A 115343-nucleotide genomic window follows, 5' to 3' on the forward strand; every position below is an offset into this window, starting at 1 on the left:
ACAAACATAGCTTCTACGAAAAACGATCAAATACAAAGGTACTTGGTCGTTTTTATGTTTTGAATTATGGTTTATAAAATTGATATGTTAATGAAATTGTGCCAATTTTGTTTTTTCAAATGCTTCTTCACTTATAGATACTTTCCATTTATAGAATAAGATAGATAAAGAAGAGAACACAAGTATCATTCCAGTAAAGATGAGTACATCACCAGTAATACTTCCTCCTAATGCAAGGGTATGGCGTAAGGCATCTACACTATAGGTGAATGGCATAAATGGGTGAATCGTATGATAGAAACTACTAGATGTTTCTATTGGATACGTTCCTGCTGCACCACCTAATTGAAACACCATGAAAATCAATACTAGGAAAGCTCCAATTTTTCCACAGGTGATATTGAAGAATACAATCAATGACATAAACGCTGCGGATATCAAACATGAGACAAGAAATGTTTTACATGTTTGTAATGGAGATAATCCATTCATCAATACAAGTGCACTGACCATAAGGATTGCCATGATAGTAGATATCACATACATAACGGATGCTTTACTCAGCCACAACTTCCAACCTGATTTTGTTTGAACATTGTTTTTTAGTAAAGGATACATTAAAGTAAATGCCATACATGCAACATACAATCCTACAGACATCATATAAGGTGCCATTGCTTTTCCATTGGTTTCTACTTTAGAGATTTCTTCATGTTCTACTTCCACTGGTTGAGCGAGCATCTCTTTTGTTTGTTCACTGCTTGTGATATTACTTTTATCTGCGCCATCTTGTAAAGAACTGCTTAACTGATTACTTCCATCTTTAACTTGTGTCAAACCTTGTGATAAAGATTGAGAACCATTTGCTAATTGGAATGCACCAGAAGCGATTTTACTAGATCCATCATACAATTGATTCGTACCACTTGATAATGTTGGATTTGCTTTTATAAGAGATAGAGATCCTGTATATAAGGAGCTAGAACCATCCGCAAGTTGTTGTACACCTTGTACTAAGGTTGGCATTTGTTTATTCAGTTGTGCAGTTCCCTCTTCTAGTGATAACGCCCCACTTGATAAATTTGAAGAGTTAGCACTCAATGTATCTGCGCCTTGCGAAAGCTTTGTGACTCCTTGTGTATAATTTAAAACACTTTGTTTTAGTCCTGTGTTGGTATTCATACCTTGATCAAGTAAGGCTAAGCCTTGATCCAATTGTTTCATGCCTGATAACAAAGGAACAGAGATTGTCTGATGAACTTGTTGAAGTGCGTTAGATTGTAGTGTTAGGGTATCTTTATCTTTTGATAATAAAGCCGTATTCGCCTGTAATAGTGCAATCATTTGTTTTTCTGTATCACTGGCTGTGCCATCAACCACCTTTTGATTTAAACTGGCAAGCATTGTATCATTCTTTGTTTTAATACCTTCATGACTTGTAAGTAATTGAGCAAATAATACTTTGTTTTCATCACTTAGTTGATACGCCAATGTATCCGATAAACTTTGCATACCATTCAGTAATTGTTCGCTACCTACTTTGCTTTGTGAAATACCTTTAGATACTTCATTAACACCATTATTTAATGCAGTGCTATTAGAAGTTACTTGATGCAATCCTAGCGTTAATGCATCAACTCCTGTTGTATAAGTATCAACACCCTTACGCAAGGAACTACTTCCATCGTTTAACTTTGTAACACCTTGGCTTAATGGTACACTATTTCCTTTCAGTGTTTGTAGTCCTTCATCCAATTGTTTGCTTCCATCACTCAATTGTTCAACACCTTTCGTATAGGTCTCAACGCCATCCATCAATGTTTTAGAACCATCTTCAAATTGCAAGGTGCTACTTGCAAGAGTTCTTAGATTTTCTTTGATTGTATCATTCCCTGCAATTGTTTGTGTAACACCTTCTTCTAGTTTTACAGAACCATTGCTTGCTTCTTGCAATCCGTTACTTAGCGTTTTAACCTGAGAAAATAACGTATCTGCGTATGTTTTTGTAATTGTTTTACTAATGTTTTCCTGAATGGTACGTATCGCTGTTTCATCCATCTTAGAAGCGATATAATTAGTACCAGGGTTAGTCGCATACTCCAGAACCATCTTTTCAGGATTTTGATTTAATAGAGTTGTTGCGTTATAGGAGAACTTCTCTGGAATGGTGATGACCATATAATAAGTACCATCCTCTAATCCCTTTTTGGCAACGCCTTCTTTTACAAATTGGAAATCCATTGAACGATTATCTTTTAGATTCTCACATAATGCTTTTCCTACATGAAGCTTTGAGCCATTATATTCCACTTCCTTGTCTTTATCGACGACGGCAACTGGCATTTGATCTGCGTTTCCATACGGATCCCACATAGAACCTAAGAATACTCCTGCGTACACCATTGGTATGATCGTGATTGCTATGAGTACAACCTTAATCCATGTGCTTTGAAGTATACTTTTCCACTCTTTCTTCATTTTGATCCTTCCTTTTCTTTATTGTTCTGCAAATATACACTCACAGAATACACAAATTATATTCAGAAAGGGTAGGCTGTCAACCCGAGTTTTATACACATGGGATAGATTGTCAAAAAAAAACTAGATTTTTTCTAGTTTCTTTTTTAAATACATTATCTTTTCTCTTATATCTTTCATAACTATTTTGAATTCTTCATCGGACTTACCACTTGGATCTTCTAGTCCCCAATCTTCTCTATGGCTGCATGGAAGATTTGGACAATGTACATTGCATCCCATAGTAATGACGATATCAATAGTAGGTAAATCTTGAATTAACTTAGAATATTGTGTCTTTTCCATATCGATTTGGTAGATTTCTTTCATTAAACGTTGCGCATCTTGATTGATTTGTGGTTTCACTTCTGTTCCTGCTGAATAACTTTCAAACACATCAGAAGCGAGTTGTTTACCAAATGCTTCCGCAATTTGGCTTCGACAAGAATTATGCACACATACAAATGCCACTTTTAACTTCTCTTGCATTTAATATCCTGCCTTCTTCAATAATTCTTTCGCTTCTTCTTTGGTAAGTACTTTTCCATAACTAACCACTTTTTTATTTAACACAAGTGCTGGAGTTGTCATAACGCCATAACGAGCAATCTCTGCGAAGTCCGTAATATGTTGAATAGGTATTGATAATCCCATTTCCTGGATAGCTTCTTGTACAGATTTTTCTAAAGCATTACATTTGGCACATCCAGAACCTAACACGAAAACACCTTCCTGTGTGACACTTTTCCCTTCTTGTTCGAAGTCACAATTTCCATTGCAACAACATGCTTTACTTTCTACTTTTTTATTGAATAATTTCATTCTTATTTCCTCCTTTATTTACACTAAGAATGTATGAAATACATTAAACAGATACCCGATGATGATAATACCAATCGTACAGATACTTACAAATAAGATAAGCAACTTAGGTTTTAATGCCTTCTTTAACATAATTATAGATGGTAAAGAAAGGGTTGTAACTGCCATCATAAACGCAAGGATTGTCCCAAGTTGTGCACCTTTGGCAAGCAATGCTTCTGCCACTGGAATGGTACCAAAGATATCCGCATACATCGGAACACCTGCAAGTGTTGCAAGTATCACTCCAAATGGATTATTTCCACCTAAGATACTCTCTATCCAATGTTGTGGTATCCAGTTATGAATAACTGCCCCAATGGCCACACCTACCAATATATATGGAAACACTTTTTTAAATGTTTCTATTACTTGTTGTTTTGCGTACTCTATACGTTCTCGATAGGACAAAGATAAATAATCCATTTCAACATGTTCTGCATTTCGAATAAACTCTTCTACTTCGTTCTCTAGATGCAGTTTTTCAATGAGGGTACCACCTACCACTGCCAAAATCAATCCAATAAGCACATAAGCAAAGGCAACCTTACCACCAAAAATACTCATTAACAATACAAGACTTCCCAAGTCTACCATAGGTGACGATATCAAGAAAGAAAACGTAACACCAAGAGGCAGTCCTGCACTTGTAAACCCAATAAATAAGGGAATGGAAGAACATGAACAAAAGGGAGTAACAGTCCCAAGGAGTGCGGATATAATGTTTGCCCAAATCCCTTTGAATCGACCTAATATTTTCTTGCTTCTTTCAGGTGGAAAGTAGCTTTGAATATAGGATATCATAAATATTAGAAAGCATAAAAGCACGGTAATTTTTATTACGTCATATAAGAAGAAATGCAAACTTCCACCAAGGGGAGATGTCAAATCAAACCCTATTGCGGAAAGTATATTTCCAATTCCATCTTGTAACCACTTCATCCCAAGTATTTGTTCTTGAAAAAAGGTCACAACTTCTTGTACTACATTCACTACACTTCCTCCTTTATCATATCAACTTTTTTTGATGTGTTCTTGTTTTTAAAAGCCATCGAAAGGATGACTTATTTACAACATTGCTGTTTCATACTTGTATTTGGGGTCGTTCTCACAAGCAAACGCTCTTGCGCTAACTTGCGACCATCTTCACAAAGGCTATAGTGTGTCCACTTTCCTTCCTGACGAGGTTTTACGATACCAGATTCACAAAGTATTTTCATATGATAAGAAAGCGCGGATTGAGAAATATTCATATCTTCCATCAATACGCATGCACACTTCTCTCCACTTTTTAACAGCTCTAAAATTGCGAGTCTTTTTTCATCGCAAAAAGCTTTGAAGATTTTCACATCTTGTGCATAAGTTTCATCCATAAGAACACCTCACATCAAAATTATTTGATATGTGTAGTATACGTATGAATTTGTTTTTTGTCAACGCATATCCTCCATCCATTGTTTCATAAACATCCCAGTATAAGAATGTTCACACTTCATAAGGTCTTGTATACTTCCTTGCGCAACAATCTCCCCTCCATGTATGCCCCCTTCTTTTCCTAAATCAATAATCCAGTCAGCTTGTGTAATCATTTGTAAATTATGTTCTACCACAATGACACTATTTCCCTCTTTCACAAGACGTACTAATACTTTCATAAAATGCTCGATATCCTTAGGATGTAATCCGGTTGTTGGCTCATCGATTAAATATAGGGTATGCTTCTTCTTTTTATTCAACAACTCTTTCGCAAGTTGTAATCGTTGTACTTCTCCACCAGAAAGCGTAGTCAAAGATTGACCCAATGTTAAATACCCCAAACCAACATCCATCAACAAATCTAGGATATGTGCAATTTTTTTATGTGCATTGAAATGCTGTAAGGCATCTTCAACAGACATTGTAAGGATATCCATGATATTTTTCTGTTTCACTTGTACAGATAACACTTGTGATTGAAAACGTTGTCCATGACAACTTGGACATTGTACTTCAATATCTTCAAAAAATAACATATTACTAATGACATAACCTAATCCCTCACAAGTCTCACAACGTCCTCCCTTTACATTAAAGGAAAAATCTTTTGCCTGTAGGTTCTTCTTTCTTGCTTCTTCGCTAGTTCCATAAAGTTCACGAATATGTGTATATAATCCTGTATAAGTCGCAATATTACTACGCCTAGTTCGTAAGATTTCATTTTGATGAATCGATATCACTTCATCAATTGCCTCCTTCCCAATCAAAGCATCACACCCCGTTGGATATTGGAAAGAAGACGCTAGTACTTGAAGGATTAAGGAGGATTTTCCTGATCCGGAAACACCTGTTACACAAGTAAACACACCCAAAGGAATCTTTACATCGATGTTTTTTAAGTTATGTAAATATGCATTTTTTATTTCCAAATACCCTTTTGCTTTAAGAGGTTCCATCGTATAGGCAGGCTTTTGATTTATATACTGCGTTAGACTTGAATGTTTACAATGCATAATCTCATCCCATGTCCCGCTAATAACGATTTCTCCACCATGAAGCCCCGCACCAGGTCCTAATTCTACTATATGATCTGCTTCTTTTATAATATCAATATCGTGTTCGATCACTAACAAAGTATTTCCTCGATCACGCAGTTCCTTTAAAACTTGAAGAATTCCTTGTGTATCTTTTGTATGCAACCCTATTGTAGGCTCATCTAGGATATACAACATACCTGTCATTTCACTATCTAAACATGCCGCAAGCTTCAATCGTTGGGCCTCTCCCCCTGATAATGTCATCGCCATACGATCAAGACAAAGATACTGTAAACCAATGCGAATCAACCGTTTTATTTTTGTTTGTATATCTTGGATATATGCTTCTACAATAAGATACTTATCTTCTTCTAAGTGTTTCGTTAATTGTTGTATCCAATTCAATAGCTCTTCCAATGTTAGCTTTGTTAATTGTGGTAAGCGTGTATGCATAATAAGAACCGCACCACTTTCTTGTGCCAATCTTTCTCCATGACAAATAGGACATACATCATTAATAAAGTATGTCTTCATTTGTTCGCTCAACCCCTTGGTGGATACTCTTCGCATAAGTATAGGAACCACACCCTCAAATCTACCCTGTGCTACTTGTTTGGGTAGCTTACTTTGAGGAAACATTTCTACTACTTCCTTGCAATCTACACCATACATTAAAATTGTTTTCTGTTGAATTGTATATTCTTTTATAGGACAATGCGTTGGTTTAGGAAGCTTGAAATGATCCAATGCTTTATAGAATATTTCTATTTGATATTCCCCATAACGTTTTTCCCAATAGCTAATCGCACCTTCTTCCAAAGATTTATTTTCATCGATTACCACATCTTCACGAATTGATAAAGTAGTCCCCATTCCTTTACAACTTGGACATGCCCCTTCTCTTGTATTATATGAAAAGTGAGTACGTGTGAAAGCTGGTATTCGAGATTTACAATGAGGACAATATAGAAACACATCAAAATCAGTTCCATTCTTTACCACTTCTTCTTTACACTGGGAAGGATCAAAAAGTTCATCACAAATAGGACAGTTCCTCTCTCCAAGCTTTTCATAAATCATCCTTAGATCAGTATAAATATTCGTAATTGTCCCTAAAGAAGATCTAGGATTTTTATGATATGTATTCTGCGTAATGATAATGGAGGGAGATACACATTTCATTGTTTCTACCTTTGGTTTATGAATTCCCTGAAAGTTCATCGCTTCTAAATATTGACGTTGACATTCATTATAAATAACATCTCTTGCTAATGTTGATTTTCCTGATCCAGATACGCCTGTAAATACAATGAGTTTGTTTTTCGGAAGCTCTAGCGAAATATGTTTTAGATTTCCTTCATATGCATCAATTACCTTCATATTCGTCATACAAATCCCTCCTTATCTAAGATGAAAAAAGGACAATTATACGTCCTTAATCTTTGTTCCTATATGTTTATCCATTCTCCATTTTGGAGGAATTCCATCTTCTCCCCAATATTCATCAATGGATTGAATGAGTCCATTATTGCTCATAATAAAGAAAGAGGTCACATGAAAAGACATTGTATTATCTTTTGTATAAACATGAGTAACCGTAATCACTTGACGTTCCAAACACTGCATACGCTCAATTTTACCAGTCCATTTATTTGGATATTCACAATTAGCACAAATATATTCTTCCATTGTAAAATGCTCATTGGTATTATGCCAATTCACATAAGCATCATCTTCGAAATACAATCTCATAGATTCTCCATCTTGTGCAAGTGTATCTTTCCAGTAATTTTCAATCATTAGTTCATAATTCATATACGTATTCTCCCATTCTATATATGACTCTTCTCTAAGAAGCCTGTATAGATATCCTCTCTACAAGCTTACGCTTTTTGTAATTACATCGTCTAAATTTCTTTGTATTGTTTCATAAGCTCTGGGGTATATATCTTTTCTTGATCACTTTCTCTAACTTGTTTCCATACCTTAGCGGCAGTTTTTAACTTATTAGGAAGTGTTGCATTTTGGGGATCTTCACAAAATGCCTTAACAAACTTGTTCCATTGACAAGAAGAAGTATCATACCTGGCATAATTACTCTTTCCAGTGTAAACATCAATCAAATCTTGTACTGTAAACTCTACATTTTTTTCGGCACGCACCTTCTTTAACGCAGCTGCCATATCTGCCGTAAAACGAAAATTCTTAACCCCAAGAACTTCACCGAAGAATTCTCGATATTGAGTACGCATCGCAAACCCACTTTCCAACAATCTTGTTTCCAGTGTTAATTCTACATCCTGCTTCTTCACAGCTGTTTTCTTCATTGGCTTTATGATGGTTCCCTTATAGTATTCTTCTATGCGATGATTTAAATCTATTTTTCCTCCAGATGTATCAATACCCTTTGTCTTACAAATATCTTTTAATTCACTTAAATACCAATAATACTTAATGAATTCTTCATAGGATTTGATTTCATCAAAAACGGGTCTTTTTTCCATACACTCACCTTCATATCAACTATCCTAAGTATAGCACAATTTAGTCCAGAAAAAAATGCAGATATGTGTTCTGCATTCTTCTTATATTTTATTTTTTCCAAGGCTTTACTTTTTGTAAATGGAAGCGACTTCTTAAAATACCCACCAGAATTAAAGAAAAGCCAGCCCCCATTAGAAAGCATTCTAGCCGTTCATCAAGATAGCCCTTTGATAACAATACAAGCAAATTCACTAGAAAACCTGTCGCCATTATTTTATCAAATTTAGATGTTTTATTCATGGTTTTTCATCACCTTTCTTGTACGTCTTAAACACGCATACAAATAAGAAGTAATCACGATCAACACAAGTGTCGCAATACCCAATAATCGTGTTAGTATATCCCATTCAAAATATATAGAAACAAATAACACGATCGCAAGAATTCCTAATATACAGGAACAAATACAGGAGTATTTCTTCATCTCGTCACCTACATTTTCTTAGAATAATAAACTCTAAATAAGGCAGATACAATCAACAACAGCATCACAACAGCAACCAGTGTATAGAATACAATAATGTTGAAGTATCCAGCGATGATTGCCACAAATATAAGAAACATTGCTATCGATTGAATCAGAGGGTACCCACATTTCGCATTGATCATTTGCATACGTTCATCATGCTCTTTATTGTATAACAAACGTATTTTACGTTCATCCTTCAATGTTCTTGTTAAGGAGAAAATATCTACTATAGATTTTACAAACATCACCAAAATTAAACCACTTTGAAATCCTAAGATAAAACCTTCATTGAAATGAGCATTGGGATCTTTATCTATTTTTATAAACATCATTACTTCAACTACAACTAGTACGGTTGCGATACATAACATTAAACATGCTACCCATCTTCTTCTCTCTAGTTTTCTTTTATAATCTTCCATGTTTAGTCCTCCTGTTCAATATCAGAAAAATCAAATACTTCTTCAATCGATAATTCAAAAAAATGTGCAATTTTATACGCCAATACCAAAGAAGCTGTATATTTCCCTACTTCAATAGATGTTATAGTTTGGCGTGTAGTTCCTACTTCTAAAGCCAAATCCTCTTGTGAGAGTTTGTGTTGCTTTCTAAGTTCTTTTATTTTCGTATTCATTTCATCACCTACACATACTGCAAAGTATGCTTTGCAAATAAAGTATAGTATACTTTGCATTTTATGTCAAGTTAGCTTTGCAAAAAAAATGATAGAAAGTTCTTCTATCATTTATATGCCCATTGTGGACTTGCGACTACTTCTTTGTCTTTAAAATACATTTTATCATCTTGGGAAGTGATTGGACGAATCACTCTACATGGAGAACCATAAGCAACTACACCTTCTGGAATATCATGCGTAACTACACTACCTGCCCCTATGACACTTCCTTTTCCAATATGTACACCAGGTAAGATAATACTATTACTTCCTACCCAAACATCATCTTCGATATACACGGAAGAAGAAAACTGTATTCCTTTCTTACGTAAAGAAGGTGCGATTGGATGTCCTGTTGTAGTAATGCAAACATTAGGCGCAAACATAACATGATTTCCAATGTATACATCTACATCATCCACAATCACAAGATTGAAGTTGGAATAAAAATAATCCTTAATGTGAATACGATTTCCATACGCACATTTGAATGGAGGTTCTATCCAACAACCTTTCCCACTCTCTTTTAATAGTTTTCCCAACAGTTCTTTACGTTGAGTAACTTCACTAGGTCGGGTCGCATTATAATCATACAACAATTCTTGACATTGTAGCCGTTGATCTTCTAAATGTTGTTTGCCATCTCCATAATCTGTATACAAATATCCTTGTTCCATGATATCTTCTATTTTCATGATTGTTCCACCTTCCTCAAGTGAATGATTTTACTATAGAAATCTAATGGTACATACGCTATGCTACTTCCGGCATACATCAATTGGTCTCCATAATACTGCTTCTTTGTATGAACATCTTCATATACTGCATCTTCTTCAAGACCAATCCAACGAACGATATCATATGCTGCGTTGGGTTTTGATAACATTTTAACATATAGCAGAAGTGCTTCTTTCCCATCTTCACTCACAACGTTCATTGCCATATACTCTTTTTCAAAAGGATTCGATATACGATATAAGTTTCCAAACTGTATACAATTACGAATTTCTTTATATTCTTCTACTTGTTTCTTTATGTCTTCAATTTCTGATGAAGATAATTTTAGTAAATCAAGTTCATATCCTAGATTGCCAAACATCGCAACATTGCCTCTTGTCGCCAATGGCGTCATTCGACCAACTTGTTCATTCGGAGATGCTGAGACATGAGATCCCATCGTAATTAGGGGATACATAAAGGATGTCGTATATTGAATATGACTTCGACATATCGCATCCGTATTATCACTTGTCCACGTTTGAGGCATATAGTATAACATACCTGGATCAAAACGACCGCCACCACTTGAACAACTTTCAAATAGTATATTAGGATAGCGAGAAACCAAACGTTCCATCAAGTCATATAGACCTAAAATGTAACGATGTGCTAATTCTTTTTGTTGATTCACTGGCAATGCTTCGCTATACCAATCACAAATATGTCGGTTCATATCCCATTTCACATAAGCGATATTCGCACTATCAAACACTTTACATAATGCATCAAATACATAATCACGTACATCTTCACGGCTCATATCCAAAACCAATTGATCACGACCAAATGTATGATTGCGACTTGGAGCTTGTATACAATACTTTGGATGACTTCGATAGAGATCACTATCAACACTTACCATTTCTGGTTCTACCCAGATACCAAACAACAAGCCCATATCATTAATTTCTTTTGCAAGCGCACCTAATCCATGTGGTATTTTCTTTTCATCACAAATCCAATCTCCTAATGAGGTTGTATCACTATTCCTATTTTTGAACCATCCATCATCTAGCACAAACAATTCAATGCCACAGCTCGCTGCTTTCTTCGCAAGTGCCAACAAGCTCTTTTCATTAAAATCAAAATATGTCGCTTCCCAATTGTTTATTAAAATTGGACGTGGCTTATGTTTCAATGTACCACGGCACACATTATTACGATACACCCTATGCAATATCTTAGAAATTCCATTCATTCCTTGATCACTATAGGCAAGTATCACCTCAGGTGTTTGAAAAGAATCTCCTGCAGTTAACAACCATGTAAAATCAAATGGATGTAACCCCATATTGACCCTTGTTGTATGCAAAACATCTTGTTCGATATTAATCTGAAAACTTCCACTATATACAAAATGCAAAGCGTATATCTCACCATGATGTTCACTCGCGTGCTCTTGGGCTAAGGCTACAAATGGTGCATGATGAGGAGAACTTGCTCCTCTTGTACTTTCTATGACTGTTCGATCATGAGAGAGCTTTCTACGTTCATAATTTCTCTCATTATTATGTGAACCATATAAACTAACCACCTCAAGATCATCTCTTCGTAAATCCACATTCATACTCAGTGCTCGCAATAAAGAAATGGAATTGGTTCCTTTATTTATAAATTGTGTGCTTCTTGTAAATATATCTTTTTCTTCAAACACATGGTATTGTAACACTACTTCTAATTGAAGTACTGTATCATACATTATGATTTCTAATGTTTCTACTTCCCCTTTTGTATCTTCATATACATGAGGAAGTTGATGGAGAGGTTTTCTTCGTTGATAAATTTCATGACGCATATAGCGAAGATCGCTCATACGACAACCATTTTCATCTTCTATTTGATATGCGCAACTACGGAAATCACCATTTCCATATTGTGGATATTCTTGAGGTAGAGTGTCCAATGAAAATGCGCGTTTTCCAAACGTTGGATTGGGAGAGAACCCACGATCTCTATGGAGTATCTCTTGACTATTTTCTTTAAAATGAGTTCGTTTTCCCCAATATACATGCGCTAGGTAACCATCTTCTTTGAGTTGCATACGATATGCGCTATGCTTAGTTAATAAATGAAATATCTTTTGATCTTCTTGATAATATATAGCCATAAGGTTCCTCCTAAATGAGTTTTACGACAAATGAAAACTCATGATCCTCTTGTCCTGATATATGATATGGAGGTAACACAGGTGCTCCCCAACTATCATCTCCACCAACTCCCATTTGTGCTTTCATAATTTTCACATGTGTAGAAGTTACGGATGGTAATTCATTTGCGTGCATAGCATTTTCAATATCCATCGTTGTATATGGAAGTGCACTAAATTCAAAATCTGAATCGCTTTGAAATTGAACACCATGTCCTTCTTGATTTAAAACACGTAGCCATCTTACTTTGGTATGATTCCCACACTCTTGTGGCAACAAATAAGGTGTCATATGTTCTTGAACAGGACATGAATATACTCCTATTTTTGCGCCTTGGTTACGATCACGATAATTCTCTTGAGGCCCTGCACCATAATACTGTGTTTCCATCAATTCCTTTTTCAAACGGAATCCCATACCATAAAGAGGCATATCTGGTAAACCTTCTTTTCCTTCGTAGCGATAACTTACATGAATACTCGCATCTTTTCTTACTTGATACGTTACATATACATTGGTTTTAGGTTCTGTTGGTAACTCATGAATATAGGTAAAGATGGCATGCTCCACATCTGCAGAAATCATTTGGCATTTAGAGAACATGTGTGCGCCTGCCCACATCGAAGATGTGAATGGTAATCCATTTCCACGATCATTATCACTCATAGCTCGCCAAAATATAGGTTTAACAAAACGATCAATGTGTTCACGTTGATCTTTACATAAAGATACCATTCCAATAGTCATAGAAAACATTACATACAAATCTTTACAGTATACGCCAATATTTCCATCTCCAACAACAACACGTCGTTCACTCTCTTCTTTCTCGTATTGTTTTTCGATTGTATACGCTTGTTGAGCATAGGCAACTTCATATCCTTTTGTTTCCCAAAGGGTATCTTCACGCAATCGGATAGATACATTTCTTGTATAGTTTCCAGCTTCTTCAACGTTACTACAAGCATACTCTAAGGTCACACATTCTTGTGGTTTGGCTTGTACTTGAATATGTTGTTCCTGTAGGATTTCATCTTCTTTCTTCAAGGAAATGCATACTTCATAAGCATCTAAATTTTCAAACAAATTCTTATTTGTGATATGAATTTGATGATCCTCTATTTGAATATCGAAATTTTGATATAGATATTTTACTTCATATGCTTTTGGAGATATTTTACGATTCGCAAATATAATGCCATCTCCACAGAACTCATAATCACTTTGTCGATCATCAAAATCTCCACCATAAGCTAATGTATGATCTGGTTTGTACAGGGCTTGATCAATATAATCCCATATAAATCCACCTTGATACATCGGATATCGTTCCAATGCGGTGTATTCATCCATTCCACCTAAGGAATTCCCCATCGCATGCATATACTCACAACTGATGTATGGTTTTTTAGGATCTTTTAATAAGTATTCTTCGATTTCTTTTGCTTTAGCATACATTCTACTTTCCATATCACTAATGTGATCAAAGGCACGATTGTGGAAAACACCTTCATAATGTACGAGTCGTGTTGGATCTTTACGACGGAAGTAATTTCCCATTTCTTCTATTACGGTTCCAGCATAGGATTCATTTCCACAAGACCAAATAAGAATAGATGGATGATTCTTATCACGCTGCAACATACTTTGAGCACGATCCAAGCAAGCTTCTAACCATTCTTTATGATCTCCCGGTACATTCCAAGATGGTTCTACTTTTCCTAATTTTTGCCAAGATCCATGGCTTTCTAAATTCGTTTCATCCATTACATAAATTCCATACTCATCGCATAAAGAATACCATTCACTTTGATTTGGATAATGAGAAGTTCGTACTGCGTTTAAGTTAAACTGCTTCATAAATTTTATATCAAACAACATATCTTCATAAGATATGCATCTTCCTTTGTCCGCACTAAATTCGTGACGATTAACGCCTTTAAATATAATACGTTTCCCATTGATACACATGATTCCATTGATCAATTCGAAACGACGTATACCAACACGTTGCTTATTTACTTCAACCAATGTGCCATCCATTAAATAACACTCAATGATAAGATCATACAAATAAGGACACTCCGCACTCCATAGATGTGGCTTTGATACAGGAATGGAAACATGCATAATCGAATGCGCATCCATATTCTCACAATACAGTTCTCTCTTTTCCCCGTCTACTACAATGACACGAACATAGCCTTCTTGTTTGTTTACCATCTTCATTTCTATATTTATATCAGCGGCATCATAAGTATCATTTACATCTGTTTTGACAAAGATATCATCTACATGTAGCTTTGAAACCGCAATGAGTTCTACTTTACGAAAGATTCCTGAAAAACGCCAAAAATCTTGGTCCTCTAACCAACTTGCACTACTTCTTTTATAAACTTCCACAGCTAATTTATTCCCTTGTTCTTTCACAACGTTGGTGATATCAAATTCAGAAGGTGTAAAGCTATCTTCACTATATCCAACAAATTCACCGTTCACCCAAACAAAGAAGGCACATTCTACACCATGAAAACAAAGACGTAAATCTTTTTCTTTGAACGATTCATCAATATCAAAAAATCGTACATAACTCCCTACTGGATTATACTCTTTTGAAACATGTGGCGGTCGTAAATCCTCTTGTCCATCCCATGGATAAATTGTATTTGTGTAGTGTGGTCGATCATACCCTTGTAATTGTATGTGGCCAGGAACTTCTATTGTTTTGAAATTTGTACAATCAACCTCTTCTTTATAAAAATCTTTTATGCGTTCCTCTGGACACTGTGCATAAGAAAATAACCATGTGCCATTTAAAGTTTGATGAAAACTAGATTCTTCTGTACGCATATCTTCATGATTTTTATAGCTTATATGATCACTGTGCGCAGGTAAGCGATGAAGCTGAAAAATCTCTGGATTTTCTAATACATCATATAGTTCTATATTCATATGTTCTCTCCTAGCCTTTGTCTATTTCCACAAAGTTCACTTGTACTACTTTGCTTCTATTCTACCATTTAAAGAAGATAGAGCGCTTGTAATATTTTAGGTATGACTAAGACAATTTTAAGATACTTTAGAATGGAATTGGTAAATTTTTAAGATTCTAAAAAGATTTAACTAGCATCCAGAAATTGCATTGACAGCGCTTTCAAGCATTGGTATTATCGCATTGTAAACAGCGGGCAATGTCCAATAAGACATGCCTACATGGAAAGGAGGATAGAAGATGGCAGGCATCGTATTATCCAATGTATCAAAAGTATATGACGGAAATGTCAAAGTCATTGAAAATCTGAATCTAGAAATTAAAGATAAAGAATTTATGGTTCTGGTTGGTCCTAGTGGTTGTGGAAAGAGTACCACTCTTCGTATGATAGCAGGATTGGAAAGCATCAGTGGAGGTGAATTAACCATTGGTGATAAAGTAATGAACAATGTCGCACCAAAAGATCGTGATATCGCAATGGTATTTCAAACCTATGCATTATATCCTCATATGAATGTATATAAAAACATGGCATTCGGTCTTCAGCAAAGAAAGATTGATAAAGAGGTGATTGATCAAAAGGTAATGGAGGCCGCAAAGATTTTGGATTTGGAACCTTACCTAAAACGTAAACCAAAAGCTTTATCAGGAGGTCAACGTCAACGTGTTGCCTTAGGGCGTGCGATGGTTCGAGATCCGGAAGTATTCTTACTGGATGAACCACTTAGCAACCTTGACGCAAAACTTAGAACAGAGATGCGTTCACAAATATCAAAGCTTCATCAACGATTACAAACTACCTTCGTATATGTAACACATGATCAAACAGAAGCAATGACTATGGCAGATCGTATTGTGGTTATGAAGGATGGTGTTATTCAACAAATCGATACACCTCAAAACCTTTACGCAAAACCAAACAATATGTTTGTCGCAAGTTTCATTGGTTCCCCTCAAATGAATATGTTTGAGTGCACTATTGAAAGAGAAAAAGATGAGTACTTAGTAAATTTTGAAGGAAGTCGATTTATAATCCCTTCTGGATTGATTACCATGAACAACTTTGAACAATACGTTGGTAAGAAAGTCTACTTAGGTGTACGACCAGAAGACTTACATGTGGAAGAAACAATCAAAGAAACTTATCCAGATTCACAGTTTGAAATAGAAGTGGATTTAGTAGAAATGCTAGGTGCTGAAATGAACTTATATTTCAATAAATATAATCGAACCAATATCTTAAGAACCCCGGCAAGAGTAAAAATGAATACGGGTGATACCTTAAGTGTAGGAATTGATAAGAATAAGATTCATTTGTTTGATATGGACAGTGAAAAAGCTATTTTAAGATAAATAGTTTGCTATAATAGGAAGGTGATATATAACAATACAAGGAATGAAGTAAGGGAATGAAAAACTCATAACAATACAATAGAAAGGAGATTTGTATGAGATTAAAAAAACTATGTGCTGGACTTCTATGTGCTGGTATGGCATTGACCATGACCGCTTGTGGTGGAAGTGATGAGCCAAAAGAAGCAAAGACTGACAAGATTACGATTTGGGCATGGGATGATACCTTCAACATCAAGGCAGCCAAAGACGCTGCAGATCTTTATAAGAAAGACAATGCGGATTTAGAAGTAGAAATCGTTACCATGGCACAGGATGACATAATTCAAAAATTGAATACGAGCTTATCTTCAGGAAAAACTGATGGTTTACCAAATATCGTTTTAATTGAAGACTATCGTATCCAAAACTATTTAACTGCATATCCAGAAGAATTCTCCGAATTAACAGACATCGTGAAAAAAGAGGATTTCATGGATTACAAATTTGCGGTAAATAGTATTGATGATAAGATTTATGGATTACCATTTGATAGTGGTGTAGCTGGTTTATTCTATCGTTTAGACTATATCGAACAAGCAGGCTATACTGCAAAAGATATGGAAAATATCACTTGGGATGAATATATTGAAATAGGAAAAGCAGTGAAAGAAAAAACAGGTCATGCGATGTTAACTCTTGATCCAAGTGATTTAGGACAAATTCGTATGATGTTACAATCTGCAGGTTCATGGTATGTTAAAGAAGACGGTGAAACTGTTGATATCGAAAACAATGAAGCTTTAAAATCAGCAATTACAGTATACAAAAAATTAATCGATTCTGGTATCGTTGAACAAGTTGCGGATTGGGATTCTTTCGTAGGTGCTTTCCAAAAAGGAAATGTTGCGAGTGTTCCTACAGGATGCTGGATTGGTAGCTCAATTATGAAAACTGCAGATCAATCAGGTAAATGGGGTATTGCGCCTCTTCCAAGATTGGCTGATGTAAAATCCTCTGTTAACGCATCAAGCATCGGTGGTGGCGGATGGTATGTCTTAAAGAACGTTGCTGGTGCAGATACTGCAAAAGACTTCTTATCTAAGACATTCGCTACAAGCAAAGACTTGATGAACACATTAGCAAAAGACATCAACTTAGTAAGTACGTATATTCCTGCTGCTGAAACTGAAAACTATAAAGCAGAAAGTGAATTCTTCTCAAATCAGAAAATCTTTGAAAACTTCTCTGCATGGTCTGAAATGATTCCAAGTGTAAACTATGGACTTCACACATATGCAATTGAAGATATTCTAACAGAATCTGTACAAGCCGTAGTAAATGGTGCAGATATAGATTCTTCATTAAAAACTGCTCAGCAAAATGCTGAAGGCGCTATCGTTAAATAACAAAAGCTTTTAAGTAAATAGATGGTCGTTTTCCGCTAAAGTAGAAAGCGACCATTCATTTTGAAAGGAGAATGGGTTTATATGAAGCAAATGTTAATGAAAGTAGTGAGTAAATCCAATGCTCGTCTTAGTGGAAAAGAAAATCGAGTGGGATGGATGTTTGTGACATTATCTACCATTCTTATCTCAGTTCTTGTATTTCTACCAATGATACAAGCATTTATCACCTCACTACAATCAGGATTCTCCAACAATATGAAATTTGTTGGATTTGATAACTACCTAAGGCTTTTTAATGATACAACCTTTATAAAAGCCGCAACGAATACAGTATTATATTTGGTCATTCAGGTACCTATTATGATTTTATTTTCACTCGTCATTTCAGTTGCCTTAAATGATAAGAAATTAAAATGCAAGGGGTTCTTTCGTACCGCGGTATTCCTACCATGCATCACTTCCCTTGTAGCCTACTCCATTATTATGAAAGGAATGTTCTCCGTAGATGGAAGTATCAATCAAATCTTGATGAATCTCCATCTGATACAAGAGCCTATTATGTGGCTAACGGATCCATTCTGGGCAAAAGTGCTCATTATTATTGCGATTACATGGAGATGGACAGGATACAATATGATCTTTTATTTATCAGGTCTACAAAATATCGACCCTTCTATTTATGAAGCTGCCGATATCGATGGAGCTAGTGCAGTTACCAAGTTCTTTAAAATCACAGTTCCTATGTTAAAACCAATCATTCTATTTACTACCATTACATCTACTATTGGTACCCTCCAGCTCTTTGATGAAGTTGTGAACATCACAGGTGGAGGACCAGCAAATGCAACCTTAACACTATCTCAGTATATCTATAACCTAAGTTTCAAATACTCACCAAACTTCGGATATGCTGCAGCTGTATCCTTTGTAATTGTAATTGCCATTGTAATCTTATCTATGATTCAGATGAAAGTAGGAGGCGACAAACATGAAAAATAAACTCCCTATAGGACGTGTTGTAAAATATGTACTTCTAAGCTTGTTGTCTGCCATATCTTTATTCCCATTTTTATGGATGATTATTGGTATGACAAATTCTACATTAGACATCACAAGCGGTGTCATGAGTTTTGGTTCTGAATTTGTGAACAATATGAAAGCATTGTTCTCCTCTGATCTAGACTTTGGAAGAGCCTTCCTCAACTCTTCTATTATCGCCATTATCACCACACTTCTCGCCTTATTGATTTGTAGTGCGGCTGGTTATGGGTTTGAAATTTATCGGACCAAAGCAAGAGATCGTCTCTTCAACTTTCTTCTCTTATCTATGATGGTTCCCTTCGCAGCACTCATGATTCCACTATTTAGAATGTTCTCTTCTCTCTCCTCTACTCCGTTTCAATTTATGGGAATCGACACATTCTTCTCAATTATCATACCCACTGTTTCTACTGCATTTTTGATTTTCTTCTTCCGACAGAATGTAAAATCCTTTCCAAAAGATATGGTAGAAGCAGCAAGGATCGATGGTGTTAGTGAAGTTGGCATTTTCTTTAAAATCTTTATGCCAACCATCAAGAACACGTATGCAGCGGCCGCAATCATTACCTTTATGAATAGTCTGAATAACTACTTATGGCCTTTGATCACTATTCAGACTCCAGAGAACAGAACACTCCCACTTGTTCTATCTGCGATGGGTGCATCTTACACCCCTAACTATGGTATGATTATGTGCGGTATTGTACTAGCAACGATTCCAACGGCAATCATATTCTTCGTGATGCAGAAACAATTCGTAGAAGGAATGATTGGTTCTGTTAAATAAACATAGTATCCAAAAAAGCTGTCAGATTGACAGCTTTTTTCATGAAGTAATATTCATTCATATGTCCTGTATTTGTTCCATTACAGGTAATGTAATCGTAACGATAGTACCCTTTTGCCAAGCACTCGATATGTTGACACCGTAATCTTTTCCATACAACAATTTGATACGTGCGTCCACATTTTGAATTCCAATACCACTGAATCGGCGATCCTTATCTTTGACCTGTAGGAGTTCATCCACTTGGGTTACACCCATTCCACATCCATTATCAATGATCTCAATTACCAATTGATGGCGTAATATTTTCGCATATACATCAATAACACCACTTGTGCTATCATCAAATGCATGAATGAAGGAGTTCTCAATAAATGGTTGAATCAACATCTTAGGTACATAGTACTGTTTCGCATCCACATCAATAAACAAGCGGTGCTTGATATGATCACCATATCGTGTTTGTTGAATTTTTATATAGTTCTCCACATTGTGAATTTCTTCTTCTAATGTAATACTTTCTTTTTGATTTCCTATGGTCATCCTCAACAATTGTATGAAGGCATCAATGGTTGCGGTTGCTTTTTCTTTATCGCCCTTCCACACAAGAAACTTGATAGAAGTAAGCGTGTTATAGATAAAATGAGGATTGATTTGCATCTGTAATGCATGGATATCACTCAAACGTTTTTCCTCTTCTATTCGCATGAGTTCATCGACATAACTATTCAATCCATCCAGCATATAGTTATAGGTCTCTTCTAACTCACGAACTTGCCCGCTTCCTTTCACATCAATGTGATTGGAAAAGTCACCTTTTGTAATAAACTGCATCTTATCACTGATGAGATGAATCGGGTTCATTGCTTTCTTAATAAACAAGAACACCAGTATCACCATGATTGCGACAATGAATAAACACATATAAAATACAGTAGATATACGATTCACTTTGCCTACAAATTGTGATTCATTGATGACGCTTATGATACGCAATCCATTAAAATACATATCCTTTGCCAATAAGGTGTACTTCTCTTCGTTCTCTACATTACGAATCAAAGTTTCTTTATTTTCAATTAGTTTGTTTGCCTGGGCATGATAGTTCTTTAACTGTGTCCCGTTTTGTTTCGTTATATTGGATGAGAGCACCATATTTTGTTCATCTATGATATAAAGGTTATTATTTGCTTCATCAATCAACGAATCATAAATACTAGAGAAATCACTTTGCTTAATCATTACATCTGCCATTCCAAGCACATTACGGTTATCATCATAAATTATTTTTATCACATGGATAACACCCGTATCTTTTAAATTACTAGTAAAGCCATCTTTATCATATTGATAAATTACTTCTTTTCCATATGCAATTGCATTCTTTACAAGTTCACTATTTAATATCGTTTCGTATGGATCCACCATACCCGCATTGTTTTGAAAATATGTTTTTCCATTCTTTCCAACCAACAATAAATTACTAGAAAGGTCCGTACCTATCATACTTGTATTTTTTAAGCTCTTCGTAAGACGATATACTACTTCTGCCTCACTTTGTGGAGTCATTGGCTCATCACTCATATAATTTTTTACATCCGTTGACGTTCCACATGTGCCTAGTATTTCCATAACATCTTCATGTAGGAAATAATATTCATTACTAATTTGCGAAATGATTTTATTATTTGCGTGGCTATATGTTTCCACATAAACCTCATCCGATATGTATACCAATATCATACTGATGGCAATACTTACCGTTACCATAGCTAGTACAACTATGGAAATAATCTTAAAAAACAGCGAATTGTGGGAAATCCACTGTTTTAAACGATTCTTACAGCCTTTAGTGTTTTCGATATTCACTTGGTGTCATTCCTTTATATTTCTTAAAGACTTTACAGAAATAACTATGATCGGAATATCCCACTTTTATTCCAATATCAGAAATTGGCAAGTCTTGTTCTTTTAAGAATGCTGCCGCATGATCAATACGAATTTCATTAAGGTATTCAATGAACGTCTTCTCCGTGCGATTACTAAAATAGCTAGATAAATACTGATAACTAAAATTAAACTTCTGTGCTAAATCATTTAGCGTCAAAGCTTCATCGTAATGATCGTATACATACTTCATCATACGATTGATCATTGCTTGATTAGATTCCAGTTCATAATTTGTAATGATGATTTGAAAATCATCATAGATTTGCTTTAATTCCTTCTGAAAATCCTCCATATATGGTGCCGATTCTAGTTTACTTAAACAATCTAGTTTGAAATAACGAATACTCTTTTCATTGAAATCACGTTCTTCTAAAACAGATATGAAGTTGTATAATTTATTACATGCAAATGTCTTGATTTCAAATTCATCTCTACGAGCCTGTAAGTCGCTCATTACATATGTATAAAAAATATCCATGGCTTCACTCAAATGCAAAGAGGATAATAATCCAGCGAACGTTCGATTATCAAAACGCTCCAACTCCCCTTCTTTCGCAATTTGCATATTTAAAGATACCAAATTTTGATTCTTCAAGTAAAAACGATTCTTTAATGCTGGAACAATTTGCTTATGATAAAGTTCACGGATGTCTTCTATGCGATAGAAAGGTTCACTTAAAAAACAAAGCTCTTTTCCACTCAATTCTTTGCGTATGTTTTGATGAAGAGAAGCAACTTCCTCTTGCGCATAGGAATAAATACATAGTAAGACTTCTTCATTTACCAACATAGAACAAGCATGTGTATTTGGTACTTGTTCAAGTTGCACTTGGAAAAAATTTCGTATTTCTTTTTTATCGAGATGGAAGGCAATGTTGGTCGCCACAAGAATATAATTGTTATCGTGAAAAAAACTTTGGATATCTTCTTTAGGGAGTTCATCGACATATCCCAAAATATATTGGGTTAAGGGCCCATTAATTTGATCAAACTGTGCATTATGCAATACCATTCCGTTAATTTGTGAGGCAGCATTTTTCAATGCTTGCAGAATACTTTCAGGGCTTAAAGTAGGCTTTAAAATATAGTCCACTGCTCCATATTGGAATGTATTTCGTACATAATCAAACTCACTATAACTACTCAAAATAATCACGCGAATATCTGGATACTTTTCTCGTATAATTTTGGTTAACTCCATCCCATCCATCTTTGGCATCACGATATCACTTACCACGATATCTGGATGAAACTCTTCTATTTTTGTTAGAGCATCTTCTCCATTGGATGCTTCTGCGACAATTTTAAAGCCTTCATTTTCCCAATTCATCATATAAGAAATTCCTTGGCGAATAATAAATTCATCATCTACGATCAGTACTTTACAAAATCTTTCTTCCATTCATTTGCCCTCTTCTATATGTTTCCTTGTAGTGCATAAAGTAATGTTATATCTCTCAATATCATAGCATGCATAGTTCCCTATAAGCAAATATTTCCTCTGATTTTATAAAGAAAAAAAGCGATTTTCTCGCTTTCTAAAGTTATCTTTCAATAAGAGTTGATGTTCCTTTGGAAAGATCGCCATTTAACCATTCCCATTCTTCTGATAACACGATTTTACCATTGTTATCTATTGTAGGTGTACTGTGACATCTTCCGATTCGCACTTCATTTTGTAGGTTCACATGTTGATAATGAAAATCAATATGTCCTTCTTCATCAACCGTACCAACCATCGTACCATATTGTATATGACCACCTTGATACTCTGCCCAAAATAAAGTACCTTTTTGATGATATGTAAATATACTTTGTTCATCTACTTCTCCATTTTCAGCATTTGTAATAGGAACAAATACTTTCCCATCATAGTTAAATTTTAGAGTTGTCTGATGTAGATATTTCCGCATAATTTCATAGACAAGTATTTTCTCATTTGCTAGTTCATGAAAACAGTGTTCTAGACTTTGATATCCATTCTTTTCATAAAGGAAACATGCAGGAAGAGAGGAGTCAAGAAAAGCTTCCTCATAATGTTGAGCAATCTGATGCTCCATTTCATTCATAATGAAAGTTCCATAACCATTGCGTTGATGATGAGATGCAATATATAATCGATGAATATGATTATCTTGAAATGTTCCTGTACCAATAAGTTCATCATTTACTTTTACATAATACACAGTTCCAGATTGGATATCTTTTTCGATATTCTTTCGAGAATGCAAATCAAGAAAAAAATCAACAACTTCCTTTGTATAGTATTTTGGATACGTGTTACGAATAGATTCTTGCGTTAATTCAACTATTTCTTCTAATTCTGATAGACTAGCTTGTAATAACTCCATAAATCTCACCTCTTACAGAAAATTTTAGCATACTTTGCATTTGCTTTCTATAGAAAAAGGCTCTTATGTTTCACAAGAGCCTTACTTATCAATATGTTGATGTTCTAATCGTTAAAGCCTTTCCTCGATAGCCTCTTTCTGCTCACTTAGAAGTTAGACCTTCTTTTTTTAGTAACGCTTCATAATCTACGAATTCTTTACCTACCTTATAATCAATGACCATCTTTTGTAATTCTTTTAAATTTTTAGGCTTCACTGAGTTCTCAATCGTAAATTTATTACTACCTACTATAATCGTCATTTTGTTACAATTATCAATACTTGCTAGTACTAGATTTGCTACACTTTTCATAGCCTCAAAATCATAATAGGATGCATCTTCATCAAATGTCAAAGTCATAGAATATGGTTCTTTATCGGTATCTAACTTTAATCCGTAACCAGTATTGATAATATCTGAATATGCAATAGATATTAGTTTTTGCACTCCTGAAACATCTCCGACATAAGGTACTCTATTTTTGAATAAATCATATGCCATACGATTATAGACATTTCCATCTTTATCAAATACAAAATCTCCCAACAACAAATATCCTTCTATGTCTACGATATTTATTTCTATTGGCTGTACATCATTATTTTTATGAAAAACAGATGGTAAAACTCGTTGATAACTTACAAATTGTTCATCCCCTTCACTTACTAATTTCATATCAAAAATACGATCTTTCGTGGACATAGGATATACATAAGCAATGATTGTCTTGTTCTTTAATTGGATATCAGATATGGTAAGATCCGTTGTTCTACTCCCAATCACAAACGATTTTATTAGAATTCCACATATACATAGTGCAATTGTCAAAAATACTGCAAGAATAATTTTATTCGTATTGCGCTTCTTTATCTTCTTCAAAAATTTAATCTCCTCCTGTTGTTCATATGGCAAAGGTTTTTTCATTTCATTATAAAGTGCTTTACAAGATTCACAGCCTTCCAAATGCTCTTTTATACAAACGTTACTTTCTTCACTTGTACAATTATCAATATAGTTTGGTAACAAATCTTTAATTATACTACAAGGTATCTTCATCTTTCATTGCCTCCTTAATTTTTGTTTTTCCTCTATAGAACGTTACTCTCGCCCAATTCTCGTTCTTTTCCATGATTTCTCCGATTTGTGCAAATGATAAATTCGCACTCAATCTTAAATACATAACTTCTCGATAAGGCTCATCTAAATCATGTATAAATTTTAAAGTTCCTACTGCATCCCAATCAACTTGTGGCTGTTCGATATCTTCATTAAGTTCGAGATGTTGTTTCTGTTGAAAATGATTTAGCAATAGGCGATTTGCAATACCACACAGCCACGTATTGATTTTACAGGTGCCATCATATGCGTCTAATTTTGATAAAGCCACAAGAAAGGTGTCTTGTGTTAAATCTTCTGCGACTGATCTATCATGGCATTTCTTCAAGAGAAAACCATAAACGACCTTCACATATTGCTCATAAATCTGTGAGTAATCCTCTTTTGTATAGATCATGATTTCCTCCCTTCATCAATGTATATGAAATATTGCGCTTTCGTTACAAAACTTATTGTTTATTTAAAATTATTTTCAAAATTTTCTTTTCATTATCATATCACGCCCAGCATTCACCTGCAATCGTGTCTCAATCATACCGATATTCTTTTTTAATATGTATTATTAAAATTCACCTTACATTGCTTAAATCCTGATTCTTTTACTCTATAATCAGTTTTTTTTAAGAGCTTCCTATTTTGATAATCGCATAATCTATAGATTACAGACTGATGTGGTGATTATATAAAAGAATACCGTTCTTCATTAAAGTATGATAAAATGTCAGTAGATATATTAAACAAATTATCAATTAACACTCGTAAAAGAATCAAAATAAATGAATAATATAGAAATGAATAATATAATTTTTCAAAGATCATCATTGGGGATAATTTTGTAAACACATCTATAGATGTTTACATACAAATGGAGGGTAAAATAATGAATATCAATCAAAAAACAAAAGAAAGATTCACCAAAAGCTTGCGCAAGTATAAAAAAATTTTGGAGAAAGCACGCGATGCAGATATCAATGAAAGTGATACAGTCACTATAATTACAGACATAATGGAACATGTCTTCGGATACGAAAAGCTTGTAAATATCACCTCTGAATATGCAATTAAGAAAACATATTGTGATTTAGCAATCAAAGTAGAGGATAAATTAAAATTTTTAATAGAATGTAAAGCAATTGGTCTTAATCTTAAAAATGATTTTATCAGACAAGCAACAAACTACGCAGCTAATGAAGGTATTGAATGGGTTGTATTAACCAATGGCATCAAGTGGCAAATATATAATATAGAGTTTTCACAACCTGTAGAAAACAAACTTATTGCTGAATTTGATTTCTTAGAGTTATCCACAAAAAATACTACTGACTTAGAAATACTCGCATACCTTTCAATCGAGGGAAATCGAAAAAGCTCCAAATTCACGCTTAACGATTTAAAAGAACAAAAATCAATCATGAATAGATTTGTCATTGGGCAATTGTTAACAGATGAAACTGTTGCTGATTGTGTGCGTAAATTGCTCAAAAAGCTATGTCCAGAATTAAAAACTAGCAAAGAAGAAATCAGCAATATTATTACCCAAGAAACACTAAAGCGGGAAATCACTGATGGTGATAATGCTGAGGAAGCCAAGAAAAAAATAAGTAGAATGAATCGTTCAGCTATAAGAAAAGCAAAAAAAGAAAAAGTGTCATAAACTAGAAAATACAAGGTAGATATCTACATAAAAGTACTAAAATTGCGTATACTGAGAATGCAGCGGTAGGAAATTCTAAGTGAACCTATCTGCGAAAAGATTCTCTTCGATAGAGGATCTTTTTTTGCATAAGTATTGACAAGGATTAAATTTTGAATTAGAATGTGGATACGATAGCGGTAGGAAATTCTAAGTGAACCTATCTGCGGTAAACCCCTTTCTAGCAAAGGGGTTTTACTTTTTTAAGGAGGAAAAAGATGGTTAAACCATTCAAAACAATAGATGAGCAATATAATCTACTGCTAAGTAGAGGGCTGGAATTTACTGATGAACATGCTGCAAAAACATATCTTTTAAGGAACAATTATTACAACATCCTTAACAGTTATGGGAAATTCTTTACTTCAATAACTGATGAGTTTAAAACTAATACAAATTTCGACGAAATTACACAAGTACATATTTTTGATAAAGAAGTCAAAAGTATATTATTCAAATATATATTAGAAGCAGAGAAACACTTAAAATCAATCATATCTTATTATTTTTCTGAAGCACACAAGGATCAAGCATATCCATATTTAATAGCTACAAACTATAGAAATACAGATATTCTTAAAATCGCCCCACTTATTACGAATCTATCAAACATAATCAGTAAATATCAAAACAAAGATTTTAAAAATTCTATTCAGCACTATATAAAGTTTCATGGTAATGTTCCCTTTTGGGTATTGAGCAACTATATGTCATTGGGTCAAATCGTTGTTTTCTTTAAACGAATGAATTTATCTGAACAAAATAAAGTAGCAAAAGAATTTAGTAAATTATTATCTCAAAATTTAGAGATACACCCCCTACGTTTAGAGGTATGTGAACTCACAGTAATCCTAGATAATCTTTTAGAAGTTAGAAACATTGTTGCTCACAATAACCGTTTGCTTGATTTCAAATGCAAAAGAAATATCCCATACATTAAAGAATTGCATTCTCAGTTTATCAATTCTCCTAATGATCCAAGACAGGATGTTTACAATGTGTTCATAGCATTGCGCTGTCTACTTACAAAAAACCAATATGCTCAATTGCATAATTCTATACGTACTAGAGCTAGAAATCTTAATAAAAAACTTACAACTATTTCATGTAATGTTATCTTACAATCCTTAGGCTTTCCTAATGATTGGTATAGAGTAGATAAGCTAGAACAAGATCAAAGAACTTAGGTAAACGAAAGTTTACCTTTTCTTTAACTTTCTAAGTACATTAATTCTATCAGTTGTTTGCTCAACTTTACAAAATAAAATGTGTCCATTCTGTGTCCAATTGATTGTATATATTCACAAAATATAAGAAAACCCCTTCAAACAAAGAGGTTGCTTTTTTATTGGTGGAGGTGAGGAGAGTCGAACTCCTGTCCAGAAACAGTCCCACGTATAGATGTCTACAGTTTAGTTCATGACATATTTTCATTAGGTAACCATGAACAGCTCCTAATGAGGTGCCTGATTAGATTTTCATGAAGTACCCCTCAGACATAAGTACTTCCTTATCCTTTGTGTCTTAAGCGCTCACGTTCCTATCAAAGGAGAAAGGGAAGCGTGGCGGCTGCGAACCTATTGTTGGTTATTAAGCAGCAAAAGCCATTCTCTGGTTTCCACCAAAGATGTTAGCTAATTTAGTTTTTCCGTTTAAATTTATTTGGTTATTACGTAACCATTCGACTGCAATCTATACCAAACTTATCCCTGTCGAAACCATGACACCCCCGGTTCTAGGAACATTATGTAGTTTACCACAAAGTGTGATAAACTACAATGATTTTAATAGCGGTTCTTCATCGCTTTTTCGATTTCACGTTTTGCGTCTTTTTCTTTTTGTACATTACGTTTATCGTGTAAATCTTTACCTTTTGCTAACGCTATTTCTAGTTTCGCTAGACCTTTTTCAAGGAAAATAGAAGTTGGAATAATTGTATAACCTTTTAGTTTTACTTTCTGTTCTAACTTCAATATTTCACTTTTATGCAACAACAACTTTCGAATACGTGTTTCATCATGATTGAATCGATTTCCATATTCATACGCAAGAATGTGCATTTCTTTAACATATGCCTCATTTCCTGTGAAACTTATATATGCATCTTTTAGTTGTACATGCCCCTGTCGAAGAGATTTAATTTCTGTTCCCTTCAACTCAATCCCTGCAACAAATCGATCTTCCAAAAAATATTCATGCGAAGCTTTTCGATTTGAGGCAATTATTTTTTTTCCACTCATACATACCTCTCTTGTTAATAGACGATTTCTACTTTGTCATTCATAATTTCATTCACACGATTGATAAAGTATTCTCGTGTTACATCTTGTCCATAATTGGTTGTTAACATATGGCTTGCGGCTAATTCGTTTGTGTAATCTTTTAGTACATAGGTTCTATAGTATTCCATTTGTCCTCGAATATAGGTAATGGTAGGAAGGAATTGTACATCTTTGATCGTTGTTTCCTTCTTTGTTTTATTATATTCAATTTTCCAACGTGCCATACCACCTAGCATATTATCCGCATTGTCTTGGGCTGATAAGAAATTTCCCAGGGAATAAATGACCAATGTTTTATTACCATTTTTACCTGTTACATAATCCATAGGTTGAATCACATGAGGATGTTCTCCAATGATAACATCAACACCTAAATCACTCAAGAACTGTGCTAGGTCTTGTTGTTCCTCATTTGGAGTAAATGCGTATTCACTACCCCAATGCATACTCACTACTATGACGTCACTCACCTTTTTTAAGCGTTCTACGTCATGTTTAATCTTATCCTTGTCAATGAGGTCTACTAAGTAGTCTTTGCCCTCAGGAAGGCTATATCCATTCAATCCATATGTATACCCAAGGATTCCAAATTTCACGCCCTTCTTCTCAATAACTTGTAATTTTTCACTATCTTCTTTTGATGCGTGACTTCCCGTAACACTCATATCCGGAAAATGATTCTTTATATAATTCAATTGATTTAGGATTCCTTGTTCACCTGCATCCATAGAATGATTAGAACTAGCTGCTATCCAGTTAAATCCAGCACTATTAACTGCATCTAGAATCTCATACGGGCTATTAAAGGACGGATAAGAGCTCAATCCAAGTTCACTGCCTCCACACATCGTCTCTTGATTAATATAAGAAATATCCGCATCTTGTGTTAAATAATTTGTATGTTCATAGATATCTTTGAAATCGTATTTTCCATCTCCAATACTATTGTACATATAAATCGTATTATGAATAAGATTATCTCCAACAGCACTGAAACTAACTTCTACGATATCATCCTTCTCTACCGTTTTTTCTGATTCTTTCTTAGGTTCTTCTTCATTTAGGTTTCCACTGCATCCACATAAAAGAACCAAAACCAATCCTACACCCAATAATTTTCTCATACTTCTACCTCACAATTTATCGTTTTTTGTTTTTTGTTTTCTTCACAACCAACTCAAAATCAATTTCTCGTTTAAAGCGACTTGCGCCAACACATTGTACAATTACTTTTTGTCCCATGTGATAAACTTTCGCGCTATGTTCTCCAATCAAAGATTTACTCGCACCATCATAATGATAGTAATCATCTTGCATCGTTGAAATATGTACAAGTCCTTCTACTGTATTATCAAGTTCTACAAACATTCCAAACTTTGTAATACCACTAATAACACCTTCAAAAACTTTCCCAACACGCTCTTCCATATATTCTGCTTTTTTCATATCATCTACTTCGCGTTCTGCGTCAACTGCATTACGCTCTCTTGTACTTGATTGATCTGCTGCAGATTCACACCATGTTTCATCAAAGCTCATTTTATCCACATCGTGTAGTTCTTCAAATACATATTTACGCAACATACGGTGGACCACTAAATCTGGATAACGCCGTATTGGAGAAGTAAAATGCAAATAATTTTTTAGCGCTAATCCAAAGTGTCCGATACAACGATTATCATAACGTGCTTTTTGCATACTTCTCAACATAAAGGTAGATAGTACACTGTAGTTCTCTTGCCCTCTTGCTTCATTTAGTAAGCTTTGTAGTTGTGCAGGGTATACATTTTGGATTCCACCTTGAAAGTTATACCCAAGGGATTTCGCAATACGTGCAAATTCACGAATTTTCTTAGGCTCAGGTGCTTCATGAATTCGATACATGCTAGGTACTTCTAACCAACGAGTATGCATTGCCACGGTTTCATTTGCTGCAATCATAAAATCTTCAATGATACGCTCTGCTTCGCCTCGCTCACGCAAGACAATATCTTTCACTTTTCCATGATCATCCACTAGGATACGTGCTTCTTTTGTATCAAAGTCAATGGCACCAAGCTTTTCTCTACGTTTACGTATAATGCCAGATAATACTTTCATATCAATACACATCTTTAATAAATGTGGATATTTTGTTTTTACCTTTTCATCTCCGGCCAATATTTTATTGACATTGGTGTAGGTCATTCTTTCATCGGATTTAATGATAGAAGGATAAATCTTATAATTCTGTACTTCTCCCTTGCGATCGATTTCCATCATACATGTTTCGCTTAATCGTTCTACTTTCGGATTCAAAGAACAAATACCATTACATAAAGCATGAGGCAACATAGGCACTACACGATCCACAACATATACAGAAGTACCTCTTGCATATGCTTCTTTATCAATCGCACTTCCTTCTGTTACATAATGTGAAACGTCTGCGATATGTACATACAAACGATACCCATCTTCTATCTTTTCAATGGATATGGCATCATCTAAGTCTTTTGCGTCTTCTCCATCAATTGTAATTGTTAATAGATTACGTAAGTCTTGTCGCTTCTCACATTCTTCTTTACTGATTTTCTCTGGAATCTTTTTAACTTCTGCCATTACTTCATCACTAAATTCCGGATTGATATCCTTCTCTAATAGAATAGATAAAATATCGATACCTGGATCGTACTTATATCCAATCTCTTTTTCAATATGACATTTTAAAACCTGTCCATATCCATCAATCGCAAGAAGAATCTTAGAATCATTTACCAAACGAAACTCATCATAATTGGTAATTTTAAATTTTCGATTGTTCATATAGTTGTCAGGTAAAAAGTAGCGAGATCCCTCTTTTATTTTTACGGTACCTACCACATGTTTTACTTTGTGTTCAAGGACTTCTAAAACTTCCCCTTCTACAGAGCCATCGTTGTTCGTCCATGTTTTCGCGTATACTACATCGCCTTCCATACCCAATCCTAAATTATCTCGATTGATATAGAAGCTTGTATCTTTGGTTTCCACAAACCCAAAACCCTTTGGATTGATACGCAAGTTTCCACTCACATACCCTAACTGTTCACTTAGATAATAGTGCTCATGATGATCTCTTGCAAGTACTCGTTCTACTTCTAAGCTATTTAATTCTTTCATTAAATTTGTGAAGGACGTGCTATCTTCCATATCTAATGCTCTAGAAAACTTCGCTGCATCCATTCCCTTATAACTGTTATCTTTTACAAGGGCAATAATTTTTTCTTTTATATTCATAGGTAGCCCTCCTTTATTTTGTATTCCACTACTTATTATAACATTAAAAAAAGACCTTAAACGGTCTTTATTATATAATACGCAAGATTATAACAAGAGCGAAGAATGCAATACCTAAAACTAAGGTAAGATTGGACAATATTTTCTCTGCCCCGCGTTCTTTTACATTGGCAAATAAGTTCAACCCTTCACCAGCACCAAACGCACTACCTAATCCATCTGATTTTCCGCTTTGTAATAAGGAAAGTATGATCAATACGACCGCTATTAACATTAATAAAATTTCAAATATGCTCATATTATCCTCCTTCCTGCTAAACGCTACGTTAGTATTATAGCAAACACTTCACAAAAATACAAACGTTTTTGTTTTTTTTGGAAATCTTAGGCATTTGCTTGTTCTTCCTCACGGTGTAATGGAAGTATCGTTTTTTTCTTTACAACCTTTAACATGCATAAACTAGCTGCACAACAAATACCTTCCGTAATTGGGAATGCCCACCATAATACATCTAGTCCAAACATACTGGCAAATATATAAGCCATTGGTATCAACAATACCATCTGACGTAATAAGGTAATCATCAAGGATTTGATACCATGGTCCACCGCTTGAAATATCGAACATAAAACAAGTGATATTCCTGCAAATACAAAGGATATACTAATGATTCTTAAAGATGGAATTCCAATGTTAAGCATCTCTTCTTTTGCGTCAAATAGATACAGTAATTGTTCTGGAATCCATTGGAATACGATAGAACCCGCTATCATGATGACACAAGAGATCAACAACGAAAACTGAATTGCCTCTAAGATACGTTCTTTTTTACGTGCTCCATAATTATAGGAAATGATTGGAATCAAGGCATTGTTCATACCTGATACCGCCATAAATACGAATTGTTGTAGTTTGAAATAGATACTGAATACGGATACTGCAAGTGCTGAGAATGTAGCAAGAATCATATTCATGAATACCGTCATAAAGCTCATAATAGACTGCATAAGAATCGCAGGGATTGCGATTACATAAATTTTCTTTACCAAAGGAAGCTGTAAACGAAATTTACTCAAACGTAAATCGATTTCTTTTACTTTATGCTTCGTAATCATAATTCCTAGTACCATGGCAACCATTTGTCCAATGACTGTCGCAATCGCTGCCCCACTCACTCCCATTTTTGGTATCCCAAAATATCCAAAGATGAAGATTGGATCTAGAATGATATTCGTGAGTGCTCCCACACCTTGAATAATCATATTATAAATTGTATTTCCCGTCGATTGCATAATACGCTCATACGTAATCTGTACAAATACTCCTACAGAGAAAATCGTACAAATACGCATATAAGATATTCCCATTTCTAAGATTGCGGCATCTTGGGTAAACAAGCGCAAAAACATCTCTGAGAAAAAGATTCCAAGGATCGCAAAGACTGCCCCGTTTAATAGTGATAATAATATCCCATGCAAAGCTACTTGTGCTGCTTGGTCTTTTTCTTTCTGCCCAAGATATCTGGATAATAATGCATTGATACCAACTCCAGTACCACAAGCAACAGCTACCAATATCATTTGAATTGGATAACATAGAGACACGGCTGCCAACGCATCTTCTGAAACTCTTGCGACGAACATACTATCGACAATGTTATATAATGCTTGTACTAGCATAGATACCATAATCGGCAATGACATTGTCATGATGAGTTTTTTCATCGGCATACTTCCCATTTTATTTTCTTTCATAATTACCTCCTAAATTTTTCCACAGAAAAAAGGAACCCGGGAGTTCCTCTCTACACTTCGATAGTTTCTTATGTTGTTATGCAAAGCGAGGTACTACATGATATGGGTCATCATGTACGCACTTATATTGTATACAATAATGAAAGAAAGTGCAAGTCCTCTTTTTTAGTGCTTATAAATATTATAAAATGCAGATTTACCTGGGAATACAGCTACATCACCAAGTTCTTCTTCAATTCGTAACAATTGGTTGTATTTCGCAATACGATCTGTTCTTGACATAGAACCTGTTTTGATTTGACCAGCGTTGAATGCCACTGCGATATCCGCAATTGTTGTATCTTCTGTTTCACCACTACGATGAGATACGACTGCAGTATAACCATGTTTCTTTGCTAATTCCATCGCTTCGAAAGTTTCGCTTAAAGTACCAATTTGGTTTACTTTAATTAAGATTGAGTTAGCGATATCTTTATCAATTCCCTCTTGTAAAATTTCAGGGTTTGTAACAAATAAATCATCACCCACTAACTGAATCTTCTTTCCAAGATGTTCGGTTAATTTCTTCCAACCATCCCAATCTCTTTCTCCTAATCCATCTTCAATAGAAATAATTGGATATCTCTCTACTAATTCATCATACCATGCAATCATTTCATCCGTAGTTTTTGATCCTTGTCCGGATTTCTTTAGATCGTACATTTTGCTTTCTGTATTATAGAATTCACTTGCCGCAACATCCATTGCGATGCAAATTTCATCTCCAGCTTTATACCCTGCAGCTTCAATCGCTTCCATGATGCATTTTAAAGGAGCTTCGTTATCTTCTAGATTTGGCGCAAATCCACCTTCATCTCCAACAGCCGTTACTTGACCTTTATCTTTCAACACTTTCTTCAAAGCATGGAAAACTTCCGCACCCATTTGAATTGCCTCGCGAATACTTTTTGCCCCAACTGGCATGATCATAAATTCTTGGAAATCTACAGATGAATCTGCATGACTTCCTCCATTTAATACATTCATCATTGGAACTGGTAATGTCTTCGCATGAATCCCACCTAAGTAGCGATACAATGGCATTTCAAAGTATGCCGCAGCCGCATGTGCTACTGCTAAAGAAATACCTAAAATCGCATTGGCTCCATATTTTGCTTTATCTTTGGTACCATCTGCTTCAATCAACGCTTTATCGATACCCGCTTGATCGCATACATCCATACCTAATACAACATCAATTAAAACGTTGTTAACATTTTCAACCGCTTGTAAAACACCTTTTCCACCATAACGAGACTTATCTCCATCTCTTAGTTCTAAGGCTTCACGTTCACCAGTAGAAGCACCACTTGGCACCATAGCGCGTCCCATAATACCGGATGCAGTTTCTACTTCAACTTCTATTGTTGGATTCCCTCTAGAATCCAAAATCTCTCTTGCATGTACATCTGTAATCATTGACATAAATACGTCCTCCTTATATCTTGCTTACGTGCTCAGTATAACACACCCACAAAGGTAGTAAAAGAAATACGCTCAAAGTACATAATTCCACATGTTCATGCGTTATTTGATAAGTTCTCTTAAGTTATCAATCGTATGTGTAGGTTGTATTTGTAAACGTTCGATATCTTCTCTACTGTGCACTCCGCTCGTTACAAAAATAGTTTGTACATCATTGTCTACTCCTAACAAAATATCTGTCTCTAAATTGTCACCCAACAATATACAGTCTTCTTTTTTTAAATCAAAATAAGACAACGCTTCTTCTAATATTGGCGCATATGGTTTTCCAATCCTAGGACTTTCTTTTCCAATCGCATATTCAAACATCGCAACAATAGAACCATTCCCCATATGAAAACCGCCAGGTTGTGCTAACAAACGATCGTTATTTGTTCCAATCAGTTGTGCACCTTGTGTTAAATAATGCAATGCCTTAGAATATTTTTCATAAGTACCTGTTGTATCTAACCCTACAAAAACAAAATCAACATTTTCTTCCGTGATTTGAAACCCACTATCTAGTAATGCTTCTCTTAATCCATCTTGTCCAATATAGTATGCGTTTCTTCCTTCATATCTCGATGCACAATAGCGAGCAGCTGCCATACTAGATGTAAAGAAATGTTCTTCTTTAATTCCTGTGAATCCCATTTTCTCCATATGTTCTACATTTTGACGTTTAGTTCGCTTTGCGTTATTTGTTAAAAATACAAAATGTTCCCCTTTTTCAAGTAATGCATCAATAAATTCTTTTGCCCCTTCGATGATTTCTGTACCCCTGTACATAGTACCATCTAAATCAATTAAATATGTTTTCATAAATGTCCCTACTTTCTTTACCCTTTTATCATAGTAGAAAGGGAACATTTGTCAAGTATCTCTTATCTAGATCTTGTCTTTTTCTTCTTTGGATTTACTAACAACAATCCTATTAAAACGAGTGCTACTGGCCAATAGTTTGCGACTACATAATTGAAGCTCATAGCGATTTGCTCAATATCAAAATTTGGCTTGATAAGCAAAATCACGCCAGTAATCATAATAATGAGACCCGCTCTTTCTTTCATAACATCACTTCCTGTGTTCATTATAGTATTTGTACTTGCATAATTTTGTCACTTCATGCGAAAAAAAAGAATCTTATTACTAAGATTCTAATTAGAATTCAACTTTTTCTAGTTCAGCATAACTAATTTCTGTTGGTGTTTCACGTCCGAATAGGATTGTAAGTACAACTGCAGTTTGTGTATCATCATGTAATTCTTCTACACTACCTTCTACATTCGCAAATGCACCACTTAAAATACGTACGCGATCTCCAACTTCATAATTAATCTGTACTTTACGTTCGCTCATTCCTAAACGACGTAAAATGCTTTCCATTTCTTCATCCGCAACAGGGAATGGTTTTGCACCACCACCAGATGAACCGATAAACCCAGTAACTCCTGGAGTATTACGCACGATATACCATGCTTCATCTGTCATCATCATTTCTACGAATAAATATCCACTGAACAAGTTTGTAGTCTTTTCAACTTCTTTCCCGTTCTTATACTCTATTTCTTTTTCTTCTGCGACAACAATACGAAACAACTTGTCTTGCAAGCCCATTGTTTCAACACGACGCATTAAGTTTTCTTTTACACGATTTTCATGTCCTGCATAGGTATTAACTACATACCATTCTTTTTGAATTTCCTGGTCCATATAATACCTCCTATATTCCGATTACTTTCAAGAATGCTGATGTCACAAACTGACATAAATAGAAGAATACACCAAGAAAGAACACAAACAGGAATACTGTCATACTATCTCTTGCCAAATCTTTTCCCTTAGGCCATTGGATCTTTTTTGTTTCACTAATAATTCCACTGATACTAAACCATTTCATATGTGATCCTCCTTATTTCGTCTCTTTATGGATGGTGTGCTTACCACATTTCTTGCAAAATTTGTTTAATTCAATACGCTGTGTATGCGTTTTTTTGTTTTTTGTTGTAGTATAATTTCGAGAAAGGCATTCTGTGCATGTCAAAATTACTTTATCGCCCATAAAAAAAACACCTCTTTCTTGCCTATTAACTTTATCATAAAGTCATGATTTCGTCAATTCATCATTATTTTCTTTTTTGTTTTCTGATTTTACGTAGTGTGTTATCTACTTTCTTTGTATTGATTTGTAACTGTTGTGATATCTGCACATACGTATACCCTTGCATACGTAAATCAAAAATACGCTTTTCCATAGGCGATAATTTTCTCTTCGCTTTAAGGATACGATCACATACAGTCGCTGGAATTTCGGTTGTTTGAGACTCCATTATATCCAAATATGTGTACTGTTCATAAATATCACGAACTTGCATATCCAATGATAACGTGAAACGTTCACACGCACTCTTGTAAGTGAATCGTTCACGATAGTCATCAATCATTGCATTTCGAAATACATCTGCATAATAACAAAAGAAAGCCACGTCACAATCCACACGATAATTATCCACAGCTTGTAAGAGTTTTATACGTGCCAATTGCATCAAATCATCGTAACAGATTTTTCGATCCATATTCTTTTTATAACGCTTGATGGTAGCCTTTGCGAAACCTTCATACTTTTCAAGTAAAAGGCGCAACGCTATTTCATCATTTGAATGTATTAAATATATGAGTTCATAATCATTCTCATAGTGCATAATATCCTCCCATTATGGGAGTAAGTACTATAACGGATTTCTTTGTGAATGAATTTGATATAAAAGAATCGCACAAGCAACAGAAGCATTTAAGGAAGAAACACTTCCCTCCATTGGTAATCTTACACAAAAGTCACAGTTCTTTTTTACCAAAGAACTAATACCAAAGCCTTCACTACCAACAACTAACACCAAAGGCATATCATAACGTCCCTGACGATAATCCACAGAATTATCAAAATCAGCACCCGCAATCCAAAACCCTTGCTTCTTTAGATATTTTAAAGATTGCGCAAGATTGGTTACCATCGCAACTTTAACTGTATCAATAGCACCCGTAGAAACCTTAGCGACAGTAGGAGTCAACTTCACATTGCGATGTTTTCCGATGATTACACCATCCACTCCAACACAATCACAAGTTCTAAGAATAGCCCCAAGATTATGAGGATCTTCTAAACCATCCAACATAACCAACAAAGGTGTTTTTCCTTTTGGGATATCCGCAAGAATATCTTCTATTTCATATGTTTTATAATCATCTATTTTTGCCGCAATTCCTTGATGATTACTCGCCTGTAATAGTTGATCCATCTTCTTTCGTCCCATTTTTTTCAAAGGAATATTGTGTTTTTTGATTTCTAGTTCAAACTCTGCATCATTCATATGTTCAAACATAACGATTTCATATATCTTCTTATCATCGGATAAGAGTTGTTTCACAACATTTTTACCATATACATACTGTGTCATTGTAATTCTCCTATAGTTTGAATGGCTAACCATAATTCTTGTAGACGCTCTTCCTGTTTCATCAGATAAAGATATCCAAATAAAGACTCTAGTCCTGTTGCCTTACGATAAGTTAATACATCTGCATTTTTAGCTTTGCTTTTGGGATTTGTATTTCTCCCTCTTAAAACAATGGACCATTCTTCTTCTGTGAAAAAATTTTGATTCTGTAGTGTCTCTAGGAAATAAGCCTGTGCTTTTGCGCTAACCCATCCTTCACTTTTCTTCTGTAGTATTTTAGATTGTTGATACCCCATGGAAAGCAGTTTTTCACGTACAAACAGTGACATGACCGCATCCCCTATGTATGCTAGAGAAGTTCCATTATACTCTCTAACATTCATTAAAGGATTCCTCTTTCAATCAATTGTGCACGATATTCATCTGCATGTTCAAAATCTTTTTCCTTAACTGCAGCTTTCCATTTTTTGTGCAAGTCTTTATCTTCATCGCTCATTTCAAGACGAATATTCTCAATTCCAAGAACATCCAACATCTTTTCTACTGCACATACTTGTGAAGATAGTACTTTGACATCTACTTCACGTTGACGAATGGTTTGATTCAATACTTTCACTGCGTCAAACAATGCCGCAAATGCATTTGGTGTATTCAAATCATCCTGCATAGCTTCTATAAAAGGAGCAAATACATCGTTATCCATGGTTGTACCAATCGTTTCATCTTCAAGAGATAGCTTCACATATGCTTGTTTCAATGATGTTTGTATTTTATTTAACTCTGTACGAGCTGTATCAATACCTTCTTCATTGATATTTAAAGGACTACGATAATGTGTAGATAACATTAGCCAACGAAGAACATTCCCTCCGATTTTCGCAATCATATCTTTTGCCCAGATTACATTTCCTAAGGACTTTGACATCTTTTCTCCATCAATATTAACCATTCCATTATGAATCCAATAATTAGCGATAGGAGTCTTAAAAGCTGCACGTGATTGCGCAATTTCATTTTCATGATGTGGGAATTTTAAATCCATTCCACCACCATGAATATCAATTAAAGGCTCTTTGAATTCTTGATTGATCATAACTACACATTCAGTATGCCAACCAGGACGCCCTACAGACCAAGGAGAATCCCATTTGATTCCATCTTCTGTACGTTTCCACAAAGTAAAATCCAAAGGATTTTCTTTTTTACTATTTTCATCAATTCTCGCACCAACAATCAAATCATCAACTTGTTGATTGGATAAATTCCCATATTGTTCAACGCTACCCACACGAAAATAAACATCACCATCTACAGCATATGCATTTCCTTGTTTTACTAACAACGCTATAAAGTCAATGATGGCATCCATAGTTTCTGTAACCTTAGGTGCAGAATCAGGCATCATCGCATGTAAACCTAAACGATCGTCATTGTATGCATTGATAAACTTTTCCGTTATAACTGATTCACTTACTCCACACTCTTTCGCAACTTTGATGATTTTATCATCAACATCGGTGTAGTTTGAAACCATTTTTACGTTGTAACCAATCGCCTGAAAGGTTCTTTTCAGAGTATCGAATACAACGATTGGCCGGGCATTACCCACATGTGGATAATTATATACGGTTGGTCCACATACATACATCCTTACTTCATTCTCATGAATTGGTTTAAATTCTTCTATTTTTTGTTCCATACTATTAAATATTCTCATGTTCATATCTCCTTTAGAAATAAAAAAAGCAGTTCATAGAGACGCTTATACGCGCGGTTCCACTCTATTTGAAACATGCTTCCACTTTTCTTACGTTAACGCCGTTCATACGTATCTTCTACATTTTCGAAGGATCCCTCAAAGGTGCATTCTTTATACTACACATTTTCTGCTTCCACCATTCAGAAATCGCTGTTATGTGTTGATCTATAAATACTATTCCTCATCAAAGGTTTATCGTGTATTCAGTATAACAAGTCTTTCCATATATTTCAATAAAAAGCCTTCTATTTCTGTTTCTCTTCTTTTTCCTTTTTTAATTCATTACTAATATCCATAAATTGAGCAAGCAAATCTTCACTTAATCCAGATTCTTTTAAATCATTGATGTATGCAGCATCTAAATCATCCACATCTTTTAATCCGTTTGTTTCTCCAGGAATCAATCTTGTCTTTACTGCCATAGAAATCACCTCTTCTTTATATTTTATGATGAAGTTGCTAAAAAATCAAACAAAAAAGCCGGAATTTATATCCGACTTCTTTATGTAACCATATAGTTCTAGAATTAAGCTAATTCAGAGAAGTATTTGATTGTTCTAACCATCTGGCTAGTGTAAGAGTTTTCGTTATCATACCAAGAAACAACCTGAACTTGAGTGTTTCCATCAGCCATTTCGATAGCCATAGTTTGAGTAGCATCGAATAATGAACCGTATTTGATTCCGATAACATCGCTAGAAACGATTTCATCAGTTGTGTAACCGAATGATTCGTTAGAAGCAGCTTTCATAGCAGCGTTGATTTCGTCAACTGTAACTTTTCCTTTAACAACAGCAACTAAGATTGTAGTTGATCCTGTAGGAGTTGGAACACGTTGAGCAGAACCGATTAATTTTCCTTTTAATTCAGGAATAACTAGACCGATAGCTTTTGCAGCACCAGTAGAGTTAGGAACGATGTTTACAGCTGCAGCACGTGCACGACGTAAGTCACCTTTTCTCTGAGGTCCATCAAGAGTCATCTGATCTCCAGTGTAAGCATGAACAGTTGTCATGATACCACTTTGAACAGCTGCTAAGTCATTCAATGCTTTCGCCATAGGAGCTAAGCAGTTTGTTGTACATGAAGCAGCAGAGATAACTGTGTCTTCAGCTTTTAATACATCATGGTTTGTGTTGAATACGATAGTTGGAAGGTCGTTTCCTGCAGGAGCAGAAATAACAACTTTACGAGCACCAGCTTCAACGTGAGCGCTAGCTTTTTCTTTTGTTAAGTAGAAACCTGTACATTCTAGTACAACGTCTACCCCTAATTTACCCCAAGGTAAGTTTTTAGCATCAGCTTCTGCATAGATTTTAATTTCTTTTCCATCTACAGTGATTGAATCTTCACTTGCAGTTACTGTATCAGCTAAAGCATAACGTCCCTGTGCTGAATCATATTTTAATAAGTGAGCAAGCATCTTAGGAGAAGTTAAGTCGTTGATTGCAACTACTTCGTATCCTTCAGCTCCGAACATTTGTCTGAATGCAAGACGTCCAATACGTCCGAATCCATTAATAGCAACTTTTACTGTCATCTTCAAAGTCCTCCTTTTTAACATCTCTATTATACGTACTATAAATCCAATTGTCAATTGACAATCTTTTCACTTGTGCACTTTTTTTGTACTTTTTACGCAATCTTCACAATTCCTAAAAATCCTTTAAAATAAGGCTTTTCAGAAAGAATGCTTTCCCTGAGTAATGTAAACGATTACAAGCGCTATGACAGTTTCACCACCCCTTCCAGTATTAAATTTCATACTTCGAGCATACTGTGTATAGACTGGAGTTGATACCATGGTGATTGTACCAACCATCATAGAAAAAAATGCAAGCAGTGAACGAGTTTATGATTTATATTCATGTCTGTTAAAGGAGAGAATTATTATTTTAACTGGAGAAATTGATGACAATATGTCGTCCTCAATATGTGCCCAACTGTTATATTTGTCCAGCATTAGCAATGATCCCATTCAAATGTATATCAATTCCCCTGGGGGAAGTGTCAGTGCAGGTTTAGCCATTTATGATATTATGAACTATATCAAATGTGAGGTGTCTACCATTTGCATGGGTATTTGCGCAAGTATGGCAGCGGTGCTATTAAGCGCTGGTACAAGTGGAAAACGCTGCGCCCTATCGAATAGTGAAATTATGATCCATCAGCCGTTAGGAGGCATGCAAGGGCAAGCCAAGGACATGGAGATAGCGGCACAACACATGCAACTTGTAAAACAAAGACTTTATTCCATTCTTAGTAATCACACCAAACAAAATAAAGAAACCATTATGAAAGATTGTGATCGTGACTACTATATGAACGCAAACGAAGCCAAATCTTATGGAATTATTGATGCCATTATTTAAAAAGGAAACTTATGTTCCTTTTTTTTATGAATTTCTGATCTAAATATGATACTCTTATAGTAATAGATCTCAAAGGGGAATCGTATGAAAATAGAACGTTTACTTGCTATGATTATAATCTTACTACAAAACAAAAAAGTAACCGCTAGTTATCTAGCGGAACGTTTTCAAGTGTCCAAACGAACCATTTATCGAGATGTTACAGATCTAACACTTGCAGGCATTCCCATCATCACCAATACCGGAAGTGATGGTGGCATTATGATTAGTGAGGATTATAAAATAGATAAAACACTCTTTACTAAAAAGGAACTAGAAGCGATATGTAGTGGTCTTTTATGTTTGGATAGTATCTCCACAGATAATCGATATCAAAATGTTATTTCAAAATTTGCCTCAACAACAGAAAACATGTACATCGCAAACCATATCATGATAGATTTATCTTCCCACTATAAAGATAAACTGTCCATAAGCATTAAGAAACTACATCAAGCAATTGAAGATTCTAACGTTATCTCCTTCCAATATCATAATGCAAATGGTGAAAGTCTTCGTTATGTTGAACCCTATATTATAGTCTTTCAATGGTCAAGCTGGTATGTGTTAGGTTTTGAATCTTGTAAAGATACGTGTAAATTGTTCAAACTATCTAGAATGACGAATCTTTCTATCACCTCTCAATTCTTTTCATTAAGAGAAATCCCAAGTGAAAGCCTTGATTTTCATCATTATTTTACAGATGAAATACACGCAGAAGTCTTATTTGACGCAAGTGTTCGCTATCGCTTGATCGATGAATATGGAATTGATAGCTTTCAAGAACTAGATAATGGCTCTCTTCTCTTTACCTTTCCATTCACCAATGAAGAATATCTTCTAGAATGGATATTAAGCTTCGCAGATAAAGCAGAACTCATACAACCAGTTAACCTTCGTAAAGTAATAAAAGAAAGAGCACATAAACTTTTACTTAAATATGAAGAACACTGACACACAGGTGTCAGTAAGCCTATGTTATCCTTTAAGAAAAGGAGGATGGCATATGATAGAATCAAGATGTGGTATTACATGTAGTACGTGCACATACAAAGAACAAACGGGTTGTCTTGGATGTGTAAATATAAAACAACCATTTTGGGGTGAATGTCCATTGAAGTCTTGTTGCGAGACAAAGGGACACGCGCATTGTGGTTTGTGTGAAGAGTTTCCTTGTGCATTATTGACGCAATTTTCATACGATGAAAAACAAGGAGATCAAGGGAAACGAATTGCAAACTGTAAGTTATGGTTAGATGTATAAGGAGGAATTTATATGGCAACAACAATAGATTATATAGAATATGTATGTGAACAAATACAAGGAGTAGGTGAACTTCGCTATCGTAAAATGTTCGGTGAATATATGGTATATGTTAATGATAAACCTATTTTATTAGTATGCGATAACACTGTATTCGTAAAAAAGCTTCCATGTATTGAAGAACTTATGAAAAAATCGGAAACTGGACTTCCTTATATAGGGGCAAAGGAACATTACATACTAGATATTGATAATCGTGATTTCGCAAAGCAAATCATTGAAATACTAGAGCCTGTTACTCCCCTACCAAAACCAAGAACAAAAAAGAAAACATAGTGTACATAAAAAAGATACCCCTCATCGGTATCTTTTTTGCATATACGCCACATAGCTAACACGTAGCTATCATCATTTTAAACTTGTTATAGCCCGCCGTAATTGTCCTAAATCTTTATGTGTGTAAATCTTTTCTGTTGTTAAATAGGAACTGTGTCCAATTAATTTCTTTATAGCGCTTGTATTCGCTCCTACGTTGCTCAAACGAGTCGCAAAGGTATGTCTACAATCATGTGGTAGGTGTTCCATACCTAACATGTTCATGATTTGATTAAAATATTCTTTTCGATAGAAATGGTAGTTGATTTTTCTTCCAGTATCTAATTCGCATATAAAATAGTCGTGTTGATGCCTATAATAATTCAGAACATAAGATTGTATTTTTTCATGTATTGGCACAAGACGATTCTTCCCAGCTTCACTCTTACTTCCTCCACGAATCGTCATATTTTTAATATCGACATCTTTTCGTTCTAAAGCAAATAATTCCCCTACACGAAAGCCTGTGTAGATCATAATCAATATCGTATCCACAAACGGAATATTATCATGATCAAATAAGATATCAATTTCCTGTTCGGTAAAGGGTTTATGAATACTCGGAGTTGCATTTTTACGGTTAACAATAACATATTTCGCATAATTCTTAGATATGATATCGTTTTGCATTGCATATTCACAAACCAATACCATAAGTGATTTTAGCTTCAAATCACTCGCAAGTGATAGATTACTTTCATCCATAATCCTTTGAAAATGCATTGTTTTTATTTCCGAAATTGGCATATCTTTTATGGACTGACATTTTGCATATGCTGCTTTATATCCGTTGATTGCATTTTGTGAAACATTCCTGTACTTATTCGATGACCAATCAATATATACTGCCTCAAAAGTAATCGCTCCTGCTTTTTGTATTTCTTCAAATAAGATAGGATTTTTATTATAATTCCACAGAGAAAAATTAGCCATTTCTTCCGTTTCATAATAGCCTATTATTTTTCTTTTCTGTTTTTTGCTATCAGAGGTAGAAATATATTCAGCAGTAACGCAAGCTACCCAAGGCTTGCGTCTATTCCCTTGTAATCTGTATACACTTCCCATTCCATTCGCTTTTTTGATACCAACATTTCTTTCCAACACTACCAACACCTTCTTATGCTTTCCTAATTAAACCATACCCTTTTTTTAATTTAAAATCAATGCATTATTACGAGCTAGCTAACGCGTAGCTAACTAAAGGAAATTTGCGATCTATATATTACTACTTCTTATAGGGCTAATCTTCAGGTAAGGGACTCTTGCATAAATTACTTAAATAAGAATTAACAATTTGAAAGGAGAAACAACATGGAAGTAAGTATTATTCAGGCTCTATTGGTCTTCATTGTTGCCTTTATTATGGGTATTGATCAATTTAGTTTTTTAGAATCATTGTATCAGCCAATTGTTATGTGTCCTATGATTGGTGTAATCTTAGGCCAATTAGAACTTGGTATCGTAGTTGGTGGTGCATATCAGTTGATGCAGATTGGTAGTATGCCAATTGGTGGAGCACAACCACCGAACGCAATTATTGGTGGTATCATGGCAACCGTATTCGCAGTTTCATTAGGAATGGAAGCTACAGCAGACGGTGTAGGTGCTGCATTAGGTTTAGCTGTTCCATTTGCAGTATTTGGACAGTATGCAGTAACTGTAACATTTACAATTATGTCAGGTATGATGACAAAAGCTGATAAATGTGCAGAAAATGCAGATGCAAAAGGTATTCGTAACATCAACTTCATGGAAATGGGAGTTTTAGGTGTTCTATTTGGCGTATTAGCTGTTGCTGGTTTATATGGTGGTAAAGAATTAGGTGTAATTCTTAAAGACTTATCTTTCCAATACTCTTGGGTAATGGCTGGATTAGACGCTGCTGGTGCTGCAATGAAATTCGTAGGTTTCGCTATCTTAATGAAAGTTATGATGTCTGGCGAAATGTGGGGGTTCTTATTTGCAGGATTCACAATGTCAGTAATTTGTGTAAATTCTCCTATTGCTAAAGCAAACTTATTGCTTTGTGCATTCGTTGGTCTTGCAATCGCATTGTACGATTACCAAATCAACACTAGAATTAAAGCAAATGCTGGTTCAAATGTAGGAGGTGTTACTGATGGCATATAATATTCCAAAGCAATATAGTGATTTAACACCTGCTCCACAATTGGATAAAGGTACATTAAACAAAATGGTATGGATGTCTTGTTTCTTACAAGCATCATTCAACTATGAAAGAATGCAAGCTGCTGGTTGGTTATGGGGTATCTTACCAGGATTAAAGAAAATCCATACAAACCAAGAAGATTTAAAAGCTTCTATGGCTCACAACCTTGATTTCTTGAATACTCACCCTTTCTTAGTAACATTCGTTATGGGTATTGTATTATCTCTTGAACAAAACAAAGCAGATACTGACACAATTCGTTCCGTACGTATCTCTGCAGCTGGTCCATTAGGTGGAATCGGTGATGCATTGTTCTGGTTAACATTAGTTCCTGTTACCGCTGGTTTAACAGCTAATATGGCCATGGAAGGCCAAATTACTGGTGCAATTTTATTCTTAGTAATCTTCAACCTTGTACAATTCGTAGTTCGTTGGTGGTTAATGCACTGGTCTTATAACTTAGGTACAAAAGCTGTAACTATGCTTACAAGCAACGCAAAAGAATTCACACGTGCTGCTTCTATCTTAGGTATCTTCGTTGTTGGTGGTTTGATTGCTCAATATGGTACAACTTCTATTCGTATTGTAATTGCTGATCCAGCAATTAATGTACAACAAATGTTAGATGGTATTTTACCAAAAATGTTACCATTAATGATTACAATTGGTTTATACTTCCTTATCAAAAAAGGATGGACTCCAATCAAATGCATCGTTTTAATCTTAATCACTGGTATTCTTGGATGTGCACTTGGAATCTTCGCTGGTGACTCTAAAGCACAGGATACAGAAGGAAATACACTTCAAGGCGGTTATACACCAGCAATTGAATGGTATAAATTACCTGCACCTGCTCCAGCTCCAAAAACAGGTGATGACGCTCTTAAAGTTGTTCAAGACGTTGTTGATCAGTTATCAAAAGAAGGCATCAAAGTTACAATGCCTAAATAATGTTTCGCAAAAAAGCTCTCTCATCCTACTTTGTACATGGACATGTGCACTGGATAAAGACCATAGGGATTCTCTATGGTCTTTTTTAAAAAAGTAAACGAGGAAAACATATGGAAAATTTCACTAACATTCTATTTTGTGTATTAATAATTGGAATTTTTATGTACTATATTTTAAAAGGAATTTGTGTAAATAAAATCACAAAAGCCATAAAACATAACGAGAATTCCAAAGTAATACAATTGAGTAAACAAAAATTAACAAAAAGATTTATGGGTGACTATGTATGTACATTGTATAGATTACGTGCATATTCAAACTTAGGCAATGAGAAAAATTTCAAAAAAGAAGTAGACGCAACGCTTGAAAAGAAATTTAGTTTTGAACAACGAAAGAATTTTCTTGAAATGTACTTCCACTACTTCTTATTAAAGGGTGATCGTGACTATAGTGAAAAACTATTAAATGAAATACAAGAACTAGGAGAACCATCCTTTCTTGCGTATAATGAACAGGCATTTGAGGTTATGCTCAATCATAGGACAGACTACATTGATGTACTTGATGCGGAAATTAACAGCAAGAAACATTCTGGCTTTGCCTTAGGTGTCATGGTGTATCTTATAGGTGAGCAATATCTTACTTTGGGAAACAAAGAAGAAGCTCGCGTTTATTACTATAATAGTATTTCTTGTTTCCATAAAAGTGCTGTATATGTAATCCCTGCAAAAAAGCATGTTCAGGAACTCTCTAATGAACTTGAATTAGACTTGCCAAACTATTAATAATTATCTGAATATATAACAACATTGTAAATAGTATGTACTATAAACTGCGTAAGGACTCACTCAAGCTTACCCAGTTTTTTCTTTCTTATGATAAAGAAGGGAAAAAAGAAATTTTCATAATATGTAGCAAATATATGCAGGGAACTATTATGGATACAATAAAACGTAATATATTGCTATTACTAATCACGGAAGACACAAATGAAGTGAAAATTTTTTCTTAATTTCAATATAAGTTTTATATCCATTTCTATATTTCCTATTACAAAAAGAGCTAGATTATCGTTTAAAATAACACTAAGCTATATGAAAACATACATTGAAAGAAATTTTCCAATTGAAAAGGGGTCGTTTACAAATAGCACTATTGAAAAGATAGATTGTAGTTCAGTTATCTTCCCTTCACATAGGACAACCACTGCTTATATTCAATAATTTTATGTATGTAGTATTTAGTAGAAAATATATAACCAAACCTTACAATCCTCTTGATCCAAATAAACAAACAGTCATCTTAAAATTAGGGCTTACCAAGTTCATAGGAAAAATTACAAGGTCGAAATGTTTAATCTTGCACTAGTACTATGTTATATTGTATTTACAACGAGTACTACTAAACTATCTTTCAATCAAAAAAAACTAACAAAATATAAAGACTTGCTAGTTTAAGTTGTATATTCATAGAATGATTTTTCATTAATACTTCGGACGATCCAATTGTAGCTCATCTGATAGAGTATTAACATGTTTTTTTGCGACAGGAACATAAACAGCCGCTGGATGAAAACAGGACAAACTATTATAAAAGTAAGTTCTTGCCTCCTCTTTATCTCCTAATGTAAGATATTGCTCACCTATAAGAAATACCATGACACCTAAGGCAAATCCAGAATGCTTCTTACTGTTAATTTCCGCATCAAGTACATCAATATAATCCGTTCTATGATTGATCATGACTTCAAACGCCTGCTCATTATATGCAAGAAAAGAAGGCTCTCCTAATTCTTGTATTTTATTTAATAGTTTTTCACTATATTCACGATCACCTTTTAATAAGAAGTAGTGATAGTACATTTCAAGGAAACTTTTTTGCTGTTCAAAGTTAAATTCCTTTTCAAGTGTGGCATCTAATTCCTTTTTAAAATTTTTCTCGTTACCCAAGTTTGAATATGCACGTAATCTATACAGTGTACATACATAATCACCCATAAATCTTTGTGTCATTTTCTGTTTACTTAATTGAATTACTTTAGAATTCTCATTGTTTTTGATAGCTTTTGTGATTTTATTTACACAAAATCCTTTTACAATGTAATACATTAAAATACAAACAATCAGTATGCCAAATATAATAATAGTAAAAATGTTCATATGTTTTCCTCGTTTATTTTTCTAAAAAAGACCATAGAGATTCCCTATGGTCTTTATCCATTGTACATGTCCATGTACAAAGTAGGATGAGAGAGCTTTTTGCGAAACATTATTCTGGCATTGTTACTTTAATACCATCTTTTGATAACTGATCAACAACGTTCTGAATTGCTTTAAGAGCGTCATCACCTGTTTTTGGAGCTGGAGCAGGTTCTGGATAAGAATACCATTCAACAAGTGGTGTATATCCACCATTGATAGTTTTTCCATCTTGATCCATTGCTTTAGAGTCACCAGCGAAGATTCCGAATGCACATCCTACGATTCCTGTGATAAGGATTAAGATGATACATTTGATTGGAGACCAACCTTTTTTGATTAATGAGTAAAGTCCGATTGTAATCATTAATGGAATCAATTTAGGTAAGATACCATTTAATAATCCTTGGATGTTGATTGCAGGTTCACCAACGTAGATACGTAATGAAGTTGAACCATAAGTAGCGATCAAACCACCTACAACGAAGATACCTAAGATAGAAGCAGCACGTGTGAATTCTTTCGCGTTACTTGTAAGCATAGTTACAGCTTTTGTACCTAAGTTATAAGACCAGTGCATTAACCACCAACGAACTACGAATTGAACAGCATTGAAGATAACTAGGAATAATACAGCACCAATGATGCTACCATCCATTGCTAAGTTAGCTGTTAAACCAGCAGTAATAGGAACTAATGTTAACCAGAACAATGCATCACCGATTCCACCTAATGGACCAGCTGCAGAGATACGTACGGAACGAATTGTGTCAGTATCTGCTTTGTTTTGTTCAAGAGATAATACAATACCCATAACGAATGTTACTAAGAAAGGGTGAGTATTCAAGAAATCAAGGTTGTGAGCCATAGAAGCTTTTAAGTCTTCTTGGTTTGTATGGATTTTCTTTAATCCTGGTAAGATACCCCATAACCAACCACAAGCTTGCATTCTTTCATAGTTGAATGATGCTTGTAAGAAACAAGACATCCATACCATTTTGTTTAATGTACCTTTATCCAACTGTGGAGCAGGTGTTAAATCTTGATAATTCTTAGGAATATTATATGCCATCAGTAACACCTCCTACATTTGAACCAGCATTTGATTTGATTTTTGTGTTAATTTGATAGTCGTACAATGCGATTGCAACACCAACAAATGCACAAAGTAATAAAGTTGCTCCAGAAATAGCTGCTAAGTTATTGCAGATGACTGCCATAGTGAAACCTGCAAGCAAGAATCCCCACATTTCGCCAGACATCATAACTTTCATAAGGATTGCAAATCCGACGAACTTCATAGCTCCACCGGCAGCATCTAATCCAGCCATTACCCAAGAGTATTGGAATGATAAATCTTTTAATGCCATACCTAATTCAGAACCACCATATAGACCAGCAACAGCTAATGCTCCAAATAGAACACCTAAAACTCCCATTTCCATGAAGTTAATGTTACGGATTCCAGTTGCGTTAGCAGTTTCAGCATAAGCATCAGCTTTTGCCATCATACCAGACATAATTGTGAATGTTAATGTAACTGCATATTGTCCGAATACTGCGAAAGGAATCGCAAGACCCATTGCAGCACCTACACCGTCTGCTGTAGCTTCCATTCCCAAAGAGATTGCGAATACGGTTGCCATGATACCACCAAGAATTGCGTTAGGTGGCTGTGCTCCTCCGATTGGCATAGAACCAATTTGAATTAACTGATAAGCACCACCAACTACGATACCAAGTTCTGGTTTACCTAAGATTGCTCCAATGATTGGACACAATACGATTGGTTGATATAAAGATTCTAAGAAACTAAATTGATCAATACCCATAATAAAGGCAACAATGAAGACCAATAAAGCCTGAATAATACTTACTTCCATGTTGTTTCTCCTTTCAAATTTGTAAAATTAAATTAATAAATTATTATTTAAATAATTTATCAGTACTTTCAGTAGCTGTGTCTGGAACACGTTTAATTTCCAGTTCAACCCCTAAGTCCTGAAGTTTTTTGAAACATGCAACATCAGCATCATCCACTGCAACAGTAGTAGCAACTTGACGTTTTCCTTCTGCCATGTGCATGTTACCGATATTAAGTTTCTTAATTGGAACTCCACCTTCAACTAATTTTAGTACATCTTGTGGGTTCTCACAAATGATTGCAATTTTCTGAGCTGGACTAGCTTTATCGATAATTGCACAAGTTTTTTCAATCGTGAAGAATCTTGTTTGTGCATATGCAGGTGCAGCCATGTTCATTAATCCCTGACGGAATTCATCATGTGCTACATTGTCATTTGCTACAAGTAGTAAGTTTGCACCTACGACTCCACACCATTGTGTAGCGACCTGTCCATGAATTAGACGGTTGTCGATACGTGTTAATACAATGTTTGGCATTTTGCTCTCTCCTTTCTACCAAATTAAACGTGAACTAATTTACTTGATCCTGATGAGGTGGATCGAGTAAGTAAACCCTTTCAGTTCACTTTGATTCTATGCTAAAAGATGGAAGAATTCTTTACACTTTTTATTGTCTTATTTGCACTTTTTAACAACTTTTTGCACTTTTGACCCATAATTTGTACAAATTTGCGTTTTTCTACATACAAGCTACAAAAAATTACATATTATGTAGATTGTGTGATAAAATTTGTAAAAATCTCTTTTTTTCATCATTCTCTTTGTTAATGTAAATGCTTTCATAAAAAATCTACATTTTCACTGTTTTCATATCTATATAATTACATATCTTTTTACTTTATACTAACAAGTAAATTTGATATACTAATGTAGAAGAGGTGATCAACCGATGTTTAATAAAACAACCAGCTTTATTTTTAATAAATATGGAGAAATTGTAAATGAAATAAATCGTCGTCAATCTTTAAAATTAAACCATTCCGTTCTCAAGTTGAAAGACAAATCCTTTGATACCTTTTATTCCTATAACACAGATATTTATGTGAAAGTATTATCTGGTATAGTAATGCTAGTAGTCAGCGAAGATGAAGATGCTAAAAATTACGAACGATTTGTAATTCATCGTTTCATCAAAATTAAAAAGAATGTTCAATTCAATTTTTTATGTATTTCTTCAAATGCAAAAGTTGAAATTGAAACTGACTTCAAATCAAAAAAGAGCACTCATGGAACATATGAAGATATCCCAATTGTTTATGACCCTATTATTTCTTCTATCAATATCAAAGAAATCCTAGGTTATTATTATCAGGTACGTAATGCAAATTATACCTTTCCTGGTGAAAAACATGAATTTTGGGAACTAACATTTATTGATAATGGAGAATTAGAAACAACCGTTGATGATGAAACTTATAAATTAGATGAAATGGATTTAATACTTTATGCCCCAGGCCAGTACCACACACAAAAAACTGGTGATTCTAAATCCTGTTCTTACTTAACACTCCTATTTGAAATGGATGTACCAGAACCATTCTTATTAACCAACCGTGTATATCATGCACATCGTGATATACATGCCGCACTCAACAACTTCATTAAAATCAGTAGTAATGAAATGTTATATGATAGTGAATTGATGCTATGCTATTTAAAAGAGATGATCATTAAGATTTTACAATACGATTTCTTAACTAGCTCCCCTATCGCATCTACACCTATGCAGCAACGATTCGAAAGTGAATTACTGAATGAAATCATTATTTATATTAATGAACACGTTTATGAACAGTTAACTATTGAAGAGATCTGTATGAAGTTCTTAATTTCTAGATCTAGTCTTCAGACGTTGTTCAAAAACAACCTCTCCGTTGCACCAAAGCAATATATTAGTGATTTAAAGCTCAGTAAGAGTAAATTGTTAATCAAAGAAAGTATTTATACAATTAGTGAGATATCTAGTATGTTAGGATTTACATCGATTCATTACTTTTCTCGTAAGTTCAAGCAACAATACGGGATTACTCCTACAGATTACGCAAAAACAATCTACAACTAAAAAAGGTGTCTACTCGACACCTTTTTATTTACTTATTAAATACCGTCTTCAGGAATTTCCTGTACTACAGGTACAAATTCATAACGAACAACTTGATCTTTACCAGTGTTCATAGCCATTTCAGTAAGAGCTGGCAATTCTTCGATGAATTTACGAGCCATATTGACTTCAATCATCATTGGAAGGTTTGTTCCTGCTAATACTTCTACGTTTCCTTTAGGATAACCAATTGTAACCGCTGTTTTAAATGGAGAACCTCCACCTAAGTCAGAAAGAACTAAAATTCCTTCACAGTCTTTCAACTGATCAAACGCTTTGTTTAATTCTCTTTCTAAATCCTCAACAGAATATTCTTGTAAGAAGTCAACTGCTACATAATTTTCAGGTTCTCCTGCAATCAATTGAAGTGAGCTTGTTAATCCTGTTGCAAAATTACCGTGTCCTGTTACGATTAATCCGATCATTTTTATTTCCTCCTATTATTTTTTTGTATATGGGTGTAAAATAACACCTTTTACTACACGATTTACTTCTCCTGTTGGACATGGATTGTCTGGAGTAAGATCATATGCTAATGATTTGAACAATGCGATGATCTGTGCAGCAATGATATAGTTGAATCCCAAGAACGCATTATTGTGTTCATTGTCTAAATCAAATGCGAATGAGTAATCTACTAAACTAGCAACTTCAGCATCTTTTTTGTTCATAATAGCAACAAGTTTATTTCCTTTACGCTGAGCACTCATTTCTTTGATTAAATCAACTTCATATTGACGAGTATATGCATCGTCGCTAATATATATGACTGTTAACGTCTCATCATTGATGATAGATTTAGGTCCATGGCGAAATCCCATAGGAGTATCAAACATCGTTGCTACTTTACCAGCGGTAAGTTCCAACATTTTCAATTGGCTTTCCTGTGCAATACCTTTTAAGCAGTTTGCTCCAAGATAAACGATACGATTGAAATCATAAGTATCAATAATATTCTTTAATGTAGACCATTCATTAGCCAATGCTTTTTCACTTGCATTGATAACATCGTTCATTTCAGCTTTTACGCTATCTAATTCATCTAATGAGAAGCATAATAAAGTAGCTAACATCATATTTGAGAAACTAGAAGTCATCGCAAAACTTTGATCATGTGTTTCTGGAGTTAAATTAATTGCGTATGCATTGTCTCTTTTTTCTGCAGCTTTTGATAAAGCACCTTCTGCATTACAAGTAATGAATAAGTGGAATAAGTTTTTACCACATACTTCATCCGCAACATCTACTGCCCCAACAGATTCTGGAGAGTTACCACTACGTCCATAAGATACTAATAATGTTGGTTTTGTTTGTGATAAGTAGTTTTCTGGAGTTGCTACGATATCTGTAGTAGCATATGATTTAGTCTTAAAGTTTGTTCTTTTAGAAACATATGTATAAATTGCATTTCCCACGAACTCACTAGTACCAGCACCAGTTAAGATAATATCGTAATCATCATGCTTCGTTACATTTTCAATAAATGCTTTTAATTCTTCTTTGTGATCTTCAACCTGCTTGATTGTTTTTGCCCAAGTTGAAGGCTGTTGATTGATCTCAGTTGCTGTGAATACACCTTTTAGTGTTTCCCATTCATTTTTTTCTTTTCCGAATACCATGTTTTATCGCTCCTTTTCTGGATTTGGTAGTGAAATCCTTTACATTACGTCCTCATTATATAATAGTGTTTGTAAAAAAACAACGGATGTAATTCAATGTTGTTAATTTGTGCAAAATGTTTGCTAATTTAATCTCTTGTTTTAGTAGACGAAAAATATAATACCATATATAATGTTACCTAGAGGTGAATGAGATGAAAAATAAAAATATCAATAAAAAGAAGGTAAAGAAAAATGCTGCTGAAGAATTAGCGGGTATTCATATATACAAAGACGATCACAATCGTTACGTATATTATGATATCTTTAGTAAATGCGGTTATGTTATCAATAATGTACAATCTTATAAAGTTTTAGCAAATCGTTTCATGTTTGGTCTTGTTTCTGGAGTATTAGTAGCAACGTTCGATTTGGGACAATACACTATATGGCTTTCATTAGGATTAGGTATTGCGATTTATCTTTTTATGGAATATAAATTCCGTTCCTATTTAAAAAGACAAACAATGTTGATGAATTTCCAACCAAAACAACGTCCTCCAAGAGTATTGACTGCTGCAGGTGATGAAACGAAACGTATTTATTTAAAAATCGCATTATATTTTGCATTCGCAATACTTATTATCATTATGGCATTCATGGAACAGAAATATGAATTATGGATTAAAATTGCTTGTGTCCTAGTTGGACTAGGTGCTGGAGCTCTTGCGATATTCAATATCTATGCATTATCTTACAAAAAGAAAAACAATATTGAAGATTATAGATAATCTTGATGCAGATAACTCTGCATCTTTTTTATCGCATCATTTCCTTGATACGGCTCTCTTCAACACCCTGCCTTTCTTATATAAAAGAAAGGTTAGGGTTCTTGCAAAGAACTACCTAACCTATCTGCATAAATACTAACTTTGAAATATACGATAACCATTTCTACCTTGCTTCTTGCAGTCATAAAGTACCTTATCTGCGTTGTAGAACATGGATTCAAAATTTGCTTTGCCATTCTTTGTACAAACTCCAATACTAAACGTGATATGATCCTCGCTTGTTGTCGTAATAATAATCTTTTTTGCACGATCCACCAATGATTTAGCTAAATCATGAATTACATCGATAGAAGGATAATCATAATAGAACACAATAAACTCATCCCCACCAAAACGTCCTACTAAAATGTTTTCACCCTCTATGCTTTGTAACACCTTGGCAACTCGCAACAATACTTCATCTCCGATTTTATGCCCAAATACGTCATTTACATTCTTAAAATGATCCACGTCTATCACAAACATCGCATGTTTTTGATAGTCCTCACTAAGTTGAAGAAGTTCTATTCCCTTCTTTTTAAGACCATTTTTATTATAAACTTTTGTAAAAGGATCAAGTTCAAGATTTCTTTCAAGTTGCTCATTTTTATGTAAAGCAAGTTGACGTTCATCTTTTATTCTTTCCAAATCTAAACGAAGCACCATACTTTGTGTATATGTTTTCTGCAGTAAGTGAAATGATAGTGAACTTTGTTTGAAATATTCATCGCAATAGATAGAAAAATCTTCATCATCCAAATGACGATAGGTAAAATAGTAATCCATTTTTATCTCTGCATAATCAAAAGAGAATGAAGTGATTTCACAATTTTTATTCAATACCTCCATGATACTCATCAAACGTTTACAATAAGTACGATGCTTTAAGGCAACACATACCTTTAACACACGCAACAAGGTGCGGAAATGATATATATATTCATCATATTTTTTTACATTTTCCAACACACGATCATATAGGTCATAGATGTCTGATGTGTCTTGTTGTTGGAATTTTACTTCTATTTCATTACATAAATGTAAATTCTCTCTTACACAACACTCAATTTCTGTATACTTAAATGTTTTTTGATACCATTTTTCAGATTCCTCATATTGTCCAAGACACCCATAACACTCTATTAAATTGATAATAATAACTGCTCCGCTCCTTGGATCATCTCTATTCTCTTTTAAATAGAAATCATAAGCTTGCAACAAATAAGATACCGCAGGTTCAAACTCATTTAGCCACACAAACACATTCCCTATATTGTTGGCAATGATAGCAGAAAACTGAGATTCTGGATGTTTCTCTGCAATCTGCAGAGATTTTATATAATATCCTAAACACTCATAGTAATTAGCTCTTTCAGCCTCAATGATTCCCATCGTATTATAACAGCGTAGCACATAGTATATAGCATCATATTTTAAAAATTTATCTATCAAATCTAAAGATTTTTTTTCACATATATCAAATTTGTGAGCATCAAAATCATGATTTAGCGAATTATATTCATAGATAAATTTTGCTAGTTCATCTTTTTCTTTTGTTGCATATTCTAGCAGTTGTCCATTGAGTTTATCGAATTCTTCAAGCATCCCATTAGCATAAGACTCATCAATTTTTTCGATTAACGCTTGAATCTTTTCATCTGGATGTATTTCCATACCCTCACTCCTAACGTTATCTATATAGTAACACAATTCGTGATTTTTTTCATATATGATTAAAATTATAACCGATTATTTGCATAATATGTTAATTTTACCTTTTCTATAAGTGTATTCTTCAGCGTCGAATTGAAGATAAAAAAACAGAGGCATCTATCCTCTGTTAGTAATACTCGTGACACCACAATGGTTTCTTTAATAGTTCAAAAGCTTCTTGCGTATTTTTAACTTTTACATTGTAGAGCTTATTAAAAAGTGCATAATTGTTTATACGTGCCATTAAGTATGGTTGTTTTTTAGGAATTGCTAATGGAAATATTCGTTCTAATCTCTCACATGAAGATACCATGACAGTAATTTCTTTTTCCACACCCATCGCTCTCTTCAACAAACGCTTTAATACAGTAGAATTCATATAGATTGCTTCTTGTACAACCACATCATTCTTTTTTACTTGATAAATGATATATCCTTGTATTTCATTATGCTCACCACGATACACCAATATATGTTTCTGTTTTAATTCTAGTTCTTTAAGTAATGTTTCATAATATTTGATATCTCTAGCATAGTAGCCATCAAAGCGTACGATAAATCGTCGATATGTTTCTAATAGTTCTTTTGCCTCACAGTCTTCACTCACACGTTGTGTTGTCACTTTATGTAAGCTCTCTCTTGTAAGTGTGTATCCTTTTCTATAATACACTACATCAAAACCAAAATGATCATATACCTTTGGGTTAAACGCCTTAATCAATGTGATAAGGCAGTTATGACTGGCTTCATCTAGTATGGATTGCATAAGAGAGCGCATATGACCACGTCTACGATAATCTGGAAGTGTAGAAGCGCCAAGAATATAACTAGCCTTTAATTGCTTTCCATGAAATTGGAAAACATGATAGTTCATTTGAAGACTACTAACAATCTTTCCATCTTGTTCTTTTACAATCCCTACTCCTTGATCAAAGATTTCATCAAAATAAAACTTTAAATAGGTTTCATTCTGTGTTGGATAGGATAGTTTCCATAAGTCGAACACTTCATTTTTCTCATTCACTAGAGTTTCCCGAATCATATCATCACCTATTATCTTCTGATTCTGTATATTCTACATCAATTACATCATCATTCGGTTTCTGGTTTCCATAACTTTCGTATGTTGTATCACGGAACACTCTTGTCGTATCTTCATCATATTCATTCATGCGTTTCATGAATTTACGTCTGATATATAATATATATAGAGTCAACGCAATCACAATAATTAAAACAATCGGCAAAATAATTGGCAATAAAGAAATTACCAAGAATATTATGAAACACACTACAAGTAAATATATAATTGTTTCCATATGCGTTACCTCACTTCCCTTTTCATTATAATATAAATTTAATGGATTGTGAATGAAAAGAGGGAAGTTCCCTCTTTACCTGATGAGTTCATCAGCACTGATACCCAATGCCTTGGCTATCAAATCCATGACTCGTAACGTCACATTTCGTTGACCACGTTCAATCTCCGAAATATAATTCTGATTCAGCCCACATAGAAATCCTAGCTGATCCTGCGTTAAATGACGTTGTTTACGATACCATCGGACGTTACATCCGAAACGAGCCTCGATACGCAGTTGTGTTTTATCGTAATGATCTGCTTTTGTATTCAACTCCTTTTTTAAGGCAGATTGGGTATCTATCGCGATATTCTTCGCCATAGTTATCCCACGATCCTTTCTTGGTTGTATTGTATCATATCACATCTGTTTTTACATTTCTTTTTTTCTACTTTTTTCATCTTTTTTACGATGTTTCCAAAACATATACGCAGCCATAAAAAACCAAATCAAAAAAACAGCACCTAAATATAGAGGAGCGACGATAGCATAACCATGATCTGTTTTTATATCCGTTGATTTTGCTAAAGTTTGTGTTGTTTGATAGGCAGCTTCCAATCGTTTTTCATAGGTATATTCGGGATTTTTGATCATTAGATAGGCATACGATTTTTTCATAAGTTCTTCTTGAACAAGCGTATCATCTGCGAAAAGATAGACTGGCAATGTTTCTTCAATCTTACTGGAAGGATCTATTTCCATTTTCAGCTCTTTTGCATTCTCTATGATTTCACATGTTTCTTTCCATCCTTTTTCATTTACAATCTTGGTGTTAAACAATGTGATATTTACATCTTCTTGTTCATGTTTTACAACTATTTTATCTTTTTCACAACTTACAAATTCCACTTTATAGGCAGTACTATGTATAAAAGGAAAAAGTGCAAGCATTAGAATGGTTCTTTTCATAACATCACCCTCTAACAGTTTGCACCTTTATTGAACTTCTATACTTTTCGATATTGATCCGCAAGTTCTTTGATCTTTGCGAATCGATGTTTCATTCCAGATTTTGAAATTGTTTCATCAAATTCATCTTCACAATATTCACATAGTTCCACTAGACTTGCTTCTGGATATTCTTTTCTAGCCATTGCCGCATGCTGAAGCTTAACTGGCAAGGTATCTAGACTACGATAGTTTTCAATCCATTCAATATCTTCTAATTGTCGTTTTCCCGCACTAATGCTTTTCATTTCATTTGCCAACTCACAGTTATCGAGTCTTGTTAAAGAATTCATAAAATCTCTTTGTATACGACTATCTTCAAACGTAAATACGGCATCACTTGCCCCTACACAACGCAAGAAGTCACTGATTTTATCACTTGCCTTAATATACACAACCTCTTGATTACGACGTTTGATATGTTTTGCTGGCAACTCAAATCGATGCATTAGTTTTTCAATAAATACAGCCAAATCCAAATTGCTCGTGCTAATTTCCAAATGATAATTCGACTTACTAGGTGAATTTACAGACCCGCCTGATAAAAAGGCTCCTGCAAGATAAGCTCTCGCACAACAATCCTTACGAACCATCTTTGCACTTGGATGTGCTTGTAATCCTTTCTCATTAAAGATTTCAAGATCCTTCAAAATATCCATAGCTTTTGTAGTCACACGAATTACATAAACATTATTTTTCTTCAGTTTCATCTTTTTAATTACTGATAACTGAGTTTCCACATTGTATAATTCTTTTACATATTTGAATACACGTTTTGCGGTTGTCGCATTTTCGGTCTTCATGGTGATATGCATTCCCTCAGAAGTAAAATTCAAAGTGGAGCACATCTGAATGATTGCAGTAAGTTCTGCTTTCATACAACATGGCTTTAAATCATTTCCCGCTATCTGTGCTTTTACATCTGTTGTAAATGACATCTTTATCCATCCTAACTATTTTATTAACTCTATCAATACATCACGTATTTTATTGGAATCATGACGAATCAAATCTTCCTCAAAGCTTAAAACATCACGTTCTAATATTTGGTAGTGATGTTCTTTTTCACAAATTCGTACAGGCACACTTCCCATACCTTCATATTTCTTCAACAATTCCTCACTTGCACGATTATTATGAGTAATTACGATATCCACTGCTTCTGGAAATGCATGCTTTTCTAAAGCACGTACATGATCTTCCAACGTAAAGTTGTCCGTTTCTCCAGGTTGTGTCATCGCATTACAAAAATATATTTTCTTTACAGGATTCTTCTTCAATTGTTGTACAATTCCATCCAGAATCACATTTGGTAAAATACTTGTATATAAACTTCCAATCCCATAAACTATGACATCAGCCTCATGAATCGCTTGTAAAGCCTCTTGTGTAGGCGCTACTTTCTCTTGATAGAATACTTTATCAATGCGGTTATTAAAGTCTGGAATGTTACTTTCTCCACGCACGATGGTACCATCTTCCATAACTGCATACAACGTCAGTACCTCTAATGAAGAGGGGATAATATCACCCTTTACATTTAAAAACTTTGAGAAGGTAGAAATTGCTTCCATAAAACTTCCAGTTGTTTGTGTAAGCGCAGTTAAAATAAGATTTCCAAGATTATGTCCACCTACATCACTTTCTTCTCCATCGAAGCGGAAATTCATCAAAGATGTAAATATGGTCTCTTCTGGAGCCATCGCACACATGACATTACGAATATCACCCATGGCAGGAATATGAAACTGACGTCGTATCCTTCCGGTACTACCACCGTCATCCGCAACCGTTACAATCGCAGAAAGATTGATGTTTTCAATCTGTTTAAGCCCGCGAAGCATAACAGAAAGACCAGTCCCGCCTCCAATTACTACTACGTTTTTCATATATTGTTTAGCCTACTTTCTTATCACGATGTGACTTATAACAATTGTACTGATCATGATAGTGAGAATATAGCCAATTCGTCAAAGACACACTTCTATGATGTCCTCCCGTACAGCCAATCCCTACCGTCAAATGGTTCTTCTTTTCATTCTTATATTGAATAAATACATAATCCAAAAAGCTCTTCATATGACGTATAAATTCTTTTGTTTGATCAAAGCTTAAAACATAATCATAAACAGGAGCGTCATCTCCCGTCAATTCTCTTAGTTCTTCTATATAGTATGGATTTGGAAGAAATCTGACATCGAATACTAAATCCACATCCATGGGAACCCCATGCTTAAAACCAAAAGATACAAAAGAGATAGAGAACACGGATTTACTGTTTAAAGATAGTTTCTCCATCAATACATCTTTTAATTCAGACTGTCCCATCTTTGTTGTATCAATATGAAGTACAGCACGTTCATTCAATGCGTTAAACATATCTCTTTCCACTTCGATTGCTTCTTCTAACGTGTTCGCTTTCGAGAACATCATCATTGGATGATGTCTTCTCGTAAATTTATAACGCAACAATAATTTTTCATTGCTTGCGTCTAAGAATACAACACGGACATTCACATCGATATTCTCAAAATATTGTAAAAATTTTGGATAATCAATGGCTGTGGTAGCTAACGCTATATTGCTGTATCTTGGATCTGGTTTTGTATTGATGATTTTCCCTAAGGATTCAATCAATTGTACAGGGAAATTATCGATACAGTGATACCCCATATCTTCCAGCACACCCATAGCAGTTGTCTTTCCAGCACCAGACATTCCTGTTATCAGTACTACATTTTGTTCGTTCATAGTTACCACCTCATAAATAGTTTACCACAGGCTAGCTTATTGTGCTAGTTCAAAGCGGATATGAGCCTTTATTTTCGTCTAAAACATAAACGCACAAATCCTAAAATCACAAAGAAAAAGCGATACAAAGTTAATCTCTACTCATAAGATACGACATAAACTAATACAAATAAAAACAGCACAAATTTACTCATGCTGTTTATTTAACTTTGAATACACAAAATCTTGTTGTTACAGTTTCTTTATTTCATGAAATGCATGTTGTGCCGCAATTGCTCCATCGTTTGTCGCAGTTACCACTTGACGAAGTTTCTTTTCGATCACATCTCCTGCACCATAAATACCTTTTACTTGAGTTTCACAGTTCTCATCCACAAGAATATATCCACGCTCATCAAGCACTGGTAAACCTTCTAGAAAATGTGTTGCAGGATCTAGTCCGATATATGGGAAGATACCATTTGTCTCTAATGTTGTTTCTTCCCCTGTATCCACATTTTTAATGACCAAAGAAGTCACACGTTTTCCATCATCCTCTACACGTAGCGGTACATGCTTCGTAATGACATTGATTTTTGGATTATTTTCAATTGATTTTTGTACAATGCTATCTGCACGAAATTGATCTCTACGTATGATAATGTTTACTTTATTTGCAAATTGTGTTAGATAACCTGCTTCTTCTAATGCAGAGTTTCCTCCACCAATCACACATACTTCTTGATTGCGGAAAAAGGCTCCATCACAAACTGCACAATACGATACACCTCTACCAATGTTTTCTTCTTCTCCAGGAATGTTCATCATTCGCTCTAATGTTCCTGTTGCGACAATGATTGCTTTTGCTTCGTATACCTGATCATCATCACAGATGATTTTTTTATACTCCGCACCATCTTCTACTTTGATAACATTTCCATAAATATACTCTGCGCCAAATGTCGTAGAATGTTCAAACATATCGCTCGCTAATTGTGCTCCATTGGTTCCAATAATTCCTGGCCAATTGCTAATTTCAGCCGTCTTAATAAGTTTTCCACCAGGCGCACCTGCTTCTAGCATGGCAGTAGATAATCCTGCACGACTACCATAAATCGCAGCGCTCATACCTGCTGGCCCAGCGCCTATAATAACTAAATCGTAACGTCGCTCCATTCTTGTTCCTCCTTTAGAATCGTAATCAATTCTTTCATATCCGTGATAAATGCACATGGTTTTTCCTTCATCATTTCATTTGCTCGATTATCTTCTAATATGAAGGCAACAGAATATGCTCCCATATTCTTACATGTACGAATATCGCTAGGTGCGTCACCTATATACACAATATCATCATGTGTTCTATGAAGCAATTCACATGCTTTCAATAAACCCTTAGGACTTGGTTTTGCTTTTTCCATATCCTCACTGCCAATTACCACATCAAAATATTGTTCTAAGTCGAATTTACGAAGTCCCATTCGTACGATTTCTTGAAGCTTGTTACTAACAATCGCAATATCATAATCATTCTCTTTTAAATACTGCAAGGTTTCTTTTACATGAGGAACTTCTTTTACATACTCATCATGAACTTTATGATTAAACTCTCGATAATATGCTATAAGTTCATCTACCAAACTAGCATCAAAGTAACGTGCGAATGATTGTTTCAAGGTTGGACCTAGAAAAGAGTATAATTCTTCCTCACTTAATACATAGTCTGGTTTATATTTTTTAAATGTATGAACAAAAGACGCAAAGACTAAATCTTTGGTATCAACTAAGGTACCATCTAAATCAAATATCACAACTGGCTTGTTCTTACGAAATGGCCAATATTTCTTAAATAAAGGATTCCAAACTCCAAAAATACCAAGTACTCCTATAAACACGCCTACTAGGGAAATGATTTGCGCCATACGTAAGGAACCAATCATTAAAGAATCAGTTCTCATTCCCTCTACAATAAAACGTACCATTCCATACCACGTTAGATAAGCCCATGCTAAATCTCCACGTTTTTTTCTACCATACTTTTTATAAATAAAGGTAATAAGACAAAACCCTATGATGTTTCCAACACTTTCATACAAGAAGGTCGGTTGATGATATTCCCCATTAATGTACATGTTATCTCGAATAAATGCAGGCCAATGTTTATAAAAATCAGCACTTACAACACCACCAAATGCTTCTTGATTGATGAAATTTCCCCAACGTCCTATCGCTTGCGCAATCATTAGATTAGGAAAAATCACATCTGCAATACGTAACAAATCACAGCGGTGCTTTCTAAAATAAAAGAAACCAAAGATGCTCGCAGCGATAATTCCTCCATGAATAGCTAATCCACCCTCCCATGTAAAGAATATACGGATTGGATCTTGAACATAGATTTCGTTCCATTCAAATATAACATAATAGATACGTGCTCCAATCACACCAATTGGCAACATCATTAAGAAGAAGTTTTCAAATATTGTTTCATTATATCCCCATTTTTTAAACTGACGTAACGACAGAAAATAGGCAAGGAATGCACCTGTCAAAATAAAAACTGCGTACCAAGTAACATGTAACGAACCAATCGTTAGTACGGTCTTCATATCTGGAAAAAAAGTCATGAATCATCCTCCTTATTGAGCGTTCTTATTTTTTTCTATATAATCTAAAACACGTTGTTCAAACTCTTTTGCGCTATCAAGTCCCATTTCACCCAATAAGAAATTGGTAACTGCAGACTCAATGATAACTGCCATAGAACGACCTTCACGAACGGGAACGATAATCTTAGGTACATCAATACCTAAGATATTCTCATGTTTTTTATCTTCAATCCCAACGCGATCATAATCTTGATTTGGTTGCCATGTTTCTAAGCGAACTTCAAAATCGATCTCTGTTTTAGGAAGAACAGAACTTACACCGAACATTCTAGAAACATTGATGATACCTATACCACGTATTTCTAACATTTCTCTTAATAATTCAGGTGCTTTTCCTATAATTTTATTATGAATACGATAACAATCTACACGATCATCCGCAACTAATAAATGTCCTCTTTTAATCAACTCTAATGCGATTTCACTTTTCCCCATACCACTTTCCCCAGTAATCAAAACACCCTTTCCATAAATGGATAATAGACCGCCATGAATACACTTGCTAGTAGCGAGTTGTTCATCAAGGAAACTTGCCATATTAACAATCAAACGTGTTGTAGAAGATTGTGAGGCAAAGATTGGGAAATTTTTACGTTTTGCACAACGTTTTAATATTGGAGGACATTCATGTCCTTTCGTAATAATAATTGCAGGTGTTTCTTCATCCGTAATAAAATCAAATGATTTACGCTGTTTTGCGTCACTCATCGTTTGAATATACGCAATTTCTTTATCTCCTAAGATTACCAAACGTTTTGCTTGAGAGTTCTCAAAGAATCCAGCAAGCTCCAAACCAGGACGATTAGTATCTGCCATTACGATTGGTCTTTCTAAGGATTTTAAATTCCCACTTATTTGTTCAAAATCAAAGTTGTCCATCAGTGTTTTTACTTTTACACTCGTTTGTTCTTCCATATCGTTATCCTCTCTGCAGTACTTTCTTTAGATATTGTCCTGTATGGCTTCTTTCTACTTCGACGATTTCTTCTGGAGTACCACAAGCAATGATTTCTCCACCTTCATCTCCACCTTCAGGTCCTAAATCTACGATATAATCTGCACATTTAATCACATCCAAGTTATGTTCAATGACAATGACTGTATCGCCATTATCCACAATGCGTTGTAATACTTCTAACAATTTTTTCACATCATGGGTATGTAATCCGGTTGTAGGTTCATCTAACACAAATAATGTTTTTCCAGTTGCCTTACGTTGTAATTCACTCGCCAACTTCACACGTTGTGCCTCTCCTCCAGATAGACTTGTTGCACTTTGTCCTAACTTAATATATCCTAAGCCAACATCCTTTAACGTTTGTAGCTTATGTTTAATTTTATGCACGTTTGTAAAGAATTCAATACCTTCTTCTACTGTCATTTCTAAAACATCATAGATGTTCTTTCCCTTATAGGTAACTTGTAGCGTTTCTTCGTTGTATCGTTTTCCACCACATTCTTCACATGGCACATATACATCTGGCAAAAAGTGCATAGAGATACGCAAAATTCCATCTCCCTGACAAGCTTCACATCGCCCTCCCTTAACGTTGAATGAGAATCTACCTTTCTCATAACCTCGCATTTTAGAGTCTTGTGTTTGTGCATATAAATCACGAATATCATCAAACACACCTGTATATGTTGCAGGATTACTTCGTGGAGTTCTTCCTATTGGATCTTGTGAGATATCGATTAACTTATCGATATGTTGAACACCCTTAATAGTTTTATGTTTCCCAGGCTTAATTCTTACTCTGCCTAGTTCGTGCATAAGTCCCTTTGATAATACTTCATTGATCAACGATGACTTTCCACTACCACTCACTCCTGTAACCACAGTGAAGCTTCCTAAAGGAAATTTCACACTTACATCCTTTAAATTATTTTCACTTGCACATACAACCTCAAGCTTCTTACGATTGCCTTTGCGACGTTTTTCTGGTATTTCGATTTTCATCTTTCCACTAAGGTATTGTCCTGTAATAGAATTAGGGTTCTCCATAACTTCTTTCGGTGTCCCCATCGCGACTACTTCTCCACCATGCACTCCAGCACCTGGTCCAATATCAATAATATAGTCAGAAGCTAACATCGTATCCTCATCATGTTCTACAACAATCAAGGAGTTTCCTAAATCACGCATATCTTTCAAAGCACCAATCAAGCGATCATTGTCACGTTGATGTAACCCAATACTAGGCTCATCCAACACATACAACACGCCACTCAAATGAGATCCGATTTGTGTTGCTAGACGAATACGTTGCGCTTCTCCTCCTGAAAGAGAACCAGCCAAACGATCCAATGTCAAATAACCTAATCCAACATTAAACAGGAAGCCAAGACGTTCTTTAATTTCTTTGACTACTAATTTCGCAATTCCTTCTTGTTGTGTAGTAAGTTTCAACTGCTCCATAAAAGCAACCGCTTGTTTAATAGACATCGTTGTCCACTCATAGATGTTTAAACCACCTACACGTACACTCAATGCTTGTTCATTCAATCGTTTTCCACCACATGTTGGACATGGAGCTTCTGCTAAGAACGTCGCATACCATTCTCTTGACATCGTACTCGTTGTTTCCATATAACGACGTTCAATTAACGTACATGCTCCTTCAATAAACTCTGTTTTCTTCATGACGTTTCCACTTCTTGATTCCAACTTATAAGTAATTAAATCTTTTGAGCCGAACAATACAATATCCAATTCTTCCTTTGTGAAATTCTTAATTGGTTTATCGATGCTAATTTCATAATAATCTAATAACGCCTTAAAGCGCTGCCATTCTAAATTCTCCGTGCCAGCGATATTTTTATAATAAATGATTCCACCTCTACGAATGGATTTGTTACGATCTGGAATCAAATAATCCACATCTACTTTTTGAGTGATTCCTAATCCTTTACAAACATCACATGATCCAAATGGAGCATTGAATGAAAATAAACGAGGTTCTAATTTAGGAATAGAGAATCCACAAAATTTACAAGAATAATTACTAGAGAATAAAATCTCTTCATCCTTATAGGATACGATGGCCAACCCATCACTCATTTTCAGTGCAGTTTCTAATGAATCATGTAAACGAGAACGATCTTCTCCTTTTACAATACGATCGATTACTACATCTACATTGTGCTTCTTATTTTTCTCTAATGGTTCTACATCTTCTAGTAACTTCAGTTCACCATCTACACGAACACGGATATATCCATCTTTCTGCAACTTCTCAAACAAATCTTTATGTGTTCCCTTTTGTCCATGAGAAATTGGAGACATAATCATCAGTCTCGTTTTATCTTCAATCTCCATAACACGATCCACCATTTGTTTAATGGTTTGTGATGTGATTGGTTCATTGTGATTAGGACAATATGGTACCCCAATTCTAGCAAATAACAAACGCAAATAATCATAGATCTCCGTTACTGTTCCTACTGTGGAACGAGGATTATTACTCGTTGTTTTTTGATCAATGGAAATGGATGGAGAAAGGCCTTCGATGGAATCCACCTCAGGTTTTTCACTATTCCCAAGAAATTGTCTTGCGTATGCACTTAAAGATTCTACATACCGGCGTTGTCCTTCTGCATAAACGGTATCAAATGCCAAGGATGTCTTACCAGAACCAGATACCCCTGTCATAATAACGAATTTATCTCTAGGAATTTTAATGTCTATATTCTTAAGGTTATTCTCTCTTGCACCTTTAATATCTATAAAATCATGACTCATATTTATGACCTCCAAACTACCTTTACATTATACATTAGTATTCCCAAAATAACTAACTTTTCGCACAAGAATCGAGGTTTTTTTAAGTTTCTCAACACTTCTTTCACCTTTCTAAGGCTATATCTATTACAAGCTATTCCTATATGAATGCTATCTTTTCATCATTCATTTTCATTTTATCGAAAAAAATAGTACAATATAGAAAACGAGGTAATATTATGCAAGCAAAAATACGATTGACAAGAATTGATAATCGCTTAGTACATGGCCAAGTAGGACTTACATGGACAAACTCTTTGGACGTAGATACTATCGTTGTTATTAATGACTCTGCCGCAACTAGTTCTTTTGCGCAGAAACTTATGCAAAGTATCGCAAGAAATGCCAATGTTGCGATACGTTTTTATAGCGTTGCGGATTTTATTCATGTATTTCTTGAAAACGAGAGTAACCAAAAACTCTTTTTAGTAGTACAAACCCCTCATGAAATACGTTTGTTAATTGAACATGGAATTCCTGCCCATCACATCAATGTAGGAAATATGCACTATGAAAAAGGAAGAGTACCTTTTAATCGCAAAGTATATCTAACACAACAAGATATTGAAGACTTTAACTATATGATTGATCAAGGAGCGGAGCTCTTCTATCAGGATGTTCCTGGGGCAGTTGTAGAAAAAGTTGGAAAATTAGATTATGAAACGATGGCGAAGCGTAGATAAGCTTCGCTTTCTTTTATGCACATCAATTTGTAGGATTTATCTTTCAAAACAAGAAGAATAATGCTAATATAAAATTTAAGGAGTGATCGTAATGAAAGAACTCGTTATAAACGAATTAAAGAAACGTTGTAAAGAAAATATCATCAAGGAAAACCCTGTGTTTACCGCAAGTGAAATTGCGGATACCTTGCAGATTAGTCGCAATACCGTTTCCCAATATTTAAATGAAAAAGTAAAAGAAAAAGAAGTTGTTAAAATCAATTCAAGGCCAGTGTATTTCTATGATCGAAAAATGGTAGAAGAAAAGTTTGGTCAAGTAAAGGGAGATGGAGTCTTTGCATCTTTTCAAGAATTTGTAGAATCTTTTTGTGATTTACCAGAAGATTTTGAACTTCTTATCGGATACAACAATTCGCTTCATAATGTTGTAGAGCATTGCAAGGCTGCCATTACATATCCTGGTGGACTCCCTATTCTTATTCATGGTCCTACAGGAACTGGTAAAAGTATGATTGCCTCTTTGATGTATGAATATGCCTTGCATCAAAATATCATCGATACACAACGTAAATTTGTAAGTGTGAACTGTTCAGAATATGCCAATAACCCCGAGCTTTTAACGGCCAATCTATTTGGTCATGTAAAAGGAGCCTATACAGGTGCAGATGATGATAACCCAGGACTTATATCCCTTGCGGATGGAGGCATCTTATTTTTAGATGAGGTGCATTGTTTAAAAGCCGAGTGTCAAGAAAAATTATTCTTCTTTATGGATAAGGGAATGTATCATAAAGTTGGAGACAATGAAAACTGGTTCCATTCCAAATGTCGACTTATTTTCGCGACAACAGAAGATCCACAAAACGTATTACTAAAAACATTGTTGCGTCGTATTCCCATTACAGTCACAATTCCTTCATTAAAGGAACGCCCTTTGATAGAAAAACGAGAACTTATATATACAATTTTTACAAACGAAAGCAAACGACTAGGAAAAGAAATTTTCATTAGTAACCTTGCCTATCAATCATTGATGGATTTTGAATTCCCTGGCAATATAGGAGCTATGAAAAATGCAATTAAAGCTGCTTGTGCGAATGCATTCTTAACCAATCGACAAGACAATGCTTTACGCATTGAGATTCCTCACCTTCCTGATTATATATTCTTACCAATGACCACGGTACAATTAAAATCATCAGGAACAATACAAGAAACAATGATCCCTATCTCCAAACTTAAAAGTACCATGAATTATGCTTCCCCTTTCTTGCATTTATACGATCGTCTTTTAGATCTATATGAAGAGTATTTATTGAAGGATAACCAATTTCACACTTTTCTAGAAAAAGCGAAAGAACATATACAAAGTTATATTGACTATATTATGTTCTCTAATCGTTATCGTCAAAATACCAACGAAGATTATTTATTAAAAATGCTAGATAAGATTTATTCCATTGTGATGAATAAATACTCACTTGCGGTTCCTAATAGTGAAATTAAAATATATTCACGTGTCCTAGTTGAATACTCTAAGCACGTAGTGGATGCGAAAGTATGGATATCTGAACACTACGAAATGGTAGAAGATATGAAAAATATCTTGAAAGAGAAAGTACCTCGCTCTAGTAGTATCGCCAATGAGGTAGTGGACAATGTGGAATTGAACTTGGATATTGAACTTGATGATTTGTTAATGTCCATTATTACAATTGCCTTTATTGGGTATGAACATGAAGAAAGTAATCCTGCTGTGGGCGTTATTTTATGCCATGGGTATTCTACCGCAAGTTGTATAGCGGATACCGTGAATCGTATGCTTGGGCAATATATCTTTGATGGGATTGATATGGAAATTAACATCTCGATTGATAAAGTGGCACAACTCGCAGATGATTATTTAAAACGTAAAGACCCTATTCAAGAATTGATGTTCTTGGTAGATATGGGAAGTTTGGAAGAAATTTATAATTGTATCAAACCTATATCTAATTGTAATATTGGATTGATCAACAATGTATCTACAGCAATGGCTTTAGAAGTGGGAAACCTTTTAAAACAAGGGCAAAGCGCCATTGAAATATTAGAGGCTGTATCTTCGGGATATCAATTATCTACACACTACTTAGAAGGAAAGAGCAAAAAGAATGCTATTCTTACTGTATGTGCAACAGGGTTTGGGGCAGCACAAAAAATTAGTGAGTTACTAAAAAGCTCGCTTCCACACAAAATTGATTTAGAAATCATCCCTTATGATTATCAATCCTTAGTAGAAAATGGAACGAAGGATGCGATATTCAGCCGTTACAATGTTGATCTTCTAATCGGTACGTTGGATCCAAAAATCAATGATAAGAAATTCTTAGCCGTTGAAGATGTTATGATGAATGATGAAACTGGTGCTTTATGGCAGCTGATGAGCCTTTATCTCAATGGGGAGGACTTAGCAAGCTTTAATCAAAATATCTTAAAAACATTTACACTATCGAATATTGTAAATCATTTAACGATTTTAAATGGTGAAAAAATCATTGATGATGTGGAAGAAATTGTAAAAGATTTAGAGTTTAATCTAAATGAAGAACTAGACTCTACTAGAAAGTTAGGATTATACGTGCATATCAGTTGTTTGATTGAGCGTTTGATTTTAAAACAAGGAATTAGTGAGGTAGAGGGTATGAATGAAGAATTGGAAGCAAAGAAAGATGTCATTGAAAAGGTACGTGATGCATTTAGTGGCGCAGAAATGCGATATAGTGTCGAGATACCTGATGTGGAAGTTCTTTATGTTTTAAATTATTTCAATAAAAGTTGATAAACAAAGGAGAAAGCGTGCCACCGACAGAAGATGGCACACTTTTTGCTAGTAGAATGGTGATTGGAGGTGGAATAATGCCTAACATTATACTTACCAGAATCGACAATCGTCTGGTACATGGTCAGGTTGGAGTTGTTTGGACAAAGACAATCGGAGCCAATCTCATCGTTGTCGCTGACGACGTTGCTGCAAATGATAAGATGCAACAGTCATTGATGGGTGTGACCGCTAAATCTTCAGGAGTTGGAATTCGATTCTTTACGATCGAACAAACCGCTTCTATTATCGGAAACGCAGCACCTGAGCAGAAGATATTTATCGTCTGCCGCACACCAAAAGATGTACGACGTTTGGTCGAACTAGGTGTAGAGCTACAAGATGTTAATGTCGGAAACATGCACTTCTCTGATGGTAAACGTGCCATCACAAAGAAAGTATATGTAGATGATAATGACATGGAAGATTTGAAATTCTTATCTTCAAAGGGAATCAACGTGTATGCACAAGATATCCCTGGTGAATCAAAAACTACAATCTAAATGAAAGAGGAGATGAAAGATTATGGAGATTACACTTATACAAGGAATCATGCTAACCATAATGACAATTATCGTTGGTCTTGACTTCTTCCTAGAAGCATTCTTTATTTTCCGTCCATTAATTGTTTCTACGTTAACTGGACTTATTTTGGGAGATTTAACATTGGGTCTTAAAGTTGGTGCATTAATAGAGCTTGCCTTTGCAGGTCTTACACCAGCTGGTGGAACACAACCACCTAACCCTGTATTCGCTGGACTGATGGGAACAGTATTGGCTTATACAACAGGAAGCAGTCCTCAAACTGCATTGGGATTATGTTTACCATTCTCATTCTTGGGACAATATGTAATCCTATTCTATTACTCAGCATTCTCATTCTTTATGGGTAAAGCAGACAGATGTGCTGCACAAGCTGATGTAAAAGGAATTGCAAAAATCAACTTCGCAACGATGGCTATTATTTCATTAACTTATGGTGTACTAGCATTCTTATGTACGTATGTAGCACAACAACCAATGGCAGACTTCGTAAATAGTTTACCTGCAGTTATTACACATGGTCTTGAAGTAGCTGGTGGTATCTTACCTGCAGTTGGATTCGGTATGTTATTACGTGTTATGATGAAAGTAAAATATATTCCTTACTTCATCGCAGGATTCCTAATGGCTTGCTTCTGTGTAATGCCAAACTTATTGCCAGTTGCTTTATTAGGTTCTGTATTTGCATTAATCGACTTCTTCGGGGCAAAACAACGTAAAGATGAAATTGAAGAAGCAGTAAAGAATAGCAGTAATGGAGGAGGTAGTTCACATGTCGGAATCTAAAAAACTAACAAAACGCGATATCACCATGCTTGGTGTTCGTTCTTCATTCTTACAGGCATCTTTCAACTATGAAAGAATGCAATCTTGTGGATTTACGTGGGCTATGTTACCTGCTTTACAAAAAGTTTATGGAGACGATAAAGAAGCATTATCTGGCGCAATGACAGATAACCTTGAATTTATTAACACACATCCTAACCTTGTTGGTTTCTTAATGGGTCTTATGATGTCATTAGAAGAAGGTGGAGGAACACGTGATGCAATCAAAGGTTTAAAACTTGCATTATTTGGACCTATCGCTGGTATCGGAGATGCTATCTTCTGGTTTACTATATTACCAATTACAGCTGGTATTTCTTGTTCATTCGCATCACAAGGTTCAATACTTGGACCAATTATCTTCTTCGGTGTTTATGTAGCTATTTGGATCTTACGTATCGTATGGACACGTTTAGGATATACATTAGGTACAAAATCTATCGATATGATTACAGAAAACTCAGATGCTATCGCAAACTCCGCAACTATCCTTGGTATCACAGTTATCGGTGCGTTGATTGCTTCTTATGTTAAAATTTCTTTATTACCTGTAATTAAGGTTGATGGAGGTATTGAAGTAGCTGTTCAAACAGAATTCTTCGATCGTATCTTCCCTAACTTATTACCAATGTGCGTAACTTTATTATTATTCTGGTTATTGAAGAAAAAACAAGCAAATCCAATTGTATTAATCGTAGGAATCCTTATCCTTTCTATCCTTGGTTCTTGGATTGGATTGTTATAAGCTATCATTTATCAAATTGAAACGTGAATAAATAAACAGAAAGAAGGCAATGCATATGGACGATGCTGCCTTCTTTTATCACTAGAAAGAGGAACATACTATGCAGATTATACATAGCAACACCTATGAACAAATGTCAATACAAGGATGTGACCTATTACTAGATACCATCCAAAAGAAGAACGATGCAGTGATATGTCTAGCTACTGGTAGTACACCCAAAAGGATGTACGAACTTCTGGTACACAAGATCAATGAACAACGCATTGATCTATCTAATGTTACATTTGTTAAATTAGATGAATGGTATGGATTAGAACCAGATCATCCTTCTACTTGCCATACCTTTATCAAACAGCACCTATTAGACAAACTCTATATGAAACCCAAATGCCTAATAGAGTTTACATCCAATGCAGTGGATGTAACACAAGAACTAATAAAAGTAGAAACCTATTTAAAAGAACATCCTATCGATGTCATGATTTTGGGATTAGGTATGAATGCCCATTTGGGATTAAACGAACCTAGTCAACAGTTAACTCTTGGTTGCCATCAAGTTATGCTTAACTCAAAAACGAAAACACATGATATGATCAAAGGAGAGCATGTGGAAAGTGGAATGACGATTGGAATGGACGGTATCTTTAAGTCCAAACAAGTGCTTATTCTCGTAAGTGGTTCATCAAAAGAAGATGCCTATAAAGACTTTATGAGTGGAACTATCACAACACAAGTTCCAGCTTCTATGCTATGGCTTCATACAAACTGTGTTTGTTTGGTTGATACGTCACAATTCAAATAATACTTAGAAAACTCAAAAATTTTTGAGTTTTTTCTTTTTTTGAACGGCTTTACAAGTCGCAAACGTATATATAGTGAAAACAGGAGGAATTAACATGAAAAAGAAGAATAAAATATTTATTACATCGACATTATCACTTTTAGGAACTGGTGCTATTTTATTAGGAGGTACACTTAACATTCAGGCAGAATCAACAATTCCTGCAAGGCAATTATCCAATATTGCTAGCATCGTTAAATCTTTAAATACAACTACTACAAATGAAATAAAACCCACAGTTGTAGAAGAAACAACACCAGTACAACCTACCATCTATTGTCCACAAGGACATGAAAACTGTGATGGTCAACATAGCACGCTATGTCCACAAGGACACGAAAACTGCGATGGATTGCATACTGCTCTTTGTACACAAAATCACGAAAATTGCGATGGTACTCATGCCAGAAGAAACCAAGGAGCAGGAACACCAAATTGTGATGGTTCAACTAGGCAACATGCAAATGGTAAACATCACGGGAATCGTAGTTAGTAATTTAAGATTTCAATAAAAGAATTATGCTTTATAATATACTTATAGGAATGAGGGAACTATGAGAAGTGAAGAAGAATTGCGATTTGCAATAGAACAATATGGAGACATGGTAAAAAAAATATGCTTTATTCATATGAAACAGCAATGTGATGTGGATGATGTTTTTCAAAATGTCTTCTTAAAATATGCAAATGCATCTTCCTTCGAAAGCCGTGAACATGAAAAAGCATGGCTCATACGTATCAGTATCAATGCATGTAAAGATAACCTACGTGTATGGTTTCGAAAGAATGTATCCTTACATAACGAAATGGAACTCTTTGATTATTGTAACCATACATTACCCGATGCACAACATCCTGAAGTGTTACAATCTGTGCTCAAACTTAAGAATCCTTATAAATCCGTTATCTATCTATACTATTATGAAGGTTACAACACATCAGAAATAGCAAAGATTTTAAAGCGAAAAGACAACACGATCCAAACTTGGCTTCGTCGATCTAGAGAACAATTAAAAGGAATGCTGGGAGGTGATGATTTTGCATAATAAACTCAAAGATTTAAATCAACTACATTGTAGTGAAGAAACAAAAAAAAGCACTCTACAATATGTGCTCAATCATCAACGACATACTACTCCAAGATACACCAAATCCATTCTCGCGAGCGCTGTTGTAGTTCTTATTTGTATGTTTTCCTTTTTCATTCCACACTTGAATCAGGAACCTAATACAAAAGAAGCAGTCGCTTTTGTTTCATTTGATATTAACCCAAGTCTTGAATTCCAGCTAGATACAACATATCAAGTGATTCAAGTAAAAGCATACAATCAAGATGCACAAAAGATTATAGATCGTATCGATTTGAAGAATAAATCTCTAGAAGATGCAGTTCGTTTATTATTAACCAATCCTTCATATGATGTCTATTTAAAAGATGGTATCTTAGAAGTTGGTGTATACAGCAAAAACAATGATGCGACGAAATTAGAAAATTTAGTACAAACCTATTTGCAATCCAACTTAAGTAAAGACAATTATCACTGCGCTCAGGTTGGTGAACAAACACATGAAGAAGCAAATAGGCATCACACATCCTTTGGAAAATATCGTGTTATTGAAATGATACAAAGCTATGATTCTAATTATAGTCTTGAAGATCTAACAGCTATGTCAATGGCTCAGTTGTATACGATTTTAGAAACATATGATGCGTCCGCAGTACCATCCAACTGTCAAAACAGGTCGGATGAAAGCAAAGACCAACCACAGGAAAAGAGCAACCAAAATAGACATAGACATGGAAAGTAGAGCCTTATTTCCATATCTTTTTCATTAGAAAAGCGCAATCCTATTCACTGATTGAAAATAGGTTTACGCTTTATTGTAATTTATTCAGTGATCATTTTAAAGAATTGAATAGCTTGGCAACCTCTACCAGTATGCACTCCAACAACGCTGACTAATTTTATGATATCATGTTTTGCATTTGGAAAAGCTGCTTTCACTTTTTCCCTATAGACATTGGCACCTTTTTCATCATCCGCATGTGCAATTGTAATAGAGTAGGTTTCATCCACATGTTGTTTCTTCATGATTTCGATGACTGTATCCATTGCTTTATGCATCGTACGCACCTTATCCACAACATCTATTTTTCCATTTGTTTCTTTGTTTACTTTCAAAATAGGTTTTATTTTTAAGAGACCACCAAGAGTTGCCGCTAGTGGAGTTAAACGCCCTCCTCTTTTTAGATGTTGTAAATCATTTGGCAACAACAAAGTATTCGTAGATTCTACTACTCTTTCTAATACTTCTTTGATTTGGGAAAGATTTCTCCCCTCTTCATGTAGTTTCTTAGCTAAACGAATCATATACTCCTGCACCATTGCAGTTACATGACAATCCACATATTCAAATGGAATATCAATCGTCTCTGCACTTAGTTTCATCGCATTGATCGTACCACTTAATCCTGTACAAATTGGTACAGCAAAGATCATCTCATAGCCATCTTCTTTTAATTTTGTAAACAATTCCTCAATCATACCAAGGGATGGAAGTGATGTTGATAACATCTTCCCTTCTTGCATCAATTGATATATTTTATCTAGACTTAATTCTTCTAAATCTTGATAGTTTTTATGGTCATAGCTTACTTGTAATGGAACACTAAAGATGCCTGCCTGTTTCATTTCTTCTACGGTTTTTCCAGTACCGCTATCTGTCACAAAAGCAATTTTCATAATGAATTCCTCCCATTTTTTTATTATACCTTATTTTCCAAAAAAAAGACATCAGCTTGCGCCGATATCTTTGATTTTATGCACCTTTTACTTTACGAATATATTGAATTCCTAGGCAACCTAATCCTGTATGTGCAGAGATAACTGCCCCAATTAAACCGAATGTCATATGTAATCCTGGGAATGTATCTTCCATTTGTTCTTTTAGCTTTTGCCCTTCGATTGGCGCTCCACTATGAAGAACAGTTAACATATAATCATCATTTAATCCTGCAGATACAAATGTATCAATTGCTTTTTGTTGTGCTTTTGACATCGTACGTACTTTATCAAACACATCTACCTTACCTTCACTTGTTTTATTCAATTGTAAGATTGGTTTGATTTTTAATAGTCCACCTAATGCCGCAGCTAAAGGCGTTAAACGACCACCGCGTTTTAAATGTTGTAGATCATCTGGCACAATCAATGTATTACTAGAGGCAACACTCTCTTCAAGACGAGCTACGATTTCTGTTGCTTCCAATCCTTGATCAACAAGTGCTTTTGCACATGTTACTAAGTAAGCTTCTATGTTACATGTAGAATAACATTCTACCATATGAATTGGTAATTCACATTGTTTTGCTGTTGCCTGCATAATAGATGCTGTAGATGATAATCCAGAAGTTAATGTAACTGCGATTACTTCATCATAGCCATCTTTCTTAAGTTGCATAAACAATTCTTCCATAAGCCCCATTGGAGGCATAGAAGTTGTTGGCATAGCGCCATTGCGTAAAGATTCGTATATTTCTTCAACGGTAATATTAACACCGTCTAAATACATGTTATCGTTTATAATAATCTGTAAAGGTAAAAAGTAAATTCCTTTGTCGAGTGCTTCTTGTTTTGTGAAACCACTACCACTATCTGTGACCACTGCGATTTTCATAAGATTCGCTCCTTTTCCTAATATGCTATATGTAACATTTTACACGTAATTTGCATAACTATACACAAATTATCCTGTATCATTATAACAATTTCTGTTTGAATGTCAAACAACACTAATTATACGTACTATAACCTTACATCCCAATACAACGCTTAGCTATTGATATCTATGCAAAATCATTACACTATAAGGCTGTAGTTCCACTTTATCCATAAGGATATCTTCACTACCTCCATTATTGTACAACAAGGTATACGGTTTGTGTAAATCATAAAAATACTTTTGTTGGCTTGGATTGAAACAAATCAGCATATCATGTGTTTCATCTTGGATATGATATAGTAAAACAACACGATTGATATCTTCAAAACTTACATATTGTTCTACTTCATCTTTTGTCTCATAACGCAAACAAGCATACTTCTTACGAATCGCAATTAAATCCTTCGTCGCTTCTACGATACTTTGGTATTGGTTACGACGTTCATAATCTACATGATTAATTTCATCACTATCTTCATAGGTATTTGCTTTTCCATGTTTTGTTCTAGAGAATTCTTGTCCACAGTGAAGAAATGGAACACCCTGTGCTAGTAAACAGGCCGCATTTAACATCTTTTGTATTTGTATACGTTCCTCTTTACTAGTTTCTTTACAACACTCCTTCAATTTATCCCAAGATGTCATATTATCATGACATTCTACATAATTAATCGCATTTCTTGGATGGGAGAACATTGGTCCCATACCCTCATACGTACAACTTGCGCTCAGGACGTTTTTCATGATATCCAATAAATAGGTATCCCCAGAACAATATCCCTTCACACTGGCTTCATTTGTAGCCGTACGCCCTTTCACCACATCACGAAAACGATCAGAGAAATGTCCTACTTGAGGCATCCTTGCTTGATTATCAATACTTGCTCGCTCATCACTATCCAGAAAACTTGGCATATTCCATCCTTCTCCATACACCATAAAATCAGGATTGTTATTTCTACATTCACGCACAACAGCATTCATGGTATCAATATCTAGAATACCCATCAAATCAAAACGCATTCCATCAATGTGATACGTCTTTGTCAAAAAGACACAAGTATCCACAATAAACTTAGAGCACATCTTCCTCTTGGAATCCATATCATTTCCACAGAATGTTCCATTTGAAAAATCTCCATGTTCATTCATTTGGAAATAATAATTTGGCACAACCTTCTCAAAAGAAGACGTTTCTTTATCATATACATGATTAAACACAACATCTAAGTTCACACGTATGCCCGCTTTATGACATTGTTCCACAAGTCCAACAAATTCAAATATTCGATCATACGGATGAAAAGGATCACTACTAAAGCTTCCTTCGAACGTACGATATTGTACAGGGTCATACCCCCAGTTATAATGTAACTTCGGATAAATTTCATCCACACTACCAAAATCCAATACAGGCATCAATTGTACATGTGTTATCCCAAGTGATTTTAAATATGTAAAACCTGTTTGTTTTTCAATCGTATCTTCATTCTCTTCCACAAACCCTTGAAACTTTCCTCTTTGACTAACTCCACATCCTCTTTGCATTGTAAAATCGCGTACACTTGCTTCATAGATGATTGCATCGCATACACTCTTCATAGCAGGTAAAGTCGCATCTTTTACACGAATCTTTCGTAGATCAACAATCGCGGAACGCTTGGTATTTTCTGTAGAGGCTATTCCATAAGGATCAATACTTTCTTCCCATTTTCCATTCACTCTTACATGATATACATAGGTCGCATGTTCTAAGTCTTCCTTCACTTCAAATCGAAATACACCTTGTTCACTTCTTATCATTTCATATGTCTTAACTACACCATTTTTCAACACTTCTAATTTTACACGGAATGCAGTTGGTGCCCAAAGTGCAAAACTGGTGGATGAATGATTGTAAGTATACCCTAAATCATTTCCATCATAATAATATGTTTCATCAAAAAGAGCAGTTTTCACAATACCACTATATTGCAATATTGTAGCCCGCGCATGTTGATGTACAACTTCATATTCATTTCCCATAACAATATCGGAACGTAATTTTAATGTGTACTTATTGTAATTGTTTGGAGTCGTTTCAATCGATTGAATACTTAATTCCATAATATTCCCTACATCATCGCGCAAATAAAAACGGTTACTTGCTCCATCGTAACTTAATTTTGACATATAAACGATAATTTTATGATAATCGTCTAAATATGCTTCATAATATTCTCTTTGTCTCATAATCTAACCACCTTGTTACTATTATACCAAATTTTATGATGTTTCGCTTATTCATGCGTGTATTTTATATGTTTATGCAACAAATTTTGCATTTTGTATATTTTTTTTCGATAAGATTCCCTTTTTTTGTATCAATAGTCTTAAAATCAATAGAAATAGTCGAAAAATATGAGTATAACATAAGCATACTCAACTTTCCGACTATTTTCTAATCATGCACATACCAATTTATTAAACAAACTACAAATGTTCTAAATAATTCCTAATCTTCCATCTTAATTTAACAAATAAACGATTGGTATGCTCACTATTCTTCACAAGCAATTGGTATGTTTCAATGGATGAAATCGCCACAACAAAACATATAAAACCTATCGCAATCAATAAGAAGGATAATGCATACCAAGGACCAAGAACATCCATTTGAATATAATCCCTCACTACCATAACAATAGGTATAAACCCTATTACTAACAACATGGTGCCAAAGAAAGCCAACACAATCAATTTGCGATGATGTTGATTGTATTCAATTGTAAGTTCTTTTAAGAACTGTGCATCAAACAACAATACTTCTCTACGAAATACCTTGTACTTTTGTACATCTTTTAGCGCACCCATAATAAGTATTGCCACGCCAATCGCGATTAAGACTGCCATGGAAATAATTCTTAGATTTTCTTGATTTTGAAAAATCACATATGGAACTCCTGATAAAATTACGAATCCAGCACCATACGATATCAACCCATTCAAACGTTTTTCGTTATCCATAAATGCATATGCCATTTCTTTACTTACATAATAACCATTCATAGAACTCTCTGTTTGTTCATCGTTATCTTTTAATAAATAATCCATAGAGACTTCAAAAATATTCCCCAACATGAGTAACTTCTCAGTATCTGGAAATCCTTGACCACTCTCCCATTTGCTAACTGCTTGACGTGAAGTGTGCAATTGCTGTGACAATGCCTCTTGTGACATTCCTTTTTCTTTTCTTAACTTATATAGTTTTTCATGAAATTTCATAAGACTTATCCTCTTCTTTCTTTACTTGACTATATGGTATCAAAATCTATTGTTAAATTCTGTATACAAACGAATGCACTTTGTCAAATTTGAGTTGCAAACACGCATAAAACCCTATTTTCTTACCTTTTACACCTTATATTCTAAATTCACATGAAGAAGATGTATGCTAAATCTTGGTATCATTATATCACAAGAAAGTGATTCATAAATGAATCATTGAAAAGATTTGCATCTTCCAACATGAGTGGATTTCTTGCTCCCTCATTATCCATTATGATTATGAATAGCCTTCTTCCTATACTTACACATACGAAGTGGTACGCTATTCTCCTCATAATGGACTTTTTTGATCATTATGTAATTTCATCCATATCGCAATGTGATTATCTTCTAGTAATCATCATCACAATATGGTTACATCATAATCTTCTTATTTTACTGTATCTTTATATCCCATCCCTCTTCGCGCAATTACATAACTTGCACTCATATGGATACTCATCCCCTTTCCTTTCCTATTAAATCATAACCACGCCTAGAAGACGTGGTATGAACCTGCCCTATAAGGGCATTTTGCTGTGTGGACCATAATGGTCCATTGAAGATTTGACAACCACAGCATTTTCACTGACTGCCCCTCAAAGGGGCTTTTTTGTTGTCTCCTACTTCTTTACTGTTTCTCCCGTAAATGGGTCTATAAATTCTTTCATGCTAATTTGATCCGCTAATTTATCTTCTACCATCTGATTCTGTATGTACTCCCGTACTCGCTTTTCGTTATGACCTACTGTCACACAGTAATACCCCTTTGCCCAGAATTTACGGTTTCCATATTTATACTTTAAATTCGCATGTCGATCAAATATCATTAATGTTGACTTGCTCTTTAAATACCCCATAAATTCTGATACAGAATATTTTGGTGGAATAGTGATTAGCATATGAATATGATCTGGACATGCTTCCGCTTCTAGTAGCTCTACTCCTGGTTTTCTTTCACACAACTTTCGGATAATCTCTCCTATATCTTTTCGTAGTCTGGTGTAAATTACCATTCGCCTATATTTCGGTAATATCACGATGTGATATTTACAAACGTAGCTTGTATGTGATAATGTTTCTGTGTCTTTCATAGACTGCACCTCCTGTTATTTTCTGTGGTCGCCAAACCTACTGAATTATAACATGGTGGTGTTTTTTATATTTTTAGATACCCTTCTTTCACTTAAAGTCTGACCACGCGCATAGCACGTGGTATTAATAGATATAAAAAAAGTCCGTATTTGCATACGAACCTCACTTACTATTTAAATTCTACTGGTGTGATATTCCAGATTTCTTCTGCGTATTGTTTGATTGTACGATCACTTGAAAAGAATGCAGATTGTGCAATATTCACTAAGCAACTCTTCGCCCAATTCGCCTTGTCTTGGTAACGATAGTCAATGTTTTGTTGCGCATGTGCATATGCATCATAGTCCGCCAACAATAAGTACTCATCATTTTTAAACATAACTTCGTTATAAATCAATTTGAAGTCTTTTGCGTTATCTGAGAATGTACCATCTCTTAACGCATCAATGATACGTTTGACACTTTGATTCTCATTATATTTACGCCAAACATCGTAAGAATTCTCATGACGAATTAAACTTACATCATCCGCACGTAAACCGAAGATTTCCGCATTATTGAAACCAACTTTTTCGACGATTTCCACATTAGCACCATCCATAGTACCAAGTGTAATTGCTCCATTCATCATAAACTTCATATTTCCAGTACCACTAGCTTCTTTACCAGCAGTTGAAATTTGTTCTGATACATCTGCTGCATTCATTAAAATTTCTGCGATACTTACACCATAGTTTGGTATAAATACAACTTTCATATATGGTGCGATTTCTGGATCATTATTCACCTTTTGCGCAACGCAATGAATCAACTTAATAACTTCTTTTGCGAATGTGTAAGAAGGCGCTGCCTTCGCCGCAAAAATAAAGGTTCTTGGATGAATACGGAAATTCGCATCTTCCTTCATTTTGAAATATAAATCCATAATGTGCATAACGTTTAATAATTGACGTTTATATGCATGCAAACGTTTGGCTTGTACATCAAAAATAGAATTTACATCCACTTCAATGTTTAATGTTTTCTTAATATAGTCCGCCAAAATTTGTTTACGTTGCAATTTCACTTTCATGAATTCTTGTTGAATTGTCGCATCGTCTACATGACTCATTAAATCCAATAATTTATTTGGTTCAGCTTTGAAATCTGGACCGATATATTTCTCTAACAAGCTTGTTAATTCTGGGTTAGAATACAACAACCATCTACGGTGTGTAATACCATTTGTCTTATTGTTAAACTTCTCTGGATATAAAGCATAGAAGTTTTTCATAACGTCTTCTTTTAAAATCTGTGTATGAAGAGCCGCAACTCCATTTACACTATGAGAACCAATAATCGCAAGGTTTGCCATATGCACTTGTCCATCTTTTAAGACACAACATTCACTCATCAAATCCGGTCTACCTAACTCATGAGATGCACGGAATTTGAATCTATGATCAATTTCTTCGATAATCATATAGATACGAGGCAACAATTCTTGTACATATTGAACAGGCCATTTTTCAAGGGCTTCACTCAATACTGTATGGTTTGTATATGCCATTGTTTTCTTTACAATTCCCCAAGCTTCATCCCAATCAAAACGATATTCATCTAAGAATATACGCATCAACTCAGGAATGCACAACACTGGATGTGTATCATTTAATTGAATTGCTGTTTTTTCTGCGAAGTTTTGTAACGTACCATACGTACGCATGTGAGAATCAATAATGTTATTCAATCCTGCTGCTACAAAGAAGTACTGTTGTTTCAATCTTAACTTCTTTCCGTGTTCTGTAGAATCATCAGGATATACATTACGACATATTTCACGTACTTCATTTACATATTCATTTAAACTAGACGCATCACATGCATCATCCGCAACCTCAGCACTCCATAAACGAAGCGTATTGGTATTTTTTGTATTCTGTCCAACGATAGGCATGTCATATGGTACTGCCTTAACAACTAAACTTGGAATATGGTTTACGATAGCTTTCCCATCTTCTCCCATCCACATATCTACATGTCCACCAAATTTAACTTCAACGGAATGTTTTGGTTTACGAACTTCCCAAACATTTCCTAAAGAAAGCCATTGATCAGGTACTTCCACTTGTTCGTTGTTTACAATCTTCTGCTTAAATAAACCATATTCATATCGAATACAGTTTCCATTTCCTGAATAATTCATAGACGCTAAAGAATCTAAGAAACAAGCAGCTAGTCTTCCTAAACCACCATTTCCAAGTCCTGCATCACTCTCTAAATCCTCTAATGCATTGATATCGATATCTAGATCCGCAAGTCCTTCTTTTACAATATCATAAATCCCTAAATTCATAAGGTTATTGGTAAGTAATCTTCCCATTAAAAATTCCATGGAAAAATAATACATTTGTTTCTCTTGTTTTTTTGCTACTACATCTTTGCTTTGATTCCAGTTCTCACTTGCGTGATCACGAACCATCTCTCCTAAAATCATATATTTTTCTGTTATGTGAGCCTGTTCAATAGAACGACCGTAGTGTTGAATGATTCTTTTCTTAAATTCGATTTTGAATTCATCCGCATTTCTGAATCCATTTGCCATAAAAATAAAACTCCTCTCAAAATATAATACACTGTAATTTTACCTTATCTAGGGGGATAATACAAATTTTATTCATAAATCACTCCCTTATTATGATTATCTTATGTGTTTTTATACAAAATGTTCATCATGAAACTACACTTGTCCATCATTGTGAACAGATATCTTTATAATCTTATATATTCTATTCTGCTTTTTTTAATAGATTTGAATAGAAAAAGAATTGAGCATTCTCCAAATGCGACTATAATCAGATTTAGAAAAGAAAAAGGGTAAAATCTCATCGCTATCTAAGACTTTTTATACAAGCAAACAGACAATTTGCTATTTCAAATAAATTCGAGCCCCAGTTTCATATATATACTAGGTCTCGAATTTTTCACTTTACATATTGCTATTACTTGCTATCTTTTTTTCATTAACTTGCATTTTTTCGAAAACAAAATAAGAACTGCACTGAAACATGTAATTGCTAATGATGTCCATATCATTAGTTTATTTGTATCTCCAGTAAGAATATCTTTTTCTATTCCCTCCTGATTAGAAGTTTCTGGAGGACTCGGGTCAGATGGATCAATTGGGTATATACTCTCTGCTTTCTTTTCCCACTTTCCATACAATGTCATCGTATAATCAACTTTCGATCCAAAATCATAATAGGTAATGCATTCTTTCTCAAGGTACCACCCTTTAAATGCATGACCTTTTCTTGTCGGATTATCTGGCTTTTGTACTTTTTCAAGATATTCAACTTTCTGAGCCTCTATTGTACTTCCTCCTTGACTATCAAAGGTTACTTCATACTTATTCTTCTGCCAAACTGCTGTATAGACAATATCACCTGTGCTTCCCTTCTTCAAGGTTACATTTTCCTGTGGTGCTTCTTGTCCATCCCATTTCCATCCAATGAACTTGTGTCCTTTTTTCGTTGGACTTCCTAATGTGATATCAGCACTCTTGATTGTGTACATACTTGGATTGGTTGGATGATTTACCCCTCCATCCAGTTCGAATCCAATCTTATACTCTTGAAGTTTCCATTTTGCATAGAGATCCATGTTTCCTTCTACTGCGTTGTTGAAATCCCATGCATTCTTCAAGCTTTCATCTCTATACCACCCTTCAAATTCATAACCTTTCTTCTTCGGTTTTGATGGTTCCATTACTTTTGTTTTATACTCTACTTCTTTTACGCTTTCCACTGATGATCCACCATTACTATGGAATACTACTTCATATTTCTCTAACTCCCACTTTCCATACAGCGTCATCGTATGATCGACTTTGGATTTAAAATCATATTCCTTCGTACATCCTTCATCTTCATACCATCCTTTGAATATATATCCACATGAACTTACTATACTTGGTTCTTCTACTGTCTCTTGATACTTCTTTATCACGGTTGCTGGTGGCTGTTGTTGAGGTACACTTCCTTTATATTCAAAGCGAACTTCATATCCTTCTGATTCCCAAATGGCATATAAGACTAAACTATCTTTATTTTCATCCTTGGCTAAATCTTTATATGTGGTACCTTCAGATACTCTAGTATCAGCATACGTCCATCCTTTGAATTTATAGTGCGCCTTTTCTGCCTGAGGTAATGAAACCTCTTCATTATACGCCATATTGTCAATAACATCAGGTGCATTATTCATCATATTTCCACCATCTAGTTCATATTGAACTTTGTAGTTTTTCAACGGTTTCCAGACCGCTTTCAATGTTATCCTTGAATGGTTATTTCTATTGGTAGATAATTCACTATAAAGCGTATCATTCGTTACCAATACATCGTTGTACTTCCAATGAGATATCATGTATCCCGGAATTGTGCCTACATTTACAGGTAATAAATTCTTGCTGCTCCATGTGAAGTTATTCTTAGGCGCAACACTTATTCCAGATGATTCTTTTCCTGTAACATAGTCAATTCCATAAGTCTTTTGTATATAATTTGCATATAAAACCATATCACTTGTAACTTTACCGCTTGTAAAATCCCATTTCTTATCATTCGTAAAACTTTCATCTGTATACCATGATTTTATAATGTAATCATCATTTTCAATTAACGATGGTTCAACTAATATTCCATTATTCTTGATCAATCTAGTTTCGATGATCTTATCTATGTCTGTTCCTTGATCATTCTTTACCTGAAAATCAACTTTATATAAAATCTCATCAGTTAACGTAATTCTAAAAGTCGTGCTATTAGATTTATTCATTGTAGATGTCGCTTTGACTTTAACTTCGCTAACATCTCCACCGTTTACGAGTGCCTTCTTTATTATATCTAGCGTCTTATTCGCCTCAAGCGTATTCACTAGAGACTCCTTCGTATCTCGATCAACTGCTTTTACATCAGCATATGTATATAAATCTAAAAGTGTAGCATTCTTTAACAGTTCTTTGTTAATTGTAAAATTTTCCGAACTAATATCTACTTCACCCATATCATCTTCAACAAACGCAACATACGGGAATTCATCATTTGTCGTCGTTCGTGCGCTAAACTCATAAGTACCAGGCATGTCTGCGACATAATGATTCTTATAACTTCTTGCGCTAATACCCAATATTTTTGTTCCGTCAGGTTTTGTGACATCAAGTAATAAGCCTGTATTTAATCCAGCATCAAATTGATAGTTAATCCTTCGGTTGTGAGAATTTGAGATTGGTTCTACTGTATAGGAGAACTCTGCAAAGTCTCCTTTGTAATGTACATTCTTAAATACAGTTCCAAACGGCTCATTTGATGCATAAGGGCAATTGATCCTTAGTAAGTCAATATAAACAGCCTTTAGTTCGGACATGTTAGATAGACTAGTTGATGAAAGCTTTTGTAATGAAAGAGGCATACTCAATGTTTTTATTTTCGTGTTAGAAAAAGCCTCATTTCCGATTTCCGTTAATTTATCTGTCAACTTGATATAATCAATTAAATGGCAATCTTTAAAAGCAGAATCCCCTATTTTTTCTAATGAGTTAGGCAATTCAATAGCGGCTAATGAAGTACATCCTTCTAACGCCGAAGATCCTAGATCCGTTAATGAACTCGATAGTGTGATAGAAACCAATGTGTTACATCCCTTAAATGCCAAATTTCCTATTGTTTTTACTGAATTAGGCAATGGCATGGAAGTTAATGAAGTGCATCCTTCAAAAGTTGAAGAACCAATTTTAGTGACTCCATAAGGAATATCTGCCTTATTAAATTTCACGCAGTTTTTGAATGTCGAATTGCCAAACTCAGTTACACCACTTGGAACAGAGACACTCTCTAATGAACTACAGTCCTCAAACACAGAATTGTTTAATTTCGTGATTTTGCTCGGTAATTCTATTTTCGTAAACCTTATACAATTTTTAAAAGCAGAATCGTCAATTTCTATAAGTGAATCCGGCATTGCTACACTCTTTAGTTTGATGCAATCCTTAAACGCTCTATTTCCTATACTTTCCAATCCTTCCGTTAGTTGTATCGTTTCTAGGCTTTGACAGTTCTCAAATGCGCTATACTCTATACTAGTTATCGTTGGCAAAAGAACCGTTTCCAAACTAACACAATCACGAAACAGACTACTTGATAAAACATCAATAGTATTAGGTATTGTGATTTCTTTTAAACTTGCGCAATTTTCAAAGACACTATCTTCCAATACCGTTGTATCGGGATTTAGTTTTACATCAACTAAGCTCTTACACCCCTCAAAAGCACTAGATTTAAACTCAATTATATTCTCTATGTTTATTTTTGTTAAACTTCGACAACTAGCAAAAGTGTCAACACTTATTTTCGTTAATGAATCTGGTAATTTTATTTCTGATAATGAAGAGCATGCCAGAAAAGTCCCATCACCAAGATCAGTTATCCCTTCAGCCAAGGTGACTGTTTTTAAATTCAAACAACCTACAAAAGCATAACCATCTAACAATGATAAAGAAAGTGGTATGCTTACTTCTTCAATATAGTCATTTTTGTAAAACGTCTCAAAACCTATTATTTGAACACCTTCATCAATAATTATTTTCTTGTAGTTTCCACCTTTTAAATTTGAGATATCTTTAATTGTTCCTGGAATTTTTGTAAATACAACAGATGAGTTATTAAAAGTTTTCGGTGCTATATTTTCAACGCCCTCTGGAATTACAAGCGTCTTTATAACTACATTTTGTAAAATAGAACTTATAGTTTTCATTGAGACCGGAATATAAACAGTTTCAAAACTACAACCATTAAAAACTTCTCCCTCCGTGTTGATACTCTCTAGACCTTCTGCAAATATAAGATTGTTTACATCGCTCGCACTTTCAAAAGCCATAAAGTCAATGTTTTTAATAGTAGAAGGAATAGTGATATTTTCTAATGTATGTCCTTTAAATGCCGCTTTCCCTATAGTTTCCAATCCTTCCAATAAATTTATAGAACGTAGTTTGACACACTCGTCAAATGCTAAATCCTCTATAGTTTTAAGATTTCCATGATTGTTAGATGTCTCTGTAAGTGTAACTATTTCTAATGAATTACAGTTGTAAAACGCCCATTCCTCAATAATCTCAACTGATGCAGGTATTGTAATCTGGCTTAATCGAGTGCAATGACTAAAGCACTCACTTGAAATTCTTTTTAATCCTTCATTAAGCTTAACCATGTCTAAGTATTCACAATGGCTAAAAGCATAATCACCTAGGTATGAAACTGAACTTGGTATCGTCAACTCGTAAATATCTGAGTAAGAAAATGCATAGTCTCCGATTTTCTCTAGTCCTTCCTTAAGCGTAACTCTTTCTAAGTTCCCACAATACTCAAAAGCATGGTTTCCAATTGTTTTAAGGGAAGAAGGCAATGTTATGCTTATTAAACTATTACTATAATCAAAAAATGAGGAAGCAAAAGCATATTCACCAATAGTTTCTAGCCCTTCTGAAAATTTGATGGAACTCAAATTACTGCTATCAAAAAAGCAATAATTCCCTATGGTAATAACACTCTTTGGAATTTCAATATAATACAAATTAGGACACCTGCTAAAACTATAATTACCGATAGCTATAACGGTATCGGGAATCGTGATACCTTCTATATAGGTGCCTGTAAAAGCGTTATCGCCAATTTTGGTAACTGGTTCCCCTTGCCATATTTCAGGTATAATTAGATTTCTATGATCGTTGTAATATTCACAACCTTCGTGCATTTCATCTTTCATTGCGCTAACTGTATAACCTGTATCATTTTTTTCAAAATAGAAGCAAGAATCTATGACAACGCCACCTTCCCAGGATACAGTTGCGAAATACGCACCCCAAGGTGCACCAGTCACACCGCTTACTGGTGTGTTAGGTAAATAAATATTTTTAATGGTTGAAGATTTAAATGCGGAATCGCCGATTGAAATAACAGTCCCTGGAACAGTGATTTCCTCAGCAGTAATTCCACTGAATACAAAATCGCCAATTATCATAACTCCCTCATTGAGAGTTATGTTTACTAACTTCACACAATTGGCAAATGCACTATTTTCAATGGTAATAACTGTTGCTGGAATATTCAATGTTTCAAGACTTGAACAAGCTAAGAATGCTTTACTACCTATGGTTGTTAGATTTTCGCCGATTGTTAACGTAACTAAGCTACTACATTTTTCAAAAGCGTTTACACCCAACTGATATAACTCTTTGTTCAAAGCAAGCGATTTCAAGGAAGTGTTTCCACTAAAAGCGAAATCGCCAATCTTTTGAAGATTTTCATTAAGTGAAAGCTTCTCTAACCCTATACAGTCCTTGAATGCTGACTCTTTTATTTCATTTAAAGAATTAGGAAATACGACATTATTTAGCTTAGTACATCCTTTGAATGCTTCATTTGAAATTGTTTGTAGTCCTTCTTTAAATAAAATGCTCTCTAAGCTCGTACAATTTTCAAATAAATTAACACTGATAACTTGCATCTTTGATGATAAAGTAAGCTTTTTCATCCCACTGCACTCCGCAAATGCACTCTGTCCAATGCTAGTAACTGAATCTGGTATTACTATTTCTGTTAATGATCCGCACTCATAAAATGATTTGCTTCCAATTTTTGTTAAGTTCAATGTAGACGATAGTGTAATATCTTTCAAATTTCTACATGATTCAAATGCACTATCCCCAATCGATGTAATCGATTCTGGAATGTTCAAACTAATGATTGAACTACATTGAGCAAATGCTTCTTTCCCAATTTCATTGATACCCTCTGCTAAAGTTACCTTTTGTAACCCCGTTAAACCTTTAAATTTATAGTCTTCAATTTTTCCAATAGTTGACGGTATTGCTAACTCCCTAAGCCCATTACATTCTAAAAATGCTGTGTTATGAATGGAGGTAGTTCCTTCTTTAAAAATAGCTCCTTGTAACCTTCCACATAATGCAAAAGCTTTTTTCTCTACAATACCAACTCCTTTTTGCATATTTAAGGTTGTTAAATTTTTACATTTTTCAAACGCGGATTCTCCAATAGAAGTTAGAGTTCCATTGATGGTTACAATTTCTAAAGCCGGGTTATCATAAAACTCTTTTGCTGGTATGGCTATATTATTCGCATCAATGATAACCTCGCGAAGTGAAGCACATCCGTCAAATGCATCACCAATATCCGTAACGCTGCTAGGTATGCGGATACTTTGTAACGAAGCGCAACCTTTAAACATTGAGGATATAATTGTTGGTAGATGATTACTTAATGTCACATTGACTAAATTTGTCAATCCTTTAAAGCTTATTGGTTGTGTTACTGTATCTTTCAAAACTACATTCGTTAATGTATTCGGAAGATATATATCTTGAGGAACATTTGCTCCTATTGTTAATGAAACTAGGTTTGTAAAAGATAAAGTATTTTTTGATATCGTTGTTACACTTTCTGGAATGCTTAGATCTGTAATCTTTGTATTCGCAAAACTATCGGATCCGATAGTTTCAAGATTTGAATTCAATACAATGGAATTGATTTCTAGTCCTGAAAACGCATTATCCGCGATATACAATATGGGAGTTTGTACACCTTTATCATTTTCGTAATACTCTGGTATAACAATATCACTAGGAGCTCCATCTTTTAAATAGCCTGTTATGGTGTTCGCTTCGCCAAAAATAAACCATTTTTGATCTGTAGCAATAATACCGTTGGAACTTATACCCACTACTTTTCCAGATGCTTTTGGTTCTAAATCTATTTCATTCGATTCCAGTACATCTTCTTGACTTACTTTACTTGTTATTTCACCATTCACCTTATCTGTTTCTATTGAATCAGATTCTGTTCCGTTTTCAATGATGTTTTCTTCCTTATATACTATTTCTTCTTCTTGCAATTCTCCATCGATAGTATAATTAACATAAAATAGATATGTTCCATTTTTATGAATTGCCATAGAGGTTGTTGACACTGTCGAAGAATGTGAAAGTAATAATTCCTTTTCTTCATAATTCACACTTTGATAATCGATTTTTTCGTTATTTTGCAATTCTATAGTAATTGTTGATGATTGTTTATTATCATTTAATTGACTACGTATCAAGTACTCAAATGGTTTGTTTTCCAATGCCTTAATCTGTAATGGTGTGATTATGGTCGAAAAAATAGTCACTAACCCCAACAAAAATATATTGCACTTTCTAGAAAATGATATTTTCATAAAAACTCCCTCCAATGAATAGGTAGTTACAAAGCGAATGGAGTAAAATGCTCCGCTACCCTTCTATCAATAATTTTACATTTTATGCATTACCTCTCCCTTATCAAGAGATTCTACAAATCTTGTTCCATAATAGAGATGATACAATCCTTATTATCACTACAATAACAACAAACAAACCTCCATTATTATGCTCAAAATCTATTGATTTTCATCCTTCTATTATGGTGATAACACCTATTAGATAGCGTGTTCTTCATAATATATACAGTTGGATGACGAAACTTAAAGCATCTGTTTTTTTACTATTTAGATGATGTTGAGAGTATAATACTCCACAATTTTGCGCAAACAATTCCTATATGAAACTATCACTGATAGGACAAAAATCTTCTTCGTAAACAGAAAAATGATACGTTTATAGACAGTACTCAATCTGAAAACCGCCTGTTTCCTTCATGCCTTTTTTAAAACTTTTCTATTACCCTGGCTAAAAAACAGTTCTATCAACATCTTATTAACAGCTACGTATTTTTTGATAAATCAAACACAGAATTTTATTAATTTCATACAAGACATGTTCTTTTACAGGGGATTATTGCCAAATACACGCATTACACATATATAATTGATTATTTTGGTGAAGTACTATTTTCTATTATCATTTTGTTTTAGGAATATACGTAATCTCATATAATTGCTTGAAACTTATTTATTTCTTCAATAAAGCTTCTTCATAAATACGATATCAATCTACATAATTTATACAATTCATAATTTCATTTTCATTGACATATTTTCATAAGAACTTATATCATTCCGCGCAAGTGAAACCTATTTTCAAATTTTCATTATTTTTTTAAGAACAAGTTACTCCTTTTAATATAATTTATTTTAACTTCTGATGCAGTGTACATCCTGATTTTATCAAATTCCATGGCTCAGCTCATTGGCACCACAACTGCAAAGTTATATTGCTTCAATCACAAGATATACTATTTTTTTATAATCTATCGCCTGTTTTAGTTTAGATTTCCTTTTCAAAACAATACGGCTCATCACTGCAATAATCATTAGTTTATGTATATGCACCTCCATGGATAGGTATAAATTGCATATATCGATTTCTGCACTTTCCATGTAAGTCGCTTCATTCCGTATTAATACAGATTATGTGTATCTCACATTAGCAACAAAACTATTGATCCATCCCTCACTAAACAAACACCAGTTGAATTGATCTTATTGAGTTTAATACCTTAGTTTTCGTAAATTTTCTTAAACTCAAATGTAACTAGCAAACACCGCTATATGATCTTACACTTCCATCAGCTTTAAAAGAAACCCTCAAATATCCTCCATTAGCATCAACCCAAAGATAACTCTTTTTACCACTATCACTTATGTTTGTCAAATAACCAGAGGTCTTAAAAGCGCTTACGCAGTCTTCATAAGAATTTATTTGACCGCTCTCTAAATTTTCAACAGTTGAAAGATCAGTTGCGCTATCAGCAAATCGTGCTCTGCACTCATCTCTAGAAAAATCCCCACTAATATAGCTAACTAAACCATTTCCTGTATCAATCCATACCTGTAACTCTACATTACTTCCATTTACCATTAAATCATAATAATAATATGCTTTGTCCACTTTTACTGGTTCACCTAAAATAGCATTTACTTCGTCTTCAGTCATACCTATTTTAAGTTTGCTAAATTTATCATATTCATCTTCTTTTTTTTCATTCTTCGAAGTATTTTCGCTTATTTCGCTGTTATTCTGTGTATCTTTACTGTCCTTTTTATCCTTGTTATCGTTACTGCCACAAGCGGCAAGCGAAAATGCAATAACCATTGCAAAAACTATAAGTGCTATTTTTTTCATATTTTTCTGCTTCATATTTTTTTTCTTTTCCTTTTTTTTCCATATCAAGTTAAATATGCTTACTATATCATATTTATACTTCCTGATTGTATATAAAGCAATTTCGTAATATCTTCAACATTCATATATTTTTGTTATACCACTATGCACAGGAATTAGAGGATAATAGCCTTCATCGCTCATTTTTTCAGCTGCAAACATAACTGCTTAATATACCATTTCATAGGAGTCTTAAATGTTGGATCCAGTTAAACCTCATATTTTATAACTTCTGTTTGATTTATTCTCGTATCAAATCCAAAGCCTAGTACTTTATCCTTTTCCTAATTAATCAAGGGTTTTATCAATTATTAGTAGGTTTCTTTATTTTTCATTTTGAAAGACTAATAAAAGATGCGCAGAACGACAAATAGCTTCAAGTATCAACTCTTCTAATCTTTTGAATTTTTCTAGAGGTGAAACCATATCCTTTTTACCTGAGCTTAATTCACAAAGGCTAAAAGCTTTCGTAATAATAGTTTCAGACATATCGCTGATTTTCTTATATATATTCCACAATTGACCGTTTTCCACACAGTATCCCATATGTTTACAATCATCATATAAACAAATCATATTTTCGCTTTGAAGTTCCGAAAAATTAAACTCTTTTGATGTTAATACGCTGTAAAACAAATTTGTAGTTTCATAGTAATCCTCCATATCAATCAACTGTTTTGCAAAATTATCGATACCATCATCTCCTAGAATAAACATTAATCTTTTCGCATGATTTACCTTATACAATTCTTCTAAAATTACATCATTGATAACAAATATTGCATTAAGATACATATACATTCCCACTTTCAATTTTTACAGAGTTTTATGAAAACCAACAATATAATTTGTATGCTAGGAGCAAATCATAACTACACATAATTTCTTATGTAAGTAATTATAAAAGTATTTTTATTCTAGGTATCCTAACATGGCCGCTTGTAAAAGAGAATTGCTACCATCAAACTTCCATTTTCCCGACTCTTTTATAAAATTGATTTCTACCTTCTTTTTATTTCGTTCGGCATTTTTTATACTCTTCTCAAATATTTCAAAAGTTTTATCCTGATTTCCATGCTTTGATAAACTTTCAAAGGTTGCTTGATCTAATAATGATAAATAATTAACACTTTCTATTTCTACTGTTACTTTTGCCGTTTTGCCATCAACCTTCTCTTTTTTTACGTCGAACGACATATTTTGATATACTAAATCCATTGCTTTTTTCTTATAGGATTCCATACTTTCATAATTTTTTTCATTAAACTCAATTCCTACTAATTCGTTTGCTTCTTTCAGGTTATTTTCTTTGATATAGGTTAAATATTCAACCGATATTTCTTCGGGAGAATCTGGTGTGTTTTTACTACATGCACCTAATAAAACAAAAGATGCTATCACCAATGTAGTTATACAGATTTTAAATTTCACTATTTCACCTTCTTCTAATGTTTTAAAAAATGCTTTAAATGAAACCACAATCTTATTTTCTATTCATCAATTACGTTCGCAATAAACAATGTATCTAAACTTTGATGTTCCAAAAGGATGGCATGTTACTAATGTAATCATATCTTTATCATTTTGTATTAAAATCTTCGATATATCGGTTGGTTCTACTATCTCAGTTCCAACAACATGATACTTCAAGGTTTCATTCAATATTTTAATTTTTATAATATCATTTTTATTTAGTTGTGTAAGATTATTAAATAAGGTCACAGTTGTCATATCTCTATGAGAAGCAAAAACTGCATTTGTATTTTTGCCACCTATTGGGATAGAAGTTTTACTCATTAGAGCTGCCCCTTTGCTCATATTACTCTTACTCGCTCCTAAATAAATTGGTAATTTCAAATCAATAGAATCACAAATTAAATATCCCAATACTTCATCATATAATCCCATGCTTTTTAAATCAAAATCACTCATTTCATAAGAAAAAGGATCTTTCAATTCACTTTGTCCAGTATTATACAAGTCATTGTTATAATTCTGGAATTCTTTATATAATTCTGAATAGTCTTGATCACTTCCATAATTTTTTATTGCTACATCAGTATTATTCTGCTGTATCCATCGATTAACCATAGGATATAATAATGTAATGATACCTAATAGTATGCAAAATAGTGAGATACTTACTTTTACATTTTTCATATTACTTAATGCTTAACCCCAATAAAGCCGAATTTATTACATCTGTACTTCCAAAGAAAATCCATTCTTCTTTTTCTTTTATGAAACTGATCATGACTTGCTGTTTTATAGTACTTGCTTTTTCACTATTTTTTTTAAATAGTGCGATTGTTTCATCATCAGTAAGGCTTTTTGCAATACTTTCTTTTTTTACTTTATCTAATGTGTTTAAGAAACTAACATTTTCTATTTGTATCAAAATATCCATTTTTCGTTCTGATTCTTCTACTTTCAATATCTTAAATTTTGCCTTACTAAAAGTAAACTTCATTAATTCTAATTCCAGTTTTTCCACTTTATTATCTTGATTTTCCAAATCAACATTTACAATGTTTGCTGCTTTTTGTGGGTTCCCTTCAATCATTGCATTTATATATGCACTTATTTTATCTTGAGGAGTATCACAAGCAGTTGAGCATGATAATAAGGAGAAAAAACAAGATAAAATAAATACTAACAGGAATTTTTTCTTCATGTTTTCCTTCTCCTATTCACATAGATTCGTATAATCAAAAGAATAATTGCCAGTAATGCACAAATAGCTATTCCTGCTTTTGTTAATAAATCTTTTGATTTTTCTTGGTGAGGTACTTCATCTTTTTGATAAGGAAATCTTTCGCCTCGTATCAGCAAGCGATGAGAATTTACACCATAGGGCGTACAAGTCATAAGTGTTATATAATCTTTTCCATTTTCAGGTTGCAAATAAAGCGTGTTATGTGGATTGGTTACTTTGATTTGATCTACCTTATAGGCAACTGTTTCTCCTAAAACATGAACAAAGAAATGATCACCTATTTTTAGTTCATCTAAATCAGTAAATAATTTTGCACTTGATAATCCTCTATGTCCAGTAAGGACTGAATGATTACCAATCCCTCCTATTGGAAAAGCTGTTTCTTTCATATGTCCAACACCTTTTTTTAATACTATCTCTTCAGTCCCGTGATAAATTGGTAGATATACTTTGATTTTTGGTACTTCTATATAACCCATCACATCATCGATATTTATGATACTAAAATAGTTTTCAGGTATTGTATATCCACTTCCCTGTATAAAGGGATCTCGTATTACTGAACCTGATAAGGAATCATTGTATTCATAGGCTTTTTGTAGTTCTTTTTTTATTTGATCTTTATCAAGTTGTTTCACAGTTTTTTGATAATCTTCGATAGATACACTTTGTTGATATTTCATAAGGTAGTTACTGACATAGGGATAACATATAAATATCAATCCGGTGGCAATCAAGAGAATTGTAAGTAATTTTCTTTTCATAATTATTTATAGGAGGATGAGTCATCACCCTCCTTTAAACTTTTATTTTACATCTCTTTTTTTTGTTTTAAGGATTATGATACCAGCTACAATCAATGCGATACCTCCGATTGTGAAGATTGTAGTACCCACGCCACCTGTCAACGGAAGTTCCCAATAACTCTTTTTATTTTTAACAATCAATTTATTATCTTCAAGATGTGTAGATGCATCAACCTTAACTTTAATTGGACTGCTCAATAAACGATACGCTTTATTCTCGCTATCAAGCGGTGCTTCCGTTTCTACTAACCAATAATAACTAGCTTTTGCTGCATCATCTTTTGTTCCATAAGCTAATCCTGATGCCGACGCCTTACCATTAGCATCAGTAACAAGAACTACAGTATTTCCATTGATATCTTTCAAAGCTTTAGTGTCATCATTTGAATTCGCTGCTGCTTCTGTCATATATACCTTGAATTTTGCATTTTTCAATTTGATGTTAGTATCATCAGCATCTACTTTTTCAATATTGATTCCACCAGTATGTACTTCAGTATTTGTTGAAGTATTCGAAGTTGTCGTTCCAACACTATTTGTATATTCAAGACTAGCATTATTTTCTATTTTTTGCCCCAATGCTGCCAGTCCATCTTCACTAAGTTTTGTATTGAAAACAACAAATAGATTTGAAGTTCCTACACCAGTGGATGTTAAAGCATCTGACATTTTCTGTAAACCTGAATTAGTCAATGTAATTGTTAATTTGCCACCCTTTGCTTCAGTTGGCTTACTCACTGTGTAGTCTGTAGATGCTGTTAATACTATTTCATTATTGCCTTTGTCCATAATATAAACTTTTACATCTACTGTTGTATCAAATTTTAATTTTACATCCAAATTATCTGTAATTACATACTTTGCTGCATCCTTTACATCATCTGGTATATCTGCTTTGATAATCCATGGAAAAGATTCATTTGCATTTACACCCGCAGTATCTTGCCCATCCTCCATAACAGATTTATCGATTGCAGGTCCATCTTTTAGAACATTTTTAGGGAAAATATGAATATCATATAACCATGCTGTTTCATCCGTAGGATCTGTCATAGGAACACTTATCAAAGCCTTTTCAGCTTTCGTTTCAACTGCAGGACTATCTAACTCCTCTACTAAATAAATACCATGTTCCAATGTGTCTACTTTTGCTTCACCAGATACATTTGTAGTAACTTCTTTTTGGTATACAGGTGTTTTCCCATCATCTCCATATAACACTTCTGCATCTGCTATGTTAGATACTGGGTTGTCTTTCATCCTTGTTACTTTAAATGTTATATTTGCCAAAGGCTTAGCATTGCTTGGCAAGTTATTCTTATCATTTATTGATCCAGTTGCTTTGCCACCATTTACTCCTGCTGGAAGTGCATACTTGTGTATTGTGATACTACCTTTTTGTGTTTTATCAGGCAACCCTATCGCATGTATTGGGGACAGCCCTATCGTCGTGAATATAAGTGCAACCAATGCAAGAAACAAACTACATTTTTTTATTAGATTTTTCATTTTATGTCTCCTCTTTTCTTCGTTTTTTATTCTTCTTTGATATTATCCACCCAACTCCAACAAGAGTTGTCCCAGCAAAATAATACATTACATTCCCCGTCCCACCTGAGAGTGGCAAATCTTTTTTAAGAGAGTTTGTAACCATATACTTATTGTCCGTCGATAAGAATGCAGGTACTACTCCATTAGCCTTAAACACTATTTCGTCTTTATCGATTGTTAAAGTCCATTGACCACTAGGAGTTTCATACCCATCAGGAGCTTTGCTTTCCACAAGCTGATATACTCCGTATGGAATGTCTCCAAAAGATACACGTCCATCTTCATCACTAACAGCACTCTTATACCGAGTCCAACAATCAGTATCTACAAATGCATGATGAGTATGTTGCTTTGTACAATAATATAAATCAAAAGTGGCCCCTTTTAAGAACATATCATGTACATCCTGATCAATTTTATAGAATTCAAACTTATTCAAATCTGTTTGAATTTTATTGATAATTTCATTTCCATCATTTATTGATATGTTTTGATTCTGATTTGGATTTGATAAATAATCGATAACCAATGGATATTTTGTGTCAGACAATACATATTCCGGATGAGTTGTTAATTCTTTGATATAATACTCACCTTCAGGCAATAGTCCACTCCAACTTGCGTCGCCATTCCTATCAAATTTTAATAATTTTACTAACGTATCGGGAGGTATCTCTTTTATCTCTTTTTTTGTATAAATTCCAAAAAGCACATCGTCATAATAAGTTTCTTTTCCTTGTTCTAAGTTCTCTAACACTTTTTTTATGTTGATAGTCATCGTAACATGTATATCTGTCATCTCAATGACAAATTTCTTAGAGGCTATTTCTTGATTGCCAATTATAAATTCATATTCTTTTTCGTCTAACAAATAGCCATTAGGAGCTTGCAACTCTTTATACTTGTACTTCCCTTTAGGTAGTGAAATACCTTCTTTATTACTGTATAGCAGTTGGATTAATTCATCAGTTTCAAAGTGTTTTCCGTTAAGATCAATAGCTTCAGTTGCATAAATACCTATCGTTACATCATCAACTTTACCTTTTGTATAGGAATATTCCTTTAATCCTGGATATATTTCGCCTTTATCCTCAACTCCACTTAGAACATCTCCGATTTTTTCAAAGGTTACATTGGCTTTCGCTTTTTCATTGCTGATATTGATTGGAATCATTTTTATAGGATCCGTAATCGATCCATCTCCTACATGGAAATAATGTTCTTTTTTATCGTTCACATAATCCTCTAATGCTTCTTTCTCAATAAAATAATAATCTCCTACTTCAAGGTAATCTTTCAAAATTATACCTTCGCCTGAGGTCTTTAAATCATCTTCAAACAATTGATAATCACCATTCAAGTCTTTTTTGTAAAGTTGGAACACGACATTTTCTAGTCCTTTTTTCGAATCACTATCATACTTGAATAATTTAACTTCATTACGCGCAGGATAATTATCCACTACAATTTTTATAACTTCTTTATTTTTTTTGATATCAATTGCGATATCCTCATTTGTAGGCAGGTAGCCATCAGGTGCTTTCACTTCTCTAATATAATACCTACCATAAGGTAAATCGCCACTCGTAATTTCACCCATACTATCAGTAACCAAGCTACTCAGAACCACATTTTTATTCTGATCCAAAATAGAGAATTCCGCATTTGCTAGTTTCAAATCATGATTTGATGCATCTTGTTTCACTATTTGAATCTTAGATGTAATTGCTGGGTTTTCAAAATTGCAAATATAAATTTTACCGTTAGAAGATTGAGAGCCGTCAATAGCTATCGTTTTTATTGCAATATCAGGAATGATAGATCCTATTGGTGCAGCTATTTCAACAACAGAATAACTTCCATACAATAATTCTTTTGATTCTGCACGACCATTTATATCTGTTATCAAAGTATCTACAACATTGCCAAGTTCATCTACAATATTAAACTTTGCATTTTCTAATGATAGTCTTTGACCAGGTAAATCTCCATCAACAGATTTTTGAATTCTAATACGACCTTTTATCATTTCATTTTTGAATACCAGTGTGATATTCTTAGAAGAAGTATTATCAACCGATATATGCTGCACCTCTTTTGAGAGTTCATATCCTTGTGATGCTTCTACTTCCATTACCACATAATCCCCGATCATTAATTCACTTTGTGAAATAGCAATACCTCGTTCATCCGTCTCTATCATTTCAATTGGATCAAGATCAGATAGCGTATTGTTTTCTACAGCATTTTCATACCCATGCTTAGTATATATATTGAATTTAAACCCTTTGCCTAAATTTTCCTCTGTATCCACATCTTTTTTAATCACTTCTATTCTGCTAGCTATAAATTTATTCTCTACTGATAATTTAGCAGTTGGATTATCTTTTGTTAATTCATTAAAGAAGAACACGTCACTTGGCAGAGCATATTCATCAGATGGAGTTCTAGTTTCATTAGCATAATATCTACCATATCCAATTGAGGATATATCGATTTGAATGAGTCCATATGCATCTGAATCATATTCGCCAACAAATGTATCATCTACAGATGGCACATCTCCACTCATCTTATATACTTTAAAATGAGCGAACGGAAGAGGACCCCCTGATTGATCATGTTTATAAATAATCAGTCCTTTAAATGCTTCGTTTTTAATCACTGGTAATTCTATAACTGTATTGTCTTGAGAATCATCAATGCTGAAACGAATTGGTTCATTCGTTAATGCATAACCATCTGGTGCTCTCTTTTCTAATAAGACATAATTGCCATTTGTTAGAAGAGCATTTGAACTCGTACCTTCACCATTTTCATCAGTCACAATTGGATCTCCAATTGATTTCAATTCAATGGTCTCATCTGAACTTTGAATATACTGATCATAATTAGCAGCATCATACAACTCAAAGATAGCTCCTTTTAGCCCCATATTTGGGTTATCTTTATCTACCTTTCTTATTTTAATGCTAGCTTTTTTATGTTCATTTGATAAAATTACAGATTGTGATGGCGTATCTCTTGTTAATTCTAATTTTGTTATCTCTTCATTCAACCGATAATGATTAGGGGCTTGAATCTCTTTTATGTAATATGTACCAGGTGATAGTTCAATATTTGTAGATACAAATTCTTCCGCTTTTGTAGTGACAGTATCAATTGGATCACCTATGACCATTCCATTGTCATCTATCTTTTCATAAATTCCATAGGATGCATTTCCTAAAGATAATGAAGTATCAAAATCAATTTTTTTTATTGAAATTTTACCTTTGACACTTTCATTTACAATCGTAGGCAATATTACTACCTCTTGATTGTTCTCTATCTTAAATGGGAAGAAATTCTCATTGAGATAGTACTGTTCTGGAGCGCTTACTTCTTCAAAATAATAAGTTCCATATGGAAGATTTTCAATCACTCCTGATCCTTGTTCATCCGTGATAATCTGTTTACCTTCGATGAAGTTTCCTTCTGCATCATACAATTGGAATACAACATCGGCAATTGGTAAATTATTTTCATCTTGTTTTAAGATTTTCACGCTACCTCTCACCGGCAAATTTTCAAATGATTCTACTTGAACTACGGTGTTAGAAGATACAATACTTACAACTTTCGAATTCGCTTGTACATTGTCCATCTGTTTGGATTGAATTGTCAAATTGCCTGCTAATAAATATCCTTCTGGAGCTTTTGTTTCTACAACCTCATATTGACCAAACGGTAACATAGTAGAAGTCGCTTGTCCCATTAAATCTGTCATTATGGTGTCCATCAACATACCCCTGACTCCATCCTTGTATTCATAAATCTCAAAGATGGCATTAGATAATGGTTCTTTTGTTATACTATCTATTTTTGTAATATGCAAAGAGCCATATATTCTATCATTCACAAATGATACAAGGACTGGTTCTATTGATGAATCTTTAGTCACCTCAATCACTTTTTCCTCATCACTTTTTTGATATCCTGTGGGAGCAAGAACTTCTGTGATTGTATAGCTTCCATAAGCTAAGTTACTAATTAAGAGTTCTCCATCGCATAGCACTGTTTCATCGTATCCATTTGGTCCTACTATATGAAATTGTGCTCCATTAAGTTTCTTTGTTGTATCATCTTTTTCTACTTTTTCGATTTTGAGTTGTCCATCAGCTTTTGTAGAGGGTACCTTTGTATTTGAAACCCTGATTACTTCGCTTTGATATCTTGTATCTATCCAAAAGATTTTTTTATCATCTTGATAGCCATCAGGAGCCTTTATTTCTTTTATATAATAGACTCCTAAAGGTAATCCATCAAACTTTGCCTTACCCATAATAGTCTCAACTATTGTGGTTCCTGTAACTTGGTTTTTGCATTCATTATCATAGAATATTTCGAATTGCGCTCCATCAAGTAAAATCGATTCATCATTACTATCGAATTTGATGATTTCAATATCTTGTTTTTTAGGCGTATTTGCCACAGAAACTAGAATAACTTTCTCCGATGTAGAAGCAACTTCTACAGGATATGTCTTTTCATCACCATTTGTATCCTTATCTGTTTCATAATGCGATGGTGGCGTAATTTCTTTCACGACATAAGAGCCATATGCTAAACTTTTTGAGCTAACTGTTCCATCAGGCCCAGTGATTAAATTGTCTTCAACAACCTCTCCTTTATCATTAAGAATTTGAAAAACTGCATTTTCTAATAATTTCGTAGGATCCTCTTTATCATATTTTTTTATCTTGATACTAGAGGTAGTTATTTTTTTATTTGCAATCCACTCTTCTCCAATGTATTTAATATTTCCAGTATCATCTGTTTCTTTCCAATAAGTAATATTAAATTTTTCCGTATTTTGCTCATAACCTTCTGGTGGTGTAACTTCTTTTACATAATACTCTCCATAAGGTAAATTTGCACTGGTAACACCTTCATAATTGGTAGGTGGCAAAGCCATGACAAAGTCATTTGTCTTACTGTCATAAACATAAAATACTGCTCCTGATAAAAGCCCCTGCAGACCTTCGTCATAATCATATTTATATAGTCTTAACAAGATTGGACTCGGCTCATTTTTAATAGCATCTAGTGTCACTGTCGGTGTTTCATCACTGATTTGTACCCGTTGAATTAAACCATCTATTTTTTTATATCCTTCAGGTGCTGTTTTTTCATATATATCATATTCACCTGCAGACTCTAAGTTCAATATACAAAAACCTGAGTTATTTGTAGTACATTGTGCTAGTGCTTCCCCGTTGCTACTATTCTTATCTTTTTCATAGGCTTCAAACACAGCACCTTTTAACCGTTGCCTATTTGCTTTATCCTCTTTGATTACTTGAACTGCATATTTTGTCTTTGTGTTCACATAAGGAGATGTAAATTTATCAATAAAGGTTGGAGAAGAATACGAGAGCGTAAATGCTTTACTAGAGAAATCTTTTTGTATATATCCGGCAGGAGGAGCTTCCTCCTTTATGCTGTAATTACCATAAGGCAGATCAACCGAAATAATTCCATCAATAGGATCCGTATATGAAACATAATCAATATTCTCGCCTAAAACACTTATTCCTGTGATTCTAAATTTTGCTCCTCCCAGAGGGCTTCCCTTTTCATCTACTTTTTTAAGCTTAACATTTCCTTTACTTTGTTCATTTTCATAAGTGAAATTAAAATTCTCATTTCCTTCTTTAATCTGTAATACAGATCCTTTTTTATTTTTCTCATACCCTGCTGGCACCCAAGTCTCGTATATAAAATAATATCCATCCTTACCATTCAAATATTTATATGGAATATTTGCAATAGTAACCTTACCATTCGCATCCGTTGACACTGTCCTATATTTCCACATTGAGGAAACACGTTCACCGACAAATCCATCATATGTTGGTATTGAATCGCTGATCCATTCATATAGAGTAAACTCCACCCCAGCAACTGGTTTTTTCGTTTTAGCATCAATTTTTTGTATGGTTACATTTCCTTTTAGTTCTTGATTTGTAAAGACGAAATCCGTATATACAGGAGTAACTGCGCTAGCTACAGATGCTACTTCGACCTTTTTCACTTGAGGTGTGCTATCTACTTTATATGGTGGAGGAACAGACTTTTCAACAACCTTATAGGTTCCTGGATCCACATCTCTTACATTGGCGTATCCATTCGAATCCGTCGTAATGGTTGAAATTTTAGTATCACCATTTGTCTGAGTTTTATATACATCAAACACAGCGCCTGAAATTGAGTCTCCTGCACTATTTACTTTGCGTACACGAATATTTCCTTTCATTTCCCAGTTGGTAATCAACAATTCTTTAAAAATAGTACTGGAGGTATTCACCGCATTTTTAATATCTTCTTCGGTAATTGAAAATTTTACTCCAGTTTTTCCATCTACTTTTGTCACTTCACTTATGTCATATGTAAAGCCTCTATCTGTTGTATCTTTTTCAACAAGGAAATAATCACCCTTTCCTAATCCATCACTATACCCTGAAGATGCATCACGTGGATAGGTCACATCACCAAAATACCCAGTCATGATACTATCAATAAATGTAAGCTTGCCGTTTTCAATTGAATATAGATCAAAGGAAACACCAGATATATTAACACCAGCTGGTCTTAGCATTTTTTCTAAGTGAATTTGACCATATTTTTGTTGTTTATTTTTGAAAGTAACATCCTTTTTGTAACCAATAGTTATGCCTCTGTTTGGTGTATTAACATTACTAAAGTCTTCAATTCTATATGTATAAATATTTGAGTCAAGTTCGTAACCTGCTGGTGATTTTTTTTCCTGTACTGTGTAAGAAGGTGCATAAGGTAGTTTAACCGTATCTCCTAAAGTTGAACCTGTTGTAATTAATGTAACTGGAATTCCATTTAATGGGATGATTTCATATTCAGCCCCCACTAAAAACTTGTTAGTATTATCGTTGTCTACTTTCTTTATCGTTAAATTAGCCTCTTTAAGGTAATTGATAATTTTGATTTTCGTTGAATTTTGAACATAATCAATTTCACGTGATACAAAATTATTATCGCAACTATACAAGTCCCATCTACCATAGGACTTATATAAGTATAATTTTTCCTGCAACCCTACATAATTACTTGTATCAGGGGGAACTACTTCTTCGATTTCCACATCAGAAGATAGCCCATAATAATTAATGATTCTAGTTACATCGATAATCCCACTCTTATTAGTGTTTTCATAAAATGTAAATCCTCCTTGTTTGAAAGAAAATTGCACTCCCTCGATAGGATTTCCATATTGATCAACTTTTAATAGCTCTACAGATGCAGGATTTCTATTATTTTCCCATGTAAAATTGAACTGTTGTACATAATTAGCGTCATCACCATAATTATCAAAGGCAAGTGTTTTCTGATTTTCTGTCAAAGTATACCCTACAGGTGCTTTTGTTTCTTTAACGATAACAGTGTGATTTGATGCAGGCATTTCTATCGTTTTTGATTGCGCCTTTCCCGTAATGGGGTCACTTATCATCGTATCCAACACCTTGTTGCCATCCGTTGTATCAATGATTTGGAATTCCGCTCCACCAACTGGATTCTTTGTGGATGAATCTAATTTGTTAACAGATACTTTAAATGTTCTCTTTTTGTTATAGGCATTTACTTGTAATGTCTCACCGTTCTCGTTCACAGTTACTCTGTAGTATCCTGTAGTTTTATCATAGAACGGACACTTTGGATCATCTTTGAAGTAATTACTTAAACGTTGCGATTCTTTTATAAGATAATTGCCATATGGCAAATTATTAAAACTGACATTTCCGTTGCTATCTGTTGTTTGCACACTACCAATAGGTGTTGGAGATAAATTTCCATTATCTTTATATAATTGAAACTTGACATTAGACAAAGGTTTATTCGTATCTACATCACGTTTTGTTAATGCTATATTTCCTCTAATTTCAGGATTTCTAAATGTAAATTCTTTTAATAGAGGCTGTGTACCATCTGTGGTTGCATCAATCTCAAAATCTAGCATATTTTTGTTTGCTGGAACATAATAAGGAAGTGGCGTACTATCCTCTATGATTCTATAATAGCCATTACTCTTTCCATCAATGACCGGCAAGTTAGCTAAGGTTGCAACCCCATTTGCATCAGTTATCATTGTACCTAGCAAGGCACCAGTGATTCGATTGTATACTGAGAATTTTACATTCCCGATCTTTGTAATACCATTGTCTGCGTATTTCGTGACTTTTATTGAACCTTTCTGTTTTGTATTCACAACATTGTAAGTTAATACCTCATCTTTGGGTTCCCAGGACGAAAAATTAAACCTAAAATTTTGACTAAAATTACGTACATATCCTGGAGGTACACTTACTTCTCTTATGGTATAATCAACATCAAAATCTAAATTTTTTGACTTTGCATATCCTTTTTTTGTCCCTACATCACTTGTTACAAGTCTATCAATGATAGTATTGTTTTGATAAATATAAAATTCCACATTATTAAGCGGATTCCTGTTTTCATCTGTTTTATATACCTCTATGTTAGCTTGATAAGGATTATTACTTATTTCAAAATGTTTTTTATAGCTATTCGAAGAACTAAGTTTAAATACTTCCGGTTTAAATGTAATTTTATATCCTTTAGGTGCTTGTATTTCTTCAATCCTATAATCTACATCAGCAAGTAAAGCAGATGTGCTTGCATTTCCATTTGCATCTGTTTCTAATTCTGCAACTTTCATATTATCATAAATTCTGATAATGGAAAACTTTGCGCCTTTTAATGCTTTATTCTTATTTTCGCTATTAAATTTATATATAGAAAAGCTTGTAGGAACTTTCTCATTCTCCACCTCTACATTTAATGATAATTCCTTCAGATTCAGTGTTTTATTTGAAACTGTGACTTGAATATAGTCACTAATTGCCTTATATCCTATAGGTACAACAACTTCTTTTAGTTGATATTTATAATTGGATGTCATTGGATATGCATTTTTTGAAATAGCAATTCCTTCACTATTAGTGATTAGTTTCTCATCAAGTTTTGTCCAAACTCCTGGGTTTGTGTCCGTGTTTTGTTGATAAATTTCAAATGCGGCATTTGAAATTGGTATTCGTTCATTATCACGCTTAAATAACTTGATTTTAAATGGTTTTAGACTATTGAAGACAGTAACTGTATTTTCAACATTTTTTGCAATATCTGAAGGTACCACAACTTTTTTTGTTTTTACTGAACTATCTCCACTATACCCATCAGGCGCTAATACCTCTTTGTAATAAACAGTTGTATTGATAGGATATTTTTTTGTTAGAATGACCCCATTAACATTCGTTTTATACACATCATAAGATGAAAAATCACTATATTCACTTACCCAAAAAGTGGCATTTTCCAATGGATTTTTTGTATATGCATCTTGCTTCTTAATAAGAATCGGATATGTCTCACGTTGATTGATAAATTCGACAACATTAAGAGCATCATTTTTACTAATTACCAACTCTTTCTGGCTTGTATCCATAACATACCCAGTTAATGAATTTATTTCTTTGATATAAACTTTTGTGCCTGCATACCAAAGCCTTGTAGTGACATTAATTTCACCATTCGCATCTGTTGTTTTCATAAACCAATCTACATTTTCTTTTCCATTAAGATTAGTTCCATACTTAAAGGTAACACCAGATAAACGTTTCCCTGGATTTTGGTCGTCTTTTTTTATAATCTTGAAAGAGCGTGGCTCCCTGATATTCTTTACATTATTAAAAGTTAAAATTTTTCCAGGCTCCAACTTTTGCTGTTGTATTGTACTAGATATTTCGTATCCTTCTGGAGCTGCAATCTCTTTTATTTTGATAATAGAATTAGAAGGCCAAACCCTCGTGTCTTTTATGATACCATCAGCGGCAGTTCTCTTATTATAAAACCCTGTAATGCTGCCTTGTTCCCCTGATAAATTTACACCGTAGCTAAAAACAGCATTCGCAAGAGGATTGCCGTTTTCATCTATTTTCTTTAAAAGTATTCCACTTCCTGCCTCTACGCTTATCTCTAGGCGCTCAACATTTCTATCCATTATGCCTTGTTTAACAACAAGTGTTTGACTGCTTGTTGATTTCAACCACATAGACTCTTTACTATTTGAACTAGCTTTATCTTTTTCACGTACATTTGAGAGTATGATTTTTGTATTGGCACCTAATTTAGAACCATATCCCTCTTTCAATTTTACTCTAAGGTTATTTTCACTATCAATAGAAACCACTAGACCTTTATTCTCAAGCTCATCTATGTTATCTATATACCAATTCGTTGCAGAAAGTAAATTTTTTTCATCATGCAAAACAGCTGTCCTACTTTCAACTAAAATTAAATTATGCTGATTTTCATTGTATTTGATATAATCACTTGTTACACCACTTAAAGAAAGCTGTATATCGCTGTCTAACTGCTCGTTTACGATATTCATTATTTCTTTTTCACAATCCTTTAATGTGCTTTGATAAATACCATTTCCAGGAGATGGAATGATACCAAAATCTGATGCTGTATTAGAATCTTTGCTCCATCCTTTATCTCCATAGTAAGCATTTCCTGCCGCACTTGAATAATCTTTTCGTAGTAGATATCTCCATATTAAATTCTGTGTAGCAACCCTATATATTTCATCTTTGAAATTTACACCGCGACGATTATCAACAAATCCATAACCATAATTTACAATTAGATTTATCATATCTGATTCAGCTTGAGTAACATCCCTTTTTGCTTGGTTTTTATTCCAGACATTTTTTATACCGTACTTTCCTCCAGGAGGCGTTTTTGAAGCAATAAGCAAAGGATTTTTAACAGCAAATTCTGTATTTGCATCAGCACAATAAGCAATACTCTCTATAACATTATTAAAATCACTCGCACTAACAACGGAATATTTACGAGCGGGTTTTTTCAACTTGTTTGCATTGATATAGTCCCACTTACGAATATAATTATTGAAAGTAGAATATGCCCCTGCATATTGGCTCCCCTCATTCAGGGCTTCGATTTTAGTTGTATTCATTTTAAAATCAATAAAAATATTCGATATCAAAATAAATATAACCATTACAAAAAGTTTTATTTTTTTCAACATCAAATCACCCTCTCCTTCAATTACAATAAAAGTGTAAATCTCAAATAGTTCAGGAAAGTTGAAAAATAGCACTGTAGGTTCATACGTAACGATAAGTTTCTTTTGTATCATAAGATCCTTTGTACTATACAACAGTAATTGTTTTTTCCAATTCTTACATTCCTGTTATGGTTCTAATCTGATGCAGTTCTAACTATTTGGACGTTTTAGTAACATTGAATCTAAAGCTACCAGCTTTCTCAGAAACAAAACTCCATCATCCTTAATACCAATAAAATTTCCTTGAGATTCCCCGTAGTTGTCAAAACTCCGACTTTTTTTGATATATTTTAACGTAAATTTCATTACACTTATATCTTCTTCTCACAAAACCTTTTTATTTCCTTTCTTCAATTATCCCTATATGATAGAGCAAACAACATAATACACATTATGTTGTTTGCTCTATCATATTTGAATAGAAAAACTCATGTAAAAGCTTAAAATTATAAAAAAAAAAGATCAGTGATCTTTCTATAATTAAAAATAGTTGCTGTTTTATTATTGTAAATGTCAACTTCTTTTTTTGTGTTTATAAATACCAGATTAATAGACATATATAATTAAAAAATAAGATATAGCAACTTATAATACGATAATTGTTTTATATATATTGCTATATTCTTTTGAAATATTGCTTTATAATTACAAATAATCAATTTTAAGTACTTTATGTGTTAATATACTAAGTATAAACCTATTCGTATACAACGAATGCAACATAATGTGTATTATGTTGTTAATCCCATTCTTGTCATCGTATTTACACATTTGAAACCATTTTGTATTGTGTAAATTCTTGTCGTCTCAATATTTGTGTGTCCCAACAATGAAGCTAATTGAACAAGATCTTTATCCAAACTATAAAAAGTCACTGCAAATAAATGGCGCAAATTATGTGGAAATACTTTTTCTTTACTAACTTCTGCCTGAATACACAAATTTTTCATCATACGCCATATATTGCTACGATTCAAAGTTTTTCCATTCCTTGTCACAAAGATTGCACCCGATTGAATGTGATTTTTTTTACAATACTTTAATAACTTTATCTTTAGTTTCTTTGGCAAATAAACTTCGCGATATTTTCCTTTATTATTTATTACAACTTTACCTTCATTCAAGGATTCAACGCTGATGTATTGGTGCTCACTAACTCTTATCCCTATTGTACATATAGTTTGCATCAACAAATTCAATCTCTCATTGTGACTATTTTTTGCTGCTTGTAACAATCTAAAATATTCTTTCTTAGTAAGCTCTCGTTGTTCATCAATAAACATACGTCTTTGTACTTTACAGAGTTTCACACGATATGCATCTAATCCCATAAAACTCAAAAAACCATTTAAAACTACAAGCATACTATTTATACTCGTAATCTTATAACAAGTTTGTAAGTAGGTTTTATAATTCAGTACGATTTCTTTTGTCAAGAAATGCTCTTCGGACAGAAATGAATAAAACTTTTTGATATCTCGAATATACTTATCAATAGTCGCTTTACTACGCTCTTCTTCATACAAGAATATCTTGTAGCGCTCTATATCCTCTATCATAAGTTTGATTTCTTCCATTGCAATACACACCCTTCTGGACTTAGCCCTACTCACTATTTTATTCTATTTCGTCATGATTAAACAAAAATTGATGCTTTCATTGAATTCTTTTTAGAAGTTTAAAAGGTATCATATAACTAAACAAAGCTACAACTCACTATTTATATGTCGCATTATTTTCTATTTCATTATATTCTCAATTTCATATACAACTCGTTGTACATTTTTTCCATCACTATAAGGCATAAATTTATTTTTAAATTCTGTTAATCGTTTTTGATTATAAGTTTTCTCTTTTAATGCCTTTATTAATTCTTCTTCGCATTTACAAATGTCATCCGGCATTTCATGAAGATAATCAACATTAAACCCAATTGTTTGCTGATAATTCTTGACATCTGATGCATAACAAATTGATTTTTTGTCTAATAGAGAATAGTCAAATAAAATGGA

At 34.1% G+C, this 115343-nt stretch carries 96 protein-coding genes, 1 other RNA gene and 1 other annotated feature (1 of these 98 only partly in view); of the genes, 24 read left to right on the top strand and 73 right to left on the bottom strand.

All coding sequences use genetic code 11. The annotated features are described in order from the left end of the window. Positions 1-87: 87 nt before the first annotated feature. The 14 genes from ACWG0P_RS00895 to ACWG0P_RS00960 all read right to left on the bottom strand — a co-directional run bounded on the left by ACWG0P_RS00895 (position 88) and on the right by ACWG0P_RS00960 (position 15459). Complete coding sequence (locus ACWG0P_RS00895; RefSeq protein ID WP_455800069.1) at positions 88-2478, bottom strand: YhgE/Pip family protein; 2391 nt, start codon at positions 2476-2478, stop codon at positions 88-90. Between the two features lie 123 nt (positions 2479-2601). Continuing rightward, positions 2602-3006 carry an arsenate reductase ArsC gene (locus ACWG0P_RS00900; RefSeq protein ID WP_455800070.1) on the bottom strand — a complete coding sequence of 135 codons (405 nt, stop codon included), beginning with the start codon at positions 3004-3006 and terminating at the stop codon, positions 2602-2604. After that, the gene (locus ACWG0P_RS00905; protein ID WP_455800071.1) at positions 3007-3339 is read right to left on the bottom strand and encodes a thioredoxin family protein; all 333 of its coding nucleotides are present in this window, start codon (positions 3337-3339) and stop codon (positions 3007-3009) included. It lies immediately after the preceding gene. Positions 3340-3357: 18 nt separating this feature from the next. Continuing rightward, on the bottom strand, positions 3358-4320 hold the full coding sequence (locus ACWG0P_RS00910; RefSeq protein ID WP_455790233.1) for a permease: 963 nt from the start codon (positions 4318-4320) through the stop codon (positions 3358-3360). Between the two features lie 122 nt (positions 4321-4442). Then, a complete protein-coding gene (locus tag ACWG0P_RS00915) occupies positions 4443-4751 on the bottom strand; it encodes an ArsR/SmtB family transcription factor (protein ID WP_455800072.1) in 309 nt (102 codons plus the stop codon). A gap of 60 nt (positions 4752-4811) precedes the next feature. Next, positions 4812-7280 carry an ATP-binding cassette domain-containing protein gene (locus ACWG0P_RS00920; RefSeq protein ID WP_455800073.1) on the bottom strand — a complete coding sequence of 823 codons (2469 nt, stop codon included), beginning with the start codon at positions 7278-7280 and terminating at the stop codon, positions 4812-4814. A gap of 36 nt (positions 7281-7316) precedes the next feature. Next, on the bottom strand, positions 7317-7706 hold the full coding sequence (locus tag ACWG0P_RS00925; protein WP_455800074.1) for a nuclear transport factor 2 family protein: 390 nt from the start codon (positions 7704-7706) through the stop codon (positions 7317-7319). Positions 7707-7798: 92 nt separating this feature from the next. After that, the gene (locus tag ACWG0P_RS00930; RefSeq protein ID WP_455800075.1) at positions 7799-8395 is read right to left on the bottom strand and encodes an SAP domain-containing protein; all 597 of its coding nucleotides are present in this window, start codon (positions 8393-8395) and stop codon (positions 7799-7801) included. 88 nt (positions 8396-8483) lie between these two features. Beyond that, on the bottom strand, positions 8484-8675 hold the full coding sequence (locus ACWG0P_RS00935) for a hypothetical protein (RefSeq protein WP_455790195.1): 192 nt from the start codon (positions 8673-8675) through the stop codon (positions 8484-8486). 192 nt (positions 8676-8867) lie between these two features. Further along, positions 8868-9326, bottom strand: a complete 459-nt coding sequence (locus ACWG0P_RS00940; protein WP_455800076.1) for a hypothetical protein — start codon at positions 9324-9326, stop codon at positions 8868-8870. A gap of 2 nt (positions 9327-9328) precedes the next feature. Then, the gene (locus tag ACWG0P_RS00945; protein ID WP_455790192.1) at positions 9329-9538 is read right to left on the bottom strand and encodes a helix-turn-helix transcriptional regulator; all 210 of its coding nucleotides are present in this window, start codon (positions 9536-9538) and stop codon (positions 9329-9331) included. A gap of 107 nt (positions 9539-9645) precedes the next feature. Further along, on the bottom strand, positions 9646-10275 hold the full coding sequence (locus ACWG0P_RS00950) for a sugar O-acetyltransferase (RefSeq protein ID WP_455800077.1): 630 nt from the start codon (positions 10273-10275) through the stop codon (positions 9646-9648). After that, a complete protein-coding gene (locus ACWG0P_RS00955) occupies positions 10272-12467 on the bottom strand; it encodes an alpha-galactosidase (protein ID WP_455800078.1) in 2196 nt (731 codons plus the stop codon). Before ACWG0P_RS00955 ends, ACWG0P_RS00950 begins: the two co-directional genes overlap by 4 nt. Before the next feature lie 10 nt (positions 12468-12477). Continuing rightward, positions 12478-15459, bottom strand: a complete 2982-nt coding sequence (locus tag ACWG0P_RS00960) for a glycoside hydrolase family 2 TIM barrel-domain containing protein (protein WP_455800079.1) — start codon at positions 15457-15459, stop codon at positions 12478-12480. A gap of 280 nt (positions 15460-15739) precedes the next feature. Here ACWG0P_RS00960 and ACWG0P_RS00965 point away from each other — a divergent pair, with 280 nt between their 5' ends. The 4 genes from ACWG0P_RS00965 (at position 15740) to ACWG0P_RS00980 (ending at position 20068) form a co-directional block, all read left to right on the top strand. Next, complete coding sequence (locus ACWG0P_RS00965; RefSeq protein WP_455800080.1) at positions 15740-16852, top strand: ABC transporter ATP-binding protein; 1113 nt, start codon at positions 15740-15742, stop codon at positions 16850-16852. 95 nt (positions 16853-16947) lie between these two features. Continuing rightward, the gene (locus ACWG0P_RS00970) at positions 16948-18240 is read left to right on the top strand and encodes an ABC transporter substrate-binding protein (RefSeq protein ID WP_455790187.1); all 1293 of its coding nucleotides are present in this window, start codon (positions 16948-16950) and stop codon (positions 18238-18240) included. An 81-nt stretch (positions 18241-18321) separates the two neighbouring features. After that, a complete protein-coding gene (locus tag ACWG0P_RS00975; protein WP_455800081.1) occupies positions 18322-19239 on the top strand; it encodes a carbohydrate ABC transporter permease in 918 nt (305 codons plus the stop codon). Next, on the top strand, positions 19229-20068 hold the full coding sequence (locus ACWG0P_RS00980; protein WP_455800082.1) for a carbohydrate ABC transporter permease: 840 nt from the start codon (positions 19229-19231) through the stop codon (positions 20066-20068). The genes ACWG0P_RS00975 and ACWG0P_RS00980 overlap by 11 nt, the downstream gene beginning before the upstream one ends. Positions 20069-20125: 57 nt before the next feature. Here the strand turns inward: ACWG0P_RS00980 and ACWG0P_RS00985 are convergent, their stop codons facing one another. The 5 genes from ACWG0P_RS00985 to ACWG0P_RS01005 all read right to left on the bottom strand — a co-directional run bounded on the left by ACWG0P_RS00985 (position 20126) and on the right by ACWG0P_RS01005 (position 25922). Further along, positions 20126-21937: a cache domain-containing sensor histidine kinase gene (locus ACWG0P_RS00985; protein ID WP_455800083.1), complete on the bottom strand. Its 1812-nt coding sequence runs from the start codon at positions 21935-21937 to the stop codon at positions 20126-20128. Beyond that, the gene (locus tag ACWG0P_RS00990) at positions 21918-23420 is read right to left on the bottom strand and encodes a response regulator transcription factor (RefSeq protein ID WP_455800084.1); all 1503 of its coding nucleotides are present in this window, start codon (positions 23418-23420) and stop codon (positions 21918-21920) included. The genes ACWG0P_RS00985 and ACWG0P_RS00990 overlap by 20 nt, the downstream gene beginning before the upstream one ends. A 142-nt stretch (positions 23421-23562) precedes the next feature. Further along, positions 23563-24369, bottom strand: coding sequence for a GNAT family N-acetyltransferase (locus ACWG0P_RS00995; RefSeq protein WP_455800085.1), 807 nt, complete (start codon positions 24367-24369; stop codon positions 23563-23565). 142 nt (positions 24370-24511) lie between these two features. Beyond that, the gene (locus ACWG0P_RS01000) at positions 24512-25465 is read right to left on the bottom strand and encodes a DUF4825 domain-containing protein (protein WP_455800086.1); all 954 of its coding nucleotides are present in this window, start codon (positions 25463-25465) and stop codon (positions 24512-24514) included. Beyond that, positions 25449-25922 carry an RNA polymerase sigma factor gene (locus tag ACWG0P_RS01005; protein WP_455800087.1) on the bottom strand — a complete coding sequence of 158 codons (474 nt, stop codon included), beginning with the start codon at positions 25920-25922 and terminating at the stop codon, positions 25449-25451. The genes ACWG0P_RS01000 and ACWG0P_RS01005 overlap by 17 nt, the downstream gene beginning before the upstream one ends. A gap of 483 nt (positions 25923-26405) precedes the next feature. On the opposite strand from ACWG0P_RS01005, the gene ACWG0P_RS01010 reads away from it, so the two are divergent. Continuing rightward, the gene (locus ACWG0P_RS01010; RefSeq protein WP_455800088.1) at positions 26406-27179 is read left to right on the top strand and encodes a type I restriction enzyme HsdR N-terminal domain-containing protein; all 774 of its coding nucleotides are present in this window, start codon (positions 26406-26408) and stop codon (positions 27177-27179) included. A gap of 257 nt (positions 27180-27436) precedes the next feature. Continuing rightward, a complete protein-coding gene (locus ACWG0P_RS01015) occupies positions 27437-28405 on the top strand; it encodes an Abi family protein (protein WP_455800089.1) in 969 nt (322 codons plus the stop codon). 162 nt (positions 28406-28567) lie between these two features. Here ACWG0P_RS01015 and ssrA read toward each other — a convergent pair. From ssrA to gap, 18 genes are all read right to left on the bottom strand, one after another. Continuing rightward, positions 28568-28949: a transfer-messenger RNA gene (gene ssrA / locus ACWG0P_RS01020) on the bottom strand. A gap of 53 nt (positions 28950-29002) precedes the next feature. After that, positions 29003-29458, bottom strand: a complete 456-nt coding sequence (gene smpB / locus ACWG0P_RS01025) for an SsrA-binding protein SmpB (RefSeq protein ID WP_455800090.1) — start codon at positions 29456-29458, stop codon at positions 29003-29005. A gap of 14 nt (positions 29459-29472) precedes the next feature. Next, on the bottom strand, positions 29473-30624 hold the full coding sequence (locus ACWG0P_RS01030; protein ID WP_455800091.1) for a CapA family protein: 1152 nt from the start codon (positions 30622-30624) through the stop codon (positions 29473-29475). A 16-nt stretch (positions 30625-30640) separates the two neighbouring features. Next, positions 30641-32758 carry a ribonuclease R gene (gene rnr / locus ACWG0P_RS01035; protein WP_455800092.1) on the bottom strand — a complete coding sequence of 706 codons (2118 nt, stop codon included), beginning with the start codon at positions 32756-32758 and terminating at the stop codon, positions 30641-30643. 70 nt (positions 32759-32828) lie between these two features. Then, positions 32829-33056, bottom strand: a complete 228-nt coding sequence (secG, locus tag ACWG0P_RS01040) for a preprotein translocase subunit SecG (RefSeq protein ID WP_455790170.1) — start codon at positions 33054-33056, stop codon at positions 32829-32831. Between the two features lie 86 nt (positions 33057-33142). Beyond that, a complete protein-coding gene (locus tag ACWG0P_RS01045) occupies positions 33143-34513 on the bottom strand; it encodes an MATE family efflux transporter (protein WP_455800093.1) in 1371 nt (456 codons plus the stop codon). Between the two features lie 165 nt (positions 34514-34678). After that, the gene (eno, locus tag ACWG0P_RS01050; RefSeq protein WP_455800094.1) at positions 34679-35977 is read right to left on the bottom strand and encodes a phosphopyruvate hydratase; all 1299 of its coding nucleotides are present in this window, start codon (positions 35975-35977) and stop codon (positions 34679-34681) included. 102 nt (positions 35978-36079) lie between these two features. After that, entirely contained in the window at positions 36080-36838 is a 759-nt protein-coding gene (locus tag ACWG0P_RS01055; RefSeq protein WP_455790167.1) for an HAD-IIA family hydrolase, read from the bottom strand. Positions 36839-36900: 62 nt separating this feature from the next. Continuing rightward, the gene (locus ACWG0P_RS01060) at positions 36901-37086 is read right to left on the bottom strand and encodes a hypothetical protein (RefSeq protein WP_455790166.1); all 186 of its coding nucleotides are present in this window, start codon (positions 37084-37086) and stop codon (positions 36901-36903) included. 91 nt (positions 37087-37177) lie between these two features. Further along, positions 37178-37729 (bottom strand): transcription termination/antitermination protein NusG, encoded by a 552-nt coding sequence (nusG, locus tag ACWG0P_RS01065; protein ID WP_455790165.1) that lies wholly within the window; start codon positions 37727-37729, stop codon positions 37178-37180. Between the two features lie 10 nt (positions 37730-37739). Beyond that, the gene (gene secE / locus ACWG0P_RS01070; RefSeq protein WP_455790164.1) at positions 37740-37916 is read right to left on the bottom strand and encodes a preprotein translocase subunit SecE; all 177 of its coding nucleotides are present in this window, start codon (positions 37914-37916) and stop codon (positions 37740-37742) included. 12 nt (positions 37917-37928) lie between these two features. Continuing rightward, positions 37929-38078 carry a 50S ribosomal protein L33 gene (gene rpmG / locus ACWG0P_RS01075; RefSeq protein WP_455790163.1) on the bottom strand — a complete coding sequence of 50 codons (150 nt, stop codon included), beginning with the start codon at positions 38076-38078 and terminating at the stop codon, positions 37929-37931. 64 nt (positions 38079-38142) lie between these two features. After that, positions 38143-38718, bottom strand: coding sequence for a sigma-70 family RNA polymerase sigma factor (locus tag ACWG0P_RS01080; RefSeq protein WP_455790162.1), 576 nt, complete (start codon positions 38716-38718; stop codon positions 38143-38145). Positions 38719-38745: 27 nt separating this feature from the next. Then, positions 38746-39471 (bottom strand): 23S rRNA (guanosine(2251)-2'-O)-methyltransferase RlmB, encoded by a 726-nt coding sequence (gene rlmB, locus ACWG0P_RS01085; protein ID WP_455800095.1) that lies wholly within the window; start codon positions 39469-39471, stop codon positions 38746-38748. Next, entirely contained in the window at positions 39468-39854 is a 387-nt protein-coding gene (locus tag ACWG0P_RS01090; protein ID WP_455790160.1) for a Mini-ribonuclease 3, read from the bottom strand. The genes rlmB and ACWG0P_RS01090 overlap by 4 nt, the downstream gene beginning before the upstream one ends. Next, positions 39854-41188, bottom strand: a complete 1335-nt coding sequence (gene cysS, locus ACWG0P_RS01095) for a cysteine--tRNA ligase (protein WP_455800096.1) — start codon at positions 41186-41188, stop codon at positions 39854-39856. Before cysS ends, ACWG0P_RS01090 begins: the two co-directional genes overlap by 1 nt. 34 nt (positions 41189-41222) lie before the next feature. Continuing rightward, positions 41223-41427: a binding site (T-box leader), on the bottom strand. A gap of 48 nt (positions 41428-41475) precedes the next feature. Continuing rightward, positions 41476-41652: a hypothetical protein gene (locus ACWG0P_RS01100; RefSeq protein WP_455790158.1), complete on the bottom strand. Its 177-nt coding sequence runs from the start codon at positions 41650-41652 to the stop codon at positions 41476-41478. A gap of 104 nt (positions 41653-41756) precedes the next feature. Then, complete coding sequence (gap, locus tag ACWG0P_RS01105; protein WP_455800097.1) at positions 41757-42770, bottom strand: type I glyceraldehyde-3-phosphate dehydrogenase; 1014 nt, start codon at positions 42768-42770, stop codon at positions 41757-41759. 262 nt (positions 42771-43032) lie between these two features. Here gap and ACWG0P_RS01110 point away from each other — a divergent pair, with 262 nt between their 5' ends. The 4 genes from ACWG0P_RS01110 (at position 43033) to ACWG0P_RS01125 (ending at position 45241) form a co-directional block, all read left to right on the top strand. Beyond that, positions 43033-43602, top strand: coding sequence for an ATP-dependent Clp protease proteolytic subunit (locus tag ACWG0P_RS01110; RefSeq protein ID WP_455790157.1), 570 nt, complete (start codon positions 43033-43035; stop codon positions 43600-43602). An 84-nt stretch (positions 43603-43686) separates the two neighbouring features. After that, positions 43687-44595 carry a helix-turn-helix transcriptional regulator gene (locus tag ACWG0P_RS01115; protein WP_455800098.1) on the top strand — a complete coding sequence of 303 codons (909 nt, stop codon included), beginning with the start codon at positions 43687-43689 and terminating at the stop codon, positions 44593-44595. 52 nt (positions 44596-44647) lie between these two features. Beyond that, positions 44648-44905, top strand: coding sequence for a DUF3795 domain-containing protein (locus ACWG0P_RS01120; protein ID WP_455800099.1), 258 nt, complete (start codon positions 44648-44650; stop codon positions 44903-44905). Between the two features lie 12 nt (positions 44906-44917). Beyond that, complete coding sequence (locus ACWG0P_RS01125) at positions 44918-45241, top strand: TfoX/Sxy family protein (protein WP_455800100.1); 324 nt, start codon at positions 44918-44920, stop codon at positions 45239-45241. Positions 45242-45313: 72 nt separating this feature from the next. Here the strand turns inward: ACWG0P_RS01125 and ACWG0P_RS01130 are convergent, their stop codons facing one another. Then, positions 45314-46384 (bottom strand): tyrosine-type recombinase/integrase, encoded by a 1071-nt coding sequence (locus ACWG0P_RS01130; RefSeq protein ID WP_455800101.1) that lies wholly within the window; start codon positions 46382-46384, stop codon positions 45314-45316. A gap of 207 nt (positions 46385-46591) precedes the next feature. Here ACWG0P_RS01130 and ACWG0P_RS01135 point away from each other — a divergent pair, with 207 nt between their 5' ends. The 3 genes from ACWG0P_RS01135 to ACWG0P_RS01145 all read left to right on the top strand — a co-directional run bounded on the left by ACWG0P_RS01135 (position 46592) and on the right by ACWG0P_RS01145 (position 49186). Continuing rightward, the gene (locus tag ACWG0P_RS01135) at positions 46592-47410 is read left to right on the top strand and encodes a PTS mannose/fructose/sorbose/N-acetylgalactosamine transporter subunit IIC (protein WP_455800102.1); all 819 of its coding nucleotides are present in this window, start codon (positions 46592-46594) and stop codon (positions 47408-47410) included. Beyond that, positions 47400-48401, top strand: coding sequence for a PTS system mannose/fructose/sorbose family transporter subunit IID (locus tag ACWG0P_RS01140; protein ID WP_455800103.1), 1002 nt, complete (start codon positions 47400-47402; stop codon positions 48399-48401). The genes ACWG0P_RS01135 and ACWG0P_RS01140 overlap by 11 nt, the downstream gene beginning before the upstream one ends. Before the next feature lie 110 nt (positions 48402-48511). Next, a complete protein-coding gene (locus tag ACWG0P_RS01145) occupies positions 48512-49186 on the top strand; it encodes a hypothetical protein (RefSeq protein WP_455800104.1) in 675 nt (224 codons plus the stop codon). Between the two features lie 699 nt (positions 49187-49885). Here the strand turns inward: ACWG0P_RS01145 and ACWG0P_RS01150 are convergent. From ACWG0P_RS01150 to agaV, 4 genes are all read right to left on the bottom strand, one after another. Further along, positions 49886-50560 carry a hypothetical protein gene (locus tag ACWG0P_RS01150; RefSeq protein ID WP_455800105.1) on the bottom strand — a complete coding sequence of 225 codons (675 nt, stop codon included), beginning with the start codon at positions 50558-50560 and terminating at the stop codon, positions 49886-49888. A gap of 109 nt (positions 50561-50669) precedes the next feature. Continuing rightward, positions 50670-51671: a PTS system mannose/fructose/sorbose family transporter subunit IID gene (locus tag ACWG0P_RS01155; RefSeq protein WP_455790152.1), complete on the bottom strand. Its 1002-nt coding sequence runs from the start codon at positions 51669-51671 to the stop codon at positions 50670-50672. Further along, positions 51661-52482, bottom strand: a complete 822-nt coding sequence (locus ACWG0P_RS01160) for a PTS mannose/fructose/sorbose/N-acetylgalactosamine transporter subunit IIC (protein ID WP_455790151.1) — start codon at positions 52480-52482, stop codon at positions 51661-51663. Before ACWG0P_RS01160 ends, ACWG0P_RS01155 begins: the two co-directional genes overlap by 11 nt. Before the next feature lie 43 nt (positions 52483-52525). After that, a complete protein-coding gene (agaV, locus tag ACWG0P_RS01165; RefSeq protein WP_455800106.1) occupies positions 52526-53002 on the bottom strand; it encodes a PTS N-acetylgalactosamine transporter subunit IIB in 477 nt (158 codons plus the stop codon). A gap of 412 nt (positions 53003-53414) precedes the next feature. Between agaV and ACWG0P_RS01170 the strand changes: the two genes are divergently transcribed. Beyond that, positions 53415-54587, top strand: a complete 1173-nt coding sequence (locus ACWG0P_RS01170) for an AraC family transcriptional regulator (protein WP_455800107.1) — start codon at positions 53415-53417, stop codon at positions 54585-54587. Between the two features lie 35 nt (positions 54588-54622). Here the strand turns inward: ACWG0P_RS01170 and agaF are convergent, their stop codons facing one another. After that, on the bottom strand, positions 54623-55051 hold the full coding sequence (gene agaF, locus ACWG0P_RS01175) for a PTS galactosamine/N-acetylgalactosamine transporter subunit IIA (protein ID WP_455790148.1): 429 nt from the start codon (positions 55049-55051) through the stop codon (positions 54623-54625). A gap of 15 nt (positions 55052-55066) precedes the next feature. Next, positions 55067-56245, bottom strand: coding sequence for an SIS domain-containing protein (locus tag ACWG0P_RS01180; RefSeq protein WP_455800108.1), 1179 nt, complete (start codon positions 56243-56245; stop codon positions 55067-55069). A gap of 194 nt (positions 56246-56439) precedes the next feature. On the opposite strand from ACWG0P_RS01180, the gene ACWG0P_RS01185 reads away from it, so the two are divergent. Then, positions 56440-57015: a hypothetical protein gene (locus ACWG0P_RS01185; RefSeq protein WP_455800109.1), complete on the top strand. Its 576-nt coding sequence runs from the start codon at positions 56440-56442 to the stop codon at positions 57013-57015. A gap of 135 nt (positions 57016-57150) precedes the next feature. Here the strand turns inward: ACWG0P_RS01185 and ACWG0P_RS01190 are convergent, their stop codons facing one another. The 12 genes from ACWG0P_RS01190 to uvrA form a co-directional block, all read right to left on the bottom strand. After that, positions 57151-58728, bottom strand: coding sequence for a tetratricopeptide repeat-containing diguanylate cyclase (locus ACWG0P_RS01190; RefSeq protein ID WP_455800110.1), 1578 nt, complete (start codon positions 58726-58728; stop codon positions 57151-57153). A gap of 166 nt (positions 58729-58894) precedes the next feature. Beyond that, positions 58895-59809, bottom strand: coding sequence for a GNAT family N-acetyltransferase (locus ACWG0P_RS01195; protein ID WP_455800111.1), 915 nt, complete (start codon positions 59807-59809; stop codon positions 58895-58897). A 4-nt stretch (positions 59810-59813) separates the two neighbouring features. Further along, positions 59814-60140, bottom strand: coding sequence for a DUF2101 family protein (locus tag ACWG0P_RS01200; RefSeq protein ID WP_455800200.1), 327 nt, complete (start codon positions 60138-60140; stop codon positions 59814-59816). A 21-nt stretch (positions 60141-60161) separates the two neighbouring features. Next, positions 60162-60449: a helix-turn-helix domain-containing protein gene (locus tag ACWG0P_RS01205; protein ID WP_455790143.1), complete on the bottom strand. Its 288-nt coding sequence runs from the start codon at positions 60447-60449 to the stop codon at positions 60162-60164. A 51-nt stretch (positions 60450-60500) separates the two neighbouring features. After that, complete coding sequence (locus ACWG0P_RS01210; protein WP_455800112.1) at positions 60501-61037, bottom strand: thermonuclease; 537 nt, start codon at positions 61035-61037, stop codon at positions 60501-60503. A 38-nt stretch (positions 61038-61075) separates the two neighbouring features. After that, positions 61076-62014 carry a DNA-binding protein WhiA gene (whiA, locus tag ACWG0P_RS01215; protein ID WP_455790141.1) on the bottom strand — a complete coding sequence of 313 codons (939 nt, stop codon included), beginning with the start codon at positions 62012-62014 and terminating at the stop codon, positions 61076-61078. 15 nt (positions 62015-62029) lie between these two features. After that, positions 62030-62965 (bottom strand): gluconeogenesis factor YvcK family protein, encoded by a 936-nt coding sequence (locus tag ACWG0P_RS01220; RefSeq protein WP_455800113.1) that lies wholly within the window; start codon positions 62963-62965, stop codon positions 62030-62032. 7 nt (positions 62966-62972) lie between these two features. Beyond that, positions 62973-63827 carry an RNase adapter RapZ gene (gene rapZ / locus ACWG0P_RS01225; protein ID WP_455790139.1) on the bottom strand — a complete coding sequence of 285 codons (855 nt, stop codon included), beginning with the start codon at positions 63825-63827 and terminating at the stop codon, positions 62973-62975. A 231-nt stretch (positions 63828-64058) separates the two neighbouring features. Further along, entirely contained in the window at positions 64059-64982 is a 924-nt protein-coding gene (gene trxB / locus ACWG0P_RS01230) for a thioredoxin-disulfide reductase (RefSeq protein WP_455800114.1), read from the bottom strand. After that, a complete protein-coding gene (gene lgt, locus ACWG0P_RS01235; protein ID WP_455800115.1) occupies positions 64961-66433 on the bottom strand; it encodes a prolipoprotein diacylglyceryl transferase in 1473 nt (490 codons plus the stop codon). The genes trxB and lgt overlap by 22 nt, the downstream gene beginning before the upstream one ends. Before the next feature lie 12 nt (positions 66434-66445). After that, positions 66446-67390, bottom strand: a complete 945-nt coding sequence (gene hprK, locus ACWG0P_RS01240; protein WP_455800116.1) for an HPr(Ser) kinase/phosphatase — start codon at positions 67388-67390, stop codon at positions 66446-66448. A 4-nt stretch (positions 67391-67394) separates the two neighbouring features. Continuing rightward, positions 67395-70217 (bottom strand): excinuclease ABC subunit UvrA, encoded by a 2823-nt coding sequence (gene uvrA / locus ACWG0P_RS01245; protein ID WP_455800117.1) that lies wholly within the window; start codon positions 70215-70217, stop codon positions 67395-67397. Positions 70218-70435: 218 nt separating this feature from the next. Between uvrA and ACWG0P_RS01250 the strand changes: the two genes are divergently transcribed. The 9 genes from ACWG0P_RS01250 (at position 70436) to ACWG0P_RS01290 (ending at position 78562) form a co-directional block, all read left to right on the top strand. Further along, positions 70436-70939: a PTS sugar transporter subunit IIB gene (locus ACWG0P_RS01250; RefSeq protein WP_455790134.1), complete on the top strand. Its 504-nt coding sequence runs from the start codon at positions 70436-70438 to the stop codon at positions 70937-70939. Positions 70940-71030: 91 nt separating this feature from the next. Beyond that, on the top strand, positions 71031-73757 hold the full coding sequence (locus tag ACWG0P_RS01255; protein WP_455800118.1) for a sigma 54-interacting transcriptional regulator: 2727 nt from the start codon (positions 71031-71033) through the stop codon (positions 73755-73757). 77 nt (positions 73758-73834) lie between these two features. Beyond that, on the top strand, positions 73835-74299 hold the full coding sequence (gene agaB, locus ACWG0P_RS01260; RefSeq protein WP_455800119.1) for a PTS galactosamine transporter subunit IIB: 465 nt from the start codon (positions 73835-73837) through the stop codon (positions 74297-74299). Between the two features lie 22 nt (positions 74300-74321). Continuing rightward, on the top strand, positions 74322-75125 hold the full coding sequence (gene agaC, locus ACWG0P_RS01265) for a PTS galactosamine transporter subunit IIC (RefSeq protein WP_455790131.1): 804 nt from the start codon (positions 74322-74324) through the stop codon (positions 75123-75125). Further along, positions 75112-75909 carry a PTS galactosamine transporter subunit IID gene (gene agaD, locus ACWG0P_RS01270; protein WP_455800120.1) on the top strand — a complete coding sequence of 266 codons (798 nt, stop codon included), beginning with the start codon at positions 75112-75114 and terminating at the stop codon, positions 75907-75909. The genes agaC and agaD overlap by 14 nt, the downstream gene beginning before the upstream one ends. A 100-nt stretch (positions 75910-76009) precedes the next feature. Next, the gene (locus ACWG0P_RS01275; RefSeq protein WP_455800121.1) at positions 76010-76714 is read left to right on the top strand and encodes a 6-phosphogluconolactonase; all 705 of its coding nucleotides are present in this window, start codon (positions 76010-76012) and stop codon (positions 76712-76714) included. Positions 76715-76808: 94 nt separating this feature from the next. Then, entirely contained in the window at positions 76809-77246 is a 438-nt protein-coding gene (locus tag ACWG0P_RS01280) for a hypothetical protein (protein ID WP_455800122.1), read from the top strand. A gap of 61 nt (positions 77247-77307) precedes the next feature. Next, positions 77308-77799 (top strand): sigma-70 family RNA polymerase sigma factor, encoded by a 492-nt coding sequence (locus ACWG0P_RS01285; RefSeq protein WP_455800123.1) that lies wholly within the window; start codon positions 77308-77310, stop codon positions 77797-77799. After that, positions 77792-78562 (top strand): anti-sigma-I factor RsgI family protein, encoded by a 771-nt coding sequence (locus ACWG0P_RS01290; protein WP_455800124.1) that lies wholly within the window; start codon positions 77792-77794, stop codon positions 78560-78562. The genes ACWG0P_RS01285 and ACWG0P_RS01290 overlap by 8 nt, the downstream gene beginning before the upstream one ends. An 80-nt stretch (positions 78563-78642) precedes the next feature. Here ACWG0P_RS01290 and ACWG0P_RS01295 read toward each other — a convergent pair whose 3' ends face one another. From ACWG0P_RS01295 to ACWG0P_RS01375, 17 genes are all read right to left on the bottom strand, one after another. Beyond that, a complete protein-coding gene (locus ACWG0P_RS01295) occupies positions 78643-79497 on the bottom strand; it encodes a DegV family protein (RefSeq protein WP_455800125.1) in 855 nt (284 codons plus the stop codon). A 76-nt stretch (positions 79498-79573) separates the two neighbouring features. Continuing rightward, positions 79574-80431 carry a DegV family protein gene (locus ACWG0P_RS01300; RefSeq protein WP_455800126.1) on the bottom strand — a complete coding sequence of 286 codons (858 nt, stop codon included), beginning with the start codon at positions 80429-80431 and terminating at the stop codon, positions 79574-79576. 159 nt (positions 80432-80590) lie between these two features. Further along, positions 80591-82708, bottom strand: a complete 2118-nt coding sequence (gene pulA, locus ACWG0P_RS01305) for a type I pullulanase (protein ID WP_455800127.1) — start codon at positions 82706-82708, stop codon at positions 80591-80593. A 240-nt stretch (positions 82709-82948) separates the two neighbouring features. Then, positions 82949-83740 carry a helix-turn-helix domain-containing protein gene (locus ACWG0P_RS01310; RefSeq protein ID WP_455800128.1) on the bottom strand — a complete coding sequence of 264 codons (792 nt, stop codon included), beginning with the start codon at positions 83738-83740 and terminating at the stop codon, positions 82949-82951. Positions 83741-84405: 665 nt separating this feature from the next. Further along, positions 84406-84876: an IS200/IS605 family transposase gene (gene tnpA, locus ACWG0P_RS01315; protein WP_455800129.1), complete on the bottom strand. Its 471-nt coding sequence runs from the start codon at positions 84874-84876 to the stop codon at positions 84406-84408. 170 nt (positions 84877-85046) lie between these two features. Further along, complete coding sequence (locus ACWG0P_RS01320; protein WP_455800130.1) at positions 85047-87461, bottom strand: glycogen/starch/alpha-glucan phosphorylase; 2415 nt, start codon at positions 87459-87461, stop codon at positions 85047-85049. Between the two features lie 404 nt (positions 87462-87865). Further along, positions 87866-95146 carry a leucine-rich repeat protein gene (locus ACWG0P_RS01325; RefSeq protein ID WP_455800131.1) on the bottom strand — a complete coding sequence of 2427 codons (7281 nt, stop codon included), beginning with the start codon at positions 95144-95146 and terminating at the stop codon, positions 87866-87868. A 1294-nt stretch (positions 95147-96440) separates the two neighbouring features. Next, complete coding sequence (locus ACWG0P_RS01330; RefSeq protein ID WP_455800132.1) at positions 96441-97046, bottom strand: hypothetical protein; 606 nt, start codon at positions 97044-97046, stop codon at positions 96441-96443. 348 nt (positions 97047-97394) lie between these two features. Further along, positions 97395-97865, bottom strand: coding sequence for a hypothetical protein (locus ACWG0P_RS01335; protein WP_455800133.1), 471 nt, complete (start codon positions 97863-97865; stop codon positions 97395-97397). 117 nt (positions 97866-97982) lie between these two features. Further along, the gene (locus ACWG0P_RS01340; RefSeq protein WP_455800134.1) at positions 97983-98501 is read right to left on the bottom strand and encodes a hypothetical protein; all 519 of its coding nucleotides are present in this window, start codon (positions 98499-98501) and stop codon (positions 97983-97985) included. 66 nt (positions 98502-98567) lie between these two features. Continuing rightward, complete coding sequence (locus ACWG0P_RS01345; RefSeq protein WP_455800135.1) at positions 98568-99230, bottom strand: class C sortase; 663 nt, start codon at positions 99228-99230, stop codon at positions 98568-98570. 1 nt (position 99231) lies between these two features. After that, a complete protein-coding gene (locus tag ACWG0P_RS01350; protein ID WP_455800136.1) occupies positions 99232-99744 on the bottom strand; it encodes a hypothetical protein in 513 nt (170 codons plus the stop codon). Further along, entirely contained in the window at positions 99741-100550 is an 810-nt protein-coding gene (locus tag ACWG0P_RS01355) for a class C sortase (RefSeq protein WP_455800137.1), read from the bottom strand. The genes ACWG0P_RS01350 and ACWG0P_RS01355 overlap by 4 nt, the downstream gene beginning before the upstream one ends. Before the next feature lie 42 nt (positions 100551-100592). Then, the gene (locus ACWG0P_RS01360; protein ID WP_455800138.1) at positions 100593-102101 is read right to left on the bottom strand and encodes a SpaH/EbpB family LPXTG-anchored major pilin; all 1509 of its coding nucleotides are present in this window, start codon (positions 102099-102101) and stop codon (positions 100593-100595) included. 1 nt (position 102102) lies between these two features. Beyond that, positions 102103-113403, bottom strand: a complete 11301-nt coding sequence (locus tag ACWG0P_RS01365) for a SpaA isopeptide-forming pilin-related protein (RefSeq protein ID WP_455800139.1) — start codon at positions 113401-113403, stop codon at positions 102103-102105. Between the two features lie 659 nt (positions 113404-114062). Then, positions 114063-114908, bottom strand: coding sequence for a tyrosine-type recombinase/integrase (locus ACWG0P_RS01370; protein WP_455800140.1), 846 nt, complete (start codon positions 114906-114908; stop codon positions 114063-114065). Positions 114909-115070: 162 nt separating this feature from the next. After that, a protein-coding gene (locus tag ACWG0P_RS01375; RefSeq protein WP_455800141.1) for a CDP-glycerol glycerophosphotransferase family protein crosses the window boundary here: on the bottom strand, positions 115071-115343 show its final stretch. 825 nt of this gene lie beyond the right edge of the window; only the last 273 of its 1098 coding nucleotides appear in the window; its start codon lies beyond the right edge, outside the window; the stop codon is at positions 115071-115073.

The organism is Amedibacillus sp. YH-ame6, from assembly GCF_053848845.1.

What these genes read in the sequence shown, in the direction of transcription:
- ACWG0P_RS01345 (WP_455800135.1), bottom strand. Translation starts at nt 99,230, where the DNA reads ATGAAAAATGTAAAAGTAAGTATCTCACTATTTTGCATACTATTAGGT.
- ACWG0P_RS00940 (WP_455800076.1), bottom strand. Translation starts at nt 9,326, where the DNA reads ATGGAAGATTATAAAAGAAAACTAGAGAGAAGAAGATGGGTAGCATGT.
- ACWG0P_RS01015 (WP_455800089.1), top strand. Translation starts at nt 27,437, where the DNA reads ATGGTTAAACCATTCAAAACAATAGATGAGCAATATAATCTACTGCTA.
- ACWG0P_RS01285 (WP_455800123.1), top strand. Translation starts at nt 77,308, where the DNA reads ATGAGAAGTGAAGAAGAATTGCGATTTGCAATAGAACAATATGGAGAC.
- ACWG0P_RS00970 (WP_455790187.1), top strand. Translation starts at nt 16,948, where the DNA reads ATGAGATTAAAAAAACTATGTGCTGGACTTCTATGTGCTGGTATGGCA.
- rlmB (WP_455800095.1), bottom strand. Translation starts at nt 39,471, where the DNA reads ATGACACAGTATGTATATGGTAAAAATGTTGTGAAACAACTCTTATCC.
- agaC (WP_455790131.1), top strand. Translation starts at nt 74,322, where the DNA reads ATGGAGATTACACTTATACAAGGAATCATGCTAACCATAATGACAATT.
- ACWG0P_RS01250 (WP_455790134.1), top strand. Translation starts at nt 70,436, where the DNA reads ATGCAAGCAAAAATACGATTGACAAGAATTGATAATCGCTTAGTACAT.
- agaF (WP_455790148.1), bottom strand. Translation starts at nt 55,051, where the DNA reads ATGATCGGATTAATCGTAACAGGACACGGTAATTTTGCAACAGGATTA.
- ACWG0P_RS01060 (WP_455790166.1), bottom strand. Translation starts at nt 37,086, where the DNA reads ATGAAAGAAAGAGCGGGTCTCATTATTATGATTACTGGCGTGATTTTG.
- eno (WP_455800094.1), bottom strand. Translation starts at nt 35,977, where the DNA reads ATGTCAATGATTACAGATGTACATGCAAGAGAGATTTTGGATTCTAGA.
- ACWG0P_RS00995 (WP_455800085.1), bottom strand. Translation starts at nt 24,369, where the DNA reads ATGGAGTTATTACAAGCTAGTCTATCAGAATTAGAAGAAATAGTTGAA.
- ACWG0P_RS01370 (WP_455800140.1), bottom strand. Translation starts at nt 114,908, where the DNA reads ATGGAAGAAATCAAACTTATGATAGAGGATATAGAGCGCTACAAGATA.
- ACWG0P_RS01330 (WP_455800132.1), bottom strand. Translation starts at nt 97,046, where the DNA reads ATGAAGCAGAAAAATATGAAAAAAATAGCACTTATAGTTTTTGCAATG.
- ACWG0P_RS01335 (WP_455800133.1), bottom strand. Translation starts at nt 97,865, where the DNA reads ATGTATCTTAATGCAATATTTGTTATCAATGATGTAATTTTAGAAGAA.
- ACWG0P_RS01220 (WP_455800113.1), bottom strand. Translation starts at nt 62,965, where the DNA reads ATGAAAAACGTAGTAGTAATTGGAGGCGGGACTGGTCTTTCTGTTATG.
- ACWG0P_RS00975 (WP_455800081.1), top strand. Translation starts at nt 18,322, where the DNA reads ATGAAGCAAATGTTAATGAAAGTAGTGAGTAAATCCAATGCTCGTCTT.
- ACWG0P_RS01045 (WP_455800093.1), bottom strand. Translation starts at nt 34,513, where the DNA reads ATGAAAGAAAATAAAATGGGAAGTATGCCGATGAAAAAACTCATCATG.
- agaB (WP_455800119.1), top strand. Translation starts at nt 73,835, where the DNA reads ATGCCTAACATTATACTTACCAGAATCGACAATCGTCTGGTACATGGT.
- whiA (WP_455790141.1), bottom strand. Translation starts at nt 62,014, where the DNA reads ATGTCATTTACAACAGATGTAAAAGCACAGATAGCGGGAAATGATTTA.
- ACWG0P_RS01120 (WP_455800099.1), top strand. Translation starts at nt 44,648, where the DNA reads ATGATAGAATCAAGATGTGGTATTACATGTAGTACGTGCACATACAAA.
- ACWG0P_RS00950 (WP_455800077.1), bottom strand. Translation starts at nt 10,275, where the DNA reads ATGAAAATAGAAGATATCATGGAACAAGGATATTTGTATACAGATTAT.
- ACWG0P_RS00965 (WP_455800080.1), top strand. Translation starts at nt 15,740, where the DNA reads ATGGCAGGCATCGTATTATCCAATGTATCAAAAGTATATGACGGAAAT.
- ACWG0P_RS00955 (WP_455800078.1), bottom strand. Translation starts at nt 12,467, where the DNA reads ATGGCTATATATTATCAAGAAGATCAAAAGATATTTCATTTATTAACT.
- lgt (WP_455800115.1), bottom strand. Translation starts at nt 66,433, where the DNA reads ATGACTTTTTTTCCAGATATGAAGACCGTACTAACGATTGGTTCGTTA.
- ACWG0P_RS00935 (WP_455790195.1), bottom strand. Translation starts at nt 8,675, where the DNA reads ATGAATAAAACATCTAAATTTGATAAAATAATGGCGACAGGTTTTCTA.
- ACWG0P_RS00905 (WP_455800071.1), bottom strand. Translation starts at nt 3,339, where the DNA reads ATGAAATTATTCAATAAAAAAGTAGAAAGTAAAGCATGTTGTTGCAAT.
- ACWG0P_RS01205 (WP_455790143.1), bottom strand. Translation starts at nt 60,449, where the DNA reads ATGGCGAAGAATATCGCGATAGATACCCAATCTGCCTTAAAAAAGGAG.
- ACWG0P_RS01350 (WP_455800136.1), bottom strand. Translation starts at nt 99,744, where the DNA reads ATGAAGAAAAAATTCCTGTTAGTATTTATTTTATCTTGTTTTTTCTCC.
- ACWG0P_RS00920 (WP_455800073.1), bottom strand. Translation starts at nt 7,280, where the DNA reads ATGACGAATATGAAGGTAATTGATGCATATGAAGGAAATCTAAAACAT.
- secE (WP_455790164.1), bottom strand. Translation starts at nt 37,916, where the DNA reads ATGAAATGGTTTAGTATCAGTGGAATTATTAGTGAAACAAAAAAGATC.
- ACWG0P_RS00925 (WP_455800074.1), bottom strand. Translation starts at nt 7,706, where the DNA reads ATGAATTATGAACTAATGATTGAAAATTACTGGAAAGATACACTTGCA.
- ACWG0P_RS01280 (WP_455800122.1), top strand. Translation starts at nt 76,809, where the DNA reads ATGAAAAAGAAGAATAAAATATTTATTACATCGACATTATCACTTTTA.
- secG (WP_455790170.1), bottom strand. Translation starts at nt 33,056, where the DNA reads ATGAGCATATTTGAAATTTTATTAATGTTAATAGCGGTCGTATTGATC.
- ACWG0P_RS00910 (WP_455790233.1), bottom strand. Translation starts at nt 4,320, where the DNA reads ATGAAGTGGTTACAAGATGGAATTGGAAATATACTTTCCGCAATAGGG.
- cysS (WP_455800096.1), bottom strand. Translation starts at nt 41,188, where the DNA reads ATGAGAATATTTAATAGTATGGAACAAAAAATAGAAGAATTTAAACCA.
- ACWG0P_RS00990 (WP_455800084.1), bottom strand. Translation starts at nt 23,420, where the DNA reads ATGGAAGAAAGATTTTGTAAAGTACTGATCGTAGATGATGAATTTATT.
- ACWG0P_RS01180 (WP_455800108.1), bottom strand. Translation starts at nt 56,245, where the DNA reads ATGGTATTCGGAAAAGAAAAAAATGAATGGGAAACACTAAAAGGTGTA.
- ACWG0P_RS01295 (WP_455800125.1), bottom strand. Translation starts at nt 79,497, where the DNA reads ATGAAAATTGCTTTTGTGACAGATAGCGGTACTGGAAAAACCGTAGAA.
- agaV (WP_455800106.1), bottom strand. Translation starts at nt 53,002, where the DNA reads ATGCCAAACATTGTATTAACACGTATCGACAACCGTCTAATTCATGGA.
- nusG (WP_455790165.1), bottom strand. Translation starts at nt 37,729, where the DNA reads ATGGACCAGGAAATTCAAAAAGAATGGTATGTAGTTAATACCTATGCA.
- uvrA (WP_455800117.1), bottom strand. Translation starts at nt 70,217, where the DNA reads ATGAGTCATGATTTTATAGATATTAAAGGTGCAAGAGAGAATAACCTT.
- ACWG0P_RS01005 (WP_455800087.1), bottom strand. Translation starts at nt 25,922, where the DNA reads ATGATCTATACAAAAGAGGATTACTCACAGATTTATGAGCAATATGTG.
- ACWG0P_RS00930 (WP_455800075.1), bottom strand. Translation starts at nt 8,395, where the DNA reads ATGGAAAAAAGACCCGTTTTTGATGAAATCAAATCCTATGAAGAATTC.
- ACWG0P_RS01135 (WP_455800102.1), top strand. Translation starts at nt 46,592, where the DNA reads ATGGAAGTAAGTATTATTCAGGCTCTATTGGTCTTCATTGTTGCCTTT.
- ACWG0P_RS01195 (WP_455800111.1), bottom strand. Translation starts at nt 59,809, where the DNA reads ATGATTCGGGAAACTCTAGTGAATGAGAAAAATGAAGTGTTCGACTTA.
- trxB (WP_455800114.1), bottom strand. Translation starts at nt 64,982, where the DNA reads ATGGAGCGACGTTACGATTTAGTTATTATAGGCGCTGGGCCAGCAGGT.
- gap (WP_455800097.1), bottom strand. Translation starts at nt 42,770, where the DNA reads ATGACAGTAAAAGTTGCTATTAATGGATTCGGACGTATTGGACGTCTT.
- ACWG0P_RS01190 (WP_455800110.1), bottom strand. Translation starts at nt 58,728, where the DNA reads ATGGAAATACATCCAGATGAAAAGATTCAAGCGTTAATCGAAAAAATT.
- ACWG0P_RS01325 (WP_455800131.1), bottom strand. Translation starts at nt 95,146, where the DNA reads ATGAAAATATCATTTTCTAGAAAGTGCAATATATTTTTGTTGGGGTTA.
- ACWG0P_RS01360 (WP_455800138.1), bottom strand. Translation starts at nt 102,101, where the DNA reads ATGAAAAATCTAATAAAAAAATGTAGTTTGTTTCTTGCATTGGTTGCA.
- ACWG0P_RS00915 (WP_455800072.1), bottom strand. Translation starts at nt 4,751, where the DNA reads ATGGATGAAACTTATGCACAAGATGTGAAAATCTTCAAAGCTTTTTGC.
- ACWG0P_RS01055 (WP_455790167.1), bottom strand. Translation starts at nt 36,838, where the DNA reads ATGAAAACATATTTAATTGATTTAGATGGTACTATGTACAGGGGTACA.
- ACWG0P_RS01140 (WP_455800103.1), top strand. Translation starts at nt 47,400, where the DNA reads ATGGCATATAATATTCCAAAGCAATATAGTGATTTAACACCTGCTCCA.
- smpB (WP_455800090.1), bottom strand. Translation starts at nt 29,458, where the DNA reads ATGAGTGGAAAAAAAATAATTGCCTCAAATCGAAAAGCTTCGCATGAA.
- ACWG0P_RS01365 (WP_455800139.1), bottom strand. Translation starts at nt 113,403, where the DNA reads ATGATACAAAAGAAACTTATCGTTACGTATGAACCTACAGTGCTATTT.
- rapZ (WP_455790139.1), bottom strand. Translation starts at nt 63,827, where the DNA reads ATGAACGAACAAAATGTAGTACTGATAACAGGAATGTCTGGTGCTGGA.
- ACWG0P_RS01310 (WP_455800128.1), bottom strand. Translation starts at nt 83,740, where the DNA reads ATGAAATTTCATGAAAAACTATATAAGTTAAGAAAAGAAAAAGGAATG.
- ACWG0P_RS01300 (WP_455800126.1), bottom strand. Translation starts at nt 80,431, where the DNA reads ATGAAAATCGCAGTGGTCACAGATAGTGGTAGTGGTTTCACAAAACAA.
- ACWG0P_RS01355 (WP_455800137.1), bottom strand. Translation starts at nt 100,550, where the DNA reads ATGAAAAGAAAATTACTTACAATTCTCTTGATTGCCACCGGATTGATA.
- ACWG0P_RS00945 (WP_455790192.1), bottom strand. Translation starts at nt 9,538, where the DNA reads ATGAATACGAAAATAAAAGAACTTAGAAAGCAACACAAACTCTCACAA.
- ACWG0P_RS00960 (WP_455800079.1), bottom strand. Translation starts at nt 15,459, where the DNA reads ATGAATATAGAACTATATGATGTATTAGAAAATCCAGAGATTTTTCAG.
- ACWG0P_RS01185 (WP_455800109.1), top strand. Translation starts at nt 56,440, where the DNA reads ATGAAAAATAAAAATATCAATAAAAAGAAGGTAAAGAAAAATGCTGCT.
- ACWG0P_RS00895 (WP_455800069.1), bottom strand. Translation starts at nt 2,478, where the DNA reads ATGAAGAAAGAGTGGAAAAGTATACTTCAAAGCACATGGATTAAGGTT.
- pulA (WP_455800127.1), bottom strand. Translation starts at nt 82,708, where the DNA reads ATGAGACAAAGAGAATATTATGAAGCATATTTAGACGATTATCATAAA.
- ACWG0P_RS01110 (WP_455790157.1), top strand. Translation starts at nt 43,033, where the DNA reads ATGGTGATTGTACCAACCATCATAGAAAAAAATGCAAGCAGTGAACGA.
- tnpA (WP_455800129.1), bottom strand. Translation starts at nt 84,876, where the DNA reads ATGAAAGACACAGAAACATTATCACATACAAGCTACGTTTGTAAATAT.
- ACWG0P_RS01030 (WP_455800091.1), bottom strand. Translation starts at nt 30,624, where the DNA reads ATGAGAAAATTATTGGGTGTAGGATTGGTTTTGGTTCTTTTATGTGGA.
- ACWG0P_RS01090 (WP_455790160.1), bottom strand. Translation starts at nt 39,854, where the DNA reads ATGAATGTTAGAGAGTATAATGGAACTTCTCTAGCATACATAGGGGAT.
- ACWG0P_RS01100 (WP_455790158.1), bottom strand. Translation starts at nt 41,652, where the DNA reads ATGGCAGTAAAGACAAGATTGATTCCTGGAGAAACAAACGGATTAAAA.
- ACWG0P_RS00900 (WP_455800070.1), bottom strand. Translation starts at nt 3,006, where the DNA reads ATGCAAGAGAAGTTAAAAGTGGCATTTGTATGTGTGCATAATTCTTGT.
- ACWG0P_RS01145 (WP_455800104.1), top strand. Translation starts at nt 48,512, where the DNA reads ATGGAAAATTTCACTAACATTCTATTTTGTGTATTAATAATTGGAATT.
- ACWG0P_RS01320 (WP_455800130.1), bottom strand. Translation starts at nt 87,461, where the DNA reads ATGGCAAATGGATTCAGAAATGCGGATGAATTCAAAATCGAATTTAAG.
- ACWG0P_RS00980 (WP_455800082.1), top strand. Translation starts at nt 19,229, where the DNA reads ATGAAAAATAAACTCCCTATAGGACGTGTTGTAAAATATGTACTTCTA.
- ACWG0P_RS01155 (WP_455790152.1), bottom strand. Translation starts at nt 51,671, where the DNA reads ATGGCATATAATATTCCTAAGAATTATCAAGATTTAACACCTGCTCCA.
- ACWG0P_RS01115 (WP_455800098.1), top strand. Translation starts at nt 43,687, where the DNA reads ATGAAAATAGAACGTTTACTTGCTATGATTATAATCTTACTACAAAAC.
- agaD (WP_455800120.1), top strand. Translation starts at nt 75,112, where the DNA reads ATGTCGGAATCTAAAAAACTAACAAAACGCGATATCACCATGCTTGGT.
- ACWG0P_RS01010 (WP_455800088.1), top strand. Translation starts at nt 26,406, where the DNA reads ATGAATATCAATCAAAAAACAAAAGAAAGATTCACCAAAAGCTTGCGC.
- rpmG (WP_455790163.1), bottom strand. Translation starts at nt 38,078, where the DNA reads ATGGGCGATAAAGTAATTTTGACATGCACAGAATGCCTTTCTCGAAAT.
- ACWG0P_RS01000 (WP_455800086.1), bottom strand. Translation starts at nt 25,465, where the DNA reads ATGAAGATACCTTGTAGTATAATTAAAGATTTGTTACCAAACTATATT.
- ACWG0P_RS01150 (WP_455800105.1), bottom strand. Translation starts at nt 50,560, where the DNA reads ATGAACATTTTTACTATTATTATATTTGGCATACTGATTGTTTGTATT.
- ACWG0P_RS01170 (WP_455800107.1), top strand. Translation starts at nt 53,415, where the DNA reads ATGTTTAATAAAACAACCAGCTTTATTTTTAATAAATATGGAGAAATT.
- ACWG0P_RS01160 (WP_455790151.1), bottom strand. Translation starts at nt 52,482, where the DNA reads ATGGAAGTAAGTATTATTCAGGCTTTATTGGTCTTCATTGTTGCCTTT.
- ACWG0P_RS01125 (WP_455800100.1), top strand. Translation starts at nt 44,918, where the DNA reads ATGGCAACAACAATAGATTATATAGAATATGTATGTGAACAAATACAA.
- ACWG0P_RS01275 (WP_455800121.1), top strand. Translation starts at nt 76,010, where the DNA reads ATGCAGATTATACATAGCAACACCTATGAACAAATGTCAATACAAGGA.
- ACWG0P_RS01080 (WP_455790162.1), bottom strand. Translation starts at nt 38,718, where the DNA reads ATGCACTATGAGAATGATTATGAACTCATATATTTAATACATTCAAAT.
- ACWG0P_RS01255 (WP_455800118.1), top strand. Translation starts at nt 71,031, where the DNA reads ATGAAAGAACTCGTTATAAACGAATTAAAGAAACGTTGTAAAGAAAAT.
- rnr (WP_455800092.1), bottom strand. Translation starts at nt 32,758, where the DNA reads ATGAATATAAAAGAAAAAATTATTGCCCTTGTAAAAGATAACAGTTAT.
- ACWG0P_RS01210 (WP_455800112.1), bottom strand. Translation starts at nt 61,037, where the DNA reads ATGAAAAGAACCATTCTAATGCTTGCACTTTTTCCTTTTATACATAGT.
- hprK (WP_455800116.1), bottom strand. Translation starts at nt 67,390, where the DNA reads ATGGAAGAACAAACGAGTGTAAAAGTAAAAACACTGATGGACAACTTT.